The organism is Leeuwenhoekiella sp. H156 (genome assembly GCF_052218455.1).
GTDB lineage: Bacteria > Bacteroidota > Bacteroidia > Flavobacteriales > Flavobacteriaceae > Leeuwenhoekiella > Leeuwenhoekiella parthenopeia.
The window spans coordinates 1,714,559-1,828,890 of sequence record NZ_CP197499.1 but is presented as its reverse complement, the minus strand read 5'-3'; the positions used below and the strand labels follow the sequence as shown (position 1 = coordinate 1,828,890).

Sequence of the window (114,332 nt, the reverse complement as noted above, 5' to 3'; positions counted from 1 at the left end):
GCTTAAATTCTATGCTTCGGTACGTCTTGATATACGTCGTTCTACGCAGATTAAAGATGCAAACGGTGAAATACAGGGTAACAAAACCCGTGTTAAAGTGGTGAAAAATAAAGTGGCGCCACCTTTCCGCCAGGCAGAATTTGACATTATGTATGGGGAAGGAATCTCAAAAGTTGGCGAAATCCTTGACATTGGTGTTGATTATGAAATCATCAAGAAAAGCGGGTCGTGGTTTAGCTATGAAGACACCAAACTGGGCCAGGGCCGCGATGCGGTAAAAGCGATTTTAAAAGACAATCCGGATCTTTTGGAAGAACTTGAGACCAAAATCAAAGAGGCCATTAAACTTGCAAATCAGGCATAGCCGAAAAAAAAATAGCTCTTACGCAACCTTTTTCATCTTTAGGTATCTACCAGGTAAATATTTAAATGATGAAAAAGGTTTTTTTAATTTTAGGACTATTAGCATTAGTCACCTCCTGCTCTCTTGATGATGACCGTGTAGAGCTTAGTTATGAATTACAACCCGTAGTTGATTATGAGTTGCCCGATACACTGGTTTGGGGTCAGCGCTATAATTTTAAAATACGCTACATCTCCCCCAGCTCCTGCAACTACTTTTACGACTTTGACTACGCGCGTCGTGACAGCACTCGTTTTATTTATATTTTTGAAGGGGTTTACGAAGAGGAAACCTGTACCGACACCCCTACAGACACCGTTCCTGTTTACCTGCCTTTTGAAACCCGTTACAATTACGATTACATCTTTAAGTTTTACGCAGGTAAGGATGAAAATGGTGAGGATATTTTTATAACAGACACGATACCTGTAAAAGGTTAACGGTTTAAACACGCAACTAATGTGAGTCTGGACGAACTCATCGCCAAATGCATTAAAAAAGATTCAAAGGCACAGGAACAGTTGTATACGCGCTATGCGAACACACTGTTCTCTGTGTCTTTGAAATATGCCCGTAATTACACAGAGGCCGAAGATATCTTGCAGGATGGGTTCATTACGATTTTCGAAAAAATCGCCCAGTTTAAACACAAAGGCTCGTTTGAAGGCTGGCTGAAGCGTATCGTAATCAATACGGCATTGCAACGCTACAGAAAACAACGGGTATTTAATATTGTAAACGAAGAATTAATAGAGCAGGAAGACGTGATCGTCGATGAAGAAGATGTATCACTGCAATTTTTGCTCAAAATAGTACAGGAATTACCAGATCGTTACAGATTGGTTTTTAACCTTTATGCGCTAGACGGTTACTCGCATAAGGAAATAGCAACAATGCTGGAGATTAGTGAAGGAACATCCAAATCAAACCTGGCCCGTGCCCGGATGATTTTAAAACAGAAAGTAGAAAGCTTTCAGACCGAATCTAAAACCTCATAAAGCATTAATACAAGATTTTTCACCCCGTGAAAGAAAAGAAAAACATAGACAGACTGTTTCAGGAGAAGTTTAAAGACTTTGAAGCACAACCCGCCCCTCACGTTTGGGAGTCTATCGCTGCGCGTGAAAAACAAAAACGCAAGCGTGTCATTCCGTTATGGATAAAACTGGGCGGTGTTGCAGCGGTGCTGGCTTTACTGCTTCTTGGCGGAAACTTTTTTGAGATCAACAACCCAAATGACGATCAACAACCTAAACTGGTTCAGGAAGAAAAGCCCCAAAACAACACAGAAGTTAATACAGATTCAGAGGAGACTAATAATGCTGTGGTTGAAGCATCAGAACAAGACGATACTTCAGCAAAAACAAACAGCTCTTTAAGTACTTCGGGTCAATCCCAAATCGCTGAAGAAAACGCCCCGGAACAAAACAGGAGCGCTAAACGTAATTCTCAAACATCTAAAAAGAATAGTGAGGCTCTCGCCTTTTCGCAAAGCGAAAAAATAAAGACAAGGCCTACAGATTCCAATACTCCGCAAGCCGTTACCGCTAAAACTGAAGATAGCCGGCCTGATACTTCCCAAACTAATTTGGAAAAAGAAGCTATTGCTGCAAACACAAATGAAGAAGCAGCGCAGGAGGAAAAAGCTGCTGCTGTTCAGGATCCCGATGAATTGCTGCGCCTGGCCAATCAGGAAGAAGCAATAGCCGATACCGATGAAGAATCAGAAAACAGCAAGTCTGCGCGCTGGGGTATCGCTCCCATAGTCGCTCCCGTTTATTATGGAGATTTTGGAGGCTCGGGTATTGACCCCCAATTTGCAGATAATGCAAAACGAGGAGATATCAACCTGAGCTACGGGGTACAGGTAAGTTATGCCCTCAATGACAAGTTTAAGCTTCGGGCAGGGATAAATCGCGTTGATTTAGGCTATCGTACCGAGCAGGTGGCCTTTTCGCCAAGTATTCAGGCTAATGCGCTTCGCAGTGTTGATTATAATAAGAACGCTTCGCAAGTGCAGGTATCCACTTTTAATAACAGGGAAGATGTCTCCAATTCAATTCCCAATGCTCCCGTTTCAGAAGAATTTGCAGCCAGCAATTTTGCAAGTCCGTCAAGCACCCTGCGCCAGCAACTAGGCTATATCGAGGTTCCTCTTGAGGCTGAATATGCCCTGATTGATAAAAAAATTGGCATGCAGATCATTGGAGGTTTCAGCACGCTTTTCCTGAATGACGATTCGGTCATTTTAGAAGAAGGTTCGCGCTTTTCTACCGAATTAGGTTCATCAAACAGCCTAAACAACACCAGTTTTAGCACCAATATAGGGCTTGGGTTTGACTACCGCATTACTCCTACACTGGAGTTTAATCTGGAACCTATGTTTAAATATCAGCTGAACGCCTACACCAATGGTGTGAGTGACTTTAAACCTTATTATATGGGTATTTATACCGGTATCAACCTGAAATTTTAAGTACTGAAAAAGAAAAATGGACTTTTTTGTTGGTTAGGTTGGTTATCGTGTAGACGGTAACCTAAAAGGCTGCCTGGGTAGAGGCAGCCTTTTTTAGTTGGTAATCTTTAGCCCTTTATCGCATCCGGTGTTGTTTGGTCTTTCAGCAACTCACTGTGAATCGCTTTAAAAGCCTGATCCCGCAGTTCACGACGATCGCCGGGTTCTTTACCTTCGGTTTCTATAAAAGGCAAAATCTTTACACGCATCACACCCGGTGATCCGGTGAAGAAATTATAGGAAAAACGCTTCTTGTTGTCATAAAAAACCATTGGCACAATGGGGACCTGATGATCTATAGCCAGTCTAAATGCACCATCTTTAAATGAATCCAAAACCACAGATGTGTCGTCGGGCACGCCTCCTTCAGGAAAAATACAGATACTCAAACCCTGTCTAAGCCGTTTTTGGGCACTTTCAAAAACAGCAAGCCGGCTTTTTGGGTCTCCCCGGTCAACCAGAATACAGGTTTGTTTGTAGAAATATCCAAAGATGGGAAATCTGGCCAACTCCTGCTTTCCTACAAACACAAAAGGATTGCGCACCGTATGCAGCATCAGCATAATGTCTGCCATTGAAGTGTGATTGGCAATATACATATAGCTCTTTCCGAGTTCGGTTTTCTCCAGCCGCTCAATTTTTGGCCAAAAACCCATACCAAATAAGATGATACGAGCCCAAAAACGCGCCAGTCTAAAGAAAAACGGATACCACGAATCTTTAGCAACCGATATAAGCAGGATGGGAAACAAAATCAAAATAGGAACAATGAGAATGATGTAAAACCAAACGCGCCAAAGCAAAATCAATATCTTACGCAAGATGTTTATCATTCCGGTTTAGTTGAATTAGTTACTTTTTTTGAGGTTTTGTCCCTGTCAAAAATAGACATTTTAAAAAGAGTTAATCGGTCAAAAGGGGTAACTTTGTGTCAAATTAAAATTAAGGAATGTCACGAATTTTAACCGGTGTTCAAAGTACAGGCACACCGCATTTAGGTAATTTGCTGGGCGCGATTATCCCTGCAATCACAATGGCCAATGACTCCAAAAACGAGTCTTTTTTGTTTATAGCAAATCTGCATACACTTACTCAGATCAAAGAAGCTTCGGTCTTAAAAGAGAATACCTACTCGGTTGCCGCAGCCTGGCTTGCTTTTGGTCTTGATATTGAAAAAACCGTTTTTTACCGTCAAAGTGACGTTCCCCAAACCACAGAACTTGCGTGGTATCTGAGCTGCTTTTTCCCTTACCAGCGTCTCACCCTCGCCCATTCGTTTAAAGACAAATCAGACCGGCTTGCCGATGTAAATTCGGGACTGTTTACCTACCCGATGCTTATGGCAGCAGATATCTTGTTGTATGATGCCGAATTTGTTCCGGTAGGAAAAGATCAATTACAACATATTGAAATGACCCGGGATGTAGCTTCCCGTTTTCACGCACAGATGGGTGAAACCTTTGTCATGCCCGAAGCTAAAATCGAAGAGAACACCAAATACATACCCGGGACTGACGGCGAAAAAATGAGCAAGTCCCGCGACAATTACATCAACCTCTTTTTGCCCGATAAGCAATTGAGAAAACAGGTGATGGGTATTCAGACAGACAGCACGCCTCTTGAAGAACCTAAAAATCCCGACACCTGTAATGTTTTCAATCTGTACAAAGTGATTGCTTCAGAAGCCGAAGTTGCTCAGATGCGTCAGAATTATTTAGGCGGAAACTACGGGTATGGTCATGCAAAACAAGCCTTGTATGAGCTTTTGGTGGAAAAATATGCTAAGGAGCGCGAAGCCTATTCCTATTATATGAATAATCTGGAAGAAGTAGATGCGGCTCTCGAAAAAGGAGCAGAAAAAGCCCGTGAAGTCGCAAACGGAGTTTTAAATCGCGTACGCGAAAAGCTGGGTTACTAGGTCAATTCAAACAGCTTTCCCGGAAGCGGTCGGACCACGCCTTTGAGTTCCATATTCAAAAGCAGGGAGGCTGTTTTAAAGGTAGGCAAACCGCAGTTTAAGGCAATCAGATCGAGTTGCTCCCTTCCGTTAGCAGATAAAAGCCGCCAGATGATCTTTTCCTCTTCGGTAAGTTCAACAAAAAGTTGCTTTTGAACCGGCTTGAAGACTTCCTCGGGTTGCCAGTTTAAATGATAAACGAGGTCTGCTGCACTGGTAATCAATTGCGCCTTTTGGGTTTTGATCAAATTATTACAGCCTACACTTTGAATATCTTCGGGCCTGCCGGGAACTGCAAAAACATCCCGGTTGTAGGAATTGGCAATTTCTGCCGTGACCAGAGAACCTCCTTTTTCGGCACTTTCGACAACCAGAGTAGCTTCGGCTAAACCGGCAATAATGCGGTTGCGTCGTAAAAAATTAGTTCGGTCAAAAGCATCAGAGCTCCAGAAATCGGTAATAAAAGCACCCTGTCGCTCCACCGCCTTTTGGTATTTAGCATGTATTTTTGGATACAGCTGATTAAGACCATGAGCAAGGACGGCAAGGGTTTCCAGCTCATTATCAAGAGCAGCTGTATGGGCGGCGATATCTACCCCATATGCAAATCCCGAAACAATCAGGGGTTTTAAAGGTGCCAGTTCTTCGATAAATTTCCTGATAAACTGCTGGCCGTGGGTAGTTACTTTACGGGTGCCAACGATAGATAGCGTACGTGGATTTTCATAACCCGCGCTTCCTCTCTTGAATAAAAGAATGGGACCGTCAACACAATGTTTTAAACGCTGGGGATAATCAGCATCCAGAAAACTGCAATACGAGATACCATTTGCCTCTATAAATTTTAATTCTTCTTCAGCTTCAAGTCTGTGGGTTTTATCGAAAAAAGCCTTCAGCCTGAACTCGCCTATGCCGTCAATTTTTAATAAGGTTTCCTTTTTTTGGCGTAGCACCTGCTCAGCCGAATCAAACCGGCTGATCAATCGCTTTATTGACGTATCCCCCAGATTGGGAATGCGTTGCAGTGTAAGAAATGCGTGGAGTTCGTCTTGCGTCATAAAATAAAGACCGGGCTATTAAGTTTACTGAGGGGGCGCTAAAGAACTTAAACTAAAGGTATTATAAAATTGTTAACAAATCACGGTTTATAACTCAAGGCCGCCGTCATTTTTTTATAATTTTACGATATGCATTTTACAACCTACATCAGCGATTTACTATACCGGTATGAATGTGTAATCATACCCGGTTTTGGAGCCTTTTTAGGCCATCGCGTTGCAGCGCGACATGACGCAGAAACGCACACCTTTTTCCCGCCTTACAAACGTTTATCGTTTAACGCCCAGCTAACTCAAAATGATGGCCTGCTGGCAAACTATGCCGCTTCAGCCGAATCGATTAGTTATGCCGAAGCATTGCAGCATGTACAGCATTTTGCAGCGCGATTGAATGCCGACCTTCAGGCCGGCAACGAGGTGGTTTTTGATAAAATAGGAACCCTGTCGAAGAATGAAGCGGGTAAAATCAATTTTGAACCTGCGGGTGAGTCTAATTTCCTAACGGAAGCATTTGGTCTTGCTACCTACAGCTTTGATGCGGTAACACGTGCAATACCCGTTGTTGAAGAGCCGGCAGCCCAACCAAAAGTAGTAACCTTAGAGCAAAAACAGCGCAATTCACCCTGGCTTAAGTATGCTGCAGCAGGTCTGCTTGCTGTAGGCCTTTCGGGTTCATTGGGATTCCTGTACTTTAAAGATATTGCAGATCACAATCTGGCCGAAGAGCAAAAAGCCAAACAGGTGGTAGATCAAACGATCCAAAAAGCCACATTTACGATAGAAAATCCGTTACCGGCAGTAACCTTAAACGTGTTTAAACCCAAAGGAAATTATCATCTTGTTGCGGGTGCTTTCCGGGTTCCTGAAAATGCCGAATTAAAAGTTGAAGAGTTGCGTGAAGCCGGCTATAAAGCCCGGTTAATAGGAACTAACAAATACGGCCTGCATCAGGTGGTTTACGGAAGCTATGCTGATCGCGATGAAGCCGCAAAAGCTTTGCGTGAAGTGCGTAATTCAGACAATCCTAATGCCTGGATGTTAGTACAGGAGCTTGACTAAGCTTTACCAATACGGAACAAACCTTTTTGAAAGCCTCCAACTCGGGGGCTTTTTTAGTCTCTGTTGCTAGTATTCTTCCTATTTTTGCCGAAAATAAAAGCTTGATGAACGCAAAAACACCTTCTGAATCGAAAACGGTACAAACCGACCTCGTACTTCCTAATGAGACCAATCCGCTAAACAATATGTTTGGGGGTGAATTGCTGGCTCGTATGGACCGTGTTGCGAGTATTACTGCCCGCCGTCACAGCAGAAGGATCGTAGTTACAGCTTCGGTAAATCACGTGGCTTTTAACAAAGCCATCCCTCTGGGAAGCGTGGTAACGGTTGAAGCAACCATTTCAAGAGCGTTTAAGACCTCGATGGAGGTAATTATAGACGTGTGGGTGGAAGACCGGGAAAGTGGCCTGAGATCTAAGGCAAATGACGCCATTTACACCTTTGTTGCTGTTGACCGCACCGGGACACCCGTACCCATCCCCGAAATCAAACCCGAAACCGAACAGGAGAAAGAGCGCTATGCAGCCGCTTTACGCAGAAAACAACTCAGTCTGGTACTTGCCGGTAAGATGAAGGCTAATGATGCGACCGAGCTGAAGGCCTTGTTTGAATAGGCTAAAGCCGAATCTGAAAACCTGCCGAAGCATTTAAATAACTAATAGTACCAAAAGCATCTTTCAATTCTGCAGGAACATTGGTGGCCATAAAATCTACCCGATACTCGGGCATAATATAAAGGGCCAGCCATTTCCAAAGAGGAACATTCAATTGCGGATTAAACCATAGGGATCCCCCATTTTCTCTAAAATCCCGGGGAATTGATTTTGTATGGATATGCGTTGTTGCTCCTGCTCCTCCCTGAAGCCTAATCTGAAATCTTCGGTTTGAAATCAAATCATATCCCAGCTGTACTCCAAAGGTGCTGAACCGTGTTTCAGAATAATCGCCAACTAATTGCTTATCGGTAACTGTTCCTTTAAACGTAGCGTAGCGAGCCCCGAAAAGCACTTTAGGAAATAGGTATCCGGAAACAGAAGCCTGTATACCCGGTGAAAGTTCATAGCCCCTCGCGACGTATGATTCCTTCCCTGGATTTGCCAAATAAATACCGGCATCAATAAATCCACGACGTTTCCAATCATTATTTTTTGTTGATGTACTGTCCTGAGCAAAAGCTTTTCCGCAGTAAAAAACTATAAGGACAAAGAAAATAACGTGTTTAATAGCTGAGCTCATAACTGGTCATCAAATTAGTTACAGGAATCTCAACTCGTATTTCTTCGCTATTATTAATGCGATAGTCTAAAAATACCAGCGAGTTAAGCGGTGTTGATACCGAGAAGCTGTCTGTAAAATCATCGGGAGTTTTTCTGTCAAATTGTTCCAGGTTTTCAAAGCAGTTTCTTGAATTAGACACTTCTTCTTCAAAATCAACCCGATTGCGTTCGCAAAATACATCTGTGTAGGTTAGTCTAAAATTGACTGTGTTTTCGGTACCTGTTTCCGGTTTGGTTACCAGTTCAAAGGTTGCGAGACGTGGTAATTCAACCACTCCATAATTGACCGTATTTTCTGCTTCTAAAAAATTGTTATTAAAATAACTTATTGAAGTAAAGGCCTCGTTATAACTGCCTTTAGTAAATGGTTCGTTAATATGTAACGCCACATCATCATAAGAAGAGTTAAGTGATGTAAATTCAAAAAAACCGGCATCATCAGTATAACTAAAATCCAGACGGGTACTTTGTGCACTTACCTCAACGTAGATTCCAGGTATGGGACTTCCGCTCTCATCAACAAGCTGTCCCCTGACGCGGCTTCGCGAATTATCGAGAATGGGTTCTTCGCAGGAAAAAGAAGAGCCGAAAACAAAGCAAACAACCAAAAAGTAAAAAATCCTCATACTGTGTTTTACAGAGAGATACCTATTTCAAAAAAAGGTTGCGCCTTTTTACTTAGAAAATCTACATATTATACACCCACTCTTCGGGGTTAAGGCGCTGAGAATCTTTGTAAACCAGGAATTTCAGGATGGTTTTACCGGTGAAGGAGTTTACGGCTATTTCGCCCAAGGCCTGCTTGGTTGAAACCTCATCATTTACTTTAACTTTAAGGTTTTTAAGGTTTTGGTAGACGGTAAGGTAATTTCCGTGACGTATAATTATAGTATAACCTCCGCCACGTATCAATTGTATCTGTTGAACCGTACCTTTAAAAGCGGCACGTGCAACGCTCCCGGGAGCAGTTTCAATCTCTACCCCACTGTTGTAGGTCGTAATATTTGGTAAAGTAGGATGCTGAGAAGTCCCGAAGCGTTTGTAAATTCTGCCTCGTTCTACCGGCCAATCCATACGCCCTTTGTTGGACGCAAAGTCACTTGCCAGGGCTTTGGCTGCCGGAGTCAGGTTAAAGGTAGGCATCTCCCCCGCTTTTTCAACTTTAGTAGCTACGGCCCCGGTCTCCTTTTTAGAAGCCGCAATAGCCTCGCGTATCATTCGATCAATTTCTTTATCAATACGATCTGCGGCTTTTTGCTTTTCGCGAATTTGTGCCACATACGTTGACTCTTTCTCCCTGATTTTGGCAATAAGCGCATCTTGCTGCTTTTTCTCGGCCTCCAGTTTTTCCTGCTCTTCGCGGTTTTGGGCAATAAGCTGCTGCTTTTCTTCCTTCTGCTTTATAAGGTCGTTGTTGGTTTGCTTCAGCAATTCGGTGCGCTCTTTAATTTGATCGCCCTGCTTTTTGCGGTAATTGCTGTACTGCTTCATATACTGCACCCGCTTATAAGCCTGCAAAAAACTTTCCGAAGACAGCAAAAACATAATCCGGCTCTGACTGCTCTTGCTTTTGTATGACTTTTCGACCATCGCGGCATAATCGGTCTTAAGCTTTTCGAGTTCGTCGCGCAGATTGCTTATTTTATTAATGTTCTGGTTTATTTTCTGCGTGAGCAAATTGGCCTGACTGTTTGTAACCTTAATGAGGTTTTGGCGGGTTTTGATTTTAGAATCCAGATCTTCAACCTGACTCAGCACATTGCGCTCGTCTTTTTTGTTGTTTTGACGCAGTTTGCTCAGCTCTTCAATCTGGCTCATCAACTGGCGGCGCTGGCGCTCGAGTTCAGCCTGACGGTCGTTTTGGGCGAAAAGCGTTGAAGCCCCCAACAGGAGCATCATAAAAATGAGGAGTTTGTAAAAGCGGGATGACTGCATTACAATTCGATTTCTTTAAGCCCCGAAGGTATTGAAAAAGGAAAACTTACCGGCGTATTAAAATCTAAACCGCGGTATTCGATATCAATCAGGGTGGTTTTATCGCCTTCCTGAGCTTTTACGTGTATTTCTGACGGAAAATAACCGGCCTGTTCCCGGGTAAAATCTCCATAATCAACCACCAGATCACGACTTTCTTCCCGCTGCGTTAAACGTTGCTGCTGAAGCGTAAACGAACCGCTATTCAAATAGAAAAACAGATCAAACAGCGCAGATTGCTTTCGCGGAGCGATCACATAACGCGTAGAAGTAGGCCCGGCACTAAAACCACCGCTGCGTAAATCGTAAATAGGCTGCCCCAAAAGCAGGGCTTCTACCTGCTCGTAATTGAGTTCGGTGCCCAGCACCTCGCTGAGCAATTCAAAGTCTCCGTCGAAATAGGAACCGTCTATTTTCTCGTAAAACTGCACCCGATCTGGTGTGATCATCGCTTTAGCAAGCGAAATCCCCAGTACCGAAGCGCTCATCCAGATGGCTTCTCCCTTTTTCATACGCAGACTTACGGTCACGCTTTGATTGGTTCCGGGATCCTGATAGCGGATTTTTAAACGTGCCGCCAGGGTTTCAAACTGCGGATGGGTATCGTAATGGGAAGCGATAATTTTTGCAGATTCCATGTCTTCGGTTGAGGCTACGCTTCGGGTAGATTTACACGCCGAAAGGCTTACAACTAAAACAAGAATGAGAATTCTATATACTGTTTGCATTTATTGATTCAGATTTATGAGGCGTTTTTGATAGGTTTCCGCTTTTGCGGCATCACCCAGACCGGTATAGCCACGAGCCAGTTGCCGGTAGAAATCGGCCTCCATTTTTGGGTTTTCCGCTACATAATCTATGCCCATCTCGAGATAGCTTACTGCGTCTTTAAAGTTACCCAGCTCATTTTGAGCCACACCATAAGCCAAATAAAACACAGCCTGAGCAGGATACAGGCTTAAAGCCTCCTCGCTCAAAGCAGCAGCTTCCTTATTTTGCCCGGCTTCTAGTTTAAGTAGGGTTAAATTGCGCAGGACACCCAGATCTGTCGGTTCATTTGTATAAGCAGACTCGTAATAGGATAAGGCTTTATCGGTTTCCTGATTTTTCAGGTAATAGGCGCCTAATTCTTCGCTTACATCGGTATTTTCTTCCTCAGAAAACAGCGCGATGGCTTCCTCCAGTTCGGGCTGATACTCGGGATTGCGATCTGCGAAAATCAAAAAATCATTGAGTACGCTGTGTTTGGCTTTTGGATCAATACGCTTGCTTTTCATCACTTTTTCGAGTGATTTTAAGGCCTGCGGAACAGCTCCTTCTTCCAAATGGAATTTATAAAGCGCCAGATGTACTTCGTCTGCCTGCGGATTCACCTTAAGCAACTTTTGAGCAGTGGCGTAAGCTTTATCGGTCTTGCCCTGCTCGCTGTATACATAGATCAGGTTCAGGTAATTTTGCTCCTCCTGCGGACTGGCTTTGATTTTTTCCAAAAGCATCTGCTCTTTAAAATCTCCTCCGCTCAGGGCTAAAGCCTGAGTGCGAATCTGATTGCGATAGGCGTCTTTACCCAACTCGGCATCCAGTTTATCAAGCACCTTAATCGCCTGCTCAAAATCTCCTTTAAGCACGTAAATACGCGCCAAATCTTCCTCGTAACGCAAATCAAATTTCGCCAGGTCCTTCACCAGATCAATCGCTTTCTCAAAATCCTGACGGGCGTAATAGACCTCATACAGGCTTTCCATAATGTCCTGTTGATTGGGCTTGAGCTGAAGGGCTTTGAGGTAGTTATTTTCAGCCTGCTGCAGGTTGCCTAATGCGGCTTCATTTTTCCCTTTTTCAAAATATAAAATGGGTTCCTGCGGGCGCAGATTGATGCATTTATCCAGAGCTGTGATGGCCCGGTCGTAGTTTTCGATCCCTTTTTGCTTCAGGGCTTCAAAAAACAGCTCCTGAAAATCATCGGTCACATCTTCAAGCTCATCCACATTTTCATCTTGCAGGGGACTGGGCTCCTGTGCTTCCGCCAAAGGCGAAAACAAAAAGAATACGAGTATGAGCGAGAGCCATTTCATCTATAAAATCTAAATCAATTCGGAGTAATCCCCGATGCTTATCGCGGTAAAGTTACCATCGAATTTGGCATGATTGCCTATCATCGCATTTTTTAACTGCGCATTAGTAATTGTACTGAAATTCTGAATCAAACTTTCAGAAACACTGCTGTTTTTAATCACTGTTCCGGCACCAACAGACACGTTAGGTCCCACAGTACTGTCTTTAATCACCGCATTTTCGCCAATAAAACAGGGCGAAATAATCGATGCGTTTTCCAGTTTTGCGGTTTCCGAAACGAGATGCTTCCCTTCTTTATGCAAGAACTGAAGCATTCTGCCGTTAGTTTCCACCGTCACGTTTTTATTTCCGCAATCCATCCACTCGTCAATTTTTCCGGGCTTAAAGACGTAGCCTTTAGCCTGCATTTGCTTGATACCGTCGTTGATCTGGTACTCGCCGCCGTGCATCAATTGGGCATCTAAAACCGCCTGAAGTTCCTGTTTAAGCACTTCGCCCTGTTTAAAATAATAGATGCCAATCACTGCAAGGTCTGATACAAACTCGGCCGGTTTCTCAACCAGGCCGGTAATTTCATCAGCCTCATTAAGCGACACCACACCATAGGCCTGCGGATTTGCAACCTGTTTTACCCAGATTACGCTGTCTGCCTCCTTGTCTAACGCAAAATCGGCCCTAAAAAGTGTATCGGCATAAGCGATCACGCAGGGTCCGCTTAGCGAATCCTGAGCACACATAATGGCGTGCCCGGTTCCCAGAGGTTTATCCTGATAGTAAATCGTGCCTTTTGCACCCAGACTTTGAGCCACTGCTTTGAGGTTTTCTTCGGTTTCAGGGCCAAAATCCTCTGCAATGATAAAGGCGATCTCTTCAATTTTTTCTTCTAAAACACCGGCTATATCTTCAACCAGGCGCTGTACAATGGGTTTACCGGCAATGGGAATCAGGGGTTTGGGTATTGTAAGGGTGTGCGGTCGCAGTCGGGAACCGCGGCCTGCCATAGGGACAATGATTTTCATTTCTTGTGTTTTAATTGTAGGTATAGACACCGACTGCTTCTGGTAATCAGCCGGCGATGTTGCAAAATACAAAGGATTTGATTGTTTGCCGAATTCACTAACAGCTATTTAAGATGTACGGAATCGGTTAGAGTAATAGTCCCGGTAGTTTTTGGGATCAGGTACACGCCAAAATTGATTTGGTTTCCCTCTTTTTTATAAGCGGAAAGACTGCGTAAAGGTTCCTGATTGGAGTCAAAAATGCCAGTTTCGGGTTTGATGGTAATGAGCGAACAGCGCGGCGTCGCGGTAATCACATCGAAAACACAATCGCCAATTACAACCTGTTTCCAGGCTTCTTCGGCATAAGCTTCAACTCCTGAAATCACGATGTTGGGCCGGAAGCGCTCCACCGGAAGGGGTTGTTCTAATCGCGTATTGAGATCAGCTACCGAAGCTTCTGAGATCAAATGAATGGGAAAACCGTCTGCAAACGAAATGGGATGCTCCTCGTTTAACGCGTATTTCGCACTTACCTGACGCAGTTTTTGAGGATACAGCCGCACCAAACGCAAAGGTTCATTAAAGAGCCCGCTAAACCATTCATCAGCTTTCCCGGAAACCGCTTTCCCAAATGCCGGTTTTTTAAAGAGCTCTAACTCGTAAACGCTTTCTTCTTGGGCTTTTAAAGGAATTTCGATTGCAGTTCCTTCCGCAGAAATCCCCATCACATCAGCCTTTAAGGCAATCTCTACCTGCAGCAACTGTGGTTTTTCGCGGGCGGTGAGGATTTTGTTTTCGGCATTAACCAGTGCAAACTCCCGGTCGTGGGCAAAACCCAGGTCGCCTACCTGCGTTTGTTGCAAGGCAACGCTTCCCGCAGATTTAAGCGGATAGGTATAAAGCGATTGTATTCTGGGCTGATTCAAGTTTTGAGTTTTTTAAGGGAGTTTCCCTAGAAGTTTATCGGGAGCGATAGCTGCTTTGAAAATTTCAGTTGAATATTGAAAGTTTTCCGCCTTCGCGGAAAAAGACAAAAATAGCTCTTTGCTATTTTGTGCCGGTACTTCCAAAGCCACCTGCTCCGCGGGCAGTTTCGCTCAACACCTCTACAGGATTCCACTGGGCGCGCTCGTGCTTCGCAATCACCAGCTGGGCGATACGCTCCCCGCTTTCGATTGTAAAATCTTCATTAGATAAATTCACCAGAATCACCCCGATTTCGCCACGGTAATCGGCGTCGATAGTTCCCGGGGCGTTGAGCACTGTGATCCCTTTTTTAGCCGCCAGACCGCTACGTGGACGCACCTGTGCCTCGATCCCAACGGGAAGCTCTATAAAAAGTCCGGTTTTGATGATGGCACGCTCCAAAGGTTTAAGGGTTACGGGCGCATCAAGCTCGGCGCGAAGGTCCATTCCTGCTGAAGCTTCGGTCTCGTAATGGGGCAAGTCGTGACTGGACTTGTTGATGATATTGATTTGCATACTTATGCTGATTTTTTGGTTAAAATTCGTTTGAGTTCGCGGCCTTCCAGCGCAAATGTGATTCCTGCGAAAAGCAAAATAAAGAGGGTATTGACCAAGTAATTTCCTCTAAAAATATAGAACGAAAGCAGGGCGCTTCCCATTGCCAAAAACAAATAAAGCACAATGCGCAGGCTGTTGTACGGAATGCGGTAATGGCGTTGCCCAAAATAGTACGAGATGAGCATCATCGCGCCGTAAGCCGCCACGGTGGCGTAAGCAGAAGCCATAAAACCAATTAGTGGAATAAAATACCAGTTTAAGCCAATGGTTAGCCCGGCACCAACGAGCGAGAAATACATTCCGTAAAGCGTTTTATCGGTGAGTTTATACCACACCGCAAGATTGTGGTAAATACCCAGAAATAAATTGGCTAGCAGAATGTAGGGAACAATCTCAAGCGCAATAAAATAATCGGCATTACCGATGAGCAGGTCTTTAAAAAAATCAATAAAACACACGATGATCATAAGACCCAAGGCACCGGCTATTGTGAAATACTTGAGAATGGTAGCATACGTTGCCGGAGCATTTTTACTGCTGGCGTGGTTAAAAAAGAAAGGCTCTGCGCCTAATCGAAACGCCTGAATAAAAATGGTCATAAATACAGCCAGCTTGTAGCAACCGGAATAGGCACCCATAATATCTTTATCATCAAACATATTGGCGAGTAAGAGCTTATCCAGGTTTTCATTGACCACAAAAGCGAGGCCTGCAACCAAAACCGGCCATCCGTAGCGCCAGAGCTGGCCAAAGAGCTGTTTGTCAAAAACAAGGCGGGTCGTGAAAAAGTCAGGCAAAATGAGCAGAAAGGTCACCGCACTGGCCATTAGGTTTGCGAAAAATATATAAACCAAATACTCGTCTGTACTATACCAACTGAAGTTTAATCCAAAATGCGGAATGGCCCAAAGCAAACCTATATTTAGAATTACATAAATCGCAAGGTTGATGAGTTTGATTCCTGCGAAACGCAGTGCCTTTCCTTTGGCGCGTAAATACGCGAATGGGGCCACAACCAGGGCGTCAAGTATAACCACCCCCAGGAGATAACCAAAATAGCGTACAGGCAGTTCTAGAGCTTCAGAAATGGGTGTTTTAAACAGCCAAAGGATGCCGAAAGCGAGCAATGTTGTTGTGGTAAGTGCTATCAGGACGGTACTATACACCCTCTGTTTATCTTCCGCCTTTGAAAAAAACCGAAAAAAAGCGGTTTCCATACCGTAAGTAAGCATCACATTGAGAAACGCGGCTCCAATGTAAAACGAAGTGTTTTCGGCGTAGCCCGAAGTCTCCAGCTTATCGGTATGCAGATAAACCAGTACCACGCTCATAATACGCGGCAAAATCGTTGCCAGGCCATAGACCGCCGTATCTTTTACAAAACGCTTTAGGATGCTCAAGAAATAGCTTTTTAAAGGTTGGTTTTAAAGCTGAAATAAGATGTAAAAGTAGCATTCCCCAGCTAAACTGTGGGACTTATTGCACTTCAAAAATGGTGTAAAAACTGTCTTCTCCTACCGAATAGTGTAACAGGGCTTCATTCTCTTTAATCGCGTGGGGTACTTCAACAGGCATTACGGGTAACGGATTTTTAGACTCCTCAGCCATATTGGAAGAAAGGACTTTCTCGCCATCTGATGTATACAACGGGAAATCTGCATAGTAAGTGTTCTCTGTGTCCCAAAGTACTGTAGCCTTACGCTGACCAAAATACATGCTTTTGAAAGCAACATCCCGGGGTAAAGCCGAGGTACGGAAAAATACTTTATGTCCGTCTACTTGTAAAGGTTCTTTTTCTGCTTCTAAAATTTTAAAAGGAGGATCATTTACAAGTTCTGAACTGCCCCCGCAGGACGTAATTATCATCAGAATAAAAAGTGAGAGCCATTTTAAGTGCATCATAAACTGCTTTTTGAGTTAACGCGAAAGCCGTCGGGATGGTATAGGGATTAAACCAAAAAGCCCCGCAAATTGCGAGGCTTCAAGATAAAAATTATTTTCTTAATTGTTTAAGGCTTCTGCACCACCCACGATTTCAAGGATTTCGTTTGTAATAGCTGCCTGTCTCGCTTTGTTATAGGTCAACTTGAGCTGATCTCTTAACTCTTTCGCATTATCTGTCGCTTTGTGCATCGCAGTCATACGTGCGCCGTGCTCACTTGCTACAGAATCACGAATTCCCTTAAAGAACTGGGTCTTTAATGATTTTGGAATCAATTGTTTTACAATTTCGGCCTTAGAAGGCTCAAAAATATAATCCACATTGGCAGGCGTCACATCTTCAAACTGTTCCTTTAATGGGACAATTGGTAAAAACTGCTCGCGAATTACTACCTGAGTTGCTGCGTTTTTAAAAGAGTTGTAGACCAACTCTACTTTGTCATACACACCATCAGTAAATAAAGTCATCACACGCTCTGCAATTTCCTCTACATTCTCAAAAGTAAGATCATCGTAAACGGCATTATTGTTATAAATAACCTGATACGATTTTTTAAGGATGTCGTTTGCTTTTTTACCAATAGTCAAGAAGTGTACTTGTTTTCCGGCATAAGCATTCTCTGCAATGTTCTTAGACTCTTTAACGATATTTGAGTTAAAAGCACCGGCAAGACCTCTGTTTGATGATATTGCAACAACCAAAACCTTTTCTACAGGACGCTCTTCTGCAAAACGGCTACCGCTGTCACCTTCGAGTGAAGCACTCAAATTTTGAAGCAACTCGGTTAGTTTATCAGAATAAGGTCGCATTGCAGTAATCGCATCCTGAGCTTTTTTCAACTTTGCAGCAGACACCATTTTCATGGCACTGGTGATCTGCATCGTAGAAGATACTGATGAAATGCGGTTACGTATTTCCTTTAAATTGGCCATTTCTTAAATTATGAATTATAAATTATGAATTATGAGTTTTTGATTATGCTAACCAACAATTTCAATAATTCATCACATTTTTCAGAGAGCTCTGCGGGCACATTAAAGACTTTAGTATAGTCTATGATCTGCATCCAATATTGAGTTTCCTCAGCCTCCTTTAACGCTATTCCCAATTTATTTTTAAAATCTTTAGTGCTTACAGCTCTTTGCGATTCCCTAACATTTGCTCCAATGCTTGTGCCTGACTTCAGAAGTTGACTTGCTATTTCATAAAAACCAGCCGACTTCAGCTTTTGTGAATACAAAACAATATCACAGGCAAAATAAAATGACTTATCAACAATCGCATTATTTCTAGGAACGTAAGACATAACAATTCAAAATTCTGAATTTAGAATTCTGAATTACTTTTTATACCTCGATGAAAGATCGTTAGCTACCGTAGTTAAAGTATCAATAGCCTCGTCAGTAAGCTTTCCGGCTTTAAGCGCATCTAATACGTCTCTGTGCTTGGCATTAAGAAACTCTAAATAATCGCGCTCAAACTCTTTAACTTTATTGATAGGCACATTACGCAACAGGTTTTTAGAACCTGCATAGATAATCGCAATCTGATCTTCTACCGTATATGGCGTGTTTTCAGCCTGCTTTAAAATCTCTACGTTACGCTTACCTTTTTCGATTACGCTAAGTGTAGCCGCATCAAGGTCAGAACCAAATTTCGCGAAAGCTTCCAGTTCACGGAAAGCCGCCTGATCCAGTTTTAGAGTACCAGAAACTTTCTTCATTGATTTGATCTGAGCAGAACCACCCACACGAGATACCGAAATACCCACGTTAATTGCAGGACGTACACCCGAGTTGAATAAGTCACCATCTAAGAAGATTTGACCATCTGTAATCGAAATCACGTTAGTCGGGATATATGCCGAAACGTCACCAGCCTGTGTCTCAATAATTGGAAGTGCAGTCAATGAACCACCACCTTTTACGATAGGCTTTAAACTATCCGGTAGGTCATTCATGTTTTTTGCGATCTCATCATCGGCAATAACTTTTGCAGCACGCTCCAATAAACGCGAGTGCAGGAAGAAAACGTCTCCAGGATATGCCTCACGACCCGGTGGACGACGAAGCAAAAGCGATACCTCACGATAAGCCACCGCCTGTTTTGATAAATCATCATAGATGATCAAAGCCGGACGACCCGTATCTCTAAAATACTCACCAATTGCAGCACCTGCGAAAGGAGCGTACACCTGCATAGGAGCAGGATCTGATGCGTTTGCAGCTACAATTGTAGTATAAGCCAAAGCCCCTTTTTCTTCAAGAACGCTGGCAATACCTGCAACTGTAGATGCTTTTTGACCTACAGCTACATAGATACAATATACAGGCTCACCTGCGTCGTAAAATTCTTTTTGATTCAAAATGGTATCAATACAAACCGTTGTTTTACCGGTCTGACGGTCACCAATAACAAGCTCACGCTGACCACGACCTACAGGAATCATCGCATCTATAGATTTGATACCTGTTTGTAAGGGCTCGTTTACCGGCTGACGGTAGATTACCCCGGGAGCCTTACGCTCTAGCGGCATCTCAAAAGTCTCACCCTGAATTGCTCCTTTACCGTCTATAGGCTGACCCAGTGTGTTAACCACACGGCCAACGATACCTTCACCTACATTGATCGAAGCAATACGTTGGGTACGCTTAACGGTTGCTCCTTCACTAATTTCTTTTGAAGGACCTAAGAGTACAACCCCTACGTTATCTTCTTCAAGGTTAAGTACGATACCTTCTAAGCCCCCGTCAAACTCTACAAGTTCACCGTATTGTGCATTAGAAAGACCGTAAACACGGGCAATACCATCACCCACGGTAAGTACAGTACCTACTTCGTCTAAAGAAGCCGAGGCTTCAAAACCTGAAAGTTGTTTCTTTAAAATTGATGAAACTTCAGCTGGATTTACTTCTGCCATTTTGTTTGATATCTAAGCAGGCTTTAAAAACTTAAAGCCCATTTTAATTATATACGTTTACTAAATTCTTTTTGTACTTTATCCAGTTGATTGCTCACACTGGCGTCGTATTGAACATCTCCTATTCTCAGGACAAAACCACCCAGAATACTCGGGTCGATGTGATGCTCAAGTGAAACTTCCTCACTACCGGTAAGGGATTTTACCTTGGCCAAAATCTTTGAATCCAATGACGGATCTAAAGCCACTGCCGTGGTTACTTTGGCCGAAACAATACCCTTTGAAGTATTATACAGCTTTAAGTATGCTGCTGCCACTTCTCCCAATATAGCAGATCGTTTTTTATCGACCAAAAGATCAATAAGACTTAGGGTACTTACATCATGGCCTTTAAAAATGGCCTGTAACGAAGCACGCTTATCTTCAGCCTTTATGACCGGACTTTTAAGCACACTGCGCAATTCTTTGCTCGCATTGAGGGTAGCGCTAATTGATTTCATGTTACCAAAAACCACTTCTTCAGTTCCCTTTTCGCGGGCCTGATCTAAAATAGCTTTTGCATAACGAATTGCTGCTCTTGAAGACATGAACTGCTTTTTATATTAATTAAGGTTAGCGTCCTGCAGCATTTTCTCTACATACTGCATCTGCTTATTCTTATCTGAAAGCTCATCTTTAACCACTTTCTCGGCGATTTCTAATGAGAGTACAGCTACCTGATTTTTTAATTCTGCAACTGCAGCGCGTTTTTCGGCTTCAATAGCTTCCTGTGCCTGTGCGATAATTTTTGAAGCCTGCTCTTTAGCATCATCTTCAGCCTCAGCGATCATTTTTGTTCTGATCTCACGGGCATCTTTAAGCATAGCATCACGCTCTATACGTGCTTCCTGTAGTGCCTTTTCGTTATCAGCCTGAAGATTTTTCATCTCCAAACGGGCCTTTTCAGCCGCCTCAAGTGCACCCTGGATTCCCTGCTCACGCTCGTCTAAAGAGTTTAAGATAGGTTTCCAAGCAAATTTCTTCATCAACAAGATGAGAATCAGCAAAATAACGGCTTGCATTACAAACAAGCCCGGGGAAAAATCATTTAATAATTGATCCATCTCTAATTTAATGTTTTAAATAAAACAACTCCTGCAACCAACCGTTGCAGGAATTGCTTAGTTGTTTAAACTGGGATTATTTACCTAAAATCAACGCACCGAAAGCAAGACCTTCTAAAAGTGCACCGATGATAATCATCGCAGTTTGAATCTTTCCAGCCGCTTCAGGTTGACGAGCGATACCTTCCATCGCTTTACCACCGATTTGTCCTAGTCCGATACCACCACCGATAACGATTAATCCAGCTCCAATTAAATTGTACATAACAATTGATTTAAAAATTAAACAAAACTTTCTCTCACATCCTCCACATCGTCAATCTCATGACCTTCGGCATCGTGCTCATGATGATGGTCGTGTTCTGCAACCGCCATACCAATGAACAGGGCCGATAGCATCGTAAAGATAAATGCCTGTAAGAATGCAACTAATATTTCAATAACCGAGATAAAGAGCGTAAGTACAAGAGAAAGTCCTGTAGAACCTACAGCGCCAAACTGGGCTTTTAATGTGATCATTAAAGCAATTAAACCCATTACCACTACGTGGCCGGCAGTGATGTTTGCAAACAAACGTATAAGCAGGGAAAAAGGCTTGGTTAAGATTCCTAAAAGTTCAATAGGAATAAGTATGATTTTCATAATAACCGGTACATCGGGCATCCAGAAAATATGTTTCCAGTAATCTTTGTTTCCGCTAAACTGCACGATTACAAAAGTGAATAGTGCAAGACATACGGTTACTGCAATCTGACCGGTGATGTTGAACCCAAAAGGCGTCATCCCCAATAGGTTTGAAACCCAGATAAAGAAAAACACTGTCAACAAAAAGCTCATGTACTTGCGATACTTGTTCTCACCAATGTTGGGGCGGGCAATCTCGTCACGCACATAAATCACTAACGGCTCTAAAGCGCGGCCAAAACCGGTAGGGATATTTTTCTTTTTGTATTGTCTTCCAAGTGAACCAAACCAGAAAAGCAACAACAGCCCAACCAGGATAATCCCGAAAACACTTTTAGTAATCGATAAATCGAAGGGATGATGCGCATTAACCGGATGGTGATCTTCGCCCATAACGATTTCTTCTGCACCCTCTTCTAATTCGTAAATTTTGTCGTGTAGATTCACAAAACGGCTTCCTCCTGCCTCAACAACTACCTCACCATCAATATCGTGGTGAAACTCTGAAGACATAAAGGCCACGGGGCCATTACTTGCCCAAACAATTACCGGCAAAGAAAACCCAAAGTGCTGACGCTCTCCCGCTGCATCTGTGTACGAGAACAAATGGAAGTCGTGAGAATCTTTGAGGTGATGATTGGTATAATCTGTAATTTCCTTCTGCGTGTCTACAGGACCCTCATCATTAGCTTCTGCCACACTATGCTCTTGTGCGCTTGCAAAAGATCCTATCAATAAAAAACTGATAACAGCTAGAAAATGAATGCGTAAAGAACTTATCTTCATTATAATTTTTTAAAAAATCAGGCTTGCTAAAATTTGGTGCAAAACTAATCATTTTATTCACAATAGCACCTTTTTTATGCAAATATAAAATCAGGTTTTTTTATTTAATATCCTGGTCAGGAGTAATACCTCATAAATTAAGAATATAAATATGGGTATCAACATGCTAAGCCGCTGCAAACGTGTAAAAACTTCTTCCTGAAACAGCAAATCTTTAAACACCAATCCCATAAAAAGCAGTTTGCCAAAAATTGTGAATAAAAAAATAAAGCCCAACTTGTCGTAAAATGCCGGAACCAACGCAGGAAGGCTTATAAATGTGAGGCAAATGATAAGGCTGCTAATCCCCGCAAACAGGTAGAAATTAAGCAATTTATAAGGCAGCTCTATGTCAAGCACCTGCAGCAAACCACTGTGCAAAAAGTAAGCGACAACACCTGTCACCAGTAATAAGGCGGCGTTGCTTAGTAAGCGTTTGTTAAGATTCATGAATTGAGGCTTTTTACGGCGCGTATAATTACATACATAGACAGAAAAACGGCAAGGAGTGAAACTAAGGGCTCCAGAAATTGGGTTTCAAATTTGCGATCGAGCCATTCTCCGAGAAGATTACCCAGGTAAATCGTCAATCCCATCTGGATCGCAATAGTAGAAAATTTGGCCCAGCTTTTAAGCGGACTTTCCGGCTTCTTGTTTGACATCGTCTGTTAAGTTCTTAACCCCGGTTCCCATAACGCAGGTTGCATTAAAATCTGCTCCCGGCTCTACCGAAAGTCTCCCGGTGGTCACCTCTCCCTTCACCACAGCCGAGCTTCTGAGGTTAAGTAATCCTTCTATCGCCAGAGTACCATCAACGGTACCTTCAAGATCTGCCTCTTTACAAATGAGTGTGCCTTTAAGCATTCCGTTTTTACCAATGACAACTTTACCGGTGCTTTCCATCTTTCCTTCGAGGCTTCCGTCAATTCTAAAATCACCTTCAGATTTGATCTCTCCGGTGATAGAAGTTCCTTTACTGATTCGGTTTTGCTTACTTCCGTCTTCGATTTCGGTTCTTCCTTTATCTTTTCTCATCACTTCGTTTCTAGATTTTTATAGGCTTGCAGATTCTTGTGTATCTGAATGGTTCGATAATTTTGCGAATTTATAACAACAGGTTCTTCTTCCCTTATCCCAATGATTTTTTCGCGGTTTAGCATTTCTGAAAAAATTAAAGCTTCGGCAGCAGAAACAAAACCATGAAAAACCAAAAATTCGGTGTTTTCATCATAAACATCTACTGAAACACTCAAATCCTTACGCGACTGCTGACTCAAAAAGGCTTGTGCAGCGTCTTTCAATTTACGCGTTTCGGGGTGATTATTTTTTACATAAGGATACAGCAGTTTAAAGCTGAAAGCTTCAGCATCGGCAATAAAATCTGAACTTTTAACGGCCGGCAATCCCTTTTCCAGTAATTCTTTGGCACGTTTACCTTCGTCCTGATTGGGATAATTGAGCGCAACATAATTTAACGCTTCCTCCCAGGCATCAAGGCCTTTAAGCTTACCGGTTGCCAGCGCTTTTAGGAGTTCAAATTTTGGCGCGAAAGTATCACCGGCAAACTCATCAATGTAATCCTGAGATTTAGCGATTACCGCCTCGTACTCCTGATTTTCGTATTGCTTATACAACCTGTTGTAAACGGCTTCGGGACTAGATTGATCCTGCTCAAGGGTCTTACCTGGATTTTTAATAATGCTGGCGTAACGGGTATCACCGTAATTCTGAAGAATATCGAATTTATACTTGTCCCGGTTGAATGTGTCGCCTTCAGACTCATAAAGTTGGTACAAATTGTATTTCGCCGGAAGGATTAAGCGTTCTTCAGGGTTACTGGCAAGCAGGTTTTCAAGCCGCTGAATAGCTAAAACGGGTTCGCTTAATTTCTCCTTATAGATTAAACCCAGCTGGTAATATGCAAAATTTCGTTCGGTTTGAATGCTGTCTACAGCAGCCGGGGCAGTTGGTATTTTGCTCACATAACTATCTATCGAATACAATTTGTCATCACCAAAGTCCTGATCTTCCTGTTGAGCGGCAGTCGCAGCTTCGTCTGGCAAGACGCCGAGTCTGGTTGAGATACGCCAGTAATCTTCATTAGGACGCGAACCCCAGCGGTTTTTAAAATCGAGTTTTCCCTGTGTAACCTGAGTTGGGTTGTAGAAGTAAAAGCTTCCGCCCTGAGGAGGCCCATTGCTGTTATCCGCAACAAAAAACTCATTATTTGCCAAAGTAGCCTCTGCAATTTCTGAAGCAATAGAATCTTTTGCCCGTTTTTCTTTGAGCAAGGTGATGTAATTTTCAAAATAAGCTGTGCGCTCTGCATCACTCATGCGCACCAGATTTAAAATACTGTCGTTGCGTGTGGCAATGCCTTCATAGAGAATCACATCATTGAGATTCTCGCGCTTTTTGCTGATACGGCGGTACTCCCGGGTATTTTCGGGTACGAAAGTAAGCGTGCTGTCATAATAGGCCCCTGCAATGAGGTACTCTGAATTGTCAAAATTGAGATCGCCAAGACTCAGGTAATTACGAGAGGTCAAATAGTCATCTGGACTGTTGGCACGAATGGATTTATTGAAATAAGAAACTGCCGAATCCTGTTGTCCTACATTGAGGTAAAACTGAGCAAACTGATGCTGAATGATATCCAAATAAGGTCTGTTTTCCCGATTCTCTTCCAGGTCTGTCAAAAGATTGAAGGCAAGCTGTGGATCCTGACCTTCATAATTGAAATTGCGCAGTTTATTTACATACGCATTGATCATATACCTGCGTGGCGACTTGCGATTCAGGTCAATTACCTTATCGTAATTGGCATTGGCTAGCAGCGGTTGACCTACGCGGTCATACAATTGCCCTTTTATAAAGTAATAGCGGCCTTTCTCTTCGTTTTTACGGGTGAGATAAGCGGCCTTTTCAATATAGACCAAAGCGCTGTCCAGCCGGTTTTCTTCAATATAACCCTGAGCCAGCATAGCCGAAGCATCAGCAAAATCCTGCTGGTCTAAAGCATCTTCCTCGTCAAGAAGCTTGTGCAGACTTTCAATTGCAATTTTGGTGTTATTAAGGCGCAAATTTGTTTTGGCCTTCCAGATTTTGGCCTGAGCAATGTTATTGCTGGCGGGATAATACGCCAGAATATAATTAAAAGCCTCAAGTGCACGCACGTAGCGCAAATCGTAATATCGGGCTTTACCTAAAAGCATAAACGCCTCGTCAATCTGGGGATTACGTTCGGTGCCGTCTATTTCCATACTGTGTTTTTGTATGGCTTTTATGGCTTTTTCTTCGGCACGCTCAAAACTGGGATCTACGGCTTCACCGGGAAGCGGTATAAAGTCTGGAGAGTCCAGGCGTTCTATAGGTAAAATCTCCCAAAAATTATCCTGATAGCCCTCAATAAGCGCGTCACGTCCCTGCTCAAAAGCCTGCCTGCCATTGAACAGCGTATTGTACTCTGCAGTAATCGCGTGAAAATTTCTACTTAGAAATTTATCTTTCTTACGGGAACATCCTGCCAAAACGGCGAGAAGTAAGGCCACGAGAAGTATTTTTTGTACCGAAGTCTGCAAATCTTAGTTGATTATTAAGCAATAACTGCAAAGTAGCAAAATTAGTATGAAGGGGTTAAAAAGCGTGGAAAATAATTTTAAGCTGAAAATTTTGAATGACTTAATCCATTTAGTTTAAACAGACAGCCATTTAACTGATTTATTATTAAAAACGAATTGTTATATTTCACGAAATTACCAATCTCCCTACGCATTTTTATCAATGTCTCAATTTGAGCGCTTAATTTTTTTTCTACTAATGCGAAAATTACAACTACTCTTCATTAGCCTTGTCGCTTTGTCTTGTTCTAATGACTCTGATGAAACGGAACAAATTGCTGAAATGGGATTTCCGTTTAAAGTTACTGTAATAAGTTCTCAAAGTATTGACGGTACTGATACATATACCTATTTTCAGAACGACTTGGAAAAAGGAGCAGAGGATCCCTCCAATCCAAAAAACTTGAACGAAGAGCTTAATTTGACCAACAAATTTCAGGGTGTCAAGATTCTAAATGAATATTTGAGTTTTCAGTCTAACAATCTGGAAGAAACATATCTGGCAATAAAAAATTTAAATACGAACGGAATTGATAAAACAATTGCTATTTCCAATACCGAAACTGTTCCAGATTCTAATTATACACCCAGCGTAACGGTAGGGTCAAAAACTATCGGATTTAGTTATAACAGCGTTGAGAACCAATGGAACTTAACTTCTTATGATTATAAATCGAATGTCATAAAAAGTTCCGCATATACCGAAAATCAACAAGGATTAGGCTCGTCTACACTTACCATCTCAGGGAAGTATTTACTCTATGGTTATCTTGACTACGACCAAAGGCAAGATAATGGAGAGCCCTCAAAATTCATAGACATTTATGAATGGTCAACACTTACCATATTAAAGACTATCAATGTAAGTGGGTATCTATTCTTTGTGGCTGATGCTCCCAATCTAGCCATGCAAAAAAATGGCAGCTTTAAAATAATCGATTTTACAACAAATAAAACGAGATATGAGGGTAATAATAATTTATTAATTGCTTCAGATCAATTTAACCTGGGAACTATAAGCAGTTCAAAAATAAGAGTAAATAACCGTTCAACTTACGGCTACATCCCGGGAATTCTTAATTTTTCAACAGGTGAAACGACCTATTTTGATATTCAAAATTTAATTGAAAGCCTTACTGATTTACCAGGACCTACGAATTTGGACATTATTCGGTCTGAAGTCGAACTTCAAAATGAGATTGCAGTAATTACCTACCAGTATTATACTACTTCCGATGAATATAAATATGGCGTAGTTTTCGTCGATAAGAATGCAACTGTTCTTGCAAATACTGAATTACAAAACTTTCCCAGTTTTATTTATATAAATAAATAGTGTTACTAGGCAGATAATTATCAGACTTCTACACCAAAGGTTCATCCTTACTAAAATACGCTTCCAGTTCTTAATAGCATAACCATTGAAGCAATTATTAAAATCACGAGACAACCAATTAGAAATGAATTTGGATAATCCATACATTTTTTATAGCTCCCCTTGAACAATTTACTTGCCCATAAAATAAAGCCTCCAAATACTTGAACACTTCTATATCCCATAATTATTTATTTCTATTCAAAAGGTTGGAGAGCTTACAATTAGAACATTTAGTATAAATATAGGTATTGCTAAACTCATGATAAGACCTAAAATTCCAGCCTTAAAAGTTAATTTATTTTTTAACCGCTTGATACTTAAAATCGCCGCCATCAAAGTCAAAATTAAACTCATAATTAAAAACCCTCCTGAAGCGAAAAGAATTAAATCATCATTAGTGTGATTATTCGCAGATATTAAAATAAAAATATACATTGAAGCATATGATGCTAATGTCAACAAAATAGGCTTATACTTCTTCAAAACTGAAATTTATTATTGCTTCAAAATTTTAGTAGGTTATCTACTACTCCACCACGGGCTCCTCTTTACTAAAATACGCCTCCAGTTCTTTAAGGGTTGCTTCAGAAGTCTTGATGTCTTTTACCAGTTTCCCTTTTTCGAGTACTACAATACGCTCGCAGACTTCGGTTACGTGAATGAGATCGTGGCTTGAGACCAGCACGGTAATGTCACGGTCAGTTGCCAGTTTTTTAATAATACCTTTTAAGCGAATTTGTGTCGTAGGATCGAGATTGGCAAAAGGCTCGTCCAGTATAATTACATCGGGATTGCCAATTAGCGTAGCCACAATGCCTACTTTCTTTTGGTTTCCTTTAGACAAATCGCGTAAATATTTGCGTTTGCCGAGGATTTCATCATTAAAAAAGTCAGTAAACCCGGCGAGTAAAGCATCCACATCAGCCTTGTTTTGCCCGCGCAGTTCGCCAATAAAGTAAAAATATTCTTCAGCCGTAAGATACCCAATCAGGAAACTTTCGTCAATAAAGGAAGCCGTGTGCGATTTCCAGGCTTCGCTTTCATTAACCTTGCTTTCGCCATTTTGAATGTAACCCGTTGTAGGCTGAATCAGGTCCAATAACGCGCTAAAAAGCGTGGTCTTTCCGGCTCCGTTATTCCCCACAAGGCCAAAAGATTCGCCTTTAGGAATATGCAGTTCTTCGATATTTAAAACAGTTACGCCGCTATAGGTCTTCGATAAGTTGTGAATATGGATCATAATACTAATTTTCTTAATTGTTGCTTAAACTTCCCTCCTCCCGATAGTTATCGGGAGGGAAGGGTTAGGATGGGATATTAGTTTTTCTGCTTATACGCAGCTATGGTTTTATACTTTTCCGCTTTATAAACCGATTCGATTTTTTTGAACATAAAATCCCGGAACGCAAAGCCAGCGACACCGGCTAAAGCGACCAGCGCATAACCAAATACGGGACCTAGCGTAAAATGCCCGATAGCGTACAAAGCGATTGGCAGTAGTAGTTTAGGAATTGTAATCAGCAGGGTTTTCACATTAAATGCCGAACTGTCTCCAAATGCTTTTTTGTTGCTGGTCAAATCAATGGGCGTTTTGATGTATGCGCCACCCAGGAGTACCACGTGTCCATTTACGCCCATATTGTAAATTCCGCCTACCAAAACAGCGGCATAAGCTTCCCAACCAAAATACAGATAGCCCAAACCTAAAATAGTTGACACCGCCGTTGCCAAAACAACCAGCATCCATTTAGACTTTAAATATTCCTGGTATTTGATGTTTTGCGTCATCATCAGCGGATAATAGGCACTGTCCCAACTGGGTACAAACTGTCCAAAACTGAACAGAAAACCTCCGGAAACGAAAATTCCGGCAAAAATCTTCATAAACGGGTTGTCGTAACTTTCAATACCACCGGTAAAAAAGAGCAAACCGTAAAACAAAAATACCACGCTCATAATCACAGTAGTTTTAGACCGCTTGTTGCGCTTAATAAGTTTGATGTCGTTTTTTAAGAAAGTTGCGGTTTTCCCAAAACGATCGAGCCAATCCAGATTTTCGGTTGACGCTTTTTGAGCTTTTACGGCCAAACCGGCATCCAGATACAGGCGCTTCAGAAAATAGCCGTGAGCGACTTTATATAGCGCGATTGCAGCAATTACGGGGATGGCAAACATCCACAGCGTGTCATACAATCCCTGAAAAAAGGGTGCTACATACGGCGTGATGTCAAAAATCCCGTAATACTGAAGGGCTCCAAGTCCCAGAATGACTGACCCCAAACCTACAACCAAAGCCATCGCATCGTTGAGAAACACGTTGATGAAATTGTTTACATAAATAAGCGCCATCATCCCCAAATGCCAGGTAATCACGTGCAGCGGATCATAACCCTGCGCCAGCAACACCACACTAAACGGAATAAAGAAAAACGCGTGTACTATGTTAAAAAACGACAGCATGGTTTTGCCCAGCGCAAAATCTACAATCTTAGACTTATTAAAAGGCAATAAAAGCAAAGGTTTAATATTGACCACCGGCATTTTTTGCAGCATATACTTAATGATCAGGTCGAAAAGCACATAATAAATCATAAACTTATTAAGCGTTTGCAGCGGTTCATAACCTGCTTCCTCAAGACCAAAATAGGCTCCGACACCCGCAAGTGTAAAAAGACCTATAAAATACAGCGCCCCGAGGGCCATAAATATTTTGAGTACCAGATTGGTTTGAAAAGCTGCAGATCTAAAAAAGCTCTTCCATTCCAGATTGATAAAGTGTTTGATCATTGTATTGCCTTTTTTTGAACGTATTGTCACCGCATTAGTGCGAAAATTATAGAATTGTTACAGCGCAAAACGCCTGTGCTTCGTATTTTTGCCCAAATTTTTTGAACTATGAGCGATTTTCACGCACTAACCATACAAGATATTACCCGCGAGACCGATAAAGCAGTGAGCATCACCTTTGGAGTCCCTCAAAACTTAAAAGAGGAATTCAGCTTTAAAGCCGGCCAGTACATCACCCTTAAAACACAAATTGACGGTAAAGAAGTGCGCCGCGCGTATTCGCTGTGTTCTACACCGCAAAGCGGAATGTTGAAAGTTGCCGTGAAAGAGGTTGAAGGCGGAACGTTTTCCGTACTTGCCAATAACAAACTTACAGTTGGTGAATCGCTTGAAGTACACCCACCGGAAGGAAAATTTATCGTAGAAACCAATCCCGAAAATCAGAAGGATTACGCAGCCTTTGCTGCCGGAAGCGGAATCACACCGGTGCTCTCCATCCTTAAAACCGTATTGGAGCAGGAGCCTAAAAGTCGGTTTGTTTTGGCTTACGGAAACAGAGCCGTTGAAGAGACGATTTTCCACAAAGAATTGCTGGAATTACAGCTGAAGTACCCCGAGCGTTTGTTTATCGAATTTATATACAGTCGTAAGCAGGAAACCGATGCGCATTTTGGCCGAATCGAAAAAGCTACCGTCAATTTTGTGCTGAAAAACAAATTCAAATCGCACGATTTTGATCAGTTTTTCCTCTGCGGACCTGAAGAAATGATCAATGGTGTAAAAGGCGTTTTAAAAGAAAACGGAGTTGCAGACGATAAGGTGAAATTTGAACTTTTTACCAGTTCTGATGACGGGGATGAGATCGCTGAAGCCCTTGACGGAGTAACTCAGGTAAAAATCATCTGCGACGATGAAGAATTTGAATTCACAATTCCTCAGGATAAAATTATTCTTGACGCTGCTTTAGAGCACGATATTGACGCGCCGCACTCCTGTCAGGGAGGTATTTGCAGCAGCTGTATTGCCCGCATTACCGAAGGCACCGCAGTAATGCGCAAAAACCAAATCCTTACCGATGATGAGGTTGAAGAAGGTCTGATCCTGACCTGCCAGGCTTTGGCTACCTCAGCAACGCTTACAGTTGATTACGACGAGGTATAGAGCCAAGCCCCCTAACCCCCGAAGAGGGAATTTGCAAAGCTGCGCTTTAAAAAAATTAATCCTCACCCATTTTTGAAATGGGTGAGGATTTTTTTGTTAGGAATATTTCTTTAAAACCTCTTCTACAGGTGTATACTCCAGTTTACCTTCTTTATGTTTCAACAACATCTCATCCATCATCGCTTTATAGCTTTCAGATGGTTCAGGTTCATTAGGAGTTAAGTCGTTTGCTTTCATAGTTTGCTATTATTTAGTAAACCGCGCAATGATTTTTGCTACCGGTTCAATGGCTTTGGTATGTTCAATGGTGGGGCCGGCGACCCAGACGGTTTTATAGGTGGCTTCGGTGGCGGCTTTGGTCACCATATTGGTTCCTTTTAAAAAGCGGAGCATTTTTACATACTTTTTAAGCCATTTGTTTTTATTGAGCAGCTTTTCAATCCAGGTTTGCTCGGTGCCTATTTCCTGCACATAAGGCGTATTGATTACCGTACAGGGTGTACCGCTGATCTTTTGGGTCATCACAATGTCCTGTTTCCCATAATCTACACAGGCTTGCTTGTATTCCTGCGAAACCCCCGCTTCTTCTGATGCAATAAACGGACTCCCGATGCTCACCCTGGCTGCTCCATAGCTCATTTTTTCTTCCAGGTCTGCACGGGTTCCTACCCCGCCTGCAGAAATCACAGGAAGCTTTACCGCTGCATTGAGGCTTTCGATTAGTTTTTTGGGCGAAATGTCTCCACGATGGCCGCCGGCTTCGTTATTTACGGCTATAATGGCATCGCAGCCCAGGCTTTCTACCTTTTTGGCCTGCTCCAGATTGACCACATCGCAAAACACCAGAATGCCTTTTTTATGCGCTTCTTCAATTACCTGCTTGGGATTACCCAGGGAAGTGATGATGAAATCACAACCCAGTTCGCAGCAAACTGCCAACTGATCGGGGTATTTGGTATTTGATTTATTGACAATGAGATTAAAGCCAAAAGCTCCCCCATCTGCTTTTGCGGCTTTAAGTTCGTTAATTGCTTCCCGTAATTCAGGTAAAGTACGGTAGTTGAGCGCCGGGATACAGCCTGCGATCCCGGCCTGCATAGCTGCCTTAACCATGGCTACGTTTGACACGAGAAACATAGGCGCCATAATAATGGGATGCTGAATATGGAGTAACTGCGTAAGGGATGCTTTCATGGTCAACTAATTGATTTCTAAAGTTAGTTTTTTAATCAGCTTTCCTGTTTTAAAAGCGTATTAAAAAGCAGTTTTTAAAATGGTAGTTGCAAACCGCGTGAGGGATAGTAGCGGAAAGCTTTATGCCTATTGCAAATGGCATAAACTTGTAGCGGATAGCCTGCCTGACGGCAAAGGCAGGCCCGACCCGCAGGGTCACGCCCAAATCTGATAATCGGAAGTAAAAAAAGAGATTACCTGTACTGGATAGTTTACGCTAAAACCGTTTTGATACGATCAACTACCTGTTGCGGTTTAATGCTGTACATCGCCTTCTCGTAGCCTGCAGGGACTTTATTGCCATAAACCGAAGTGGGAATCGCCGGAAATTGCTCGCGGTCTGCCACTAACTGATTTTCGGGAGGTTGGCCGTAGGGCGTAAAACCCAAATACGGATGCGTCACGCCCCAAATCGTAACTACCGGAATGCCGAAAAGCGCGGCAAGATGGCCATTACCGCTATCCATCGCCAGCATGGCGTCGAGATGGGAAATCAAGGCGAGTTCTTCAGCAAAGCTGAATGTACCCGCAACCGAAACGCAGTTGGGATACTTGTCAGCAAAAGATTGTAGCTTTTGAGTCTCTTCTGCCCCACCGCCAAACAGGATGATTTTATAGGATTCACGGTTCAATTGGGACAGGACAACATCCATTAACTCCAGTGGATAGTGCTTACCGGCGTGTGCCGCAAAAGGCGCGACGCCCAGCCATTTGTAGGGTTCGTGACCTATATGCTCCCGAATACTGTCGGTAATAGCTTGTTTTGGTAGGAATTCGCTGCCGGTTAGTTGCACGGGGTATCCTAAGCTTTCAAAGACTTCGGCATAACGCGCGTGGGTGCTTTTTAAGGCTCTGAAATCCTTATTGATCTCCCGGGTTAAAGCTTTCTTTTCGGCCCTGCCTTTATCAATTTGTGCCGATTTACTTCCGCGTAAGCGAAAAAAAGACCTTAGTACATTAGAGCGGATCACGTTATGCAAATCGGCAATCGCAGTAAACCGGGCGGGATCCAGGTCTTTATACAGTTTATAGAGCCCAACGGCTCCCTTATACCTGCCCTTAACATCTGCACCAAAGAAATGCACACGCTCCAGCGGTTCAAAAAAAGGCGCAAAAAAAGGCCTTGACACCACCGTAATCTCCAAATGGGGATAGGTACGTGTCAAGGCGATTAATACGGGTACGGTCATCGCCACATCCCCCATTGCTGAAAGGCGTATGCACAGAATATGGGGATTTTGGGCAACCGGCATTTACTTCTTGCTTTGGCTGCGCAGCACAGGATTGAGTTCCTCGTCGTTGTACATTTTCATCTGCTTGTAGACTTTCATATACTTGTCACCGTTTTCGATATCGCGCACCAGCGTGTCTATCGCTGTACATAAATCAACACGCTGCTCGATAAGCACGTCGAGTTTGTTCTGACAGGCGATTTTGTGCTCGTCTGAGGCATCTTCGCGGTTAGCCTCCTCTTCCATGTGGTACATTTTTAGGGTGAGAATCGCGAGACGGTCTAGCGCCCAGGCCGGACTTTCGGTATTGATGGTTGCCGAATCCTTAGGCTCTATATTGCGATACAGTTTCAGGAAATAGCTGTCTATATACTCCACCATATCGGTACGATCCTGGTTTGAAGCGTCGATTTTTCGCTTGAGCTCCAGCGCATCAACGGGATCGATTTGCGGATCGCGAATAAGGTCTTCATAATGCCACTGCACCGTATCGATCCAGGCTTTGCGGTAGAGCAAATGCTCTAAAAAGTCAACATCGGTGTCGTACGGGTTGTCAAAAGGCTGATCAACGCGGTCTTTAATGTGGTAATCGTCTACAGCGCGCTCAAATATACGTTTTGCGGTATGTGTAATCATGGCTGGTTATTTTTCTAATATGTGTAAATATTCGGTTGTACCGGTTGCTTTATGATTGCGGTTTTCGGTCTTGTCGGCTTTAAAACGCTGATACGATGTGGTGACCAAATCGTATTTGCCATACCGCTGCATAATCGCTTTTACGGTTTCGGCAGGCATTAAGCCCTCATTATTGTAACTCAGGAAAATCGTTTTAAAATCGGCCTGCTTAATCAATTCTTCAAATGCCGTTGCGACCTCAATTTTGCTGCAAAAAGCACTTTTTTTATAGCTCCGCAACCCGGTTTTTCCTTTGGGTACAAAGGTATCTTTTTTTGCGATAGTATTGAGCACATGATAATTGGCGCCATACTGCCGTGCGTTGTAGGGCGGGTCGAGGTATAAAATATCGCCCGAAATAGCTTTGATGAGTTCGTTGCTGTTTTGGTTGTAAACCGAATGATCACCCGGGGAGATTTCAAACTCGGCGGGTTTTAGGATCAAGGTGTTTTGAGCTGATTTTTTCAGTTTTTTTAAATAAGCGCCATAAACCGAAGCCGTATTGGCAACCTTATCGGCACTCTCCAGCAAACTGGCCAACAGAAAAAAATACACGTCTTCGTTTATTTCGCCCTGCGAAAACCAGGCTTCAATCTGGGTGCGGATCGCGTCTATTTTTTTGCCGTTTTCGGCTGAAAAATACAATCGTCCCGCTTTTCCATCCTCGCTATAGGTATTGAAGATAAAACCTGCTTTTGGTGGGAGATTTTCTAATTCTTCAATATAGGCTGAAGCATTAACCGGCTCATTGTTGCCGATGTAATTTCGATTTAAGACATAGCTGTAAAACTCCAGATCGTTTGCGATCACCCCGTTGACCAAAGGTTTAAACGTGCGTCCCACACTGCCCGTACCGGCAAACAAATCGCAGAAAACGAGCCTTGATAAATCAGGCCCACACACGTCACTGATGCTGCTGAGCAACCAGGAAGAAAGTTTATGTTTGGAGCCTATATAATTCATCGTACTGCCCAGATGCTATCTGAAAAAACGGTTTTTGAGTCGGTTGTTGAAACTGTAACTAATTTTGAGGCATCAAAAGTACTCACATAATCTGCAATAAGCCCTTGCAACCAGGATATTTCTGCCTTTAACCGGTAATGCCTTCCGTCTGCTTGATGCACGATTAAAAAAAGCCGGTTTTCCAGGTGAAAGCGCCTGCCGGTGCTTTGATGCGTATACAGCCAGTTGATGAGCTGTGCCGGGTTTGCTTTCGCGAAAGCGAGATCCTGATCAAAAGCCTTTGGAAAAACGGAAGTTTTCAGGTCAAAATTAATCCCGTTTATGCTAAAATCAACCAGACGGTCTTTGGCATTTTTTGCCGGTACGACTCCCGGTTGCTCGCAAAAAATCTGTTCAACAGCACGGGCGCTCCAGTAATTGTACCAGCGATTGAGCGCATAGTTTAAGAACCCCTGTTTGTCAAATTCTGAAGTTTCTGTCCGCGAGATGCGTTCCAAAACGCTTTCAAATTGCCAAAAATCATAGATAAAATCACTGCGCTGGTCCCAGGCATCGTTTTGTTTTCTATACCAGATATTGGGATAAAGCCAGCGCTTTTTGAGTTCGCACTCCAGCTGACCAAGATTTAAGCGCCCCACCAGACTGCGCAAAAAGGCATAAGCAACGCCATCCAAAGAATCATTTCTTTAAACCAGAAGCTTTTGCTTGTTTCTATATAGGTGGCCGCGATGATCGCCAGCGGACCGAATAAAAAATACAATTCACTGCCATCACGCACCGGTGCGAGAAACAAGGCGATGAAAATCGCAACCAGCGAACTGATGAAGGTAAGCAGATAGGAAGCCTTTAATTTTTGACTCACGTCGCTTATCTGCGATACATACCGAAAACCACACCACAGGTACAGTGTGAGAATTAATGAGGTTGGCAATAACAGTCTCAGATTGTTAAAAGACGAAAAATCGTAGGTTGGCAGTTGCACATAATTACGCGCAAAAACCCCAGCTCCTTCATAATACAGACTAAAGGTTAACACCAATATAAAAACCGTAAACAGGCCCGCAAACGGAAGCAGCCAGTTGCGATATTCATTGGGAGAATAAAATACAATAGCAAAGTAGAGTACCACTATAAAAAGAAGGCTCCAGAAAAAAAACAGGGAGGCTACAGCAATCCAGAATGCGGCGTCAAAAATTTTCTTTTTCTGATCTTTTTCAGATTTGAGACTTATGATTCTACGCAAAGCCAGAAGCACAAACAAGCCCGACAAGACCATATCATTATTGAAAAAAGTTTGTGGAATGGCCAGGGTAAAACAGGCGAAAAAGAATACAATGTAAGTCGTTCTGCGGGTTAGGGTGTTGCGTTTCACAACAAAATTGAGAACCCCCAGCGAAAACAAATACAGTAATAAAAACATAAACCGACTCAAAATACCCAGAGCCGTTAACTCGTAATATTCTGAAAGTGTGTAATATCCTGTGAGAAACAGAATCACACCCAGCACGATTACTGCGAAATTTATAGGTTTTGAAGCGCCAAAAAAGCTTGTTAGCATTGTAGTTTTTTCTATTTTTGCAACGCACAACTCAAAATAACGGGTGCGGCATTCGTAATCAGGATGTAAAAGTATACAATTATGGAATTGAAAGATTTATTTTACGGTATTCAGGATTTTTTTGTCAATGTAGCTTTTGCTCCTTTAGACTGGATTCGTGAATTACAGGACAGCAGCTGGGTAGCCGCAAACCTGATTAATATTGTGTTTATCATTGTAGTTTCAGTTGCGTTTGTGTACTGGTGCATACAGCTTAACAAATTTGACAGTCAGGAACATCACAACCTTAACAGCTAGTTTTTGTTCCCTTATCATAGTAAAAAAGCCCCGAATTACGGGGCTTTTTTAGTTCTATGCTTTTGGTTTTACAAATCAAAACCAATGTCTTTGCGGTAGTTCATCTTATCAAATTTGATTTTTTCAATGTTTTTATAAGATGTTTTAAGTGCCTCCTTAAAATCTTCGTGAAGCGAAGTCACCGCCATCACACGCCCTCCGGAAGTAACCACTTCTCCATCTTTTAGATGGGTACCTGCGTGAAAAACCAAAGAGTCTGTAACTGTCTCTGAACCGGTTAAAACCTTCCCTTTTTCATAAGCTTCGGGGTAACCGCCGCTTACAAGCATTACCGTAGCTGCAGATCTGGGGTCTAAATCAAGCTCGACCTCATCGAGTTTTTGTGCGGCAACTTTTTCAAAAACGTCTACGAGATCATTTTTGATACGCGGCAGCACGACTTCAGTCTCCGGGTCGCCCATACGCACATTGTACTCAATCACTTTAGGATCGTCCCCTACTTTGATGAGTCCGATAAAAATAAAGCCCTTGTACTCTATTTCTTCGGCCTTTAAGCCTTCAATAGTAGGTTTTACGATTCGGTTTTCAATTTTTTCCATAAAGGCTGCGTCTGCAAACGGAACCGGAGAAACCGCTCCCATACCCCCGGTATTCAGGCCTTTATCGCCCTCACCAATACGCTTGTAATCTTTCGCCGTAGGCAACGTAATGTAATTTTTACCGTCTGTAAGCACAAAAACGCTGAGTTCAATGCCGTCCAGAAATTCTTCAATTACCACGGTTTCACTGGCAGCACCAAACTTTTTATTGGTAAGCATATCGGTGAGTTCGGCTTTGGCTTCGTCGAGATCATTCAGAATGACCACACCCTTACCGGCTGCAAGTCCATCTGCTTTCAACACATACGGAGGCTTCAACTCTTCTAAAAATGCTTTTCCGGCATCGAGACTTTCGGCTTTAAAACTCTCGTAAGCTGCTGTAGGAATGTTGTACAGCGCCATAAACTCCTTAGCACGTTCTTTACTGCCTTCGAGCAATGCACCGCGTTTTGACGGACCAATTACCGCAACGTGACCAAGTTCCTTATCATTTTTAAAGAAATCATACACCCCGTGAACCAGCGCATCTTCGGGACCTACGACCACCATATCTATGTTTTCGTTTAAAACCAGTTTTTTGATCGCCTCAAAATCGGTTACCGAAATATCAACGTTAGTCGCGATACCGGCTGTACCGGCGTTACCCGGAGCCACAAAAAGCTTTTCACATTTAGGACTTTGAGCGATTTTATAGGCAAATGTATGTTCACGCCCGCCGGCGCCCAGAATAAGAATATGCATCAGATGAGCTTAAAAATTAATTAAGCCTCAAAAATAAATGTTTGTAAATTGACCTACTAATTTTAGTCTTGTGAATTTAACCAACCTCAGTCTGCGCCTTAACGGCTATAATATCGCCGCCGCAAAACGCAAATTGCAGCAATTGCAGGCTGAAGTAGAACAGGATTTTTCCGCCTATACAGAAGCCCGAAAAACAGAAATCCTAAGGCATCATCTTGCTGAAAATCCCTTTTACCAGAATTTAGCCGGAAAAGTTACAGACTGGAATTCCCTGCCTGTATTGACCAAAAGTGATTTGCAGCAACCGCTTTCCAAACGTCTTTCTAAAGACTTTTCTGAAAAAAACATTCACAAACACAAAACTTCGGGCTCGTCGGGTCATCCCTTTATTTTTGCCAAAGACAAATTTGCGCACGCGCTTACCTGGGCTTCTATTCAGGATTTATATAACGGGCTGGGGATTGACATAGGCCTAACGGAAGCGCGTTTTTATGGCATTCCAAAAAGCGGTATCGATCATTTTGGAGAGCGGTTTAAAGACTTTTTAGGTAATCGCTATCGGTTTCCCATTTTTGACGCTTCGCCCGAAAATTTTGAAACCTTTATACGCCGTTTTAAAACCGGGGCTTACGGCTACCTCAACGGTTACACGAGTTCGCTGTTGCTGTTTGCAAAATTTTTGGCCGAAAAAGATCTGGTTCTGAAACGTATTTGCCCGAGCCTTACCCACTGCATTGTCACTGCCGAAATGCTGTTTCCGGAAGATTTGGCGTTGCTTGAAAACCAGTTTGGCGTACCCGTTATCAATGAATACGGTGCTTCCGAAACCGGAATTATTGCAATAGGCAATGCCGAAAGCGATTTACAGATAGACTCCAGACTGATTTTTGTGGAAATTCTGGATGAGAACAATAAGCCGTTGCCTGAAGGTGTTTCGGGTAAAATCGTGATTACGGCGCTATTCAATAAGGCGCATCCTTTTATCCGCTACGAAATAGGCGATCTTGGAGCTTTGAGTTTGAAGAATGGCTTGCCGGTTTTAAGCAAACTGGAAGGTCGTGTGGGCGATTATGCACTGTTACCTGACGGAAAAAAGATTCCCGCACTGGCGTTTTACTATGTGACCAAAGAAATCATTTCAGATACGGGCTCGGTCAAGGAATTTGTGATTCATCAGTCTAAGCCTGATCGCTTTGAGATTGCATATGTGGCTGATAAGGCTTTCGCGGAAGCGGAACTCCAAAAAATAAAGCGTGCATTACTGCATTATCTGGGACAGGAAGTCAGTATCACAATAGAACAAAAAAAATACCTGGACCGAAGCACGCGCGGTAAGCTGAAGCAATTCACCCGAAGTTTTTAATTGCGGTATTTCACAAAGCCGTTGTACGCCCAGCAAGCCATATAATAAGCCGATTGTAAGGGATTTAAATTTGCAAATTCCCGGTAAAACTGCCATTGGTATTTGAGCAGGGCTGCCTTGTTGCGTGAAAGCGAACCCTTACGTATTCGGTACACCGCGAGCGGCTCCTGAATGCCGTATGCGTAGCCGGTTTCCTTTAAATACTGCAGCCACAAACCCATATCCTGACGCTTTTTAATCAAGGGCATGTACTTTTTTCCAAGCTGCGAAATGTCGATAAAAGCCGTAAGACAACTGATGGAATTGCTTTTTAAAATATCGGTATAGCTTACCCGTTTCGGTACTATAAAATCTGAAAGATAGGGCTGCAGATTTTCATCTAGGCGTTGATACGAACTAAAGACAAAAGCGTGATCCTTTGTAGCCTCAAGACTGCGCTCTAAAAAACGGGGAAACCACAAATCATCGGCGTCAATAAAGGTTAGGTAACTGCCCTGAGCCAGCTCAATACCGTGATTGCGTGCCAACGCGGGGCCCAAATTTTCAGGCTGTTTAAAATAGGAAATGCGCGCATCTGCATCAGCCAGTTTGCTTATAATTTCAAGAGTTGCATCTGTAGAGCCGTCGTCCACGAGCAGTAACTCCCAGTCTGTGATGCTTTGGTTTTGAATAGATTTTACAGTCGCTTCAATATATGCAGCCGAGTTGTAACAGGGCGTTACAATCGAGATTAGCGGAACGTTAATAGGCTTTTTTATCGCCATAGATGACCTGTAAAAATGTTTTAGCGATAATACGCAGATCCATCAAGATAGACCAGTTTTCCACATAAAAGATATCGAGGCGCACCCGGTTTTTGATATCATGTTTGGTTTCGATCTCCCCGCGATAGCCGCTAATTTGGGCAAGACCTGTGATTCCGGGTTTTACCAGATGGCGCAACATAAATTTATCGATCTGTGAGGCAAAATCAATAGTGTGGCTCAGCATATGCGGCCTTGGGCCTACTACAGACATATTACCCATCAACACATTATAAAACTGCGGGAATTCATCAAGACTCGTGCGTCTCAAAAACTTACCCACACGCGTGGTACGTGAATCGTTGCGGCTCGCCTGCTGAGCATGGGCATTCGAATTTACCGCCATAGACCTGAATTTGTAACAGTAAAACTCCCTGCCGTCAAGACCGTTGCGCAATTGTTTAAAAAACAGCGGACCCTTATTGTCAAAGTAAATAACTACTGCAAGCAAGGGGGTTAACCAGGATAAAACACCAACAATTACAAAAACCGAAATTACAACATCCAGTAAACGCTTTAAAAACAGGTTGATAGGTGAGTCTAGCGAAAGCGTACGCAAGGCAAGAATAGGCGTATACCCGTAGTACTGAAAATCCATCTTCTTGGTGAAGATGTCCTTGTTGTCCGGCAGGAACTTCAGTTTGACCAGATGATTGTCTGCAAAATTAATGAGCTGCTTGATTTCATTGTTTGAAAGCTCTGCAACCGAACAAAAAATCTCTTCAATTCGTTTTTCAAGAACAAAATGCTGAATCTCGTCAAGTCTTATCTGTTCATTTTTAAGGTCAAAATTCTGAACCATTTTAAAGCCGTAGGCCTTATTATAGTTGAAAAAATCCTTAAGTTTTTCAGTTTTTGCATTGCGGCCAATGATAATCACCTGTACATAATCTGCCCCCAATCGCGTTCTAAATTTCTTTCGAAGATTAAAAACAAGAATTTTAAAAAGCGCGATGCTTATCATAGCAACCAACAGAAAACTGAAAATATCGGTTAGCGCTATATCGATTTCGTTAAAAATCCCAAAGAACGAGAGCGTGTATAGTAAAACAAGAAATAATTGCCGGCTAATAAGTCCCAAAATACGTACCAGCGGAGTAAATCTATACACTTTATAAAAACCAAAACCTACTGTGGTAATGAGCCAGGCAAAGACGCTGTAAACTGAAAATATCAGCAAGGCACGGGTGGGCAAGTGCAGTAAAAGTGCGCTTACCAGGATGACAACGAGATCAAAAAGTGCAATGGCCGGCTGCAGCAGGTAATTGTGTCTGATGGATTTTTCGTTCATAAATACAGGTATTCCCAAAGGGGCAAACGGGCTAAAATTACTAAAAGATTTCCGGTAAGCGCTAAACTCACAAATACATAATCAAATAAAATGGAAATGATCTGCTCTATTTCAAATTATGATAATATCTTTTCGCCCCGAAAAAGCTCCTAAGGCTTGAAAAGACCTTTAGAAATTGAACCTACTCTATGCAGAAAATCAAAATAGTGCACCTTGTTGAAGCTTTAGGAGGCGGTGTGTACACCTATTTTATCAATCTAACTCACGTGCTCGCTGCCGACTCCCGGTTTGAAGTAACCGTTATCTATAGTGACAAGCGCGAACAGATTGATCCAGGTCGGGTGGCAAAGGATTTTCATCCCCAAACAAAGCTTATTGTAATCCCAATGATGCGGGAGATCAGCCCTTCAGGAGATTACAAGGCTTTTAAGGCCATCCGAAAGGAACTGCATAAAATTAAACCGGATGTTTTACACGTGCATTCCTCAAAAGCCGGTATCCTGGGTCGTTTTGCGCATTTATCTTCACGTGGTATTCATGCAAAACTCTTTTACACTCCTCACGGATTTTCGTTCCTGAGAAAGGATGTTAGCAGATTAAAACGTTTCGCCTTTTATTTTATAGAAGTTTGTACACAAAAAATAACAGGTGGCACTATAATAGCCTGTGGTGATACGGAGTTGGAATTTTCAAAAAAAATAGGTCCGGCACTTTTGGTACGCAACAGCATCAATCATGATTATATTACATCAAAACTAAAGCCCAAGGCTGAACAGATAAAAAAAGTAGGGATTCTGGGTCGTATCACGGCTGCTAGAAATCCCGGCATGTTTAATGATCTTGCCTTGCAACATCCGGAAATTGAATTTGTATGGATTGGCGATGGTGAATTAAGGCACCTGCTCACTGCACCAAATATTACCATTACCGGTTGGTTTAAAAACCGTGCTCAGGCTCTCGAGATTCTTGAAGAGCTTGATCTATATGTTCAAACCTCGCTTTGGGAAGGTCTTCCCATTGCGGTACTGGAAGCGGCAGCTCGTGAAATTCCGATAATCGCAACACACATCATCGGAAATCAGGATGTCGTGAAATCAGGTCGAACCGGTTGCCTTTTTGAGGACGCAGAAAGTTTTGAAGCCTGCTTAGATGCGCTACAGCCTAAAGCCGTTAGGGAAAAATTAGGTCAGGCTGCTGCAAAAAGAAACCGTTTGCTTTTTGACAGTACGATTAATTTTAGCAAGCTCGGCGAAATTTATTTGAAGGCTTATTCTCAATAAAATCGTCAAAGTGATGCAGATGTACGCTCCCGGCTTTCCCGGTCAAAAAGATAGGCCTGTGCAAAAAAAGACAGCCAGAAACCGCTAAATGTAATTCCGTCAAAGCGTATTAAAAAGTCATCTACCAAGTTTGCTGAGGCGAATAATACAAAAAAGAAAATGCACAGCACCTGCTGCGTTTTAAGGCCTATCCAAGCAAAAGCTCCTATATAAATTAAGCAGATTAACAGACCCAGAATTCCAAATTTGATCCAGAAATCCAGGTATTGATTGTGCGCCGGAAAATCATATTTAGCTAAAAACTGTTGATCGCTATTTTTGTAATATCGATTTAATTCCTGTTTTCCGTCTGCTGCGCCTACTCCAATCCAGGGATGTTGTTTTGCAACTTCAAAAGCCGATTGCCAAATACTTAAACGGGTTACTAGTCCATTAAAAACCATTGCTTCCGGATTCTCGAGTTCGTCAATTTTTCCTACTTTATCCATATGAGCAAAGGTCACCGAAGAAAATTTTTGAATACTGTAGGGAAACAGTTTTACAAAACCCAATCCGAGCACTGCAAAAAGTATGAGTCCTAATGCCAGTTTCTTCATTATTTGCAGACTAAAGGCTTTTCTGTTTTGATAAATGCTTATCAAAACGATCCCGAAAAAAGCGCTTGCAATAGCGAGTCTGGTATTGATGTAAAAGAGTAGTATTATTGAAATTATTAAGAAAAACAAGCGTAAGAGAAGACTTGAAATACCTGAATCTCTTGTTCTGTTTATAAAAAAATAGAAGTTAATTACTACTGTAAACGCCACGTGCATATTAAGTGCTGGAGCATGATTCCCTGTCGAGCGGGCAAAAGCATAACCCATTTCCCAAAGGTCATCACCGTTCAGGTATTTGGTAAATAATTCGGGCTCTATCCAAGCAAAACGGAACAGACAAAACAACAGAATAATTGTGGTAAGCCAGGCGTAATAACGCAATACGCGTTGTACATTAAATCTGTGGGTCTGGCTGAGCAAGCATATAGGAAACAGCACTAAACTCAGGCGTTTTTCTGCGTGTTTTAAGCCTTCCATTAGGCTTTCGTTATTCCACAAAAAAAGGAGGTCAAGCAAAAAAGGACTCGCTATCACAACCATAATAAGAACACGATTCCGTGTAAATCGCATGCGCTTGTAAAACAAAAGATTATAGGCCGCAAATAGAATGAGTAAAAGCGTTGCCGGCATTCTGAAAATCAAGGATGCACTGAGAATTACGAGCCATATATTGTAACTAAACCGGTATGTTCTTTCTGAAATAATCATAATACAGCGCAATATAGATAAGAGGAAGAAATCCCATTTTATGTTTTACTGCCGAACCCAAATCGGGCTCAAAAACACCCTGAATGATAAAATAGGCCATTGTGAAATGAAAAATCCAGAACATTCGCGGATACTGCTTCTGTTTGCGTAAGCAATTTGCATATCCCCATAATAGCAGTAAAATCAGAATTAGTTGCCAAACTACGAAAGCCAGTATTTGAGGTTTTAGTAAAAATCGCAGTCCATTTACAGGAAAATTAACAGTGAAAAAACCATAGGTAATGCTTGCCGCCTCACCATACCAGGAGTCAACCTCAAAAGGGGGTTCTATTTTTGAAGATGCTTCTGTACTAAAAAGCCGTTCATCGTTAACCCTATCACGACTTATCTCACTTAGGTAAGATCCGCTGATGAAGCCGTATGAAAGTGACATAAAAATGGCGGCGAACAAACCAATGAAAAACGTAAAAACCAATTTATTCTTTAGTCGGATGCGGCTCACTACGTAAAAAAGCACACTCAGAATAGGAATCATCAGGTAATACAGGCGGTATATGGAACCAAAAAGTATAAACCACAACAAACAACACAGAATGAATGTAGAATTGCTTTTAATTTTTTTGAGGAAAATAATTGGTATGGCAGCCACAAAAAGAAAATTAATAAACTCTTTGGACGGCATCGAAACATAGATTGCAAGCAGCAAAAATGAGAGCCAAACAACTCCGTTTTTAGCAGTAAGTTTCCTAAATCCTGAGGGCACACCTATTTTAAATAATACATAAAAAAGGATGCTTAATTGTAAAAACCCAACTAAAGCATAGGGCAAAAACTTGAGACCCGTATATTTATAAAAGGCTATAGTTAATGGGTAGCTGCCCCACCATCCTATTTCATTATAAAGATCAACAGTTAAAATAAAGGCATCATTATAAAATCGGTCTGGCAAAAAGAGTGGCGCCGAAACTCCGATACCAACAGCCAGAATTGATAAACACGCAAAAAACAAATAATCTTTGTTTAGGTATCGGGTTTTATGTAGATCGAATTCATTCAAACCAATTCTTACCAATTTAAAACATAATGGGTGTTCATTGTGATATATCTCTAATGCTAATTCAACACTGGAAAAGCAGATTTACGAATCTCTCTTTCAACGTATGATCAATTTCATTTTATCTTTTGTTGCTACGAAACCTATAACAGCTAAATTCCAAAAAGCGATAGCAACACCGGAAGCAATTGCCGCTCCTTCAATACCGTAGATTGGAATTAAAATCAAATTCAATATAAGGTTTATTCCAACAGCGATAAGCAGTATGTATTGAAACTGCCGGGCTCTTCCGGTCATATTAAGATAAATTGCTGCCATCCCGGAAATAGTGCTGATCAAATAGCCCAAAGCTAAAATTCTAAGAGCATTATTAGCCTGTGTGTAGCTTTCGCCAAAAAAACCTAAAATAAATTCCGGAAAAATTAAAAGTACCAAAAGTGGTGGCAGGGCCAGAACAAAAATAAGTCGGGATGCACGCTTTAGGAGCGCTTTTAACGCACTTGTGTCGTTCAATTGGTACTGATGTGCCAGATTAGTGGCAAAAAGCGCATTTATGGTATTTAAAACCGTACTTACGATCAAAACCAGCTTTACAGCAGTCGCATAATAAGCTACCTGAGCATAATCGGTATATTTTTTTAAAATAATGATATCGATACTCAACAACAGGAAAAAACCCAAACTGCTTACCGCCATTGGAAAGGATTTTTTTAAAATACCAAGACTTTTTATGGGTTCTACAGCCGTATTTTTTTCCTTTTTCTTCCACACCAACAAACTGCTGATGACTGCGAGCAACACAAAACTCCCCAAAAATACCAGATAAATGTATGATCCTGCGCGGAAGACTTTCAGTAGAATAATTCCTATTAAAAAAGGGGCATATTTGACGATTCCTCTAAATAATTCGGAACGATTGATTTGCCCGTAGGCCCTGAATAATTCGGTATTTAAAGCTGATACAGCATAGAAAAACAATCCGGCCGAGGTGAATAAAACAAGACGTTTTGCCTGCACATCTTCAAAAAAGCTGGTAAACACCTCTTCGGGCAGGCTGAAGACCAGCAGCATAATCAAAAGCGAGCACAAAAAAATCATAAAGATCATCTTGCGGTATATCAACCTCAGCCCTGCTAAATTCTGAGATGCCTTTAAAACCCCGGCGTGATGTAGGATTGCCTGATCAAAACCCAAAACCACAAGGCTACCCCCTATAAGCAATAAGCTGCGTACCAGCTCATACTCACCTACATATTTGGGATCAAAAAAATTGGTTAGAAAAAGAGAAATACCCAGTAAAACAGCTACCCCCACGCCTCTTAAAATAAGGGCTAATAAACCCTGAGTGTTTTGTTTAAGAAACGGTAGAAACTGCCGGGGTTTTATCATTCATCAATACGTGAAGCGGTTTTATGATAAAATCTAAGAACCACGCTGAACAGCAGATAGCCTGCAATGAGCAGGATGGGTAACCAAACGGCTTTGTAGTAAAATAGCGTTTTACTTTGGGTAAGCTTAGGAGTGTTAACAATGCAGACTAAACAGTCATCCCCCTCGTTTTGGGCAATTAAGAGTCTGTTCTTTTTAAAAATAGAATCCTTAACCCAAAGTAAAGAAGCCAAATCAAAATCTTCGTAGTTGGTATATGCGCTGCCTGTTTGTGTATCCTTTAAACTCCTGTTTATATTGAGCAGGAGGCTGTCTATCTGGGCAATAGCAAAGGTATTGGATTCAATCTGAGACGTGTTGATTTCCTGTATTTGAGCAAGATTATTCCGGTAATATTCGCTGCGGGAAAAAAGATCTAAAATAGCCGTTGCGTCCTGCAAATCTGCACGATCATCAACAATCAGGTCTATTTTATGAAGTTCGTAGTTAGATCGTAGCGCTTCTGACTGTAAAAGCGGTTTTGAGCTGTTTACCTCATCGAGAAACATCATGATCTGCTCGTCGTCAAGCACTTTAAATTTTTCCAGAATTTCAGAAAGATCCACAACGGGTTCTATTTCTGCAGACTGAATGTGAGGGAACTCAGAAGTTTGCTCAAATTCCTGCAAAGTATGGTAAACAAATGCGGTACTGCCGGCATTCAATTTTACCAGCAGCTCTACTTTTTTGGTCGCTGAAGTAGCCAGCTGCCAGATTAAACCAAGACCTATTCCTGCAACAAGTAAAATCCCAAGGATTAATGCGCGTTTTAAAACAAAGCGTAAGCATCTAAAAACAAACATTCCAAGAGCATTAAAGCCCGATTTGAAACCCTCTTTGAGGTCTATCAATTCAATGTCGTTAGTAGCGCGTTTTCCTGCCATTACTCGCTGAAAATTTGTTCTAAAATACGCTCGGTTATCAAATACGTGGGTTTTACCCCCGTGGTCCCCAAACCTCCTGAAGCCAGTGTGCTTCCCGTCTCAAGCGGATTATCTGAGGCATAATAGGCATAACGTACTTTTACCGTATCGCTAATGCTTCCGCGGAGTTTTGCTGCTGCCTGTATGGCTTTTTGATAATGTGCGCCTTCCATCTCAAGACCTATGACATTCCAGGTGCTTTCGTAGAAAAAGCGCAGAATATCCCGGTTTTGAAGCGAAGTTCCCAAAACGGTAATCATCGCACCATCACATACCGAAATGCCGTGCCCCTCTAAATGTTCTTTCTTTAATTGATTTTCAAAAGGATAATTATCTGCTGTACCTTCAAACAAATGGGCTTTTGGGATCATAATATCTCCCTTTCCGCCTTCAAGAATGCCTGCCTTACCCATTATCGAAATTGATTTTACATCGAGATGTACGTTTTCGCGCTTGTTTTCGTAAGGCTTCAGCAATTCTTCCATCGTCTCGTAAGCCTGCTCGCCAAAAGCATAATCCATCACGATAATAACGGGTTCTTTCCCTTCAGGATAGGAAGCTTTAGTGCAGAAGTTATTCTGCTTTAAATCGAGTTTTTTAGTATCAAAAATCTGAATGTCTATGTTTGTACCGCTTTGATCGCGCAGAAAAATCATTCCGTTTTGCTGCGCGGTTTTCTCCACTCGGGCACGCAGTTTGGCGCTCCCGGGATTGCTTAGCGTCTCATAAATCTCGAGATTTTCCTTTTTGGCCATTTCCTTTTCAAGGGCAACCGGCGCAAAGAGCGTATTCATCACGCTGTGCATATTGGCACTGATGATGTGAATGGGTCTGCGCAGCAAACCTTTGGCCTCCAGTTCAGTTTTTATGGCATTGGCCCAGATCTCCCCGTGAATGTGATGCCCCAGGCGTTCGCGCAGCAAGGGTGAAAAAGTCACCAGCCTTTTGTCGCTGTCGAGGGCTTCTTCAATAGCTCGCTTGCCCAACCAGTAAATGAGCTTCAAAAAGCGCTTTTCATTATTGGGTACCGAAAATTTAGTGTAGATGGCCGAAGCTTCCTGAAAGGTTCTGCCCAGAATATTTGCGGTATGTGTGAGGGCAATCTCCCGATCCTCACGGCTCAGCGGTTCTTCATCGAGCACGGCTTTTTCCAGCTTTTTCCAGTCGCGGGTAGTATGCCCTTCCTCATTGATCACCACACGTTTCATGATCTTATGCGATTCGATAAACAGAAACGTAAGGTGGGTTAAAATATCATAGATCTCCGAGCGGCCGCGGGTGATTTCAATGTTCATCTGCTCCTCGTCAATACGATAGCAATTGCGGCGGCGCTTGGGAGGTATAATGGGTTTAAAATGAGAATTTTTATAGCCCTCATCACTGGTTAAATTGATATAACGGCATTCTTCAATCCCCTCCGGAAGACGGTCTATAACGTACAACAAACCGTTAAGTTCTACCTTTTCTTCGGCAATGGTGCCGTAAATCTCCGGTCTTAAAATAAGCAGCGCCTCACGCAAGGTTTCACCTGAAATACCCATAGGTTTATAAAACCCGCGATTAAACAGATGTCGCATGGTGATATACATACGCTCTATTGCTGCAGAAGATTCCTGCGCCCGTGTTCTGCTTTCCTGTTTTAAAATACTCATGAAGCCAAATATACTTTTTAAAAATTAAGTTGCTCTAAAGCCTCGGCAATATTCCGGTCGTTAGACAGTCTGGGGAGTTTATTCTGCCCGCCCAGTTTGCCTTTTGATTTCATATACATATTGAAGCCTCCCGGCTGAATTTTTCGGATCTCGAGTCGCTTCAAGACGTTACCCGCAATGAGATCGTAGTAATAACTGTTTTGTTTTTGCAGGTTTTCATCTATCGCTTTCGCGAAAGCATTAAGGTCTTGAGGCTCGCGGTCAAACTCGATAAACCATTCGTGATAGGGTAATCCTGAAGCCGGATTGATTTGCGGGGCGACTGTAAACTCACTTACCTGAACCTGGTGCTCTATCGAAGCTTCCGTAAGGGCTTCTTCAACTTCCTTGCCGATCACGTGCTCCCCAAAGGCTGAAATAAAATGCTTAATGCGGCCGGTAACTACTACCCGATAAGGTTTCAGGCTTGTAAACATCACGGTGTCTCCTACATTATATGCCCACAAACCTGAGGTGGTAGAAATAATCATCACATAATTTACCCCTAATTCAACCTGGGTAATGCTCAGACGTTCCGGGTTCTCTTCAAAAAACGAATCGGCTTTTACAAACTCATAGAAAATACCGCTATTTAGCAGCAAAAGCATGCCCTTTTCGCTTTGCGAATCCTGAAAGGCAAAAAAGCCTTCACTGGCCGGATAAAGCTCAATGCTGTCAACCTTTCGGCCTATGAGGTTTTCAAACTTTTTACGATACGGCTCATAATTTACCCCGCCATAAATAAACAGTTCAAAATTTGGAAAAATGGCACCTACAGGAAGGTCTCGCCTGGCTTTTAGCCGTTCAAAATACATCTGCACCCAAGAAGGAATCCCGCTAATGACGGTCATATTTTTGTCATGGGTTTCCTCGACGATGGCATCTACCTTGGTTTCCCAATCGTCAATACAGTTGGTTTCCCAGGAAGGCATCCGATTGCGTTGCAGATAACCGGGCACATAATGCGCCACAATACCAGACAAGCGCCCGGTTTTGATGCCATTTTTAGTCTGAAGCTCGGGACTGCCCTGTAAAAAGATCATTTTGCCGTCTACAAAATCACTATTTCCCGTATCTGCGATATAATGCAGGATTGCATCACGTGCAGCATTCACGTGCATAGGCATAGACTCGGCGGTGATGGGAATGTATTTGGCTCCGGAAGTTGTGCCCGAAGTTTTAGCAAAATACTCCGGTAAACCCGGCCATAAAATATCTGGTTTACCGGCAACCACCTGTTCTACATAGGGCTTCAGCTCTTCATAATCTCTGATGGGAACCAGCTTTTTAAATGCCTCGTAGCTCTCTATGGCTTTAAAATTATGATCCTCACCAAATCGTGTTTTTTCAGCTTTGCTGATTAAATATTCAAAAACCTGTTGTTGTGAGGCGCCGGGATTCCGGCTCCACTTTTTGGTTTTGGATACGATGTATTGGGCAAAGATTTTCGCCGAAATTGATTTAATAGACATTATTCAAATGCGATATAATTAGTAGGATCTACGGGGTAGCCGTTATTCCACAATTCAAAATGCAGATGCGGCCCTGTAGAGAGCTCGCCTGTAGAGCCTGCAATGGCCACCACCTCCCCTGCTTTTACCAGATCACCCTGACTTTGGGTAAGTGAAGCGTTGTGTTTATAAACCGAAATCAAATTGTTGCCATGCTCTATGATTAACACGTAGCCGGTATCTGCCGTCCATTCTGAAAAGATAACGGTACCGTCTGCAACTGCTTTTACCGGTTCATTTTTAGGAACCACCACATCTACTGCGTAATGGCGTTCATCTACGTCGTAGCCTTCAGTAATATTACCTTTTACAGGCGGAAACAGTGAAAAACTTACTGTAGGTGAAGCCGGATCAAAAAGGTTATAGCGGTCTTCATTTGCTACCTGTTCCCGTAAAATACTGTCTTCTTTAGAAACCCGAAACTCGAGTCCGGCTGTATCTCTGGGCTCTGTTAATGCAATAGAGTCCTTGTTGAAATTGACCTCTGCCACATCACCGGTAAGCACTCTTTTAATGCTGGCCAAATATTGCTGATTGATGTCGAGCTGCCGCTTAAGAGAATCGGTCTCAAACATTAATGCGGTGGCCTGTCTTTTTAATCTTACCGAAGAATAGCCCGGTATATATTCGCGCAGTGGTGTATAGGCAATGAGTATTGTGGTCAATGCGATAAGAATGATCGCAGAAAAGCCTACTAAAATAAACACGTTGAGACGGGTGAGTTTTAAGGAGACGCGTTCCTCAAAAGTGTCTTCATTTAAAATCAACAACCGATACTTGTGCAGCAGTCGCTTCTTTAATTTCTTACGCTCTTTGGTTTTGGCCATGATTTAAACGTGCTTTAGTTGCATACCTCTAAGGTCTCAATTAACGTATGCGTCAACAAATATAAAATTTAAAAAGGCGTTTGCCTACTGCTAAAGTTTTTGATACTACAACGCTTTTTGGCTAATTCTTGTTATCTTTACCTTCTAAATATTGAATTATGAATATACCAGCGATAATATTAGGCATGGTGGGTCCTTGGCAGATTGGGCTTATCGTAGTGATAGTACTCTTACTTTTTGGAGGTAAAAAAATACCGGAAATGATGCGAGGCTTAGGAAGTGGTATAAAGGAATTTAAAGATGCTTCCAGAGATGATGACAGTCCAAAAAAATCTGAAGAAAAATTGGAGGATAAAAAATCATAACAATTATCAAAATTGTTTAAATAAAAAAAGCGCCTGATTAACCTCAGGCGCTTTTTCGTTTTATAAATTCGGTTTATTCATTTTGATCTAAAAATTTGACTGAACGTAAAATAGACTCCAGTTCAAAAAGATTATCCCGCTTGCTTGCAGAAGGCTTAAATACAAAACCCTCAAGCACCAGATAACGATCATTTTCTTTATCGTCGACAGTAAAATTTACAAAAGGTCCGGCCATATAACGGCCTTTAACCTCCCACATCCCTTTCATCTGATAAGCCGGCTTGCCATCTATAGTGGTTTCTTCAAGATAAGGTGCAAAAGCAGCTTCCGTAATAAAACGCATGCCCTCGCTTACAGTAATATTATCGCCACCAATGGAGTCGCGCATTTTTATAAGTGATCCCACGGTATTAGAGTCTCGGTCTACCATACTGTATGGCACTTCATACACCGTAATATTCATATCCCCATGCGGAATGTCTTTACGTATCCAGAAAAAATTATCGTCTTTCTTAGCGTAGCGGTATGCGGTTGGGAATTTCATCGATATACCAAAAGCATGCTGAAGCGGTTTATCCTCTTTTAAAGACAGGCTTATTTGACGGATTTTTTCGGTGAACTCTGCTTTTTTTACTGCATTTACGATTTTGGCGCTGTCCTGAGCTATTTGATTAATAATGGCTTCCTCGGAAGGACCTTTTACGATAATCCCTGTTTGAGGACGAGCATATTCATCGTTGATTATAGAAACTCCCGAAGAATCGCCCTGCTCGATTTTTAAAAAAGTACGTTGCTTTCGCATAAAGCCTGTAAAGGCCTCTTCCGGCATTTGATTAATCTCAAACATGGGTTCTACCTGTGGTAAACCGTTTACCGGCCCTGCCAGTTTTTCCCTAACGGCCTCCCCCACGGCACCCGCCCACATATCATTTGGCATTATCACGGTTAGGGTATTGAGCACACCTGATGAGCTTGAAAGCACTTTTCCTTCGGGCTTGTCGTTGCAGGCAACCAAAGCAAAGAGCGTCAATAAAAGAATAATTTTTCGCATAGTGTAAAAGAATTAATGTTAGTTAGCGATAACCAGAGTCATTCCCGGTTTTAAGCTATTACCACTAAGATCGTTCCAAACTTTAAGGTTCTCTGCACTAACTCCGGGAAATTTCCGCGCGATAGTCCATAAACTGTCCCCTTTTTTGACAACATATTTTTTGGAAGCCTTGGCGGCTGGTGCAGTTGCACCGGCAGTAGCAACAGGTTTTGTAGGATATAAAATAAGCCGCTGTCCCACACGTAAGCTATTTGACCTCAGGTTATTCCAGCGTTTTATTTGAGACACGCCTACGCTGTAGCGTTCGGCAATTTTACCCAAATAGTCCCCACTGCGCACACGATACGTAACACTTGAAGGCACCTCAAGATACTCGGGCAAGGTTTCTTCTTCCCGCTTCATTTCTTCTTTTGCTGTCGCGTAAATCTCGGTTTCATTATTTACAAAAGGTCCCAAAGCCGTTACCGGAAGTCGCAAATAATAATCTTCATCAGAAACGTAGGGAATAATATCCAGTTTATAAGCCGGGTTTAAGAACTGAATTTCTTCTAAAGAAACCCCGGTGTAAGCAGAAACCTGCTGCAGGGTGAGCATTTCCTTTACGCGTACCGTATCGGTCTCAAAGTAATTGATATCCGGCTTTTGAGGCTTGTAGCCGTGTTCTTCGGCATACTCAAAGATGTACATTGTTGCCAGAAAAGCCGGTACATAACCTGCCGTTTCACGTGGCAAATGGTGCCTGATGTTCCAGTAGTTGGTACGGCCACCACTGCGGCGTATGGCCTTACTCACATTACCCGGACCTGAATTATACGAAGCCAAGGCAAGATCCCAGTCTCCAAAAATTTCGTAGAGTTTAGAGAGGTATTTTGCAGCAGCTTCCGTAGACATAATGGGATCCATGCGCTCATCTACATACGAACTGATGTCAAGACCGTATAATTTACCGGTACCAAACATAAACTGCCAGATTCCGGTAGCTCCTGCATGGGATTTTGCGCGTGGTCTAAGGGCAGATTCCACAATGGCCAGATATTTAAGCTCCAGGGGCATGTCGTACTTATCAAAGGTCTCCTCAAATCCCGGAAAATAAAATTCAGAAAGTCCCATAAGGCGTTCTAAAGTGGGCTTATGCCGCTTTAAGTAGCCTTTAATGACATTTTCAAGAGAAGGATTATACTCGATATTGAAAGGTGTTCGGGCATTGAGATCTGCCAGACGCTTTTTAAGCGTTTCTGTGGTAAGTTCAGGGTAATTGACCTCTTCGTACTCGGTATCATCAACTAATGCGCTGATCGAGTCGTAAAGCGTTCCTGTGGTGAGTTCTTCGATCCAACGCTCATCTATTTTAGCCGCGTACTTTCGATCTTTTAAGTTATAGGTAGTACTATCTCCCTTAATCTCTTTAAACAAAAAGACTTTTTGATCAGGTTTTGAAGGATTGCCCTTCATTTCCTTATTCAGGCTTTGCTGAATTTGTTTGAGTTCTACCGTATCTACAACAGGTAGTGATTTGCTGAGCAGTGCAGCTTCAGCCGGTTTTTCGGTATTGGATTCCTGGGCGTTTAAGACCAGAACAGACAGGCAACTTAATGCGATGCCGAGACTTAAGCTTTTCTTCATAGATATTAACAACGATGCAAACGCTAAAGTCGTATTTTTTAATCAAAATCTAAAACGCCCAGGATAATCCCAAACCTGTGGTATGTTAATTTTGTATAGCTGCGATACCCGGAAGCTCTTTACCTTCAAGCATTTCGAGCATTGCACCGCCGCCTGTAGACACGTAACTTACTTTATCTTCAAAACCAAATTGTTTAACTGCAGCGACACTATCGCCACCACCTACAAGTGAAAATGCTCCTTTTTGAGTAGCCTCGTCGATAAAATTACCCAGTTCAATGGTCCCGTTTGCAAAAGGTTTCATCTCAAAAACGCCTAACGGACCATTCCATAAAATCGTTTTGCTTCGCAGCACCACGCTCTTGAAGTTTTCTAGTGATTTTGGTCCTGCATCAAGACCTTGCCAACCATCAGGAATAGCGTTTATAGGTTCTACTTTGGTGTTTGCAAATTCCGAAAAGCTGTCTGCAGCAACCACGTCAACAGGCAGGTGAACATTTACATTCTTTTCTTTAGCCTGCTTTAAAATATCAAGTGCCAGTTCTAACTTGTCATCTTCACAGATAGAGCTTCCTACCTTTCCGCCCTGCGCTTTGATAAACGTATAGGCCATACCTCCACCAATAATCAGGTCATCTACTTTGTCTAACACATTCTCAATAACAGTGATTTTTGATGAAACCTTGGCACCACCTAAAATAGCAAGTACTGGCTTCTCATTATCGTTTAATACTTTATCGATGCTCTCAATTTCTTTGGCCAGTAAGTAGCCAAAGCACTTTTTCTCTGGAAAGAACTGGGCAACGATAGTCGTAGAGGCGTGTGCGCGGTGCGCGGTACCAAAAGCGTCGTTCACATAAATATCGCCTAGATTGGCCAATTGCTTAGAGAAATCTTCATCTCCCTCTGTCTCCGCATCGTGATAGCGTAGGTTTTCAAGCAGTAAAATTTCACCGGGTTCCAGATCTGCAGCAGCTTGTTCGGCTTTAGGTCCTACACAATCTTCAGCGAATTTTACCTGCACTCCTATGATTTCAGAAATGGTACCGGTAATATTTTTCAATGAAAACTCAGGCTCGTGATCTTTAGGTCTTCCCAAGTGTGACATCAAAATCGCAGATCCGCCGTCTTCCAGAATTTTTAAAATGGTAGGTTTTGCCGCCTCGATACGGGTTACATCGGTAACTTCAAGACTGTCGTTTAGCGGAACATTAAAATCTACCCGGATCAGGGCTTTTTTATCTTTAAAATTGAAATCGTCAATAGTTTTCATGAAATTTTGCTTTTACGGTTAGCTATTATTTTAAGGTTGATTGGTCTTTAATGATGTAACGCCTTAAGCGTCACAGAGCCAACAAATATAACAGATAGGCTCAGAAAATACGTTACATTTCTGTTATATTTGGCGCATGCAGTTTCAATCTATATTAGGGCAGCAGTTTATAAAAAACCACCTGACTACCAGCGTAGACCGTAAACGCATCGCACACGCCCAACTTTTTGTGGGAATCAGTGGAAGTGGTGTTTTACCCTGTGCCGTAGCTTACGCCCAATACCTTATTTGCGCTAATGCTGATGGTGAAAATAGAGGTGGTAATACCTCCTGCAATCTCAAGTTTGAGCATCTTTCACATCCTGACCTGCATTTCGCGTTTCCGGTAGCGACGACAGATTCGGTTAAATCCCATCCGGTATCTGATCACTTTGCAAAAGAATGGCGCGAATTTTTCGGCAAAAATCCCTACGGAAGTCTTTACGACTGGCATCAACATCTCGGCATTGAGAAAAAACAGGGGAAAATTGGGGTTGATGAGGCTCAGGATATCGTGCGGAAACTCTCCTTGAAATCTTATGAAGGCGGCTATAAAGTGATGATCATCTGGATGGCCGATAAAATGAATACCTCGGCTTCAAACAAGCTGCTTAAGTTGATTGAAGAGCCTCCGCAAAAAACCGTTTTTATACTCGTTGCGGAAAACGAAGACCAAATACTGGACACTATTAAATCGCGTTGCCAGATCCTGCACTTCCCTCCTCTTGCTTCGGAAGCACTGGAAGAGGCGCTGATAAGCAAACACCATTGCACTAAAACCGAAGCTCAAAAAATTGCCGTAAAAGCTCACGGAGACTATAATCTGGCGCTGCATTTACTGGAGAATAACAGTGAGGAAGAAGAATATGAGACCTGGTTTGTAGACTGGGTGCGTACTGCATTTAAAGCCCGTGGGAATAAAAAGGCCATACTCGATCTTATTGCCTGGAGCGAAAACATTGCCTCTAAAGGAAGAGAAACACAAAAAAGTTTTTTAGGATATTGTGAAGATTTTTTTAGGCAAGCCTTATTACTGAACTATAATGCTTCAGAACTGGTTTATTTACAACCCTCTACCCAATTTGAACTGGCCAAATTTGCTCCTTATGTGCATGGCAATAATATTAATGGGGTGATTGAAGAACTGCAGACAGCCTCGTATCACATTGAGCGCAATGGCAACGCAAAGATTATTCTAACTGATCTTTCCATAAAACTTACCCGTTTACTACACACCAAACCATAAAAAAAGCTGTCTTTGGAGACAGCTTTTTAATACTTTTTGATTCGGCTTAGTTAAGACTATCAGCAGGCTTTTCAGTTTCAGCAGGTTCAGAAACTTCTTTACCACCAGAAGTATATTTATCGTTTAGTTCTTTTAGGATTTCATCAGTTAGATCTAATTCTTCTTTACCGTAAAGAATATTAGCCCCTTCATTTTTTCCGTAGATATACTCATACTCGTTTTTCTTCCCGTAGTCTGCAATAAAATCACGCACTTTTTTGATAATGGTGTCAATCTCAGCCTGGCTCTCCTGCTGAATCTGACCTCCACGCACTTGTTGTGCCTGTTGAATCTGTTGTTGAAGTGCTCCTAACTCCTGCTCTTTTTGCTGACGTTCTGCCGGACTCATAGTAGCGGCATTTTGCTGATATAAATCAACCTTGATCTGAAAAGCCTGAATTTGTGGTTCAAGATCTGAACGCACCTCGTCACTAAGTTTAGTATACTTATCCTGTACTTCGGTAAGTTCGGTATACTCTTCAAATAATTTTTGGGTATCTACAAAACCGGTTTTTGATTTTGAACAAGAAGATACCAGAAATGCTAAAAGCATTAATTGAGCTATAATTTTCATGTTTGTTAAAATTTGGTGCAAATGTAAGATTAGCACGCATTAAAAAAAGATTTTGTAAAAATAAATTTACAATAAGCCGAATCTATGCAGGAATTTAAACAAATAGTCAAAAGCAATAAAAAACGACTTCATATAAGACGATCTCAGGGCTTTTTGGAAATTTAGCTATCACTTACCTGACAAGATTAAAATAACACCCTCTAAAGGCTTTATTTTTAGTTTTCGTCCTTTTTAAAGACAAAAATGAGTGAAGAATACTCTTTGCTAACCAAAGCTTTTATATTGGAACGTAATCCATTTAAAAAACCGGATAAAAATGGAATTTTAGCTCCTTTGTATTTTTCGGAAAGTAGGCTCACATAAAATGAGTCGAAAATAAGAGGTCTTTGAGCTATAAGTTTAAAACCTTCTTTTTCAAAAATAAGTTTGATGCTTTGAGCGGAAAAGTGGTGCAGGTGTCGGGGCACATCCCAGGCTGCCCAAAATTCTTTATAATGCCGGGCGTCAAAAGAATTAAAATTTGGAACAGCGATAACCGCTATTCCGTCTGAAGAAAGATGTTGATGAATCCACTGAATTTGCTTTTCGGTGTCCGGTACATGTTCTAAAACATGCCACATACTAATAACCTGAAATGTTTCGGCCTCTACAGCTTCTGCGCTTTCAAAAAGTGTAATTCCTTTTCGTTCTGCATGCGTCCGTGCAACTCCACTAGGTTCGAGACCGCTTACCTCCCATCCTTCCTTTTTAGCGAATTTCAGAAAATCTCCGGTTCCTGCTCCGATATCTAAAAGTTTGCCTTTGCCACAATATTTTTCAATAAGTGCCAATTTTCGTTTCAACATAAAACGCTTTACAGACTGATACGCCTTTTCGGTTAATCCTTCCTTAGCATCTGTATGAGAAATATAATTGTCAGTCTTGTAATAATCTTCCAGGTTTGAAGGTACGGATTGGGTCGTGTACTTGTCTAAATAGGAATCGTAAACCAGTTCAAACTCTTCCTGCGAACAGGAATAATCTTTAATTTTTAAACGGTTTTTTTTCAAAATAAATTACTTCTAGAAGAGATTATAGCTTGAGATGTTTCACGTGGAACTATATTTTAGCGCCCCATATAAACCAACATAACCGAAATATCGCTGGGAGAAACCCCACTTACCCGTGAAGCTTGTGATATGGTTGTGGGCTTAATTTTAGAAAGTTTTTCGCGAGCTTCAAAAGAAAGTGATTTCAATTTGGTGTAATCAAAGTTATCGGGAATCTTGATATTTTCTAATCGCTGCAACTTATCGGCGTTCGCTTTTTCTTTAGCAATATAACCCTCGTACTTGATTCTTATTTCAGCCTGTTCCAAAACTTCAGTATCTAAATCATGTTCTTCAACATAGGCTTTTACATCTTTAAACTGAAGCATATCATTTAGTGCAATCTGCGGACGACTAAAAATCTTCACCATCTTATCAGATTGCTTCATAGGAGAAGTACCTTTTTCATCTAAAACAGGATTAGCCTCTTCAGGCTGAATGCTCGTGGTATTGAAAAAATCAACCAGATTTTGAGCTTCATTTTCTTTCTTCTCTAAAGCACGCATACGATCTTCCCGGGCTAAACCAATCTCAAAAGAGCGAGGAGTAAGTCTACTGTCTGCATTATCCTGACGCAGCAACGTACGATATTCTGCTCTGGAGGTAAACATACGGTAAGGCTCTTTGGTTCCTTTGGTGATCAAATCATCAACCAGAACACCTATATACGCCTCATCACGTTTCAGAATGAAAGGATCGCGTTCCTGAACTTTCAGACTTGCGTTTATTCCTGCCATCAGACCCTGAGATGCTGCTTCCTCGTAACCGGTGGTTCCGTTAATCTGACCTGCAAAATACAAACCGTTTACCAACTTGGTTTCGAGCGTGTGTTTTAATTGGGTAGGTGGAAAATAATCGTATTCAATAGCATAACCCGGTCTGAAAAACTTCACATTTTCGAAACCAGCCACCTGACGTAAAGCTTTAAATTGAACATCTTCGGGAAGCGAAGTAGAAAACCCATTCACATAATACTCTATAGTATCCCAACCTTCCGGCTCAACAAAAAGCTGATGCCGGTCCTTATCGGCAAAGCGGTTTATTTTATCTTCTATAGAAGGGCAATACCGCGGTCCCGTGCTTTTGATTCGACCATTAAACATAGGCGAACGGTCAAAACCCTCCCTAAGCAAATCATGTACTTCCGGGCTGGTGTAACTCATTTGACACGAACGTTGTTTGGTAAGTGGTCTCGTTACATTCGAATAACTGAATTTCTGCGGATCCTCGTCTCCAGGTTGCTCAATCATTTTAGAAAAATCAAGACTTCTGCCATCGACACGAGGTGGGGTTCCGGTTTTCATTCTACCCGAATCAAAACCCAAATCTACCAACTGTTCTGTAATTCCGGTTGCACTACGCTCCCCTGCTCTACCTCCACCAAATTGCTTTTCACCGATATGAATAAGACCATTTAGAAAAGTTCCGTTAGTAAGGATAACCGATTTTGATTTGATTTCAATGCCTAAAGAAGTGCGTACACCCGCAATGCGATCCCCTTCCATCAAAAGACCACTTACCATCTCCTGATAGAAATCAAGATTAGGGGTTTGCTCAAGCATTAACCGCCACTCTTCCGCAAAACGCATACGATCACTTTGAACGCGTGGACTCCACATTGCAGGACCTTTACTTTTATTCAACATCTTAAATTGAATAGCCGTACGGTCTGAAACGATGCCACTATAGCCGCCCATAGCATCAATCTCACGCACAATCTGGCCCTTTGCAATACCACCCATGGCTGGATTGCAGGACATCTGTGCGATGGTTTGCAAATTCATAGTTACCAAAAGTGTACTGCTACCCATATTGGCAGCGGCAGCGGCAGCTTCACAACCTGCGTGGCCTCCTCCTACTACAATAACATCGTATGTCTGATCAAAAAAACTCATTGTTCCACGTGAAACATTTAATTATTCTTTCCTTAAAATGGGCGCAAAGGTACTCAATTAATAACCAACTTACGCAAAGCGCTCATCCCAAAGCTTTAAGTACTCATCCTCCTTCGCACGCATCAGCTTTGTGTCTTCATCTGTCTTATCGCCAAAGCCGCACATATGCAATAAACCGTGCACCATTACCCGTCGCAGCTCACTATCAAAACTTACACTAAACTGCTCTGCATTATCTGCAACACGCTCTGTGCTTATGTACATTTCACCATTAAGTACAGTGCCCTCTTTATAATCAAAAGTAACAATGTCAGTATAGGTGTCGTGATCTAAATACTGTATGTTTATATCCAGTAAATATTCATCTGAGCAAAAAACATAGCCCAGTTCACCCACCTGATGATTTTCCATTTCAGCAACGGAATTTAACCAGTTTAAAACCTGATCTTCTTTATCTATTTGAAACTCATTTTGACTATTAAATTCAATCATCTGTCTTTCTAAAATAACTTTTTACCTTTTGCTTATATCTAAATTCTAACGGAAGTTCATCCCGATTCAGGATCTCATCTGTATTGAAATATTCCTTCAATTCCGGGAAATCCCTTTGTACATCATTTGTAAAATTTTTTGTATTAGCTGTAGATTCCCGTTCACTCTTACGATCCTTTTCCTGCTCTGCTTCCTCCATTTTTAAGAACTGCTGAATGACATCTTCCATTCTCCTTTTTGCACTCGAAGAGTTCCCGGAGAGTAATGCTTCCTCAATTTGTTCCATCTCCTTTAAAAGATCCCGGGCTCCTTCATTTACATTTCCGTTTTCAATTAAGTCCTGTAATTTATTACGTAAACGTTCCTGTTGTTTATAAATCTCGTATTGTCTTGCGAGTTCTGCTTCACCCGATTCCCCTCCGGGTTTTCCATTATTCCCATCTTTTGCATCCCCTGAATCACCGCCCGATCCTTCACCATCAGATCCGTTTCCAGAACCTTCTTTCTCACCACCTCCCTTTTCTCCTTCTCCGGATTGACCTTCCTGCTTTCCCTTACCAAGCTTCTTAGCCAACTCCTCCTGAGACATTATAATATCACTTAGCTGTTTCCCGCTACCGGATCCTCCCTTTGGATTAGGCATTGGCATACCGCTGCTACCAGACCCCATGCCCATAGACATTTGTGCCTGCATATTATCAAGAATATCAGAAAGCATATCAGCTAATGTGTTTGCTCCTTTAAATACATATTGCTGACTGGCCAAACCCTTCTCAATATCATTATCAGCAAGACGTTCTAAAGCCTGATCTAAACCGTAACTGATCTCTGTTAACTCCGAATTGATATCTTCTTCCAGAAACGGATTACGCAATGCCAAAACAAATAAACTATCATCGATATGCTGAAAGTTCTCACGAAGGGTATTTTGCTTTACAAGATATTTAGAGAACATCGGATTGCTGTTATCTAATGATGCAAAATCATCCTTTAAAGATTCCTGATCAAACGAAAACACAATAAGGTTATCTAAAATCTGTCTCAACATTTCTATATCCTCCTCCAGTTGTTGGGCACCTCCTCCTCCACCTGAAGACATATTTTGCATCATCTGCTGACCTACTTTCTGCATTTGCTCACCAGCCTTTTTCTGCGACTTTTTACCTTCCTTTTGAGCTTCGGAAGGTTCTTCATTTTTGTCAGAATTATCCTGCTTAAGAGCATCTTCTGCCTTTTGCTGCTCCTGATCAATTTGATCTAACTTTGACGACTGAGGCATCTCCAACGGCTTCTGAAGTCCAGAATTTTCCTTACGTAATTCTTCAACTTCCTTCTTAAGTTCATCAAAATCCTTACTGATTTGTTTTTGCTTTTCAGCATCAGAAACAGAACGCTCTGAGGCTTCCTTGCTCTGCTCCTTACCCAATTCATTAAGTTCGCGTCCTATGCGCTCCCCTTTAGTCTGAACAAAAAAGCGCTTGGTAAGCTCAAGCAACTGCTCCATACTCCGGCTGGAATTTTTGCTGTTTTTAGAAAGTTCGTCTAAGCGCTTACTGAGTTCCTCATCGTCCATAAGCTCCTGAAGCCTGGCCATTTCTTCCATTAATTTTTCCTGCTCCCGAAGCTGCTCTTCATTCTTTTCTAAACGCTTCTTAAGTAAATCGTTAGTTTGCGATGGTGCATCTAACAATTCATCCATACGTTCCAGACTCTTCTTCAGCGTTTCCGAATAATTCTTCATCAACTCTTCCTGCGCCTTTTGCCTTTCGAAAAAAGACTGAATTTTCTTTCGGTCATTAAAATCAAGCTTACTTTTCTCCTTATTGAGATTTTGTAAATCTTGTAAGTCCTGTTGACGCTCCTGCATTTTAGAAACTGACTTGTCTAAATCCCTGAGCGTTTTTTCCTGTAATTCCAGTTGCTTATCCAGGGCCTTATCAGTAGTAAGTACATCATAAGTTTCAGGAGCCGAACGCGTGGCTTTATAACCATTTAAGACATCATTATCCCGTACTTCAAAATAGTAGGTATAAGCCCTACCCTGCTCTAACTGCAATTTGCCCGGAAAAGCAGCATAAAACTGATCAACAGTCAACTTAGAAACCGGAATATCTATATAATTCTTATTATCTTCTTGATTATCAATATAATAAACTAACCTTAAACTCTTTAGACCATGATCATCACTTATAGTTCCCTTATAAAAAACCTGCTCTGATCCCAAAGTATCTGACTTACGCTCTAATTCCAATTCGGGATACGCATCCCGAATCACTTCAATACGATATTGCAATTCTTCAAAACGATTCAAAGAAGCATTGCTAGTCGCAATAGCATAATCTGTAGATGTAAAAAACCTGCGCTTTAATTCAAAGCTATCCCCCTTCCGGGAGAAAGCTATGAGCGTATCTGAAACAAATTCTAAAAGATCAGCATTGCGTGCTTCCAGATTAAAGATCACCTCAGTTCCTTCCGGTATGGTGAATGATCCTGTGTTTAGAATAGTTTCATTTGCTTTAGCCAGATAAGCAGGATAATTCAACTGAGCTTCAAAACCGGTAAGCACCGGTGTCTTTACCAGAGGTATCTCATAACCAACAGATCGTACCCCATTACCTTCCAAATGAAAATTCAAATCCTCCCGCACCTGATCTACCGTATAAGCAAAACGCCCTCTTCCGCGATTGCTCATAAAATAATCCTGACCGTTAAGATTGATGCGAACTTCTTCCGGCAGTTGACTACCCGAAACCTGAACTTCTATTTCATAAGCCTGACCTTCAATTGCCCGGTTTTTCAAATCTGCTAACTCAAAGATGAAAGGCGCAGGCGGTACATATTCCCCTTTATAATCCCAAACGCGCTCCGCAGTCTGACTAAAAAAGGAAGTTCCCTGACTAAAACTTACCGCAGCAAATATCAATACCGGAATAAGTGCATATTTGATATACCTGGCATTGGACTTGTAATCTATAGCTAATGAAAAAGGCACCGGCTCGAGCTCTTTACTTTTCTGAGCAATACTTGCGGCCACTAAATCTGATTGCGCGTTGCTGGCTTTTAACTGCAAGGTATTTATGAGTTTGTCACGCACTTCGGGGAAGTGGTTTCCTATGAGTAAAGAGGCTTTGGTGTAATCTATTCCTTTTGAGAGTCTAAAAAGCCGAAAGAGAGGCAAACCTATAAAGCGGATGAGCAGAACCAATTCAAGACCTACAAAAGACCAAAAGAGCAATCCCCTACCCAGTTTATTAAGCCACAGAAAATATTCGATAATCAAAACAAGCAACACATAGGTGAGCCCTATGGCTACAAAAAACAAAATACCCTTTAAGAGTTCGTTTTTATAATATTTACTGATAAATGCTTCTAATTTTTCCTCTAACGCCATCACAAAATGATCTCTTTAAAACCTCGCTACTTACAATAACTAAAACTACAATTTTCTAGTATAGCCTATATCTTTAAAATACGCAACTTAAGGGATATAAACACAAACTGCCTTCAACAGACTTAAAGACCTTATCTAAAAGCTCAAACAAACCTTGTTTCAGAGTGTGGTATAATGAGTACCTTTGCCGTCTAAAATTTAGCTATGCATCAAAACGTAAGGGTGCGCTTTGCACCCAGCCCTACAGGTCCTCTGCACATAGGTGGTGTACGCACCGCACTCTATAATTATCTGTTTGCAAAAAAACATAAGGGTTCGTTTATTTTACGAATAGAAGATACAGATCAAAACCGGTATGTTCCCGGTGCCGAAAATTATATAATCGAAGCGCTCAATTGGTGTGGAATTCCTTTTGATGAAGGTCCGGGCAAAGAGCAGGGCTATGGTCCTTACCGTCAAAGCGAGCGTAAAGACAAGTATTTGGCATTCGCCGAAAAACTAATCGCTTCGGGTGATGCGTATTATGCTTTTGACACCGCTGAAGCTCTTGACGCTCATCGTAAAGATCACGAAGAGCAAGGCAAGACATTTATCTACAACTGGCACAACCGCAACAAACTTGATAATTCGCTAAATCTTTCAGCTGAAGAAACTCAAAAACGCCTTGATGCCGGTGAAGATTATGTAATTCGTTTTAAATCTCCTCAAAGTGAACTGCTTGAACTTGAAGATCTCATACGCGGCAGTGTAGAAGTCGATACCAGTTTGCTGGATGACAAAGTTCTTTTCAAAGCAGATGGTATGCCTACCTACCATTTGGCAAATATTGTTGACGATCACCTCATGGAAATTACCCACGTAATTCGTGGTGAAGAATGGCTGCCTTCTATGCCGCTGCACGTTATGCTGTATCGCGCATTTGGTTGGGAAGCCCCACGCTTTGCCCATTTACCGCTTATTATGAAGCCTGTGGGCAAAGGAAAATTAAGCAAACGCGACGGTGATAAAATGGGATTCCCGGTATTTCCATTGGAATGGAAAGATCCCAATACCGGTGAAATTTCGGCAGGATATCGCGAAGATGGCTACTTACCAGAAGCCGTTGTTAATATGCTGGCCTTTTTAGGATGGAATCCCGGTACCGAAAAAGAAATCTATACGCTTGAAGAGCTTGTTGCAGATTTTGAGCTGGAACGCGTGCACAAATCGGGGGCTAAATTTGATCCTGAAAAAACCAAATGGTTTCAACAGCAACATTTGCACCTCACCTCTGAAGCGTCTCTGGTAAAACCTTTTCAGGAAATCCTAAAGGAAAAACACCTGGACTACGACGATGCATACGTGCAAAAAGTAATTTCACTGGTAAAAGAACGCGCTATTTTTATTGAAGATCTTTGGGAACAGGGTCATTTCTTCTTTGAGAGACCTGAAGAGTATGATGAAAAAACAGCCAAAAAAACCTGGAAAGAAGACACCGGTGAGATCATGATTCATTTATCAAAAATTGTAAATGACACTGAAGATTTTAATACGGAAAACCTTTCTGCTAACGTAAAAGGCTGGATTACGGCTGAAAATTTGGGCTTTGGTAAGGTAATGCAACCGCTCCGCTTAAGCCTGGTAGGTTCTATGTCTGGACCTGATGTTTTTGAAATCGCAGCAACCATTGGCAAAGAAAAAACGCTGGAACGCATTCGCTTTGCGATTGAAAGGTTATAAATAAAGTATAATTCCTGCGGTAACAAGACCAAGATTTCCCTTGAAATTTGTTGCTGCAGGATCTTTAAGATTGTGATCCTCAGAATTCAGCCTATTCAGGATATTGGTAAAGTTATACTGATAAGCTGCAGTCAATCGCAACCATTTAAGTCCACCGGTTAAGCCGGCAGTAAGCATACCATTAATTCTGCTTATTTCTTCCAGGTCCCCGGCCTGCAAAGTGGTATAACCATCAACAATTAAATTTTCCTGACTTTGATCTTTCAATTTTAGGCCCCCATTTACCTGTAAAACGGGTCCTAACTCTGCACTCAGGTATTCGCCAGCAATACGATAACTGGCAAGAAATTTTACCTGGGCTCCACTTAACGCATATTCAACCTGCTTCCCTCCCGCTTCAACCTGCAAACCAATTTGGATAAAATCAATACCGTAAATGAGATCAAAATCGTTGTAAAAAGCTCCCCGTGTTGATAAACCTGCTAAAAATCCTTCGCCTTGAGACGTGTTGAAATTTTCGGTCTGTAGATTACTCATCGCATATACACCTTGCAAACCGATGTGATTATGCACCGTTCTTGATCGCTGTGCATAGGAAGAACAGGATAGCAGTATTGCCGGAATAAAAAATAGTAGTTTCAAGCTGTTACGAATTTATCAGAATTGAGACAAATCTATTGTATTTTTGATAGGTACTCCCCTACTACGTTAATAATTTAAAACTCAATTCTATGTCTTACCTTATTCCGGCACTACTTTTTGTAGGCGCTCTTATTCTTATTTCCAGCTTTTTTATGGTTAAGCAACAAACTGCTGCGATTATAGAACGCTTTGGGAAATTTACCAGTATTCGCAATTCGGGGCTTCAATTTAAAATACCTCTTATTGATAAGGTAGCTGGTCGTGTAAATCTACGTATACAGCAGCTTGACGTTATTGTTGAAACCAAAACTAAAGATGATGTATTTGTACGTTTGAAGATTTCAGTACAATTTCAGGTAGTGAAGTCTAACGTGTATGACGCGTTTTATAAACTTGAAGATCCTCAGAATCAGATAACTTCTTATGTTTTTGACGTGGTACGTTCTGAAGTGCCAAAAATGAAACTCGATGACGTTTTTGAGCGAAAGGATGACATTGCCATTGCAGTAAAAAGTGAGTTAAACCAGTCTATGACCGATTACGGTTATGATATCATCAAAACTCTGGTAACAGACATTGATCCTGACCAGCAGGTTAAAATAGCGATGAACCGTATTAATGCGTCTGAACGCGAAAAAGTGGCTGCAGAGTATGAAGCCGAAGCAGAACGTATTAAAATAGTCGCTAAAGCGCGCGCAGAAGCCGAAAGCAAGCGTTTACAGGGTCAGGGTATAGCAGACCAGCGCAGAGAGATTGCGCGCGGTCTGGAGGAGTCTGTAGAGGTTTTAAACAATGTGGGTATCAACTCTCAGGAAGCCTCTGCTTTGATTGTGGTTACCCAGCACTACGATACTTTACAATCTATAGGTGAAGAGACAAATAGTAACCTGATTCTTCTTCCTAATTCACCACAGGCGGGTAGCGATATGCTAAACAATATGATCGCAAGTTTTGTCGCATCTAACCAGATTGGTGAAGAAATGAAAAAGCGAAATGCAGAGCTGGGAATCGAAGCCAAGGCAAAAAAGCCTAAAAAACCCAGACCGCAATCAGGATATAGAGATTTAGATAATCCTGAAGATTTATCTTAAACAAAAAAGCCCGGATTTTATGATCCGGGCTTTTTTAATACTGTTGATTAGGTATTTTAATCTTCTACATTCTTAACCTTTACTTTTTTGATTCCTAAAAGCTTATTTACGGTTTTAACCACAATAGCTTTTTGAACAATGGCGCCTAAAGAACCGGCAATAAGACTTACAGGTGAAAATGAACTCTTAACATCACTAATACTTAGCTTAAGTGTCTCTTCATCTATCTGCTGCTGAAGCTTAAGTATTTTGATATCATGGTCGATCTGATCAAATGATTTATAGACTTTCATAATTACTTTTCTAAATGCTTAAATTCTTCGTCCAAAACATCCTCCTGAGTTGATTCATTGAAGAATACCTTAGAGTATTTCTTGAGGACGATTTCGGTTGTAAAAGGTTTACCAAATAATTTGTAAAGTATAAAAACCAAAAGATAAAATCCCGCTACAATAAAGTAACCGTAGCTCATAGTTCCTAATGATTCCCCAATTGAGATGGCTAAACCTACTGAGATGAACAATAGGAAAATCAAAAAGATGCTGCCACTCACCATAAGATTAACCAGAGATACAGCACCATTCATCATTTTTTTGAAACTATCTAACTTGTAGTACTCCAGACTACTGTTTAGATATTTCTTAGCATCATCAGATACTTTACTTATATTTTCTGAAAGGTTGAATATAGACATATGTGCTTATGCTTTTGCAGTTGGCACGTCAATATCTTTCACTTCTTTTACTACTTCCTGTGATGCTTTAGCATTCTTCTTGCGAAGCTCTTCAAGCTTTTTTTCCATACTTACCAAGATATCATCTGCTTTTGAACTGGCTGTTTTAAGCGTGTCCTCAAGTTTAGAATCAAAAGATTTTTTGGCTTGCTTGGCAGAAGCAGATAATTGCTCTGAAGTTTCGCTAATTTGCTTTTCTAGTTTTCTTTTAGCCTCTTTGGCATTTTTAGAAATTTTCTTTCTTGTTTTATCCCCACTTTCAGGAGCATAAAGAAGTCCAAGACCTGCACCTATTGCTGCACCTGTTATTAAAGCTAAAATTGTATTTCCTGTTTTTGACATGGTAAATTAGATTTTTGTTTCATTCAAAGGTACAGCCTCAAGCTACTTTTCTCCGTTAATAACCGGTTAATAAATTGACTATTAACCTTAAAGGAATGCTAAAAAAGGGTGCTAACGACCCTTTTTTAAACTTTATAGATGATTAATTATTAAAGCGCCTGTACCGATTCTTCTAAAAGAGGCTCGCCGGAAGCTTTCATTTCTTCTAAATAAGCAGCCACTTCCTGATCATTAGCATCTGCTTTTCTGAGTTTTATCAACACGATTAAGGTTTCTAAAACTGCCAGTCTGGTTCCTACCTTTTTCGCTGAAGTATTAAACAGTTCCTTCAATTCTTCGAAATCAACATCTTTAGCCAGTTGGCGAATCCTTGTAATAGCTTTAACCCGCTTTTCATCGGGAATCTGAGCAAGCTTCTTCCCTACTTTCTTAATCTCATTCAATGCAGGGATCTGAGGAATATTTTTCTTAGGTTGTTCCTGAGGTTTATCCTGATTTTCAGATTTAGATTCAACCTTGGCCCAGGTATCGCGCAATCCCACCGTTCTGTTGAAAATAAGCTTTTCTGAAGTACTTTCTTTATCAACATTAAAATAACCTATTCGCTGAAACTGAAAACCTTCATAAGGCTTAACATCTGCCAGACCGGGTTCCAGATAGCCGGTTATCACCTCGAGAGAATTTGGGTTTAGATGATGCATAAAATCAACTTCTTTATCTCCGTCCGGCGATTCATGGTTAAATAATCGATCGTAAAGACGCACTTCGGCCTTTATGGCATGATCTACAGAAACCCAGTGCAGGGTTCCCTTTACCTTACGCAGACTGGCCTCGGTACCGCTCCCGCTTTGAGAATCCGGATCGTAACTGCAATGTATTTCGGTAATGTTACCCTGTGCATCTTTAACTACAGATTCACCCTTAATGATATACGCATTTTTCAGCCGTACTTCTTTACCTAATGAAAGTCTGAAATACTTGCTGTTTGCCTGTTCTTTAAAATCATCCTTTTCAATATATAATACCTTGGAGAAAGGCACTTTTCGATAACCGGCGCTTTCATCTTCCGGGTTATTTTCGGCCTCAAGCCATTCTACCTTATCTTCCGGATAGTTATCAATAACGAGTTTAACCGGATCTAAAACAGCCATCACACGCGGTGCGGTCTTATTCAAATCTTCCCGTACATTAAATTCAAGCAAAGAAACATCAATCACGTTATCACGCTTGGCAACACCTACGGTATCAATAAAATTGCGAATAGATGCCGGTGTGTATCCCCTGCGTCTTAGTCCTGAAATGGTAGGCATACGCGGGTCATCCCAGCCACTTACTACACCCTCCTCTACCAGTTTAAGCAGCTTACGCTTGCTCATAATGGTATAGCTTAAATTAAGCCGCGCAAACTCGCGTTGTTTGGGTTTTACCCCATCTGTATACACATGATCCACAAACCACTCGTAAAGCGGTCTGTGTGGCTTAAACTCGAGTGAACATAAACTGTGAGAAATTTGCTCTAAATAGTCACTTTCGCCGTGAGCCCAGTCGTACATGGGATAAATATGCCAGGTATTACCGGTACGGTGGTGTGCCTTATTTACAACCCGGTACATAATGGGGTCGCGCAACAGCATGTTTGGCGAGGTCATATCAATCTTGGCACGAAGCACGTGAACACCTTCGGGAAACTTCCCGTTTTTCATTTGTTCAAAAAGCTCCAGGTTTTCTTCTACAGAACGATCCCGAAACGGACTGTTTGTACCCGGTTCTGTTGGAGTACCTTTTTGCTCGGCCATAGCCTCACTGGACTGTGAATCTACGTAGGCTTTACCTTCTTTTATAAGCTGAATGGCCCAGTCGTATAACTGTTGAAAGTAGTCTGATGAATAGCAAACCTGATCCCATTTAAAACCCAGCCATTTGATGTCTTCCTGAATCGCATCAACGTATTCCTGCTCCTCTTTCGACGGATTGGTATCATCAAATCTCAAATTAACCGGTGCATCGTATTTTTCGCCCAGACCAAAACTGATGCATATTGCCTTACAATGGCCAATATGCAAATAGCCGTTAGGCTCGGGAGGAAAACGAAATCTTAAATTAGATTCCGGAAATCCGTTTTTAATATCTTCTTCTACGATCTGCTCTAAAAAATTGAGCGCTACATATTCTTCTGCCATAAATTGTTTTGTGCTTTAAACCAACGCAGATGTGCTCTGCCGGAAAATAAATTATCTTAAAATCAAAGACCGAACTTTAATTTGAAAGATTGTTTTTAACCAAAGGTTAGCCTTGAGATAATTAATCTCGATTCATCGGGTAAAATTAGTAAAAATAGCAGTGCCTGAGTCTTGCTAAGCGTTATTAAAACAGCTGTTATTTATTTAAGGATTGGCCTATATAGTATCTTTGCGTCACTTCAACATTAGAAAACTACTGAAGAATTAATCTGAAAAGGAAAATGGGAATAATAAAGCTCAATAAAGTAAAGGTTTACGCCTACCATGGTTGTTTAATCGAAGAAGGCCAGATAGGCTCTGATTATCTCGTAGATCTTAAAGTAAAATCAAATCTCACAAAGCCCGCAGTAACTGATGAACTTGCCGATACGGTAGATTATGTGCATCTGAATAAAATCATCAAGGAAGAGATGGCACAACGCTCAAAATTGCTGGAACACGTGGGTCAGCGCATACTCGACAGGTCATTTTTGGAGATTCCCGAGCTTGAAAAAGCTACTGTAACCGTGCGTAAAATCAATCCTCCCATCGGTGGTGATGTAGCTTCTGTTGGGGTGACACTTACTAAAAAGCGTTAATCCCTTTATTATCTAAAGAAAAAACTTAAATTTGCAGTCCTGAATAAAAAGGGTGTCGTGGCCGAGTGGCTAGGCAGTGGTCTGCAACACCACGTACAGCGGTTCGAATCCGCTCGACACCTCAGCAAAAACCCTTCTTAACCGGAAGGGTTTTTTCATTTCAATTATTTAAAGTCGAAAGCGTACTGCGGTTCTCCCGAGACTTCGGGAAGCTATAAACCAAAAAAACCTTCCATAAGCGAAGGTTTTCTGTTTTTCTAATGGATAATCAGGGGTATTACAGCTCTAAACTATCTATCCCAAACTGATTTTCAGGGGTGATTTCTTCAATACGTTTTTCCAGTTGATGCACTTCCGAAGGAAAAATTCCTTTAGAGATTAAGAGCAATCCAAAGAGTAACATCAATACGCTTATTCCCTTTTTGATGCGGGCTATACGAGTAACAGTAAGCTTACTACGCAGTTTTTTGGCCAGTAAAATTTTAAAAATATCAATGATGAGATAGGTTAACAAAATCACGCCAAAGAAAGTTAAAAGCCGGTCTGGGTTCATATCAAGCGCCGGTCCTGCTGAAATAAGAATTACAAGCCAAAACCCAAGTACACCAATATTTATAAAATTGAGCAAAAAACCCTTTACAAAAAGACCTAAGTAATTGCGTTTGCTCATAATCACGGTAGGATGCTCATCATCATCAAGCTTGTTTTTACGCACTCTTAAAAATGAAATCACTCCATAAACCGAGAGAAGCATACCGCCAAAAACATACAATGCGGGATCATCTTTGAGCTTGTCAAGAAGTTGGTTGGTACTGAAATAGGCTATTAAAATAAAGATGGTATCGGCACACACGACACCTATATCAAAAACAAAAGCCGCTCTAAAACCTTTTAAAGCGGCTGTTTCCAATAATACAAAAAATACGGGACCAACTAAGAACGCAAGTAAAAAACCCAGAGGAATCGCTGTTGAGAGGTCTTGTAGCATTTAAGAGTATCAAAAGTCTTTTCGCAAAACTGCGGGGGTTAAAGATTGTCAAATTAGGAAAACAACCTCGATAATTTCTTTAAAACCTAAAAGAATTTAGGCATATCCCTGCAAAAATAAATAAAATGACCGAATACCGCTTTTACGACCTCTATGTATCTTACTGGTTCATTACCTTAACGCGACCTCCTATAAACTTATCTTTGATCAATTCGGTAGGGTTACCGTATACAAATACATCTCCTCCTGCTCTTAACTTGATATCAGCAGTTCTTCTTGCAAAAATTTCAGCTTCTCCCCCGGCCTGAATTCGCAACTGGGTATCTGTGGTTTCGAGATCCTTCCCGTTGTAAATACCCCCGGTGTTGATCTCTACAGTTTGGTATTTTGCACTTCCTGTTGTTCTGATGATTCCGCCGGTTACTGCTCTCAAGGTTGCAGATTTCACATCCATACCGGCTGTGACCCGTGCTCCTTCCTGCACCCGAATTTCTATAGACTCCTGCTCTAAAAGTTCATTGATATTAATCTCTGCCCCTTCATTACCGTCGATAACCCGAAGATTATTGAAATATACTTCTACAAAGGTCTCGTTACCATCAAATATCTTATCGATGTCCATACGTATTTTAAGTATGCCGTCTTTATTGATGAGTTCAATATCTTCGGTATCTCTCCCTTTTAAAATCACTTTATTTTCATCAGACCTGATGAGGTTTACACGCATACGGTCAAAGACTTTGACTTCGGTGAAATCACCTATATCTTCCACTTTTTCCTGCGCATGTAAAGCACCGGTGACTAAGATTAAAAGGGCTAAAATTTGATTTTTCATAATTCTAAAAATTTTGGTCTGTTTTAAAGACAAAACCAAAACTGCATTGTTACAGTAACTTAATCTTCAATTGCAGATTTTACGCTAACTAAATTGAAATCCAGATGCTTTTTAACCAGATCTGCTTCTTTAACCTTCACATAAACTTCATCTCCAAGAGTGATTATTTGTTTGGTTTTTCGGCCCACAATTGCATATTGATCTCTGTCAAAATCAAAATGGTCGCCTTTGATATCGCGTAGACGAATCATTCCTTCACACTTATTGTCAATGATTTCAACATAAATACCCCATTCGGTAACACCCGAAATAACACCCAGGAAGGTTTCATCTTTATGATCCTGCATAAATTTAACCTGCATGTACTTGATCGAATCACGCTCTGCACTGGTAGCCAAATATTCCATCTCGCTACTGTGCTTGCATTTTTGCTCGTATTCTTCCTGGTTTGCAGATTTGCCCTGATCCAGATAATGCTGAAGCAGACGGTGTACCATCACATCAGGATATCTACGTATAGGCGAGGTAAAATGCGTGTAATAATCAAATGCCAGACCGTAATGCCCTATATTATCGGTACTGTAAACCGCTTTACTCATCGTACGGATGGCCAGCGTATCTATTAAGTTTTGTTCCTTTTTACCCGAAACATCACTCAAAAGATTGTTTAACGAAGATGTCGTACTCTTACGATCTTTAAGATTCATTTTATAACCAAAACGCCCGGCGATAGTTTGCAGTGCAGCCAGTTTCTCATCATCGGGCTCATCGTGAATACGGTAAACAAAGGTTTTCTTAGGCGATTGTTTACCTATAAATTCGGCTACTTTTTTATTGGCCAAAAGCATAAATTCTTCAATTAGCTTATTAGCATCTTTTGAGGTTTTAAAAAATACACCTACAGGATCATTATCTTCATCCAGATTGAATTTTACTTCCACCTTATCAAAAGAAATCGCACCATCTTTCATACGCTGTCTGCGCATGATTTTAGCCAAACGATCGAGTTCTAAAGTCGCCTCAACTATGGCTTCATCGGCGGTGTATTCAGTACCGGTAAGGGAAATATCAGCAGGGATTTTTCCACTTCGGGTTTCAATAATCTGCTGGGCTTCTTCATAGGCAAAACGGGCATCACTGTAGGTTACGGTGCGACCAAACCATTGATTTTTTACTTTTCCGGAAGATTTATCGAGTTCAAATACCGCTGAGAACGTATATTTTTCTTCATTAGGCCGAAGCGAACAGGCATTGTTTGAAAGTATTTCGGGCAACATAGGAACTACCCGATCTACTAAATAAACCGAAGTTGCACGCTCGTAAGCCTCATCATCCAGGATGGTTCCCGGAATTACGTAATGCGACACGTCTGCAATGTGAATGCCCACCTCATAGTTTCCATTCTCTAAAACCTGAAAACTTAACGCATCATCAAAATCCTTAGCGTCTTTAGGATCGATCGTAAACGTGAGTACATCGCGCATATCACGACGTTTTTTGATCTCATCTGGTTTGATACTGGTATCAATCTGATTGGCAAAATCTTCTACTTCCTGCGGAAAGTCGTGTGGTAAACCGTACTGGGCTAAAATGGAGTGAATTTCGGTATTATGCTCTCCGGGCATTCCCAAAACCTGAATGACTTTACCAAAAGGCGAATCGGCTTTTTCGGGCCAGTCTTCAATTTTCACTAAAACCTTCTCCCCGTCCTGAGCTCCGTTGAGTTTATTTTTAGGTACAAAAACATCGGTTCTCATTTTTCCTTCTGCAGAAGTATTTACAAAAGCAAAGTTTTTCTGCATTTGTACAACGCCTACAAATTCATCTGTTTTGCGCTCTATAATTTCTACAATCTCCCCTTCATGCTTTTTACTGCGTCGTTGTTTATAAACGTAAACCTTAACTGTATCTCCGTTTAAGGCTTTATTCATATTGTTTTTGGGGATGTAAATATCCTGTTCCATCCCTTCAACCACTACATAACCATCACCTTTGGTAGTACTGTCAAGGGTACCGGTATGATAGTGTGATTCTGCACTAAAGGTATATTTACCGCGTTCGGTCTCTTTAATGTGTTTTTTGGCCTGAAGTTGAGAGAGATTTTTTACAATCTGATTGCGGCTATTGGGATCATCAACATTGAGTTTGGCTGCAATTTGTTTATGATTGAAAGATTTTCCCGGTTCTTGTTTGAGTATCTTAAGAATTTTCTGTGTGAGATCAACCGGTTCTGTACTTGATCTTCTTCGTTTTTTATTTGGCATTAAATGCGTTGTATTAAATTTTTATTCGGAAAGAAATGAATTTTAAGATTTTGAGGTTATCTTATCTAAAATTCAGTTTAAAGATTTCCCAAGGTAGGGGAAATTTAATCGTACTCCTAGCAGAGCGTTAACTTTTGTAAAAGTAAGCTTTCGTAGGCTACTTATAAGAAACTGAACGGTAAAGATTTAGTTAATCTTTACTTAGTGTCTAATAATCAGACTAAAACTTAACCTAAGTTTCATATTTAAATAATTTTAGAATAGGCTATTCCTGTTAAATTTATATTAAATTTGTCTCCTATAAACTTCCAATAATTGAGTTATGAAATTGATTCAGATTAAACGTTATTCGGTTGTCATTCTATTTTTCACCATATTCATCCTTGGATTTTTAGGTGTCATCTCCTACGTAAATTCGATCTTCTAGGTATCGTTCATCAAAGATTTTAAAGGCTCTAAATTAAGAGTCTTTTTTTTTGCCTTCATTCAAATACCCCATTCACTTTTTTCAAAACAGTTGTTATCAACAACTAATACTAGTATCATTTTTCTTTTTTGAAATTTAAAATTAAAACTGATGCTTATAATGGTTTGTTAGTAGCGGTATAACTTAGGTTGATAAAGTCTTGTTTTTTTTGTTATTGACATTTATTAACCGCTTATTGATAGTTTTTCAGCATCAGGAATACTTGATTTTAAAGCTTTTGTGATTAGCTGTCAACAATTGTTGAAAACTGAAATCAGCAGCTTTCTTTTGATAAAATCTTACTAACATTTATTAAAAATGAAGACTCAATTGTCTCATAACTTCTCCATAAAAACTAAGAAGATTTTCTTGACTCGTATGGGGTATGTTCTGCTTTGAATTTTTTTATCGAAAAAACAATTTTGCTTGTTAGTTTTTGATGACAACTTATAAACAGTCATGTTAACTAAATGTTAACTGATTTAAAATCAGCGTTAATCAAATTATCTCGGGTAAGCATAGCCCGGCTTATGAATATCTTTGTAAGCGTATTCGTTTATAAATCTAATAACTAAAACTTATGGGACACGATCACAGTCACGCTCACGGCCATCAACACAACCACGGTGCTGACCTAAGCGGGCGTAATTTACTCATAAGCATAGTTCTCAATGTTTTGATAACGCTGGCACAAGCCATAGGCGGTATTATTTCGGGAAGTTTGTCTTTACTTTCAGATGCTGCACACAATTTAAGCGATGTGCTTTCTCTGATCGTGAGCTACATTGCCCGTTTGCTTTCTAAAAAAGAAGCATCTCTAGATAAAACCTTTGGTTATAAACGTGCCGAAATACTTGCCGCTTTCATCAATGCTGCCACACTAATTGTTGTAGCACTACTCCTTATCAAAGAAGCCGTGGTACGCTATTTAAACCCCGAACCCATTGAATCTTCTATCGTGATCTGGATGGCAGCGCTGGGAATCCTTGTAAACGGCTTTAGTGTGTTGTTAATTAAAAAAGACAGCGACACCAATATGAATATGAAGTCGGCTTATTTGCATTTATTAACTGATATGATGGCTTCTGTGGCGGTTTTAGTTGGCGGAATTTTGATGAGCGTTTATGAAGTGTATTGGATAGACCCGTTACTAACCTTTGCCATTAGTATTTACCTCCTTGTTATGGGTTACGGTCTGTTGAAATCTTCGTTTAAGGTCCTGATGCTTTTTAGTCCCGATGATGTTGAACTCACGCATTTTGTAGACCATGTAAAGCAAATAAAGCAGGTAAAGAATATACATCACATGCACATCTGGCAGCTGAATGAAAACCAAACCCATCTGGAGGCACATATAGACCTGGAAGCTGATATCACCATGAGTGAGTTTGATCTTATATTAGATCAAATTGAAGCCTATGCTCGCGAATGCGGAATCAATCATGTGAACATTCAGCCTGAATTTGACAAGACAGATGATAAAAAACTAATCGTTCAGCATTAAGTTTGCCCGTAGAAAGACCCTAATAGGAATTTATAGATAGTCAACAGAATTATTTAAGCCTTGATTAGTTGTGGAAAATGAATTTTAAGAAGATGAATATTGAAATACTAACATTTGAAGAGTTTAGTCTGCAGAAGCTTTATGAGGTTTTACAATTGCGCGCCGAAGTTTTTGTAGTTGAACAAAATTGTCCCTATCAGGATGTTGATGGTAAAGATCAAAAAGCCCTGCACGTTCTGGGTTATGCGGATGGTAAACTTGTTGCTTATACGCGTTTATTCAAACCGGGTGACTATTTTGAACGGGCCAGTATAGGAAGAGTAATCGTAAAAGAAAATTACCGTAAATACGGTTATGGTAAAGATATTATGAACGCGTCCATAAAGGTTTTGGAAGATGAGTTTGATACCAAAGAAATTGAATTATCTGCTCAGGTGTATTTAAAGAAATTTTACAATGACCTGGGGTTTATAGAATTTGGTGAAGGCTATCTCGAAGACAACATACCACATATACGTATGCTTAGAAACTAAAAAAATCCGCTCTACAGCGGATTTTCTATTTTGGTCAAGTATGTTAGATACTTATTTTAAATTTTCATAGGTTTTTTATCGAGACTGATGCTACTTAGCGTTTCATCAGTAAACTTATAATGGCCTCTGGTAGTCATAATTTTAAATTTAAAATTCTTCATACTACTAAGTACGTCCAGAAATAGCCATTTCGACTTAAGTAAACGGGGTTTTTTAGATTTTAAGCTGAGTTCAAAGATGTGTTTTTCACCATCACGTTCAGCTACAATGTCTGGAGTAATACTTACTTCACTCCCTTTTTTGATATATGATTTAGGACTTTCGAAGCCTTCCGTATCTGCTTTTATATTTTCAAAGCCGCGGTCTTCCAGGTATCCTATTGCCTGTTCCAAAATCTGTGTATTCTTGTCTGTATCCTTATCTAAAGTTATCATACTAAATAATAAGCTTTTAGATCTAATTAACTCTTAAGCTGAGGTTAAAATCCGCTTTAAAACTGTTAAAATCACCTGTTTATGTATGGTATTGTAAAAAAATTGTTGTAAATGGGTGTGTTTGGGTTAAAATAGAATTAATTCTGATTTAAGATTTTGCGGTATTTTGAGGCGTCGGTTACCACATTTGCAGCTTCTGCAATCTCTTCATTATGATCTATTTGGTATTCGTATAAACCCTGTCTGTAGAAATAACGTTTTACGAGTTCGTCAATAATCAGATTAGAAATCTCGTTTTCTTTCGCATCTAGTTCCCGCTTCTTCGTTGCATCAATCGCTTTCATCAGATTGGCATATTCGGTACTTATAGCATTCTGCAAGTCATCTTTTTCCGAATTGAGATAGGCTTCTTCCAGTTCTTTTTCGGTCTGGGTTTCATAGGTAAAGTCCTGCTTTTCCAGAAATTGTTTAAAAGCTGCATAGTCGGCCTGAGTAAATTTAAAATCGCTTAGCTTTTCGATTTTATGCGTGTAGAAATAGTTTGTAGCAAAATCAAAAATCGCCTGATCTTTCAACAAAGCTTCGGTGATGGCGCTGAGTTTAGCAGACTCTACTACGATATCAGGAAGTACTCCGCCCCCATCATAAACCGTACGACCGGTGCTGGTTTTAAATGCATTGTAATCTGCAACATCGGTGCGTATGGCATTTCCCTGCTCATCACGGTTCCAGTAATCAAGTGCCTGAATACATCTGCCGCTGGGCGTATAATACCGCGAAATGGTAATCTTCAACTGCGTGCCATACGTAAGCTCTTTAGGGCGCTGTACAAGACCTTTACCAAAACTTCGGGCTCCTACAATCACCGCGCGATCATAATCCTGCAGAGAGCCTGAAACGATCTCACTGGCCGATGCGCTGCGACCGTTTATTAACACCGCCACAGGAATGTTTGTATCCAGGGGCTCGTTGCGCGTATAGTATTGCTGATTGTACTTTTCAATAACCGATTTTGTAGTAGTTATTAATTTGCCTTTAGGTAAAAACAGATTGCTTACGTTGATGGCTTCGGTTAATAAACCACCGGGATTGCCGCGCAAGTCGAGAATTATGGAAGTAGCTCCCTGTTCTTTCAGCTCTTTAATGGCAGCTGCTGTTTCTGCGGAAGCTTTTTTATTGAATTTGGACAGCACTACATAACCAATATTGTCTTTTATAAGGGAATAAAAAGGCACTGCCGGAATATCTATTTCCTCACGGGTAAGTGTGGTGTTCTGAAGTTTACCCTGGCGTTTATAGGTAATGGGAATACTGGTTCCGGGAGCTCCCTGAAGCAAATCGCCTGCATCGTCTTCAAAATCTGCAATGGTAATATCCCCTATTTTAACGAGTTCGTCACCCGCCTGAAGACCGGCTTTATCAGCCGGATAGTCTTCATAGACTTCCATTATGGTGATTTTCTTGTTACGTGACAATACCGAAGCTCCAATACCGGTGTATTCCCCTGAATTATTAATGCGTGCATCTTCAACCTCCTGCTCGGTCCAGTATGTGGTATACGGGTCAAGGTCGGCCAGCATCCCTTCTATAGCACTATCCATAAGTTGTGCAGGGTTTACCTCATCAACATAATTCATATTGAGCTCTTTAAACAAGGTGGTGAAAATTTCGATCTGCTTGGCGATTTCAAAAAAGTCACTTTTAAAACTTACGGTAGTAACTAAAATAGCCAGCGAAGCAGCGGCGATGAGGATTCTCTTTTTCATAGATGAACCAATTTTCAATTAAGATTTAGGCGTATTTTTTTGGGATTTGCGCTTTTGCCAGCGGCGAATGAGAAAGATAACAAGAATCACCAGAATAATAAACGGCCAGATATAGATCAACCCCAAAACAAAGGTTGAGATCCCCTGCCAGCCGCCTTTTACGGCCTGTAGCATTTTTGAACCGTAGGATTTGGTCACGCCGCTTTCCACTTCGGTTTTATAAAAATACACGTTGAGGGTACTGTACGAAACCTGTTTTGAAAGGTATTTAAGCCTTCCTTCCTTAGCTTCTATTTCTTCGCGTATAACCGAAAGTTCACGCTCAATCTCTAAAATTTCTTTTACCGATGAGGCTTTTTTAAGCAACTCCAGATACCGGTTTTCGAGTTCGCGTTTGGCTTTAAGCCGGGCTTCCACGTCAATAAATTCTTCGGTAACATCGCGCTGACTTATTGATTTTTCTTCAAAGAATTCAACACCCTGGGAGATCAGTTCGAGCGCCTGTTGAAAATTTTCAGCAGGAACACGCAGTTGCAATTCCTGATAACTGCCCCGATAGTCTTTACCGGTACGTTCGTTCTCAACATAGCCCTTTGTCGTGTTTACAGCCTTAAGAATTTGGGCACGTGTCTCGGCTAAATCCTGAGTTTCAAACCGAAGATTCCCGGTTTTAATGATTTTTTGCTGCACATCAGCTTCTACTTCATCAGCCAGTTCCGGCTGAGCCATTTCTTCTTTGTAAGCAGCATCAGCAGCTGCATAGGATTCATCAGAACTGCCGCTTGAGCACATATAAATCATACTCAGCAGCCAAAAACCTAGTATTTTCATAAAGAATAGGTTTAACGGTTAATCATCTATTTCGTTTTGCGCGGCGTTGAACTTTGCAATGAGCTTAAGCATGGCTTTTTCGAGCTGTTCATAAGTCATGACCTCGCGGCCGGTATAGATAAACATAAACGCAAAAGTTAAGCCGTTTGTTTGAAAATCCTGTTTATTTTTTCGGTAAACCTCTCGCATAATGCGTTTTATACGATTTCGGGTTACGGCAAGTTTGTGATTGCGTTTGGCTACAGAAACTCCCGCCTGTATAGAAACCCCTTCCTCAGGCAAAGCCGAAGTTTTATAAACCAAAAGCAAGGGATAGGCACTTACTTTCTGTCCTTCGGTAAACAAGGCATCGATAAGTTTTTTCCGTTTGAGGTGTTCTTTTTTAGGGAAAGTTTGCTTCATAGTTTAGCCAGAGGCGAAAAAATTTAGGTGTAAAGATAGACAACAAACTAAACGGAAGTAGCCTTAAGGCTACGGGTAATGAATTCTATTCGTACAAATCAATTTCCACCTGGGTATTTAATTGATGTAAAAGAGCTATAAATTCTTTGTTGAAAAATACTCCTCCGGAACGGAATGAGTTTAAATTTTGAAGAACGATGAAAAACTTACTATAGAGTTTGTTTTCAATAATCAGCTCTCTTAGTTGTTGTGAAAATGGTGTAATCTGTTTCGAAATTAAGCTTAATGTATCGTCTAAACCCTCATTTATGTCATTAGCGTTATATCTGAAATTAATGTACTTAATTCCATTTCGGTAAATTCCATCTTGAATGATAGCATTCTGAAAATAAGGCTTGAATAATTCAGGGTTAAATTCTTTCCCCGAAATAGAAAAGTAAACATAAGCCGTGGGTGTATTATTGATAACTGACATCAAAGAAAAATTTAGGAATAAAAATAGACAACACAATTATGTGAATGCTGATACAGAAAACCAGGCTTAAATCCTACATATAAAATGAATTTGGCATACACTTAATTTAATGTTTATTTAAACGATTTGCTCAGGAGTATTATTCCCTTTGGCGGCGCCAAAAAAAAGCCGTTTCAATTTTGAAACGGCTTTAGACTTTAAGATTATTCCGAAAGTTTATTCAGCAGGCTGATTCCAGCTGTTGTTGGTTCGGTCGATGTCTGCCATCAACTGTTGAGCATCAATGGTCATTGCATTGATTTCAGAAAGTGGCTTATCTATAGTAAACGTATAGGTTGGATACGCCCAGGGCCAATCTGCCAATTGGGTACGTTCCATATTTGGGAATGGGTTAGGCTTTTCGGCACGCATCATCCGCAACGGAATGTAATAAGATTCGTTCATTCCTTCTGCGTTGTCGCCGTCTTTTACATTGACGTAAAAGTCAACCGGCATTGGCATAAGACCTTTACGCTCCAGAGTTACCTGAGTTTTACCGTCTACTTCCTCTACATTTTTAATCGCATAATCAATGGTGTTAGTGGTCTGTGTCCAGTCTACCAGGTACCAGTCTAACTGCATTCCGCTTACTTTTTCAGCAACGCGCTTCACATCATTAGGCGTAGGATGCTTGAATTTAAACTCATCAAAATAGGTTTTGATGGTCTTATCCAGATTTTCCCTGCCAATGATGTAGCCCAGTTGTGCTAAAAACACAGCGCCTTTAGAATAAGCCGAAGCTCCGTAAGCGGCATTCATTTCATAACGGTCTGCATACGTAGTTTGAGGTTGCTCAATACCACTGGTTGCGAGTCTAAAATAGGATGCGTAATTCCCGGCTTGTGGATTAGGCTTCTTTTCATCCATTACCACATTCATCGCTTCGTCAGAAATATAGCTGGTAAAACCTTCATCCATCCACTCGTGCTTGGCTTCGTTTGAAGCCAGCAAGAACTGAAACCAGGTATGTGCCATTTCGTGAGCGGTCACACCCACAAGGCTGCCAAAGCTGCGCTCCCCGGTAATCAGGGTACACATCGCATACTCCATACCACCATCACCCCCTTGAATTACCGAGTACTGGTCGTAAGGATAAGGGCCTACGTTTTCATTATAAAAGGCTAAAAGCTCAGCGGTTTTAGGCTGTAAGTTCTTCCAGTTTTCAATGATGTCTTTGTTGTCTTTATAGAAAAAGTGCAATACCGTACCGTCTGAAGCAGTAAGCTTATCGTGAATGTAGTCGGGATCTGCAGCCCAGGTAAAGTCATGCACATTAGGCGCTACAAAATGCCAGGTGTGTTTTCCTTTTTTGGCCTTTTCTACTTTTTGACCGGGCTCTTCGTAGCCGTGACCTATTTCGGTATTTTGAAGGTAACCGGTACCTCCTACCGTATACTCAGAGTCGATGCTGATTTTCACATCAAAATCACCCCAAACGCCATGAAATTCACGCGCGATGTACGGATCTGCATGCCAGCCTTCAAAATCATATTCAGCCAGTTTAGGATACCATTGCGTCATCGAGAGCGCTATACCTTCGGCATTGTTGCGACCGCTTCTGCGTATTTGCACAGGCACCTGCCCGTTGAAATCCATATTGAAGGTTGTGCTTTCGCCCGGCGCAATAGCTTTCGCCAGGCTAACCTCTAGAACGGTTCCTGCAACTTCGTACGTTAAGGGCGTTCCATCCTGAGTAAGCGTGTTTACCTTTAAGAAACCAATTTCATCCGGCTCCAGTTTTGAAATCCGGTCCATCACACGACGATCGGGATCTTTGATGGTAAGTGAACGCACATCCATCTCACTGCCGGGTTGAAAGGCATTAAAATACAGATGGTAAAATACCTGATTTAAGGTATCGGGCGAATTGTTTGTGTAAACCAACTCCTGCTTACCGGTATAGTTGTAGTCTTCAACATTCATATCAACCTCCATCTTATAGTCCACATGCTGTTGCCAGTAGGAGGTGTTATTTTGTGCCGAAGTACTTGCAGGGATTAAACCCAAAACAAGTACCGAAGCACTCCAGAAGGTAGATTGAATTGCTTTTTTTAATTCCATAATTATTACTTTTTAGTAGATAACTCTGCCATTTTGAAGGCGTTATACATATTTACCATTTCGCCCGATTTTGAAAGTGCACTGAAGGGTTTTATCACGTCAGCATCACCACCGGCAGATACCTGAATATTGCTGGTGATCCCGCTCTGCATAATGATTTGTTTAATCTGAGCAGCAGAGAATTGCGGGTAATACGAGCGTAACATCGCTGCCACACCGGCAACATTAGGAGCGGCCATCGAGGTACCCTGTAAAAACTCGTATTCATTACCGGGAACGGTAGACCAGATTTGAACTCCGGGAGCAAAAACGTCAACATTTGATTTTCCGTAGTTTGAAAAACTTGCGACTAATTTGCCACTGTATTTGTAGTTCAGCGCACCTACCGTAATCACATTATCAGCAAATTCAGTTACATTATCAAGCTGATCGTTAGGATAAACGGTATCGCCGCCATCGAGGTCAATACTTTCGTTACCGGCTGCATTTACGATTAAAACATCTTTTTTAGCCGCATATTTAATGGCGTCATATACCCACTCCGGGTTTGTAGCAAAGTATTTACCAAAGCTGGTGTTGATCACTTTTGCACCGTTGTCTACGGCATAGCGTATTGCTAAGGCGATGTCTTTATCGTACTCATCCCCGTCAGGAACGGCACGAACCGCCATAATTTTTGCATTGTTAGCCACTCCGTTCATACCAATACCGTTGTTGCGCTCTGCAGCTATAATACCGGCAACGTGAGTCCCGTGACGGGCTGCTTCCGGGTCCGGACCTATTACGTTGTTATTACCGTAATTGGTATCGTTTAAATCGTTAAGGTCATCGCCCAGCACACTGCGGTAATTAGCGTTGAGGTTGTAATTGGTATCCAGACGCTCCTGCATACTCTCTAACTGCTCAGTAAGCATTTCCATAAATTCAGGAATAGTATCTGCATAGGTAAGCATCTGGGTAAGAATAGCCTTGTTGCGTTGCTCCATCTGCGTTTCTGCAGGAAGAGCCGTAAGTTCTTCGGCAGTATAATCTTCTTTATTTAGTTTTTGAGAAACTTCGGTATGAGCGGTTTTTACAGCAGCCATTAGACCCTGGTATTGGGTGATTTGATCTTCAAGCTCACTGCGGTCTTTTTCAACTTCTGCCTTAGCTTTAGTATAAGTTTTAAAAAGCTCTTTTTGAGCAGCCGGAATCTGATCTAATGTTTTTCCGCTAAACTGAGCGTCATATTTTTGTACGATACGCGCTTTTTCAAGTTGTTCGGCAACGATATCGCCCAGAAAGTTCCAACCGTGAATGTCATCGATGTAGCCGTTTTTGTCATCATCAATTCCGTTGTTTGGAATTTCATCTGCATTAGTCCAGATAACACCATCCAGATCTTCGTGCTCGATATCAACACCGCTGTCTATAACCGCAACAATTACGGAAGATCCCTGACCTTTTATGAGTTCGTCATAGGTTTTCTCAACACTCATCCCGGGAATGGTATCTTCTTTAATGTCTTTACCGGGCCATTCTTTGAGCTGCTCCTCATCCAGATCGGCTATTTTAACGGGAAGTTGGTCAACATTTTCAACAGGGACGCTTATCAGTTTTGCAGGTGTATCGCAACCGGCGATAAGCAATGCAGCTCCAAATGCTGCAATCAGGGATTTTTTCATTATCTGTATGTATTTATATTTAAAATTTAGGTTTTGTATTTGAGTCACGTATAAGTTTTCGTTAGAGTACGTCTTCAATTCTCAGGCTTTGATCAAGCCGCACTCCTTTTTCGGTATGTTTTACCGTGATTATGGGGTTATGCGCATCATGCTCTAACCACAAATAATAGTTATGATCTGCCGCCTGGTTTAAAAATTCTTCTTTTTCGCCCAAAGTAAGCAAGGGCCGCGTATCAAAGCCCATCACATACGGTAAGGGTAAATGACCCGCCGTTGGCAACAAATCTGCTGCGAAAACAAGAGTTTTGTCTTTATAAGTTATATGCGGAATCATCTGTTTATCGGTATGTCCATCTGCAAATAAAATACCAAAGCCCAGATCGCTATTTTCTAGAAAGGTTTTTCCGGTTTTTTCAATAAACCGAAGCTGCCCGCTTTGTTCTATGGGCAAGATGTTTTCACTTAAAAAAGACGCTTTTTCCCGGGCATTGGGTTTTGTGGCCCATTCCCAGTGATCTTTGTTGCTCCAGTAGGTTGCATTTTTAAAAACCGGAACCGGAGTTTTACCATCTTCAGCCCATTTTATGCAGCCTCCGGAATGGTCAAAGTGTAAATGCGTGAGAAAAACATCGGTGATATCGTCAGGATGAAGACCTTTAGATTTTAACGATTTCTCAAGGGTATCATCACCCCAGGGATAGTAAAAGCCAAAAAACTTTTCGCTTTGCTTGTCGCCCATTCCCGTGTCTATAAGAATGAGGCGATTGCCTTCCTCAATAAGCATACAGCGTGCGGCAATATCAATCATATTGTTTTCATCTGCAGGATTGGTGCGGGTCCAGAGTGATTTTGGGACGACTCCAAACATAGCGCCTCCGTCTAATTTAAAATTACCGGCTTCTATTGCGTGAATGACCATAAACGGACTACTGATTTCTAAATGGCACCTCCAAAGAGCTAATACCACGAGGCTTACCTCGAAAATGAAAATTTGTTTTTAACGAATGCCTCCCGGGCTTGCCCTGAGGTAGTTTACTGCAGGAAGCTGAAAATTTTGCGGCTTCAGGATAAACAAAGTTGTGCAAAATACTAAAACAGCGTTAAATCAAATTTTAAGCCTTGGCGAATTAAGCTATATTTAACAAAGAATAGCAAAATCGGGCTTTAAAATGAATTTTTAAAGCCGTATCATAGCAAAAAATCGAAATTCATGTTAGAACTGGGCGGAATAATAATCTTGGGTATATTGGCACAATGGGTTGCCTGGAAGTTTAAAATACCTGCGATCTTACCTCTTATCTTAATCGGGCTTTTTGTAGGTCCTATTTCAACCTTGTTTACCTATGACGGCTCCAAGTGGATAGAACCCATCTGGGACGGCGAAACAGGTATATTCCCCGGGGAGCGGCTTTTTAACTTTGTTTCTTTGGCTATCGGAATAATACTCTTTGAAGGAGGTCTTACCTTACGCTTTAGCGAGATTAAAAATGTGGGACCGGTAATTACCAAACTAATTATCGTGGGTTCTCTGGTAACCTTCTTTGGCGCAGGAGCAGCAGCCTACTATATTTTTGACCTGAGTCTTAGAATATCCTTTCTATTTTCGGCACTGATTATTGTAACCGGACCTACGGTTATAACCCCAATTCTTAGAAACATTCCGCTTAAAAAAGACATCTCAGCCATTCTTAAATGGGAAGGTATCCTTATTGATCCCATAGGTGCTTTGGTAGCCGTATTGGTTTTTGAATTTATCAGCGTAGGTGCCGGTAGTGAATTTACAATCACCGCTCTTGAAGAGTTTGGTAAGATTGTACTTTTTGGGTTTACTTTCGGTTTTACCTTTGCACACGCACTCGCATTTGCAATCAAACGCAATGTGATTCCGCATTATTTATTGAATGTTTTTACCCTGGCAACAGTGCTTGGGGTGTTTGTACTCTCCGATTTGTTTGCTCACGAAAGCGGTCTACTTTCGGTTGTGGTGATGGGAATCATTATGGGGAATATGAAACTGCCCAACATCAAAGAACTCCTCTACTTTAAAGAGTCTTTGAGTGTTTTGCTTATCTCCTTGTTGTTCATTCTGCTTTCCGCAAATATCGAAATGCAGGATTTATACCTGGTGTATACCTGGAAGGCAGCCTTGCTTTTTGCCGTTGTTGTGTTCATTCTACGACCTATAGGAGTGTTCCTAAGTGCGAAAGGCTCCGGTTTAAAGTTTAACGAAAAACTCTTTGTAAGCTGGGTAGGTCCGCGCGGTATTGTAGCTGCGGGTATTGCTTCCCTTTTTGGTTTACAGCTGGTAAGTGAAGGCGTTGAAGGGGCAGAATACATCACACCGTTGGTATTTATGATTGTACTGGGTACGGTATTGTTAAATGCCACCACAGCCCGTCTCTTTGCCAAAATCGTAGGAGTCTTTCTTACCGAATCTAAGGGTATTGTGATCATTGGCGCTTCAAAAGCTTCGCGTATTATAGGTGAATACCTGATGAAAAATGGCCGCCATGTGGTACTGGTAGACAGCAACAGTTACAATATTGAAAAAGCCAAGGAGCGCGGCCTCGAGGCTATTGAAGAAAGTATTTATTCAGACAGTTTGATGAACAATATTGAGCTGAACGACGTGGGTTACCTGATGGCACTTACCGGAAACGGGGATATCAACGACTACGCGATCAAGCGTTTTAAAAATATTTTTGGTGAAAACGGCTCATTCAGGCTCATTACTCCAGATGAAATGCGCGGTCCCGATGCTCCAAATGAGGGTCTTTTCTCGCCTACCGATGACTTTATACGACTTACCGAAGTAGCCCGTGCCCATCCAACCATCCAGGAGATTGAGGTTAAGACCAAAGAAGATTTTGAGAAGCTTGTTAAGAGTACCCGGGAAGATCGAAATATGGTGCCTATATTTTTAAAGCAGGAATCAGGCGAACTTGAGATTTTAAAATCGAACATCAACGAGCTTGAGATAGACAGTTTTGAAAATATCAAGCTGGTTTACCTCGGCAAGCCTTTTGATCCTGAGAAAATGCCGGTCAAACCGAAGATCGATGAAAACGAACTTTAAAGTTTTCCTAAGCTTTTAGAAAGCTCTTCTGTATTGATTGGGCATTCATTAACTTGAAAACAAAAAAGTTATGAGTACCCGCAGAAGTTTTTTGAAGAAATCAGGTCTTGTTCTCGCAGCATCTACCTTGCCTTTACCCTATTATGCCTGTTCTAAACCCAACAAGAAACTGGGTGTTGCTTTACTAGGCCTGGGTAGCTATGCGACTAACAATTTGGCTCCTGCCCTGCAACAAACCGAACATATTGAACTGCGGGGTATTGTAACGGGAAGTCCCGGGAAAATTCCGCAATGGCAGCAGAAATACGGTATAAAGGACGAAAATGTATACAGTTATGAGACATTGCCTGAGATTGCAAATAATCCGGATATTGATGTAGTCTACATCGTAACGCCCACCTTTCTACATAAAAAATACAGCGTGATGGCGGCTAACGCCGGAAAGCATGTCTTCTGTGAAAAACCGATGGCGATGACGGTTGAAGAATGCCGCGAAATTATGGAAGCCTGCGATAAAAACGGAGTCAAATTAGCTATCGGGTATCGCATGCAGCACGAGGAAAATACCCAAACTATAATGAAGTGGGCTAAAACAAAGCCCTACGGAAGCATTCAAAATGTAGATACTGAAGTAGGCTGGCGCATAGGCCCGGGCGGCGGTTGGCGTCTGGATGGTTCTAAAGGTGGTGGCGCTATTTACGATATGGGTGTTTATAATATTAATGCCCTGCGTTATGCGACGGGTCTGGAGCCACTTTCACTTACCGCACGTCACGAAACCCAAAGACCGGATTTGTTTCTCAATAAAGCGCCTGAAATCACATGGCTTGATGTAGAATTTCCAGGGGGCTTAAAGACCACAGCCAGGGTTACTTATGCTGATAATGTGAATTTTTTGAAGGTAAATTGTGAAAACGGAGACTACGAGTTATCCCCATTTCAGAGTTATAATGGCGTTCAGGGAAGCACCAGTGATGGTAAAAAGTTACCAGCCTGCAACTGTAACCAGCAAGCCCTGCAAATGGATGATGATGCACTCGCGATTTTAAATGATACGCCTGTCATTGCACCCGGCATTGAAGGTTTGCGGGATATTCAAATTGTGGAGGCGGCGCTAAAGTCGGGCTATAACAACAGCCAGCGCATTCAACTGGAACAGTATTAATACCCGAATGAATACCAAACAAAAAAGCTTCCGTTTTCAGGAAGCTTTTTTTGTTTTTAATGCCGGTTTATTTGCGGCTAAAGTAATCTGAAACTACAAAAGCGACCCCCATAACAGCACCAATTGCGAGAATCCAAACCAGGGTTTGACTTTCCTTTGCCGCTGTCCATTGACTCAGAGCACCGCAAATCACGATAAGGCCAAGACCCGTGAGTTGTAATTTGGTTAATTTCATCTTAATCGTTAAGCTTCAGTACGGCCATAAATGCCTCCTGAGGGATTTCTACGTTACCCACCTGGCGCATACGTTTCTTACCTTTTTTCTGCTTTTCGAGTAGTTTTCGCTTACGCGAAATATCACCACCATAACATTTTGCCGTAACGTCTTTACGCAGGGCTTTTACGGTCTCCCGTGCGATGATTTTGGCTCCAATCGCTGCCTGAATAGGAATATCAAACTGCTGACGCGGGATCAATTCTTTTAGCTTCTCACACATCTTTTTGCCGATATCATAGGCATTATCGCGGTGTAGTAAAGCTGAAAGCGCGTCAACCACATTTGCATTTAAGAGCACATCAACTTTTACCAGATGGGAAGCCCGCATGCCTATTGGCGAATAATCAAAAGAGGCATAGCCTTTAGAAACCGTTTTCAGGCGGTCGTAGAAATCAAATACGATTTCGGCCAAAGGCATATCAAATGACAATTCCACACGCTCAGGTGTAAGATAGGTCTGATTGGTGATTTGTCCCCGCTTTTCGATACATAAGGACATTACCGGACCTACAAAATCAGATTTAGTAATGATAGTAGCTTTTATATAGGGTTCCTCAACCCGGTCCATACCTGAAGGATCAGGTAAATCGGAAGGGTTGTTAACCAGTATTGGCGTTTGTTTATCTTTTATGGTGTACGCGTGATACGATACGTTAGGTACGGTCGTGATCACGGTCATATCAAACTCACGTTCCAGGCGTTCCTGAATGATCTCCAGGTGCAACATCCCCAGGAATCCGCAACGGAAACCAAAACCTAATGCCGCTGAACTCTCGGGCTGAAATACTAAAGACGCATCGTTGAGCTGCAGTTTTTCCATCGAAGAACGCAGATCTTCATAATCTTCGGTGTCTACCGGATAAATTCCTGCAAATACCATCGGTTTTACATCCTCAAAACCTTCGATCATATTGGTTGTGGGCGTTTTCGCATCGGTGATGGTATCCCCCACTTTTACTTCTTTGGCTTCCTTAATACCCGTGATGAGGTAACCTACATCGCCTGTTTTGACTACTTTTTTCGGCGTTTGTTTTAGGTTGAGAGTTCCTACCTCGTCTGCGAAATAGGTTTTACCGGTGGCCATAAACTTGATGTTCTGCCCTTTGGTAATCTCACCATTCAATACCCTAAAATAGGTTTCAACCCCTCTAAACGGATTGTAAACCGAGTCAAAAATCAAGGCCTGTAAAGGCTCGTCAGGATTTCCTTTCGGTGGCGGAATACGCTCAATAATCGCAGTAAGGATTTCGGTGATACCAATGCCGGTTTTAGCACTGGCCGGGATTACATCTTCGGGGTTACAACCCAAAAGATCTACAATATCATCGGTCACCTCTTCGGGGTTTGCACTGGGCAAATCAACCTTATTCAACACCGGAATAATTTCCAGATCGTTTTCAAGAGCCAGATACAGGTTAGAAATGGTCTGCGCCTGTATGCTCTGTGCGGCATCAACCACAAGCAAAGCACCTTCACAGGCAGCAATACTTCGTGACACTTCATAGGAGAAATCCACGTGTCCCGGAGTGTCGATGAGATTTAAAATATAAGGCTCACCGTTGTGTATATAATTCATCTGAATGGCGTGCGATTTAATGGTAATACCACGCTCGCGCTCCAGATCCATATTATCAAGTAATTGCTCCTGTTTTTCACGATCGGTTACAGAACCTGTAGAGTCTAGCAGACGGTCTGCAAGCGTACTTTTCCCGTGATCAATGTGAGCGATAATGCAAAAATTGCGAATGTTCTTCATAGACGTTCTTCATCAGCGTTGCCTTGTTTAAGCATTGGCCTCCCGATTCATTTGCAATTTTTAGACAGCCAAAAATGGTATAAATCGAAAACCCATCTGTTTAAGTACCTAAATAAGGTCAACTTTAGTCTGCAAATATACAGTTTAGCTAATGCATTTTCTAATTATTCTATTTTTGGCAATTTATAGGGCAAATCATCGAAAATCTAATTGAAGTATCTTAAAAACATAGAAATTAAATTAGATTTGAAATCTATGCGATCCACTTTACTCTTTAACGTCTTTGTTTTCGCCCCCTTATTTCTATCAGCTCAAAGTCTAAGTCTTGATGGGCTTGTTCAAAATAGTGAACAAAACCCCGTCCCATTCACCAATGTCTTGCTCTTAAAAGCCGCAGATTCTACTTTTGTGAGTGGGTTTGTTACCAACGAAGAAGGTCTGTTTAAATTTGAAGATCTTACTACCGGTAATTATCTGCTCAAGGCCAGTTTTGTGGGCTATGAAGACGCCTACAGCGATCCTTTTGAACTGCAGCAAAGCTTAAGTTTAAAAGCTCTTGTGCTTAAAGAATCCCCCCAGTTTTTAAATGAGGTTACCGTCACGGCACGCAGGCCGATTATACAGCGTAAGGTGGATCGTCTGATTTTTGATGTGGAAAACACAGCGATTTCTTCCGGGACAACCTTTGATATTTTAAAACGCACTCCGGGAGTCATTGTCAATCAGGGAACAATTTTGGTTAGAAATCGCCCGGCGCAGGTTTACATCAACGATCGCAAGGTGTATTTAACAAATGACGAGCTGCAGCAATTGCTGGAAGGTTTTGCAGGGGTAAACGTAAAATCGGTTGAGGTGATTACCACACCACCGGCCAAATACGATGCAGAAGGCGGAGCGATTTTGAACATCGTGACTTCAAAAAATCTGTCTATCGGTTATAAAGGAAGTGTTGATGCTTCGGCAACTGTGGGAATTTTACCCAAATACGCAGCAGGTAGCAGTCATTATTATAAAACCGATTGGCTCAATGCCTATGCCGGTTATACTTTCAACTCGCGTTTTGATACTAAAACCGACGAGGGTTTTATTGAATTTTTTAATCCCAATGGAAGCACTAAAGCAACCTGGGATGATCTGTTTTTAAAAGATACACGCACGTTTTCGCACAGTTTCAATACCATTTTAGATTTTACGCTAAGCGAAAAAGACATGCTGAGTCTGAGTGCCAATGTGCTGCACACACCAAAAGCTGATTCAGACATCAGCGGAAGAACCGAAATTTTCGACCCGCAGGGTCGGCTTGATTCGCTTTATACCACACAAAGTCTCCTGGAGAATTCCCGGGATAATTTGCTTTTTAATCTTAACTACGAAAGGCAGCTGGGCGAAAACGGGGCAACACTTACTGCAAATGCCAACTATATTGACTATTCGAACGATCAATCACAGGTGGTAGCCACGCGCTATTTTTCGCCGCAAGGCAAGCTTTTGAATGCAAATTCGTTCAATACCATTCCTACTCAGGATTCACAAATTTATACCGGGCAGCTTGATTATACCGGGAATTTAGGAAACTGGGCTTTTGAAGCGGGGGCTAAATATTCGGGGATCAATTCAAACAGCAGGCAGGATTTTTTTGACGGTAATGGGGACATTAACTCCGGCAATGCAATCCTAAATGACAATTTTGACTACACCGAAAGTATTTACGCGTCGTATTTCAGCTTTTCGAAAGATTGGGAGACCTGGAGTCTTCAGGCCGGTTTACGGGGAGAATATACCGATGCTAATGGGAATTCACGAACCTTAGGAGTTGTAAATACTCAGGAATATCTGGAGCTTTTCCCGACCATTTACTTGATGAATAATCCTTCAGAAAACCATTCTTTTGGATTGAATTACAGTCGCAGGATTGATCGACCCCGTTTTCAAAGCTTAAATCCGTATCGGTATTTTCTAAATGAAAACAACTTTCAGGAAGGAAATCCTAATATTCAGCCTGCAATTGCAAACCGGGTAGAGTTTAATTACACATTTAAGAATAAACTTATTTTCAGTCTATACTGGGATCGTATAGATAATGCAATGAGCAGTTTGCCTTTTCAGGATAATGAAAACCTGACGATTAGAGGTTTGAACACGAATCTCAATTATGAGCAGCAGTACAGCCTGGATGTGACCTATTCAGAATTTGTGACCAATTGGATGTGGATGAGTGTTTACACATCATTTTTTAGAATGGAAAATGAGTTTGAAGCACTAGAGAGCGGAGCACAAGATTATAATCAGGGTATCAATGGGATTTTTGTTCAGGCGCAAAATTATTTTGTTATTGAACCCGGCTTAAGCGCGACTCTTGTAAATACTTTTACCTCCAATATTTTAGCAGGTTCCTATCAATACGACAGACCGCAGTATGCTTTAAACATTGATATTCAAAAGACTTTTCTGGATGGAAGGCTTATTTTTAATCTGAGTTCGGAAGATATTTTCAATACGAATAACATGCCGCTTACGTCACGTTATTTAAATCAAAACAATTCCTTTTTTGCGATGCCCGAATCCCGAAAAATACGGGTAGGCCTTCGGTATAAATTTGGAAACTTTAAGCTCAGCGATAATAGCAGAGCGGTAAATGCTGAAGAAGAAACCCGTTTAGAGCGGAAAGACTAGATATCTACTAATCAGAACCGCCATTAACCTACTTTACCAAACATTGCTTAATTTTGCGCGGTAATCCAGAAATGGTATCCTTGAGAGCAATCTCAACGATACCGACTTAAAATTCAAAGCTTTGGCAAAAATAGGAGATATAGATGTAGGAGACTTCCCGTTGCTTTTGGCACCTATGGAAGATGTGAGTGATCCACCTTTTCGCGCATTGTGTAAAGAGCAGGGTGCAGACGTGGTATTTACCGAGTTTATCTCGAGCGAAGGCCTTATACGCGATGCTGCAAAGAGCGTGATGAAGCTTGATATTTATGAGAAAGAACGCCCGGTGGGTATCCAGATTTTTGGTGCGAACCTGGAATCAATGCTGCAAAGTGTTGAAATTGTTGAAGCTTCAAAACCCGATATTATTGATATCAACTTCGGCTGCCCGGTGAAAAAAGTGGTTTCTAAAGGCGCCGGAGCCGGTATTTTAAAAGATATAGATTTGATGGTTTCGCTCACCGAAGCGATGGTGAAGCACACCAATCTGCCCATTACGGTAAAAACCCGTTTGGGCTGGGATCACGATTCCATTAAAATTGTTGAGGTAGCAGAACGTTTGCAGGATGTGGGCTGTAAGGCGATTTCCATTCACGGAAGAACCCGTGCCCAGATGTATAAAGGTAGTGCCGACTGGCGGCCTATTGCAGAAGTAAAGAACAATCCGCGCATGCATATTCCTGTTTTTGGCAATGGCGATGTAGATACGCCCGAGCGTGCTGTGGAGATGCGTGATGAGTACGGACTTGACGGCGCAATGATTGGCCGGGCAAGTATAGGTTATCCCTGGTTTTTTAGAGAAGTCAAACACTTCTTTAAAACCGGTAAACACTTAGCGCCGCCTACCATGCAAGAACGTATTGAGGTTGCTCGCAGACATCTTAAAATGGCCATTGACTGGAAGGGTGAGAAACTCGGGGTGTTTGAAACACGCAGGCATTATACCAATTACTTCAAAGGCATTCCGGACTTTAAGCCCTATCGTATGAAAATGGTTACCTGTGACGATGCGGTAGACGTCTTTGACACCTTTGATGAGGTAGAAGAACGCTTTGCAGACTTTGATTGGCTTAGCCAAAGTGTATAATTATTTCGAGACTTGCCTCGAAATCATGGCTTTGTTTCTTTTAGATGATTCGTGGGCTTGTAACGAGGTAGTTTACTATACCACTCAGGCAATGTTTTAGTCTTGAAGTAACTTCGGCCTGATGGTTGAAGAAGCCAGATAGGAAGCCAGAACTCCAAGAATACTTATGGTTAAAAACACGGCCAAAAAGTTTGTGATCGTAAACTGCATAGGATAGGGCAGTGTGGGCGTGATCATTTTGAGTTCAAAAAGCAATTGAGCCGCAACCACGAGTGCGCCTATAACCAGACCCAGCAAACCTCCAAATACCGTCATCATCGCTCCCTGAAGGAAGAAGATTTTCTTGATTTCTTTCAGCGAAGCACCCATACTATGCATGGTTTTGATGTTCGATTTCTTGTCGATGATGATCATGATGATGCTTCCCACAAGATTAAATAATGCAATGATCAGGACTAAAGTAAAAATGAGATACACCGCCAGATTTTCGGCATTAAGCATTTTATAGAGCTTATCGTTCAGCTGAAAACGGGTCTTGACCTCGGCCCGATCACCAAAAAGGCTTTGGATTTCCTGTTGTGCTGAGATAGGATCCATTCCGGGATTTAAGCGTATTTCGAGGGCACTTAACGTGGTATCCGGATAGTTGAGCAACTGCTGCGCATAGTTAAAGTTGACAAAAATATACTTTTGATCGAGTTCTTCATTTATCTGAAAAATATCAGAAACCACAAGCTGCGAACTGTTAAAGGCCTGAGTAGGATCGGTGATCTGACCGCTGCCGGGCCTGGGGACCATAACGCGCAGCAAATCGGTGTAATTGTTAACCCCAAGGGAGAGAATTCTGGAAATTCCAAAACCGATAACAGCTAAAGGCTCATCCTGCGATAACCAGTTTCCATAAAGTAATGTACTATCGATAGGGTTGACCTTGAGGTAATTTTCATCTATACCTTTAATATAGGCGATGTGGTTTTTCCCCCTAAATTCTAAAAAAGCACGCTCTTCAATAATTTTGGTAAAATCGGCTACTCTTACGCTATTTTGAAGGGATTCAATGGTTTTTTCATCAAAAGTGATGGTTTTTCCCTTCGCGGGAATCACTTTTATGTCGGGATCAAAAAGGGAAGAAAACGAGAGGCTGAAATCTTTCAACCCTGAAAATCCGGAAAGCACAATAAACAAAGCAGCCGAACCGGCCACAATGCTCAAAGCAGAAATCAGGGTAATTATATTTATAGCATTATTACTGCTTTTAGTAAACAGGTAACGTTTTGCGATAAATACTGAAAACTTCAAGATAGGATTAAGATTTTTTGCGACGAGGCAGTAAATCGGGATTTTCTATAGGATCTTCGGTTCCTTTCAGCGATTTGTCTATACCGTCAATGTACTCCAAAGAATCGTCTACATAAAATTGCAGTTCGGGCATACGGCGCAATTGGTGGCGCGTACGCTGTGCAATTTCGTGCTTGATAAAAGGCTTAACCGCATTGACTTCTTTAAGCATTGCTGTAGCTTCTGCATGAGGAAATATACTCATGTATACTTTTGCCTGTGACAAATCGGTAGTTACGTTGACTTTGCTTACCGACACGATTATATTTTTAACACCGGCCTGCATCAATGCTTTTTGAAGCACGTCTACCAGATCGCGCTGCAAAACACCGGCTACTTTCTTTTGTCTGTTTGTTTCCATAGAGGCAAAAATACGTCAATAAAATTGCATGACGTTTACGTGCGGGATCACGAAGTCATATTTTTCAGGCAGCAGGTTTTAGTAGTAGGGTGCTTGTAAGTCTTCTATTTGGCGATAATTGAGCGGCGAATTGAAAATTGTAGGTTGCACGGCTTGGTTTTAATGACGTAGGTAAAACTCCTAATTTCTAAATTGTCCCATATTTTTAATCTGCTGCAGCTACCGGCTGATTTCAGGTTCTATATATTCTTGTAAGACTATCTCAGCCTCGTGTAACTAAAGAAAATGCCGTAGTTTTAAGTAATGGAAAAAATAGAACATATCGGGATTGCAGTTAAAAACCTGAATGAGGCCAATGCTCTTTATGAAAAGTTATTTGGTATACCTCCTTATAAAACTGAGCGGGTTGATTCGGAAGGGGTGAATACCTCTTTTTTCAAAATGGGCGCGAGTAAGATTGAATTGCTTGAGGCTACAAATAAAGACAGTGCCATAGCTAAATTCCTAGAGAAGCGGGGAGAAGGGGTGCATCATATAGCTTATGCGGTGACAGATATTAATGCCGAATTGAAGCGTTTGAAAGCTGAAGGTTTTGAGCTGATTAACGAAGAGCCTAAAGCCGGGGCAGATGACAAATGGGTTGCGTTTTTACATCCTAAAAGCACCAAAGGGGTCTTGATTGAATTGTGCCAGGATCGGGAGTAATGGCAGAAGAAAAATGAAAACCTTGCGCTAAATGAAAATTAATACTATTTTTGCGCCCGCTTTAAGATGTAATACACCTTAAAAGCTGGTCCTATAGCTCAGTTGGTTAGAGCACCTGACTCATAATCAGGTGGTCCCTGGTTCGAGCCCAGGTGGGACCACTTAGAACACTTGTAATCCCCTATAAACAGTACGTTTGTAGGGGTTTTTTTATTCCAGAGATAAAATAGTAGTTGAATTTTTCTAGTCTTCAAAAGGGATCAATCCTAATTGTTGTGTTTAAGCAAAAATTGTAGTTAATCTGTATAGAAAGAATTCTATGTTTTTTACTCCTCTAAATTGGCTTCTAAATGCTTTGATCTTTGCATTGAAGGACTCAGCTGAAGCGTTAGTACTTCTGTTTATAAAGTAATTGAGTATTGATCTATAATTAATGTTTATGGTATTAGCAATGGTATTGAATGCCTTAAATCCTGTGTTCTCTACATCTTTATACCAATGAGCCAGTTTTGTATAAGCCACTTCTACTGACTTTGCTTTGTTGAATATATCCCTAAGTCTTTGCGTGAGCTTAAATGCCAACTTTATATCTGGATAGTGCTCGAAGAGTATTTTACTTCGCTGGTATTGGTTTTCTGTCCAATTTGAAGGTGCTTTATAGAGCAGATACCGGCTCCTGGCTAATAACTGTTTTTTGGTATCCCCATTGTCAAAGGTTTTGGGAGTAAAACTTTTCTGTTTTAACCGGGCTTGTTTAATTTGTTCGTTCTCCATATCTATAGCATCCCATCGGTGTTTGATCCTTATATCCTGTAAGGCTTCCAGTGCCAGTTTCTGTACATGGAATCGGTCTGTAACCTGTATTGCTTTTGGGAAACATTTTCTTGCAATGGTCTTCATTGAATTAGCCATATCCAAAGTGATTTCTTTGACTTTGGCTCGTTTCTTTGCTGGTATTTGAAGGAGCTGCTCTATGATAGGCTCTACTTTAGTGCCGGAAAAGATCGCAACAATGCATCCTTTTTTACCTTTTGCTTTTTTATTTGTGATTATGGTGTAGAGCTCCCCTCTGGATAGCGCAGTTTCGTCAATAGATAAGTATCTTCCTATATTCTCTGGAAAGATGAGCCATTGCTTAGCATGTGGTTTTTGCTCCCAAGTTTTGAAGTCGCTTAATTGGTCTTTGTACTGGCGTTGAAGTTTTTTACCGTTTACTCCGTAGAACCCACCTATGGTATGACAGTCAGAAGCTTTAGTATTGATTAAGTACTTTTAAAAAAGCAGCAAACTCGACGGTCATTCGGGTTCCCTGTGCTACTAAGTTCCAGTCACGCTGAATAACTTTTTTGTCTTGTTTGTTGAGCCATCGACGTCGCTTTATATGCAGGAATACTTTTTTGCCACGCACAGGAAAATCCTGAACGGTTATTTCTTTATGGAACCCGTGCGCTGTGACCAGGCTTGAAGAAAACTCTTTAGGGACCTCTGGTTTTTCTTCAAAATGCAGGTGCAGTATATCTCCCTCTGTTTGATGACCGGTAAGGTTAAAATGGGTAATCAATAATTCTGGTAATAAAATCTTAAGTAAATCTATATATGCGTCCAATGCCTCCTGTTTAGAAAACAAAAATCAAACTATTCATTCAATTCACACACAACTTTTGAGAATGATCCTTTTTCTAGTCTTCAAAAAAACGGTTTACGCTATCCAAAAATGCTTTGGCCGTCTTTGTTTTGCCTGTCCTATGTATTTTAGTGTAAACAGAAGAATCAAAAGCCTTACTTTTAGTAGGCTTTTTTCTGTTCTCGTTATTAGGGAAAATTATCAACAAGTAGGAATTAAGCTACTTCGTTTATTTTGATATTCCTGAAAATAGGGCTAAATTGAGGAAAATCATCCGATTAGAATACAATATTGTCAATAAAAATATCTTTGAAAAATAATATTTATTCGATTATATGCATAAAATATGCTACGAAAGTTAATAACTTTTAGTACTTTCGTCGCGAGTAATTAGAATGTCCCACTTCAAACAGCTATGAAAATCAGAAATACCCTACTTCTGTTGTTCGCATTTTTATATGCTGCCATGGCTTTTGCTCAAAAAGAACCGCCAGTCCCCCAAAAAAACCCAAGTGTAGGTGCACCGGGTCTCCAAGTTCCAATCGACGATTACATTCCTTTACTCATACCGGTTGGTCTGGTTCTAGGAATTTACCTGCTGGGTTTTAGTGAAAATACTAAGCGCGAATTTCCAGAAGACGCTTAACATATTTTCCAATAACGTCAAATTCCAGATTTACCAGAGTTCCTTTTTTAAAGGTTTTAAACGTGGTATGCTCATAGGTATACGGAATAATGGCTACGCTAAATTCATTAATTTCTGAGTTTACGACCGTAAGGCTTACTCCATTAATGGTGATAGAACCCTTTTCTATAGTCACATTTTGTAACTTGGGATCATATTCAAAAGTAAAAAGCCAGCTCCCATCCTCTTCTTTGATAGCAATGCAAGTCGCCGTTTGATCTACGTGACCCTGTACAATATGTCCGTCCAGGCGTGAGCCCAATATCATTGCACGTTCCAGATTTACTGAATCTCCTTCCTTGAGGGTGCTCAGGTTGGTTTTCTTTAAAGTTTCGTCAATAGCGGTAACCGTGTACGAATCTTCGTGAAGATCAACTACGGTGAGGCACACCCCATTGTGCGCAACGCTCTGATCAACTTTAAGCTCCGCACTAAGGTTGCTTTGAACGCTTATATGAAGATTGCCATTCTCAGGCTTAAGCTTTTTGACAATTCCGAGGTTTTCTATAATTCCGGTAAACATGAGTTTGGTTTTTGAAGATTTACTTAAAATAGGGTTTAAATAAAATGAATTGGAATGTGTCCTGTGGTTATTTACTTAACTACTTTTACAATTCTATTACAAAGGAAAACCAAAAAGGGGTTTACTATGAAAGAACAAAGTATAAAATTAGGAATCAGCATAGGAGATTTAAACGGTATTGGAGGGGAGATTGTGATGCGAACTCTTGAGGACGCGCTTATGCTCGATTTGTGTACACCGGTTATTTTTGCTTCAGCAAAAACCGTAACCTATATTCTAAAGCATTTTGAACTGGATCTTAACTTTCAGGGGATCAAACATGCCTCACAGGCCATCGACGGTAAACTAAATGTGGTGAATGTGTGGAACGAAAACCCTTCGATTAATTTTGGAAAGGAAGATCCGGAAGCCGGTGCCTACGCTATCAAGTCGCTTAAAGCAGCAGTTGAAGCCTTAAAAAATGGAGACGTTGATGTATTGGTAACGGCACCCATCAATAAAGCATCTATTCAGGCTGAAGATTTTAAATTCCCCGGCCATACCGATTACCTGAACCAGGAACTGGAGGGAAACAGCCTTATGTTTATGGTGAGTGAACATCTCAAGGTGGGCCTTCTTACCGATCACGTTCCGGTAAGTGATATCTCGCTTAGCATCACAACAGACCTTATTAAAAAGAAATTTGAAACCATCCACCAGAGTCTTATTCAGGATTTTGGGGTAGAACGGCCAAAAATTGCCTTTTTAGGAATAAACCCGCACGTCGGGGACAACGGGGTCATAGGTAAGGAAGATGATGCGGTTTTGATTCCTACACTTGCCGAGCTTAGATCAAAAGGTAAAATCACTTACGGGCCTTATGCCGCAGATAGTTTTTTCGGTAGCGGAAATTATAAAAACTTTGATGCGATAATTGCAGCTTATCACGATCAGGGGCTTATACCGTTTAAAACCCTGGCTTTTGGTAAAGGGGTAAACTATACTGCCGGACTTAATAAAGTGCGCACTTCCCCAGATCACGGCACTGCTTTTGAGATTGCAGGAAAGGGAGTTGCAGATACAGGCTCTTTTAAAGAAGCGGTATTTATGGCGTTGGATATTTACAAAAAAAGGGAAGAATACGCCGAATTAACCCAAAACGTCCTCAAAAAGCAACCCCGTAAGAAGCAACCGGGCGGGCGTTCACGCCAGAAAGAAAGGTAGATAAAAAATTTATCCACACTTAATTAACAGCTAAATAAAAATTTATATCTTTGCACCCGCCTTTTGCGGAAAGATTTGAATTAGGAAAGGAAGGTAATGAAGCATTTGAAAACGTATACCATCCAGTTTGTTGGTTTAAAACAAGGGGAGCACGATTTTCAATATAAAATTGATAACACGTTCTTTGAGCATTTTGAGTATGATGACTTTAATTCTATAGACGTAGATTTAAAGGTAATCCTAAGTAAAAAGTCCACATTGATGGAATTTTATTTTGATGCTCAGGGTTTTGTAAATGTAAATTGTGATCTTACAAACGAGCCGTATGACCACCCCATTGAAGCTTCGTATAAGCTTGTGGTAAAGTTTGGGCAGGAGTATAATGACGAGATTGACGATATTTTAATTTTGCCTCATGGTGATTACGAGGTAAATATCGCCCAATACATTTATGAGCTTATCGTTTTGGCGATGCCCTTAAAACGGGTGCATCCCGGAGTTGAGGACGGCAGCCTGGAGTCAGACATACTTGATAAACTTGAAGAATTAAGTATTAAAAATAAGGAGGTTGAAGAGCCGGAAACTCAGACACCTAAGGAAACAGATCCCCGTTGGGATAAACTAAAAGATTTTTTAACAGATAAATAGAATACGGTAATGGCACATCCTAAGAGAAAAACCTCGAAAACCAGAAGAGATAAGAGAAGAACGCATTACAAAGCTGCAATGCCTAAAATTGGTGTAGACGCCACTACTGGTGAAGCACACCTTTACCACCGCGCACACTGGCACGAAGGTAAATTGTATTACAGAGGGCAGGTTGTAATAGACGCGACTTCTAACGAGGAAGTGGCTTAACGGCAGCTTGTAAAACCAAACAAACTCCCGATTTTTCGGGAGTTTTTTTATTTTTGAGGAGTACCAAAAAAAGTTAATTATCGACGCTAATTAATCGATTTTTAGTACTTTTCCTTCCATTTTTACGCGAAAACGCTATTTTTTCGCAGAAACCAGATTTATATGAGTAAAATCACTGCAGCCATAACTGCTGTTGGCGCTTATGTGCCAGAATATGTGCTTACCAACGAAATTTTGGAAACAATGGTTGAGACCAATGATGAATGGATCACGACCAGAACAGGAATAAAAGAACGCCGCATTTTAAAAGACCCTTCTAAAGGAACTTCTTTTTTAGGTATAAAAGCAGCCGAAGATTTAATTGCAAAAAGCGGTATTGACCCTTCAGAAATTGATATGGTCATTATGGCCACCGCAACTCCAGATCTTCCGGTAGCCTCTACAGCTGCCTATGTTGCCACCTCCATTGGTGCCACAAACGCATTTTCATACGATTTACAGGCAGCATGTTCCAGCTTTTTATACGGGATGTCTACAGCTTCGGCCTATGTGGCTTCCGGCAGATATAAAAAAGTGCTTTTAATAGGAGCAGATAAAATGTCTTCAATTATTGATTATACAGATCGTACGACCTGTATCATTTTTGGTGACGGGGCCGGCGCAGCTTTATTTGAACCCAATGAAGAAGGTTTGGGACTTCAGGATGAGTATCTGAGGTCAGATGGTATAGGAAGAGACTTTTTGCGTATCGAAGCCGGTGGGTCTTTAATGCCTGCTTCCGAAGAAACTGTGGCTAATAAAAAACATTACGTTTATCAGGACGGAAAAACTGTTTTTAAATTTGCCGTTTCTAATATGGCCGATGTAAGCGAGCTTATTATGCAGCGCAACAATTTGTCCCACGATGACGTTAATTGGCTTGTAGCACACCAGGCTAATAAACGCATTATAGATGCTACTGCCAGACGTATGCAGCTTGATGACAGCAAGGTGCTTATGAATATACAGCGGTACGGAAACACCACATCTGCCACACTACCCCTGCTTTTGAGCGACTTTGAGAAGCAATTTAAAAAAGGGGACAATCTAATATTCGCCGCTTTTGGTGGCGGTTTTACCTGGGGCTCCATCTACCTGAAATGGGCCTACAATGCTTAATTTTTAATCTAACTAACGTTTATTCATTATGGATTTAAAAGAAATTCAAAACCTTATCAAGTTTGTTGCCAAGTCTGGTGCAAGTGAGGTGAAGCTTGAGATGGATGATTTTAAAATCACCATCAAAACAACCGAAGAAGGTAAGGGTGAGACTACAATCGTACAGCAGGTGCCTATGATGGGCAACGCTATGCCTCAGCAAGCTGCTCCTGTAGCACAACCGGCAGCAGCAACCCAGGCAGCGCCGGCAGCCGAGGCAGCCGAAAAACCTGCAGATAAGAGTGACAAATACATCACGGTGAAGTCGCCAATCATTGGTACATTCTACCGTAAGCCGGCTCCAGATAAGCCTGTTTTCGTTGAAGTAGGATCTTCAATAAAAGAAGGTGATGTGCTTTGTGTAATTGAAGCGATGAAACTTTTCAATGAAATAGAAAGTGAAGTAAAAGGTAAGATCGTTAAAATTCTTGTTGACGATTCTTCACCTGTTGAATTTGACCAACCATTATTCCTGGTTGACCCGGCTTAATTGATTGCAGCCCGATTGCTTCCCAGAAGCAGTCTCTAGCGGCAACCAGTCGAAAACGCTTCAGGCAAATTGCATTGCCATTAATGTACCAGAGATATGTTTAAAAAGATACTTATAGCAAACAGGGGAGAAATCGCATTACGCGTAATCAGAACCTGTAAAGAGATGGGCATAAAAACTGTAGCAGTGTATTCTACTGCAGATGCCGAAAGTCTGCACGTACGTTTTGCAGATGAGGCCGTTTGTATAGGTCCTGCACCCAGTAGCGAGTCTTATCTCAAAATGTCAAATATTATGGCTGCTGCAGAGATTACCAATGCAGACGCCATACATCCGGGATACGGTTTCCTTTCAGAAAACGCCAAGTTTTCGAGAATTTGTGAAGAGCACGGAGTGAAATTTATTGGTGCTTCGCCAGATATGATTGCCAAAATGGGAGATAAAGCCACGGCAAAAGCTACCATGAAAGCAGCAGGGGTTCCTTGTGTTCCGGGAAGTGATGGCATTATTAAAGACTTTGAAGAATGCAAGCGCGTAGCTAAAGAAACCGGCTATCCGGTGATGCTTAAAGCTTCTGCCGGAGGTGGAGGTAAAGGTATGCGTGCCGTTTGGAAGGAAGAAGATCTTCAAAAGGCATGGGATTCTGCCCGTCAGGAATCTGCCGCGGCATTTGGCAACGACGCCATGTATATGGAAAAGCTCATCGAAGAGCCCCGCCACATTGAAATTCAAATAGTAGGCGACAGCAACGGTAAAGCCTGTCACCTTTCAGAGCGTGACTGCTCTATACAACGCCGTCATCAAAAACTTACCGAAGAAACGCCGTCACCCTTTATGACCGATGAACTTCGCGAAAAAATGGGAGATGCTGCTGTACGTGCTGCCGAATTCATTAAATATGAAGGCGCCGGTACCGTAGAATTTTTGGTAGACAAACACCGCAACTTCTACTTTATGGAGATGAACACCCGTATTCAGGTAGAGCATCCCATCACAGAGCAGGTAGTTGATTACGATTTGATTCGCGAGCAAATATTGGTAGCTGCGGGTGTAGCCATTTCAGGTAAAAACTACTATCCACAATTGCATTCTATCGAGTGCCGTATCAATGCTGAAGATCCATATAACAACTTCAGACCGTCTCCGGGTAAAATTACAAACCTGCACGCGCCGGGCGGTCACGGGGTACGCATAGACACGCACGTGTATAGCGGCTATTCTATTGTGCCTAACTACGACTCGATGATCGCCAAACTTATTACCACGGCTCAAAGTCGTGAAGAGGCCATCAATAAAATGAAGCGTGCGCTAGATGAGTTTGTGATAGAAGGTATTAAAACCACAATCCCTTTCCATCGCCAGTTGATGGATCATCCCGATTATATAGCAGGCAATTACACCACCGCGTTTATGAACGATTTTGTAATGAATGCTCCGGAAGAAGAGTAGATAAAAAATCAAGCAGAAGAACAACCTCAAACCTTAAGTTTGGGGTTTTCTTTTTTTTAAGGGCGTTACCCCGCGAAAAGGCGGGGTCGGGCTTTCACGGCTCGCTTTCTGCCCGTATGGGGCAGAAGAGCTCAAACAAACCGCTCAATCCCTAACGCAGGCTATCTCGTAAAGCAGAAGCAACTGAAGTTCTTACAGGCTTTACCGGTTTAACCTATCTTTGAATAGAATCCAGAAAAACGAATTGCGTGGCACTTTCCTATTGGGAATATAAAACCTGGTTTACCAACGTAGATTTTACCATTGTGGGCAGCGGTATTACCGGCTTAAGTTGCGCACTAGAACTTCGTGAGATGTATCCCAAAGCCAAAATACTCATTTTAGAGCGCGGTGCGATGCCTCAGGGCGCCAGTACCAAAAACGCGGGCTTTGCCTGCTTCGGGAGCGTTTCAGAACTTCTGGCAGATCTTAAAACACATACCGAAGACGAACTCCTCAATCTGGTAGAAATGCGTGTAAAAGGGCTTGAAGTGCTTAAAAACCGATTGGGAGAGCAGGCACTAGGTTTTAAAAAACACGGGGGTTATGAACTGTTTTTCCAGAGTCAGCAGGATTTGTATGAAACCTGTTTAGATTCGGTAGAGCGCGTTAACCGCTTACTGCAGCCGCTCTTTAACGAAGCCATTTTCAGCATAAAACCCAATGCACAAAACTTCAAAAACATTCAGCCGAAACTGTTGTTTAATAAAGAAGAGGGCGAACTCGACGCCGGCAACATGATGCGGGCGCTGGTAGATTTGGCACAGCACAATACTATTCAAATACTCAACAACTGCACGGTAGAAAATTATAACGATCTTGGCGATTGGGTTGTGCTCAAGTCGTCTCTAGCCGAATTCAAAACCCAAAAATTGTTTATAGCCACAAATGGTTTCGCACAAAAATTAGGAATTTCAACGGTACAACCCGCCCGCAATCAGGTATTGATTACCGGCCCCATTAAAAATTTAAACCTGACCGGAACGTACCATCTGGATGAAGGCTATACCTATTTTAGAACCATAGACGATCGCATTTTACTGGGAGGAGGCCGTAATCTGGACTTCAAAGGCGAGCAAACCGATTCTTTTGGGACAACAACACAAATTCAGCAGTATTTAGAGCAGGTACTTGCAGAGACAATTTTACCCGGAAGACGTTTTGAGATCGAGCACCGCTGGAGTGGTATTCTTGGGGTTGGCGATCAAAAGCAGCCTGTCTTAGAATCCCTGTCAGCTAACGTATTTTGCGGTGTGCGCCTGGGCGGAATGGGTATAGCTATAGGTAGCCTGGTGGGGAAGAAGCTTGCCGGTTTAGTCAAAAACTAATCTTTACAGAAACGCATCGGCATAATGTTGCCAGTCCTTTACAGATTTGATGTTCAACTTCTTAATTATTGATTTGCGATGTGTAGCAATGGTGCTTTCAGAAAGGCATAAATTTTCTGCGATATCCCTGTTTGATTTACCCTGAGCAATACTTTTAAAAATTTCAACTTCCCTGAAACTTAGTTGGTCAAAATAGCTTTGATTCGTTTCATTAAATTTCAATTCATTGTTAAGCTTATCAAGGTGTTTGATCACTTTGGGCAGCTGGTCGTAATCCATTTCTAAAATAATCTCACCGCTTTGTTTAGACTCGTTAACCTGATAGTTAAAGGCGTTATTTTCTGAGCTCCTGGGATGTTTAATAGACTTTAGAGCTTCTTGTCTGGAGGAGAAAAAGTTTGGTTTTAAAACGAGTCCCACATTCTGAACAGTGTTGATGATTGATAAATAAATCAACTTTTCTTTGGGTACTGTAGATGGGAGTTTGCGCAGACCTGCCTGATACAAGGCTTTCAGAATATTTTCTTCAACCCATTTATACAGGCTTTCAGAAATTTCTAAATCAAGATTGTCTAAAATCCATAAGGCTCCTTGAGGCTTATAGGTTTTAAACAGCTCCAAAAAGTTTTTCAGTTCTTCTTTAAAATCTGCTTCAGTGAGCTGGACCTTAGTCCATTCCTGAATCATAATTCCATCATCCAAATGAATGCTAAGAAACTTTGAATTGTAAATAAGCTCCATATATATTATTCAACAATAACTAAAATATTAAAAATAATATAATTTGAATTATCTATTAGGTATGAGCTATTTAGATTTTTAAAAAAACCGTTGTATTTGCTTTTAGATTCGTGTTATGATTAAAATAAATCGCTTTAGTGTCAGAAAAAGCTTCAATCAGATAGTAGCTTCCTTTAAAATAGGATTTCATTACTGTGGCCTTAAATTCGGTTTCAGATGAAGAAACCCTGAGTTGATGCGGCATCAAAAGCCGGATTTTGCCATCGATTTTTAAATAGTTGACATCACCAAAAAACGAAGCTACATATTCATCCTTTGGATTTTGGAATAAGGCTTCTGGCGTGTCGGTTTGTATAAAAGTACCTTCGCGCATCATCTTAATTTCGTCAGAAAACGAAAGCGCTTCTTCACTATCGTGAGTGGCGGTGATACAGGTAATGCCTTCTTTTTTTAAATACGCGTAAAGCTTTCGCCGCAAAGCATTTCGCCTAAAATTATCTATATGGCTGAAGGGTTCGTCAAGTAGGAGCAGTTCGGGTTCTTTGGCAATGGCACGGGCCAGGGCAACACGTTGTTTTTGACCACCGCTTAGGTTTTTTACGTGCTGGTCTGCATACGCCGTCATATCTACCACCTCGAGCAATTCATCTATACGCTTCTGGCGCTGCTGCATAAAGCGGCGCGAGAGGTGTTTGCCTATATTATCGGCCACCGAAATAAAAGGCATCAGATCAAAATCCTGGGCCAGATATTTGATGAAAGCCTCGCCGGGTACCAGATTGAAGTTAGGACCTAAAAGTTCCTGATCTTTCCAGAAAATGCTTCCGTGCTCTACGTGAAGTAAGCCGTAAATGATTTGAAGCAGGGTACTTTTTCCACACCCGCTTTCGCCCAAAATAGAAATATGCTGTCCTTCTTCGATTTTAAAATCGAGATCTTTTAAAACCGGATTTTCGGCATAGGCAAAAGAATCAATTGTTACGTGCAGCATCGTGTAGCTATGGAAACCACACAGGTTTCTGAAACCTGTGTGGTTTTAATTATTAAAAACAGATTATCCTCCCTTTTGGGGTTAGGGGTTTTAGCCTTTAATTTGTTCGGGAAGTACCTTAAAGCCCATATTGTACAGCGTGAAGGCAAAAATATCTGCCGTTTGCTCAATTTGCTTGCTTACCGGTGTACCGGCTCCGTGACCGGCATCGGTCTCTATGCGAATGAGTACCGGCGCGTCACCGGCCTGTTTCTCCTGCAATTCGGCAGCAAATTTAAAACTGTGTGCAGGTACCACTCGATCGTCGTGATCTCCGGTAGTGACAAGCGTTGCAGGATAGCTCACCCCGGCTTTTACATTATGTACGGGTGAATAACCTTTAATATACTCAAACATTTCCTTGCTGTCTTCTGAAGTTCCGTAATCGTACGCCCAACCGGCTCCGGCGGTAAACGTATGATAGCGCAGCATATCCATCACGCCAACAGCGGGAAGTGCTACCTTCATCAAATCGGGTCGTTGGGTCATTGTGGCACCAACCAGCAAACCGCCGTTAGAACCCCCGCGAATGGCCAGATAATCGCTAGAGGTATAGTTTTCGGCAATCAGGTATTCTGCCGCAGCGATAAAGTCGTCAAATACGTTTTGCTTTTGCATTTTGGTCCCGGCATCATGCCATTCTTTACCGTACTCACCGCCACCGCGCAGGTTAGGCACGGCATACACGCCACCCAGCTCCATCCAGATCGCATTGGTAATGCTGAAAGAGGGCGTAAGCGAAATATTAAAACCACCATAGCCATTCAGGATGGTCGGGTTTTTCCCATTGAGTTCAAGACCTTTCTTAAAGGTGATGATCATCGGTACTTTGGTACCGTCTTTTGAGGTGTAAAATACCTGCTTGCTCTCGTAATTTTCAGGATTGAAATTAATAGCCGGCTTGCGGAATAATTCAGACGTACCCGAAGCGATATCGTAGGTGTAGATGCTTCCGGGAGTCGTATAATTGGTAAAGCTGTAGTACAGTTCTTTTTCGTCTTTTTTCGCCCCAAAACCACCAGCGCTACCTATACCGGGAAGTTCTACTTCACGCACTAATTTTCCGTCATAATCGTATTGCTTGATCTGCGAAACGGCGTCAACCATATATTCGGTGAAAAAGTAGCCGCCACCGGTTGAGGGGGAGAGTACGTTTTCGGTTTCCGGGATAAAATCTACCCAATTTTCAGGAGTTGGGTTTGAAGCGTCAACGGTGACAATCTTGTTATTAGGTGCGTCTTTATCGGTAACGATATACAGTTTAGAACCTACGTTTTCAATAACCGAAGTGTTAGTGTCTTCGTTATCAACAATGGCTACAAAACCTGAATTGGGCTTACTAAGATCCTTAATAAACAGTTTATTGCCTGAAGTCGCATTGCTGGCGCTTAAGATGAGGTATTTGTTGTCTTCAGTTGTGCCGGCACCAATGTAGCGGTGTTTTTGCTCGGGTGTGCCGCCGAAGATGAGTTCGTCATTTTTTTGCGGGGTATTCAGCTTGTGGTAATATACCTTATGCTGGTCTGTTTTTGCAGAGAGCTCGCTTCCTTCAGGCTTGTCGTAGCTGGAGTAATAAAAGCCTTCATTTTTCATCCATGAGATACCGCTGAATTTGATGTCTACCAGGGTATCTTCGGTAATTTCCTTAGTTTCAGCATCCATCACCATCACTTTACGCCAGTCGCTTCCGCCCTCTGAAATGCTGTAAGCAGCCAGTTTTCCATTTTCCGAAAAACTAAGTCCGCCCAGCGATACTGTGCCATCTTCTGAAAACGTATTGGGATCTAAAAAGACTTCGGCAGTTGAAGGATCTGCATCGGTTTTATAGCGGTAGATCACATACTGGTTCTGGAGTCCGTCGTTTTTATAATAGTAGGTGTAATCGCCTTCTTTAAAGGGAGCGCCTATTTTCTCGTAATTCCAGATTTTTTCAAGTTTTTCTTTTATCGCGTCTTTAAATGGAATTTTAGACAAATAGGCTTGGGTGACTTCATTTTCAGCCTTTACCCAGGCTTCGGTCTCGGCACTGCGGTCGTCTTCGAGCCAGCGATACGGATCAGGAACTTCGGTGCCGAAATACGTGTCTAAGGTGTCTACCTTTTTGGTTTCAGGATAGGTCATGGCCATATCAGATTCTTTTTTTTCTTGATTTTCGCAGGCGCTGAAGAGTACAGTAAATGCGCCCAGATAAGCTATTTTTTTCATGTGAAGGAAATTGAATTCCTTCAAATATACTTCAATTAAAAAACCTCTGAAACACGAAGCTTCAGAGGTTGATTTATTCTCTAAAAATGTATTGGGTTTAAACCAATTCTTTAGCGGCCAGATATTCAGCGATTTGAACGGCGTTTGTAGCAGCACCTTTACGCAGATTATCGGCAACCACCCACATATTTAAAGTGTTGGGTTGTGAATAATCACGACGAATACGGCCTACGAATACATCGTTTTTACCTTCGGCATAAATAGGCATCGGGTAGGTGTTAGTATCGGGATTGTCCTGAACCGTTACCCCTTCCTGAGCCTGAAGCAACTCACGCACTTCAGCCAGGTCAAAGTCGTTTTCAAACTGCACGTTGATCGCTTCAGAGTGACCACCTACTACCGGGATACGCACTGCGGTAGCTGTAACTGCAATGGTTTTATCACCAAGAATTTTCTGGGTTTCGTTTACGAGTTTCATCTCTTCTTTGGTGTACCCATTATCGGTAAACACATCACAAGCCGGGATCGCGTTGCGGTGAATGGGGTAGTGGTACGCCATTTCACCTTTTTCGCCCTTATACTCGTTTTCAAGCTGCTGCACGGCCTTAACACCGGTACCGGTGATAGACTGGTAGGTTGAAATTACAAGACGCTTGATTTTGTATTTTTTATGCAGGGGAGCCAGTGCCAAAACCATCTGAATGGTAGAGCAGTTGGGGTTTGCAATAATCTTATCTTCGCTTGTAAGGCTTGAAGCATTAATTTCAGGAACCACGAGTTTTTTATCGGGGTCCATTCTCCAGGCTGAAGAGTTGTCAACCACGGTAGTACCAACAGCGGCAAACTTCGGCGCAAATTCTAAAGAGGTGCCTCCACCGGCTGAAAAGATGGCAATATCAGGTCTTGCTGCAATCGCATCTTCCATCGAGCTGATGGTATAGTCTTTACCTTTATAGGTAACAGTTTTACCTACAGAGCGCTCACTGGCAACAGGTATTAATTCGGTTACGGGGAAGTTGCGTTCTGCTAAAACCTGCAACATCACATGGCCTACCATCCCGGTAGCGCCTACAACAGCTACTTTCATAATTAATTAAGCTTGTATTAGGGCGCCAAAAGTAGCAACACTTTATTAAAATGCAGCCCTTCTTCCTAAAATTGTACACATTTGTTTTAAAAGTGACATTTTGTATGTTTTAAAAACATTTTGTTTAATATATAACAAAAAAGAACCCCCGAAGTCTTCGGGGGTTTAGTTAAACAAATTCTGAAGTGCAGCGGTCTGTGCCTATTGGCACGTTTATCTTTATTGGCACCGCCAAAGGGTATAATATCTCGATGCTTGCCTCTAAATTACAAATTTGTTCCTAACGAATGCCTGGTGGGCTTGTAAAGAGGTAGTTTATTTCTTTCTCAATTCGTCACGAATCTCAATAAGCAGTTCTTCCTGAGTTGGGCCTTTTGGAGCAGCAGGTTTAGCTTCTTCCTTTTTCTTGGTTTTTTCATAGCCCTTTAAAAGCCAGAAAATCACAAAACCTATAATGATAAAATCGATAACGGCCTGTAAAAAATTACCATAGGTCATAATTGCACCTCCTGCTTCAACAGCAGCTTCAACCGTTTCGTACTCGCCACCATCAAGTGAGAAAAACAGGTTGTTTACGTTTTTACCGCCCATTAATACACCTATTACGGGCATAATAACATCAGCTACCAGTGAGCCTACTATTTTATTGAAGGCACCGCCAATGATTACCGCAGTT

Annotated in this window: 112 protein-coding genes and 2 tRNA genes (2 of these 114 running past the window's edge); 35 read left to right on the top strand and 79 right to left on the bottom strand. The window is 41.6% G+C overall.

The features are described 5' to 3' along the window. The 4 genes from recA to ACSSS3_RS07900 all read left to right on the top strand — a co-directional run. Positions 1-364, top strand: the final stretch of a protein-coding gene (recA, locus tag ACSSS3_RS07915) for a recombinase RecA (protein WP_228229226.1). The gene continues 647 nt to the left of window position 1, outside the view; 364 of the gene's 1,011 nt are visible here — the last part of the coding sequence; the start codon falls outside the window, past its left edge; its stop codon occupies positions 362-364. Positions 365-429: 65 nt separating this feature from the next. Further along, positions 430-843 (top strand): membrane lipoprotein lipid attachment site-containing protein, encoded by a 414-nt coding sequence (locus ACSSS3_RS07910; RefSeq protein ID WP_228229227.1) that lies wholly within the window; start codon positions 430-432, stop codon positions 841-843. Positions 844-864: 21 nt separating this feature from the next. After that, positions 865-1,401, top strand: coding sequence for an RNA polymerase sigma factor (locus tag ACSSS3_RS07905; protein ID WP_442847115.1), 537 nt, complete (start codon positions 865-867; stop codon positions 1,399-1,401). A 26-nt stretch (positions 1,402-1,427) separates the two neighbouring features. Then, the gene (locus ACSSS3_RS07900; RefSeq protein ID WP_442847114.1) at positions 1,428-2,879 is read left to right on the top strand and encodes an outer membrane beta-barrel protein; all 1,452 of its coding nucleotides are present in this window, start codon (positions 1,428-1,430) and stop codon (positions 2,877-2,879) included. 107 nt (positions 2,880-2,986) lie between these two features. On the opposite strand, the gene ACSSS3_RS07895 is transcribed toward ACSSS3_RS07900, so the two are convergent. Then, a complete protein-coding gene (locus tag ACSSS3_RS07895) occupies positions 2,987-3,751 on the bottom strand; it encodes a lysophospholipid acyltransferase family protein (RefSeq protein WP_442847113.1) in 765 nt (254 codons plus the stop codon). Positions 3,752-3,867: 116 nt separating this feature from the next. Here ACSSS3_RS07895 and trpS point away from each other — a divergent pair, with 116 nt between their 5' ends. Next, entirely contained in the window at positions 3,868-4,836 is a 969-nt protein-coding gene (gene trpS / locus ACSSS3_RS07890) for a tryptophan--tRNA ligase (RefSeq protein WP_228229231.1), read from the top strand. Here the strand turns inward: trpS and dprA are convergent. After that, positions 4,833-5,933, bottom strand: a complete 1,101-nt coding sequence (gene dprA, locus ACSSS3_RS07885; RefSeq protein WP_442847112.1) for a DNA-processing protein DprA — start codon at positions 5,931-5,933, stop codon at positions 4,833-4,835. The genes trpS and dprA overlap by 4 nt on opposite strands. Before the next feature lie 129 nt (positions 5,934-6,062). Between dprA and ACSSS3_RS07880 the strand changes: the two genes are divergently transcribed. Both ACSSS3_RS07880 and ACSSS3_RS07875 read left to right on the top strand, forming a co-directional pair. Next, a complete protein-coding gene (locus ACSSS3_RS07880) occupies positions 6,063-6,992 on the top strand; it encodes an SPOR domain-containing protein (protein WP_442847111.1) in 930 nt (309 codons plus the stop codon). A 104-nt stretch (positions 6,993-7,096) separates the two neighbouring features. After that, a complete protein-coding gene (locus tag ACSSS3_RS07875) occupies positions 7,097-7,606 on the top strand; it encodes an acyl-CoA thioesterase (protein ID WP_442847110.1) in 510 nt (169 codons plus the stop codon). Between the two features lies 1 nt (position 7,607). On the opposite strand, the gene ACSSS3_RS07870 is transcribed toward ACSSS3_RS07875, so the two are convergent. The 21 genes from ACSSS3_RS07870 to porW form a co-directional block, all read right to left on the bottom strand. Beyond that, entirely contained in the window at positions 7,608-8,228 is a 621-nt protein-coding gene (locus tag ACSSS3_RS07870; protein ID WP_442847109.1) for a hypothetical protein, read from the bottom strand. Continuing rightward, positions 8,212-8,895 (bottom strand): carboxypeptidase-like regulatory domain-containing protein, encoded by a 684-nt coding sequence (locus ACSSS3_RS07865; RefSeq protein WP_442847108.1) that lies wholly within the window; start codon positions 8,893-8,895, stop codon positions 8,212-8,214. The genes ACSSS3_RS07870 and ACSSS3_RS07865 overlap by 17 nt, the downstream gene beginning before the upstream one ends. 61 nt (positions 8,896-8,956) lie before the next feature. Beyond that, the gene (locus ACSSS3_RS07860; RefSeq protein WP_442847107.1) at positions 8,957-10,204 is read right to left on the bottom strand and encodes a murein hydrolase activator EnvC family protein; all 1,248 of its coding nucleotides are present in this window, start codon (positions 10,202-10,204) and stop codon (positions 8,957-8,959) included. After that, positions 10,204-10,971, bottom strand: a complete 768-nt coding sequence (locus tag ACSSS3_RS07855) for a DUF4292 domain-containing protein (protein ID WP_442847106.1) — start codon at positions 10,969-10,971, stop codon at positions 10,204-10,206. Before ACSSS3_RS07855 ends, ACSSS3_RS07860 begins: the two co-directional genes overlap by 1 nt. Next, complete coding sequence (locus ACSSS3_RS07850) at positions 10,972-12,318, bottom strand: tetratricopeptide repeat protein (protein WP_442847105.1); 1,347 nt, start codon at positions 12,316-12,318, stop codon at positions 10,972-10,974. A 9-nt stretch (positions 12,319-12,327) separates the two neighbouring features. Continuing rightward, positions 12,328-13,338: a sugar phosphate nucleotidyltransferase gene (locus tag ACSSS3_RS07845; RefSeq protein WP_442847104.1), complete on the bottom strand. Its 1,011-nt coding sequence runs from the start codon at positions 13,336-13,338 to the stop codon at positions 12,328-12,330. 104 nt (positions 13,339-13,442) lie between these two features. After that, positions 13,443-14,246, bottom strand: a complete 804-nt coding sequence (locus ACSSS3_RS07840) for an MOSC domain-containing protein (RefSeq protein WP_442847103.1) — start codon at positions 14,244-14,246, stop codon at positions 13,443-13,445. 121 nt (positions 14,247-14,367) lie between these two features. Beyond that, on the bottom strand, positions 14,368-14,802 hold the full coding sequence (gene dut, locus ACSSS3_RS07835) for a dUTP diphosphatase (RefSeq protein WP_442847102.1): 435 nt from the start codon (positions 14,800-14,802) through the stop codon (positions 14,368-14,370). 2 nt (positions 14,803-14,804) lie between these two features. Then, positions 14,805-16,244: an oligosaccharide flippase family protein gene (locus tag ACSSS3_RS07830; RefSeq protein WP_442847101.1), complete on the bottom strand. Its 1,440-nt coding sequence runs from the start codon at positions 16,242-16,244 to the stop codon at positions 14,805-14,807. Positions 16,245-16,320: 76 nt separating this feature from the next. Then, positions 16,321-16,746 carry a hypothetical protein gene (locus tag ACSSS3_RS07825; RefSeq protein WP_442847100.1) on the bottom strand — a complete coding sequence of 142 codons (426 nt, stop codon included), beginning with the start codon at positions 16,744-16,746 and terminating at the stop codon, positions 16,321-16,323. Between the two features lie 99 nt (positions 16,747-16,845). Then, positions 16,846-17,718: an ATP synthase F1 subunit gamma gene (gene atpG / locus ACSSS3_RS07820; RefSeq protein WP_442847099.1), complete on the bottom strand. Its 873-nt coding sequence runs from the start codon at positions 17,716-17,718 to the stop codon at positions 16,846-16,848. A 29-nt stretch (positions 17,719-17,747) separates the two neighbouring features. Next, entirely contained in the window at positions 17,748-18,092 is a 345-nt protein-coding gene (locus ACSSS3_RS07815; RefSeq protein ID WP_442847098.1) for a four helix bundle protein, read from the bottom strand. A 33-nt stretch (positions 18,093-18,125) separates the two neighbouring features. Continuing rightward, positions 18,126-19,706, bottom strand: a complete 1,581-nt coding sequence (atpA, locus tag ACSSS3_RS07810) for a F0F1 ATP synthase subunit alpha (RefSeq protein ID WP_228229246.1) — start codon at positions 19,704-19,706, stop codon at positions 18,126-18,128. Positions 19,707-19,753: 47 nt separating this feature from the next. Continuing rightward, complete coding sequence (atpH, locus tag ACSSS3_RS07805) at positions 19,754-20,293, bottom strand: ATP synthase F1 subunit delta (protein ID WP_228229247.1); 540 nt, start codon at positions 20,291-20,293, stop codon at positions 19,754-19,756. 15 nt (positions 20,294-20,308) lie between these two features. Continuing rightward, a complete protein-coding gene (locus ACSSS3_RS07800; protein ID WP_442847097.1) occupies positions 20,309-20,809 on the bottom strand; it encodes a F0F1 ATP synthase subunit B in 501 nt (166 codons plus the stop codon). Positions 20,810-20,885: 76 nt separating this feature from the next. After that, on the bottom strand, positions 20,886-21,074 hold the full coding sequence (gene atpE, locus ACSSS3_RS07795; RefSeq protein ID WP_004569351.1) for an ATP synthase F0 subunit C: 189 nt from the start codon (positions 21,072-21,074) through the stop codon (positions 20,886-20,888). A 17-nt stretch (positions 21,075-21,091) separates the two neighbouring features. Then, positions 21,092-22,279 (bottom strand): F0F1 ATP synthase subunit A, encoded by a 1,188-nt coding sequence (atpB, locus tag ACSSS3_RS07790; protein ID WP_442847096.1) that lies wholly within the window; start codon positions 22,277-22,279, stop codon positions 21,092-21,094. Positions 22,280-22,369: 90 nt separating this feature from the next. Next, positions 22,370-22,768: a DUF6168 family protein gene (locus ACSSS3_RS07785; protein ID WP_442847095.1), complete on the bottom strand. Its 399-nt coding sequence runs from the start codon at positions 22,766-22,768 to the stop codon at positions 22,370-22,372. After that, positions 22,765-22,980, bottom strand: coding sequence for an AtpZ/AtpI family protein (locus tag ACSSS3_RS07780; RefSeq protein ID WP_228229251.1), 216 nt, complete (start codon positions 22,978-22,980; stop codon positions 22,765-22,767). Before ACSSS3_RS07780 ends, ACSSS3_RS07785 begins: the two co-directional genes overlap by 4 nt. Further along, positions 22,949-23,353, bottom strand: coding sequence for a bactofilin family protein (locus tag ACSSS3_RS07775; RefSeq protein ID WP_228229252.1), 405 nt, complete (start codon positions 23,351-23,353; stop codon positions 22,949-22,951). The genes ACSSS3_RS07780 and ACSSS3_RS07775 overlap by 32 nt, the downstream gene beginning before the upstream one ends. After that, positions 23,353-25,869 (bottom strand): type IX secretion system periplasmic lipoprotein PorW/SprE, encoded by a 2,517-nt coding sequence (gene porW, locus ACSSS3_RS07770; RefSeq protein ID WP_442847094.1) that lies wholly within the window; start codon positions 25,867-25,869, stop codon positions 23,353-23,355. Before porW ends, ACSSS3_RS07775 begins: the two co-directional genes overlap by 1 nt. Before the next feature lie 268 nt (positions 25,870-26,137). Here porW and ACSSS3_RS07765 point away from each other — a divergent pair, with 268 nt between their 5' ends. Further along, positions 26,138-27,274 (top strand): hypothetical protein, encoded by a 1,137-nt coding sequence (locus ACSSS3_RS07765; RefSeq protein ID WP_442847093.1) that lies wholly within the window; start codon positions 26,138-26,140, stop codon positions 27,272-27,274. A 240-nt stretch (positions 27,275-27,514) separates the two neighbouring features. On the opposite strand, the gene ACSSS3_RS07760 is transcribed toward ACSSS3_RS07765, so the two are convergent. The 3 genes from ACSSS3_RS07760 to ACSSS3_RS07750 all read right to left on the bottom strand — a co-directional run bounded on the left by ACSSS3_RS07760 (position 27,515) and on the right by ACSSS3_RS07750 (position 30,103). Further along, positions 27,515-27,799, bottom strand: coding sequence for a hypothetical protein (locus ACSSS3_RS07760; protein WP_442847092.1), 285 nt, complete (start codon positions 27,797-27,799; stop codon positions 27,515-27,517). 43 nt (positions 27,800-27,842) lie between these two features. Continuing rightward, entirely contained in the window at positions 27,843-28,556 is a 714-nt protein-coding gene (locus ACSSS3_RS07755; RefSeq protein WP_442847091.1) for an ABC transporter ATP-binding protein, read from the bottom strand. A gap of 77 nt (positions 28,557-28,633) precedes the next feature. Then, complete coding sequence (locus tag ACSSS3_RS07750) at positions 28,634-30,103, bottom strand: DUF5687 family protein (RefSeq protein WP_442847090.1); 1,470 nt, start codon at positions 30,101-30,103, stop codon at positions 28,634-28,636. 108 nt (positions 30,104-30,211) lie between these two features. On the opposite strand from ACSSS3_RS07750, the gene ACSSS3_RS07745 reads away from it, so the two are divergent. Continuing rightward, entirely contained in the window at positions 30,212-31,264 is a 1,053-nt protein-coding gene (locus ACSSS3_RS07745; RefSeq protein ID WP_442847089.1) for a 2Fe-2S iron-sulfur cluster-binding protein, read from the top strand. Positions 31,265-31,360: 96 nt separating this feature from the next. Here ACSSS3_RS07745 and ACSSS3_RS07740 read toward each other — a convergent pair whose 3' ends face one another. Further along, complete coding sequence (locus ACSSS3_RS07740; protein WP_442847088.1) at positions 31,361-31,501, bottom strand: hypothetical protein; 141 nt, start codon at positions 31,499-31,501, stop codon at positions 31,361-31,363. Between the two features lie 9 nt (positions 31,502-31,510). Further along, a complete protein-coding gene (locus ACSSS3_RS07735; protein WP_442847087.1) occupies positions 31,511-32,458 on the bottom strand; it encodes an NAD(P)H-dependent flavin oxidoreductase in 948 nt (315 codons plus the stop codon). 79 nt (positions 32,459-32,537) lie between these two features. Here ACSSS3_RS07735 and ACSSS3_RS07730 point away from each other — a divergent pair, with 79 nt between their 5' ends. After that, complete coding sequence (locus ACSSS3_RS07730) at positions 32,538-32,669, top strand: hypothetical protein (RefSeq protein ID WP_442847086.1); 132 nt, start codon at positions 32,538-32,540, stop codon at positions 32,667-32,669. 40 nt (positions 32,670-32,709) lie between these two features. Here ACSSS3_RS07730 and ACSSS3_RS07725 read toward each other — a convergent pair whose 3' ends face one another. Genes ACSSS3_RS07725 through ACSSS3_RS07705 form a run of 5 tightly spaced genes read right to left on the bottom strand, consistent with a single transcriptional unit; the run spans position 32,710 to position 36,925 of the window. Beyond that, positions 32,710-33,750, bottom strand: coding sequence for a glycosyltransferase family 9 protein (locus ACSSS3_RS07725; RefSeq protein ID WP_442847085.1), 1,041 nt, complete (start codon positions 33,748-33,750; stop codon positions 32,710-32,712). Continuing rightward, positions 33,751-34,365 (bottom strand): DUF4254 domain-containing protein, encoded by a 615-nt coding sequence (locus tag ACSSS3_RS07720; RefSeq protein WP_442847084.1) that lies wholly within the window; start codon positions 34,363-34,365, stop codon positions 33,751-33,753. It lies immediately after the preceding gene. Between the two features lie 6 nt (positions 34,366-34,371). Continuing rightward, positions 34,372-35,367 carry a DNA adenine methylase gene (locus ACSSS3_RS07715; RefSeq protein WP_442847083.1) on the bottom strand — a complete coding sequence of 332 codons (996 nt, stop codon included), beginning with the start codon at positions 35,365-35,367 and terminating at the stop codon, positions 34,372-34,374. After that, complete coding sequence (locus ACSSS3_RS07710) at positions 35,364-36,041, bottom strand: hypothetical protein (protein WP_442847082.1); 678 nt, start codon at positions 36,039-36,041, stop codon at positions 35,364-35,366. Before ACSSS3_RS07710 ends, ACSSS3_RS07715 begins: the two co-directional genes overlap by 4 nt. Then, entirely contained in the window at positions 35,993-36,925 is a 933-nt protein-coding gene (locus ACSSS3_RS07705) for a DUF6427 family protein (RefSeq protein WP_442847081.1), read from the bottom strand. The genes ACSSS3_RS07710 and ACSSS3_RS07705 overlap by 49 nt, the downstream gene beginning before the upstream one ends. Before the next feature lie 81 nt (positions 36,926-37,006). Here ACSSS3_RS07705 and ACSSS3_RS07700 point away from each other — a divergent pair, with 81 nt between their 5' ends. Continuing rightward, positions 37,007-37,222 (top strand): DUF6341 family protein, encoded by a 216-nt coding sequence (locus ACSSS3_RS07700; protein WP_442847080.1) that lies wholly within the window; start codon positions 37,007-37,009, stop codon positions 37,220-37,222. A gap of 68 nt (positions 37,223-37,290) precedes the next feature. Here the strand turns inward: ACSSS3_RS07700 and purD are convergent, their stop codons facing one another. Continuing rightward, positions 37,291-38,562: a phosphoribosylamine--glycine ligase gene (gene purD / locus ACSSS3_RS07695; protein WP_442847079.1), complete on the bottom strand. Its 1,272-nt coding sequence runs from the start codon at positions 38,560-38,562 to the stop codon at positions 37,291-37,293. Between the two features lie 70 nt (positions 38,563-38,632). Here purD and ACSSS3_RS07690 point away from each other — a divergent pair, with 70 nt between their 5' ends. Continuing rightward, a complete protein-coding gene (locus ACSSS3_RS07690; RefSeq protein WP_442847078.1) occupies positions 38,633-39,925 on the top strand; it encodes a phenylacetate--CoA ligase family protein in 1,293 nt (430 codons plus the stop codon). Here ACSSS3_RS07690 and ACSSS3_RS07685 read toward each other — a convergent pair. Both ACSSS3_RS07685 and ACSSS3_RS07680 read right to left on the bottom strand, forming a co-directional pair. Beyond that, a complete protein-coding gene (locus tag ACSSS3_RS07685; protein ID WP_442847077.1) occupies positions 39,922-40,689 on the bottom strand; it encodes a glycosyltransferase family 2 protein in 768 nt (255 codons plus the stop codon). The genes ACSSS3_RS07690 and ACSSS3_RS07685 overlap by 4 nt on opposite strands. After that, positions 40,667-42,019, bottom strand: a complete 1,353-nt coding sequence (locus tag ACSSS3_RS07680) for an exopolysaccharide biosynthesis polyprenyl glycosylphosphotransferase (protein ID WP_442847076.1) — start codon at positions 42,017-42,019, stop codon at positions 40,667-40,669. Before ACSSS3_RS07680 ends, ACSSS3_RS07685 begins: the two co-directional genes overlap by 23 nt. A gap of 188 nt (positions 42,020-42,207) precedes the next feature. Between ACSSS3_RS07680 and ACSSS3_RS07675 the strand changes: the two genes are divergently transcribed. Beyond that, the gene (locus ACSSS3_RS07675; protein ID WP_442847075.1) at positions 42,208-43,299 is read left to right on the top strand and encodes a glycosyltransferase; all 1,092 of its coding nucleotides are present in this window, start codon (positions 42,208-42,210) and stop codon (positions 43,297-43,299) included. Positions 43,300-43,304: 5 nt separating this feature from the next. Here ACSSS3_RS07675 and ACSSS3_RS07670 read toward each other — a convergent pair whose 3' ends face one another. The 7 genes from ACSSS3_RS07670 to ACSSS3_RS07640 form a co-directional block, all read right to left on the bottom strand. After that, positions 43,305-44,372, bottom strand: coding sequence for an O-antigen ligase family protein (locus ACSSS3_RS07670; RefSeq protein WP_442847074.1), 1,068 nt, complete (start codon positions 44,370-44,372; stop codon positions 43,305-43,307). A 199-nt stretch (positions 44,373-44,571) separates the two neighbouring features. Continuing rightward, positions 44,572-45,660 carry a hypothetical protein gene (locus ACSSS3_RS07665; protein ID WP_442847073.1) on the bottom strand — a complete coding sequence of 363 codons (1,089 nt, stop codon included), beginning with the start codon at positions 45,658-45,660 and terminating at the stop codon, positions 44,572-44,574. 96 nt (positions 45,661-45,756) lie between these two features. Further along, a complete protein-coding gene (locus ACSSS3_RS07660; RefSeq protein ID WP_442847072.1) occupies positions 45,757-47,046 on the bottom strand; it encodes an MATE family efflux transporter in 1,290 nt (429 codons plus the stop codon). Further along, on the bottom strand, positions 47,043-47,969 hold the full coding sequence (locus ACSSS3_RS07655; RefSeq protein ID WP_442847071.1) for a hypothetical protein: 927 nt from the start codon (positions 47,967-47,969) through the stop codon (positions 47,043-47,045). The genes ACSSS3_RS07660 and ACSSS3_RS07655 overlap by 4 nt, the downstream gene beginning before the upstream one ends. Beyond that, on the bottom strand, positions 47,969-49,660 hold the full coding sequence (locus ACSSS3_RS07650) for a DUF6909 family protein (RefSeq protein ID WP_442847070.1): 1,692 nt from the start codon (positions 49,658-49,660) through the stop codon (positions 47,969-47,971). Before ACSSS3_RS07650 ends, ACSSS3_RS07655 begins: the two co-directional genes overlap by 1 nt. Before the next feature lie 17 nt (positions 49,661-49,677). Continuing rightward, positions 49,678-51,171 (bottom strand): GH3 auxin-responsive promoter family protein, encoded by a 1,494-nt coding sequence (locus ACSSS3_RS07645; RefSeq protein WP_442847069.1) that lies wholly within the window; start codon positions 51,169-51,171, stop codon positions 49,678-49,680. Further along, entirely contained in the window at positions 51,171-52,037 is an 867-nt protein-coding gene (locus tag ACSSS3_RS07640; RefSeq protein ID WP_442847068.1) for a M23 family metallopeptidase, read from the bottom strand. The genes ACSSS3_RS07645 and ACSSS3_RS07640 overlap by 1 nt, the downstream gene beginning before the upstream one ends. Positions 52,038-52,195: 158 nt before the next feature. Between ACSSS3_RS07640 and ACSSS3_RS07635 the strand changes: the two genes are divergently transcribed. After that, entirely contained in the window at positions 52,196-52,402 is a 207-nt protein-coding gene (locus ACSSS3_RS07635) for a Sec-independent protein translocase subunit TatA/TatB (RefSeq protein WP_290478252.1), read from the top strand. A 73-nt stretch (positions 52,403-52,475) separates the two neighbouring features. On the opposite strand, the gene ACSSS3_RS07630 is transcribed toward ACSSS3_RS07635, so the two are convergent. The 3 genes from ACSSS3_RS07630 to ACSSS3_RS07620 form a co-directional block, all read right to left on the bottom strand. Then, a complete protein-coding gene (locus ACSSS3_RS07630; protein ID WP_442847067.1) occupies positions 52,476-53,453 on the bottom strand; it encodes a DUF4837 family protein in 978 nt (325 codons plus the stop codon). Between the two features lie 18 nt (positions 53,454-53,471). After that, complete coding sequence (locus tag ACSSS3_RS07625; RefSeq protein WP_442847066.1) at positions 53,472-55,076, bottom strand: LysM peptidoglycan-binding domain-containing protein; 1,605 nt, start codon at positions 55,074-55,076, stop codon at positions 53,472-53,474. Between the two features lie 85 nt (positions 55,077-55,161). Further along, on the bottom strand, positions 55,162-56,349 hold the full coding sequence (locus tag ACSSS3_RS07620) for a phosphoglycerate kinase (RefSeq protein ID WP_442847065.1): 1,188 nt from the start codon (positions 56,347-56,349) through the stop codon (positions 55,162-55,164). A 136-nt stretch (positions 56,350-56,485) separates the two neighbouring features. Between ACSSS3_RS07620 and ACSSS3_RS07615 the strand changes: the two genes are divergently transcribed. Beyond that, on the top strand, positions 56,486-57,634 hold the full coding sequence (locus ACSSS3_RS07615; RefSeq protein WP_442847064.1) for a DNA polymerase III subunit: 1,149 nt from the start codon (positions 56,486-56,488) through the stop codon (positions 57,632-57,634). A gap of 46 nt (positions 57,635-57,680) precedes the next feature. Here the strand turns inward: ACSSS3_RS07615 and ACSSS3_RS07610 are convergent, their stop codons facing one another. The 5 genes from ACSSS3_RS07610 to ACSSS3_RS07590 form a co-directional block, all read right to left on the bottom strand. Then, positions 57,681-58,247, bottom strand: coding sequence for an OmpH family outer membrane protein (locus ACSSS3_RS07610; RefSeq protein WP_442847063.1), 567 nt, complete (start codon positions 58,245-58,247; stop codon positions 57,681-57,683). Between the two features lie 215 nt (positions 58,248-58,462). Then, positions 58,463-59,296 (bottom strand): class I SAM-dependent methyltransferase, encoded by an 834-nt coding sequence (locus tag ACSSS3_RS07605; RefSeq protein WP_442847062.1) that lies wholly within the window; start codon positions 59,294-59,296, stop codon positions 58,463-58,465. A gap of 56 nt (positions 59,297-59,352) precedes the next feature. Continuing rightward, entirely contained in the window at positions 59,353-61,230 is a 1,878-nt protein-coding gene (gene mnmG, locus ACSSS3_RS07600) for a tRNA uridine-5-carboxymethylaminomethyl(34) synthesis enzyme MnmG (RefSeq protein ID WP_442847061.1), read from the bottom strand. A 69-nt stretch (positions 61,231-61,299) separates the two neighbouring features. Beyond that, positions 61,300-61,722 (bottom strand): rRNA maturation RNase YbeY, encoded by a 423-nt coding sequence (gene ybeY, locus ACSSS3_RS07595; protein WP_442847060.1) that lies wholly within the window; start codon positions 61,720-61,722, stop codon positions 61,300-61,302. Then, positions 61,715-65,113, bottom strand: coding sequence for a hypothetical protein (locus ACSSS3_RS07590; RefSeq protein ID WP_442847059.1), 3,399 nt, complete (start codon positions 65,111-65,113; stop codon positions 61,715-61,717). The genes ybeY and ACSSS3_RS07590 overlap by 8 nt, the downstream gene beginning before the upstream one ends. Positions 65,114-65,317: 204 nt before the next feature. On the opposite strand from ACSSS3_RS07590, the gene gltX reads away from it, so the two are divergent. Continuing rightward, on the top strand, positions 65,318-66,832 hold the full coding sequence (gene gltX, locus ACSSS3_RS07585) for a glutamate--tRNA ligase (RefSeq protein WP_442847058.1): 1,515 nt from the start codon (positions 65,318-65,320) through the stop codon (positions 66,830-66,832). Here the strand turns inward: gltX and ACSSS3_RS07580 are convergent. Beyond that, positions 66,827-67,474 carry a hypothetical protein gene (locus ACSSS3_RS07580; protein WP_442847057.1) on the bottom strand — a complete coding sequence of 216 codons (648 nt, stop codon included), beginning with the start codon at positions 67,472-67,474 and terminating at the stop codon, positions 66,827-66,829. The two genes, gltX and ACSSS3_RS07580, sit on opposite strands and share 6 nt — an antisense overlap. Positions 67,475-67,563: 89 nt before the next feature. Here ACSSS3_RS07580 and ACSSS3_RS07575 point away from each other — a divergent pair, with 89 nt between their 5' ends. After that, a complete protein-coding gene (locus tag ACSSS3_RS07575; RefSeq protein WP_442847056.1) occupies positions 67,564-68,565 on the top strand; it encodes an SPFH domain-containing protein in 1,002 nt (333 codons plus the stop codon). Between the two features lie 56 nt (positions 68,566-68,621). Here ACSSS3_RS07575 and ACSSS3_RS07570 read toward each other — a convergent pair whose 3' ends face one another. The 4 genes from ACSSS3_RS07570 to ACSSS3_RS07555 all read right to left on the bottom strand — a co-directional run bounded on the left by ACSSS3_RS07570 (position 68,622) and on the right by ACSSS3_RS07555 (position 71,820). After that, a complete protein-coding gene (locus ACSSS3_RS07570; RefSeq protein ID WP_442847055.1) occupies positions 68,622-68,858 on the bottom strand; it encodes a DUF6327 family protein in 237 nt (78 codons plus the stop codon). A 2-nt stretch (positions 68,859-68,860) separates the two neighbouring features. Next, positions 68,861-69,259, bottom strand: a complete 399-nt coding sequence (locus ACSSS3_RS07565; RefSeq protein WP_228229292.1) for a hypothetical protein — start codon at positions 69,257-69,259, stop codon at positions 68,861-68,863. 6 nt (positions 69,260-69,265) lie between these two features. After that, positions 69,266-69,640, bottom strand: a complete 375-nt coding sequence (locus ACSSS3_RS07560) for a YtxH domain-containing protein (RefSeq protein ID WP_442847054.1) — start codon at positions 69,638-69,640, stop codon at positions 69,266-69,268. Positions 69,641-69,789: 149 nt separating this feature from the next. Next, entirely contained in the window at positions 69,790-71,820 is a 2,031-nt protein-coding gene (locus tag ACSSS3_RS07555; protein ID WP_442847053.1) for a glutamine--tRNA ligase/YqeY domain fusion protein, read from the bottom strand. A 281-nt stretch (positions 71,821-72,101) separates the two neighbouring features. Here ACSSS3_RS07555 and folB point away from each other — a divergent pair, with 281 nt between their 5' ends. Both folB and ACSSS3_RS07545 read left to right on the top strand, forming a co-directional pair. After that, positions 72,102-72,458, top strand: coding sequence for a dihydroneopterin aldolase (gene folB, locus ACSSS3_RS07550; protein ID WP_228229295.1), 357 nt, complete (start codon positions 72,102-72,104; stop codon positions 72,456-72,458). 51 nt (positions 72,459-72,509) lie between these two features. Next, positions 72,510-72,580: transfer RNA gene (locus ACSSS3_RS07545), tRNA-Cys, on the top strand. 155 nt (positions 72,581-72,735) lie between these two features. On the opposite strand, the gene ACSSS3_RS07540 is transcribed toward ACSSS3_RS07545, so the two are convergent. The 3 genes from ACSSS3_RS07540 to rnr all read right to left on the bottom strand — a co-directional run bounded on the left by ACSSS3_RS07540 (position 72,736) and on the right by rnr (position 76,545). Continuing rightward, positions 72,736-73,446, bottom strand: coding sequence for a LysE family translocator (locus ACSSS3_RS07540; RefSeq protein ID WP_442847052.1), 711 nt, complete (start codon positions 73,444-73,446; stop codon positions 72,736-72,738). A gap of 160 nt (positions 73,447-73,606) precedes the next feature. After that, positions 73,607-74,281 carry a head GIN domain-containing protein gene (locus ACSSS3_RS07535; protein WP_228229297.1) on the bottom strand — a complete coding sequence of 225 codons (675 nt, stop codon included), beginning with the start codon at positions 74,279-74,281 and terminating at the stop codon, positions 73,607-73,609. 59 nt (positions 74,282-74,340) lie between these two features. Continuing rightward, complete coding sequence (gene rnr / locus ACSSS3_RS07530) at positions 74,341-76,545, bottom strand: ribonuclease R (RefSeq protein ID WP_442847051.1); 2,205 nt, start codon at positions 76,543-76,545, stop codon at positions 74,341-74,343. 1,046 nt (positions 76,546-77,591) lie between these two features. Between rnr and ACSSS3_RS07525 the strand changes: the two genes are divergently transcribed. Together ACSSS3_RS07525 and ACSSS3_RS07520 are read left to right on the top strand one after the other, a co-directional pair. Next, the gene (locus ACSSS3_RS07525; RefSeq protein ID WP_442847050.1) at positions 77,592-78,515 is read left to right on the top strand and encodes a cation diffusion facilitator family transporter; all 924 of its coding nucleotides are present in this window, start codon (positions 77,592-77,594) and stop codon (positions 78,513-78,515) included. Positions 78,516-78,607: 92 nt separating this feature from the next. After that, a complete protein-coding gene (locus ACSSS3_RS07520; protein WP_442847049.1) occupies positions 78,608-79,048 on the top strand; it encodes a GNAT family N-acetyltransferase in 441 nt (146 codons plus the stop codon). A 56-nt stretch (positions 79,049-79,104) separates the two neighbouring features. Here the strand turns inward: ACSSS3_RS07520 and ACSSS3_RS07515 are convergent, their stop codons facing one another. From ACSSS3_RS07515 to ACSSS3_RS07480, 8 genes are all read right to left on the bottom strand, one after another. Then, positions 79,105-79,482 carry a hypothetical protein gene (locus ACSSS3_RS07515; protein WP_228229301.1) on the bottom strand — a complete coding sequence of 126 codons (378 nt, stop codon included), beginning with the start codon at positions 79,480-79,482 and terminating at the stop codon, positions 79,105-79,107. Between the two features lie 137 nt (positions 79,483-79,619). Then, a complete protein-coding gene (locus ACSSS3_RS07510) occupies positions 79,620-81,248 on the bottom strand; it encodes a S41 family peptidase (protein ID WP_228229302.1) in 1,629 nt (542 codons plus the stop codon). Positions 81,249-81,266: 18 nt separating this feature from the next. After that, complete coding sequence (locus ACSSS3_RS07505) at positions 81,267-82,079, bottom strand: DUF4349 domain-containing protein (protein WP_442847048.1); 813 nt, start codon at positions 82,077-82,079, stop codon at positions 81,267-81,269. A gap of 18 nt (positions 82,080-82,097) precedes the next feature. Then, positions 82,098-82,481 (bottom strand): ribonuclease P protein component, encoded by a 384-nt coding sequence (gene rnpA, locus ACSSS3_RS07500; RefSeq protein ID WP_228229304.1) that lies wholly within the window; start codon positions 82,479-82,481, stop codon positions 82,098-82,100. 85 nt (positions 82,482-82,566) lie between these two features. Beyond that, positions 82,567-82,956, bottom strand: a complete 390-nt coding sequence (locus tag ACSSS3_RS07495) for a hypothetical protein (RefSeq protein ID WP_442847047.1) — start codon at positions 82,954-82,956, stop codon at positions 82,567-82,569. 216 nt (positions 82,957-83,172) lie between these two features. Continuing rightward, entirely contained in the window at positions 83,173-85,056 is a 1,884-nt protein-coding gene (locus tag ACSSS3_RS07490) for a M1 family metallopeptidase (protein WP_442847046.1), read from the bottom strand. Positions 85,057-85,061: 5 nt separating this feature from the next. Beyond that, positions 85,062-86,720, bottom strand: coding sequence for a S8 family serine peptidase (locus tag ACSSS3_RS07485; RefSeq protein ID WP_442847045.1), 1,659 nt, complete (start codon positions 86,718-86,720; stop codon positions 85,062-85,064). Between the two features lie 61 nt (positions 86,721-86,781). Then, the gene (locus ACSSS3_RS07480; protein WP_442847044.1) at positions 86,782-87,639 is read right to left on the bottom strand and encodes an MBL fold metallo-hydrolase; all 858 of its coding nucleotides are present in this window, start codon (positions 87,637-87,639) and stop codon (positions 86,782-86,784) included. A gap of 291 nt (positions 87,640-87,930) precedes the next feature. On the opposite strand from ACSSS3_RS07480, the gene ACSSS3_RS07475 reads away from it, so the two are divergent. Further along, a complete protein-coding gene (locus ACSSS3_RS07475; RefSeq protein WP_228229308.1) occupies positions 87,931-89,796 on the top strand; it encodes a cation:proton antiporter in 1,866 nt (621 codons plus the stop codon). 70 nt (positions 89,797-89,866) lie between these two features. Next, positions 89,867-90,961, top strand: a complete 1,095-nt coding sequence (locus ACSSS3_RS07470) for a Gfo/Idh/MocA family protein (RefSeq protein WP_442847043.1) — start codon at positions 89,867-89,869, stop codon at positions 90,959-90,961. Positions 90,962-91,028: 67 nt separating this feature from the next. Here ACSSS3_RS07470 and ACSSS3_RS07465 read toward each other — a convergent pair whose 3' ends face one another. Both ACSSS3_RS07465 and lepA read right to left on the bottom strand, forming a co-directional pair. Continuing rightward, positions 91,029-91,196 (bottom strand): hypothetical protein, encoded by a 168-nt coding sequence (locus ACSSS3_RS07465; RefSeq protein WP_442847042.1) that lies wholly within the window; start codon positions 91,194-91,196, stop codon positions 91,029-91,031. Between the two features lies 1 nt (position 91,197). Further along, a complete protein-coding gene (lepA, locus tag ACSSS3_RS07460; RefSeq protein WP_442847041.1) occupies positions 91,198-92,994 on the bottom strand; it encodes a translation elongation factor 4 in 1,797 nt (598 codons plus the stop codon). 255 nt (positions 92,995-93,249) lie between these two features. On the opposite strand from lepA, the gene ACSSS3_RS07455 reads away from it, so the two are divergent. Then, positions 93,250-95,667, top strand: coding sequence for an outer membrane beta-barrel protein (locus ACSSS3_RS07455; protein ID WP_442847040.1), 2,418 nt, complete (start codon positions 93,250-93,252; stop codon positions 95,665-95,667). Between the two features lie 121 nt (positions 95,668-95,788). Further along, complete coding sequence (gene dusB, locus ACSSS3_RS07450) at positions 95,789-96,793, top strand: tRNA dihydrouridine synthase DusB (protein WP_442847039.1); 1,005 nt, start codon at positions 95,789-95,791, stop codon at positions 96,791-96,793. Positions 96,794-96,889: 96 nt separating this feature from the next. Here the strand turns inward: dusB and ACSSS3_RS07445 are convergent, their stop codons facing one another. Both ACSSS3_RS07445 and rbfA read right to left on the bottom strand, forming a co-directional pair. Next, a complete protein-coding gene (locus ACSSS3_RS07445; protein ID WP_442847038.1) occupies positions 96,890-98,092 on the bottom strand; it encodes an ABC transporter permease in 1,203 nt (400 codons plus the stop codon). Between the two features lie 7 nt (positions 98,093-98,099). After that, positions 98,100-98,492: a 30S ribosome-binding factor RbfA gene (gene rbfA / locus ACSSS3_RS07440; RefSeq protein ID WP_228229315.1), complete on the bottom strand. Its 393-nt coding sequence runs from the start codon at positions 98,490-98,492 to the stop codon at positions 98,100-98,102. Positions 98,493-98,795: 303 nt separating this feature from the next. Between rbfA and mce the strand changes: the two genes are divergently transcribed. Both mce and ACSSS3_RS07430 read left to right on the top strand, forming a co-directional pair. After that, complete coding sequence (gene mce / locus ACSSS3_RS07435; protein WP_442847037.1) at positions 98,796-99,197, top strand: methylmalonyl-CoA epimerase; 402 nt, start codon at positions 98,796-98,798, stop codon at positions 99,195-99,197. A gap of 87 nt (positions 99,198-99,284) precedes the next feature. Continuing rightward, positions 99,285-99,358: transfer RNA gene (locus tag ACSSS3_RS07430), tRNA-Ile, on the top strand. A gap of 118 nt (positions 99,359-99,476) precedes the next feature. On the opposite strand, the gene ACSSS3_RS07425 is transcribed toward ACSSS3_RS07430, so the two are convergent. Further along, positions 99,477-100,430, bottom strand: coding sequence for an ISAon1 family transposase (locus tag ACSSS3_RS07425; protein WP_442847412.1), 954 nt, complete (start codon positions 100,428-100,430; stop codon positions 99,477-99,479). 19 nt (positions 100,431-100,449) lie between these two features. Then, entirely contained in the window at positions 100,450-100,803 is a 354-nt protein-coding gene (locus ACSSS3_RS07420) for an ISAon1 family transposase N-terminal region protein (protein ID WP_442844504.1), read from the bottom strand. Between the two features lie 433 nt (positions 100,804-101,236). Here ACSSS3_RS07420 and ACSSS3_RS07415 point away from each other — a divergent pair, with 433 nt between their 5' ends. Then, entirely contained in the window at positions 101,237-101,467 is a 231-nt protein-coding gene (locus ACSSS3_RS07415) for a hypothetical protein (RefSeq protein ID WP_442847036.1), read from the top strand. Here the strand turns inward: ACSSS3_RS07415 and ACSSS3_RS07410 are convergent. Next, complete coding sequence (locus ACSSS3_RS07410) at positions 101,439-102,029, bottom strand: riboflavin synthase (RefSeq protein ID WP_442847035.1); 591 nt, start codon at positions 102,027-102,029, stop codon at positions 101,439-101,441. The genes ACSSS3_RS07415 and ACSSS3_RS07410 overlap by 29 nt on opposite strands. A 126-nt stretch (positions 102,030-102,155) precedes the next feature. On the opposite strand from ACSSS3_RS07410, the gene pdxA reads away from it, so the two are divergent. From pdxA to ACSSS3_RS07375, 7 genes are all read left to right on the top strand, one after another. Further along, a complete protein-coding gene (gene pdxA, locus ACSSS3_RS07405; protein ID WP_442847034.1) occupies positions 102,156-103,232 on the top strand; it encodes a 4-hydroxythreonine-4-phosphate dehydrogenase PdxA in 1,077 nt (358 codons plus the stop codon). 96 nt (positions 103,233-103,328) lie between these two features. After that, a complete protein-coding gene (locus tag ACSSS3_RS07400; protein ID WP_228229319.1) occupies positions 103,329-103,880 on the top strand; it encodes a YceD family protein in 552 nt (183 codons plus the stop codon). A gap of 9 nt (positions 103,881-103,889) precedes the next feature. After that, positions 103,890-104,090 carry a 50S ribosomal protein L32 gene (gene rpmF / locus ACSSS3_RS07395; RefSeq protein ID WP_099644251.1) on the top strand — a complete coding sequence of 67 codons (201 nt, stop codon included), beginning with the start codon at positions 103,890-103,892 and terminating at the stop codon, positions 104,088-104,090. A gap of 162 nt (positions 104,091-104,252) precedes the next feature. After that, positions 104,253-105,248 carry a beta-ketoacyl-ACP synthase III gene (locus tag ACSSS3_RS07390; RefSeq protein WP_228229320.1) on the top strand — a complete coding sequence of 332 codons (996 nt, stop codon included), beginning with the start codon at positions 104,253-104,255 and terminating at the stop codon, positions 105,246-105,248. Positions 105,249-105,276: 28 nt separating this feature from the next. Further along, positions 105,277-105,777 (top strand): acetyl-CoA carboxylase biotin carboxyl carrier protein, encoded by a 501-nt coding sequence (gene accB / locus ACSSS3_RS07385; protein ID WP_228229321.1) that lies wholly within the window; start codon positions 105,277-105,279, stop codon positions 105,775-105,777. 96 nt (positions 105,778-105,873) lie between these two features. Continuing rightward, entirely contained in the window at positions 105,874-107,226 is a 1,353-nt protein-coding gene (gene accC, locus ACSSS3_RS07380) for an acetyl-CoA carboxylase biotin carboxylase subunit (RefSeq protein WP_228229322.1), read from the top strand. A 248-nt stretch (positions 107,227-107,474) separates the two neighbouring features. After that, entirely contained in the window at positions 107,475-108,593 is a 1,119-nt protein-coding gene (locus ACSSS3_RS07375) for an NAD(P)/FAD-dependent oxidoreductase (protein WP_442847033.1), read from the top strand. Positions 108,594-108,596: 3 nt separating this feature from the next. Here ACSSS3_RS07375 and ACSSS3_RS07370 read toward each other — a convergent pair whose 3' ends face one another. The 5 genes from ACSSS3_RS07370 to mscL all read right to left on the bottom strand — a co-directional run. Next, positions 108,597-109,334: a response regulator transcription factor gene (locus ACSSS3_RS07370; RefSeq protein WP_442847032.1), complete on the bottom strand. Its 738-nt coding sequence runs from the start codon at positions 109,332-109,334 to the stop codon at positions 108,597-108,599. A gap of 70 nt (positions 109,335-109,404) precedes the next feature. After that, the gene (locus ACSSS3_RS07365) at positions 109,405-110,325 is read right to left on the bottom strand and encodes an ABC transporter ATP-binding protein (protein ID WP_442847031.1); all 921 of its coding nucleotides are present in this window, start codon (positions 110,323-110,325) and stop codon (positions 109,405-109,407) included. Positions 110,326-110,415: 90 nt separating this feature from the next. Beyond that, complete coding sequence (locus tag ACSSS3_RS07360) at positions 110,416-112,569, bottom strand: prolyl oligopeptidase family serine peptidase (protein WP_442847030.1); 2,154 nt, start codon at positions 112,567-112,569, stop codon at positions 110,416-110,418. A gap of 97 nt (positions 112,570-112,666) precedes the next feature. Next, the gene (locus ACSSS3_RS07355; RefSeq protein ID WP_442847029.1) at positions 112,667-113,656 is read right to left on the bottom strand and encodes an aspartate-semialdehyde dehydrogenase; all 990 of its coding nucleotides are present in this window, start codon (positions 113,654-113,656) and stop codon (positions 112,667-112,669) included. A gap of 315 nt (positions 113,657-113,971) precedes the next feature. After that, a protein-coding gene (mscL, locus tag ACSSS3_RS07350) for a large conductance mechanosensitive channel protein MscL (RefSeq protein ID WP_228229328.1) crosses the window boundary here: on the bottom strand, positions 113,972-114,332 show its 3' portion. 59 nt of this gene lie beyond the right edge of the window; only the last 361 of its 420 coding nucleotides appear in the window; the start codon falls outside the window, past its right edge; its stop codon occupies positions 113,972-113,974.

What these genes read in the sequence shown, in the direction of transcription:
- ACSSS3_RS07740 (WP_442847088.1), bottom strand. Translation starts at nt 31,501, where the DNA reads ATGAAAGCAAACGACTTAACTCCTAATGAACCTGAACCATCTGAAAGC.
- ACSSS3_RS07755 (WP_442847091.1), bottom strand. Translation starts at nt 28,556, where the DNA reads ATGATCCATATTCACAACTTATCGAAGACCTATAGCGGCGTAACTGTT.
- ACSSS3_RS07745 (WP_442847089.1), top strand. Translation starts at nt 30,212, where the DNA reads ATGAGCGATTTTCACGCACTAACCATACAAGATATTACCCGCGAGACC.
- ACSSS3_RS07880 (WP_442847111.1), top strand. Translation starts at nt 6,063, where the DNA reads ATGCATTTTACAACCTACATCAGCGATTTACTATACCGGTATGAATGT.
- ACSSS3_RS07675 (WP_442847075.1), top strand. Translation starts at nt 42,208, where the DNA reads ATGCAGAAAATCAAAATAGTGCACCTTGTTGAAGCTTTAGGAGGCGGT.
- folB (WP_228229295.1), top strand. Translation starts at nt 72,102, where the DNA reads ATGGGAATAATAAAGCTCAATAAAGTAAAGGTTTACGCCTACCATGGT.
- ACSSS3_RS07730 (WP_442847086.1), top strand. Translation starts at nt 32,538, where the DNA reads ATGGTAGTTGCAAACCGCGTGAGGGATAGTAGCGGAAAGCTTTATGCC.
- ACSSS3_RS07725 (WP_442847085.1), bottom strand. Translation starts at nt 33,750, where the DNA reads ATGCCGGTTGCCCAAAATCCCCATATTCTGTGCATACGCCTTTCAGCA.
- atpA (WP_228229246.1), bottom strand. Translation starts at nt 19,706, where the DNA reads ATGGCAGAAGTAAATCCAGCTGAAGTTTCATCAATTTTAAAGAAACAA.
- ACSSS3_RS07850 (WP_442847105.1), bottom strand. Translation starts at nt 12,318, where the DNA reads ATGAAATGGCTCTCGCTCATACTCGTATTCTTTTTGTTTTCGCCTTTG.
- ACSSS3_RS07870 (WP_442847109.1), bottom strand. Translation starts at nt 8,228, where the DNA reads ATGAGCTCAGCTATTAAACACGTTATTTTCTTTGTCCTTATAGTTTTT.
- ACSSS3_RS07365 (WP_442847031.1), bottom strand. Translation starts at nt 110,325, where the DNA reads ATGCTGCACGTAACAATTGATTCTTTTGCCTATGCCGAAAATCCGGTT.
- ACSSS3_RS07910 (WP_228229227.1), top strand. Translation starts at nt 430, where the DNA reads ATGATGAAAAAGGTTTTTTTAATTTTAGGACTATTAGCATTAGTCACC.
- rpmF (WP_099644251.1), top strand. Translation starts at nt 103,890, where the DNA reads ATGGCACATCCTAAGAGAAAAACCTCGAAAACCAGAAGAGATAAGAGA.
- ACSSS3_RS07570 (WP_442847055.1), bottom strand. Translation starts at nt 68,858, where the DNA reads ATGAAAGTCTATAAATCATTTGATCAGATCGACCATGATATCAAAATA.
- ACSSS3_RS07700 (WP_442847080.1), top strand. Translation starts at nt 37,007, where the DNA reads ATGGAATTGAAAGATTTATTTTACGGTATTCAGGATTTTTTTGTCAAT.
- ACSSS3_RS07715 (WP_442847083.1), bottom strand. Translation starts at nt 35,367, where the DNA reads ATGAATTATATAGGCTCCAAACATAAACTTTCTTCCTGGTTGCTCAGC.
- ACSSS3_RS07490 (WP_442847046.1), bottom strand. Translation starts at nt 85,056, where the DNA reads ATGGAATTAAAAAAAGCAATTCAATCTACCTTCTGGAGTGCTTCGGTA.
- ACSSS3_RS07390 (WP_228229320.1), top strand. Translation starts at nt 104,253, where the DNA reads ATGAGTAAAATCACTGCAGCCATAACTGCTGTTGGCGCTTATGTGCCA.
- ACSSS3_RS07650 (WP_442847070.1), bottom strand. Translation starts at nt 49,660, where the DNA reads ATGAGTATTTTAAAACAGGAAAGCAGAACACGGGCGCAGGAATCTTCT.
- rnr (WP_442847051.1), bottom strand. Translation starts at nt 76,545, where the DNA reads ATGCCAAATAAAAAACGAAGAAGATCAAGTACAGAACCGGTTGATCTC.
- ACSSS3_RS07540 (WP_442847052.1), bottom strand. Translation starts at nt 73,446, where the DNA reads ATGCTACAAGACCTCTCAACAGCGATTCCTCTGGGTTTTTTACTTGCG.
- gltX (WP_442847058.1), top strand. Translation starts at nt 65,318, where the DNA reads ATGCATCAAAACGTAAGGGTGCGCTTTGCACCCAGCCCTACAGGTCCT.
- rnpA (WP_228229304.1), bottom strand. Translation starts at nt 82,481, where the DNA reads ATGAAGCAAACTTTCCCTAAAAAAGAACACCTCAAACGGAAAAAACTT.
- ACSSS3_RS07680 (WP_442847076.1), bottom strand. Translation starts at nt 42,019, where the DNA reads ATGAACGAAAAATCCATCAGACACAATTACCTGCTGCAGCCGGCCATT.
- ACSSS3_RS07625 (WP_442847066.1), bottom strand. Translation starts at nt 55,076, where the DNA reads ATGAAGAAAAGCTTAAGTCTCGGCATCGCATTAAGTTGCCTGTCTGTT.
- mnmG (WP_442847061.1), bottom strand. Translation starts at nt 61,230, where the DNA reads ATGAGTTTTTTTGATCAGACATACGATGTTATTGTAGTAGGAGGAGGC.
- accC (WP_228229322.1), top strand. Translation starts at nt 105,874, where the DNA reads ATGTTTAAAAAGATACTTATAGCAAACAGGGGAGAAATCGCATTACGC.
- ACSSS3_RS07410 (WP_442847035.1), bottom strand. Translation starts at nt 102,029, where the DNA reads ATGTTTACCGGAATTATAGAAAACCTCGGAATTGTCAAAAAGCTTAAG.
- accB (WP_228229321.1), top strand. Translation starts at nt 105,277, where the DNA reads ATGGATTTAAAAGAAATTCAAAACCTTATCAAGTTTGTTGCCAAGTCT.
- ACSSS3_RS07495 (WP_442847047.1), bottom strand. Translation starts at nt 82,956, where the DNA reads ATGTCAGTTATCAATAATACACCCACGGCTTATGTTTACTTTTCTATT.
- purD (WP_442847079.1), bottom strand. Translation starts at nt 38,562, where the DNA reads ATGCATATTCTTATTCTGGGCGCCGGCGGGCGTGAACATACATTTGCC.
- ACSSS3_RS07785 (WP_442847095.1), bottom strand. Translation starts at nt 22,768, where the DNA reads ATGAATCTTAACAAACGCTTACTAAGCAACGCCGCCTTATTACTGGTG.
- atpG (WP_442847099.1), bottom strand. Translation starts at nt 17,718, where the DNA reads ATGGCCAATTTAAAGGAAATACGTAACCGCATTTCATCAGTATCTTCT.
- ACSSS3_RS07645 (WP_442847069.1), bottom strand. Translation starts at nt 51,171, where the DNA reads ATGTCTATTAAATCAATTTCGGCGAAAATCTTTGCCCAATACATCGTA.
- dprA (WP_442847112.1), bottom strand. Translation starts at nt 5,933, where the DNA reads ATGACGCAAGACGAACTCCACGCATTTCTTACACTGCAACGCATTCCC.
- atpH (WP_228229247.1), bottom strand. Translation starts at nt 20,293, where the DNA reads ATGTCTTCAAGAGCAGCAATTCGTTATGCAAAAGCTATTTTAGATCAG.
- ACSSS3_RS07480 (WP_442847044.1), bottom strand. Translation starts at nt 87,639, where the DNA reads ATGGTCATTCACGCAATAGAAGCCGGTAATTTTAAATTAGACGGAGGC.
- ACSSS3_RS07615 (WP_442847064.1), top strand. Translation starts at nt 56,486, where the DNA reads ATGCAGTTTCAATCTATATTAGGGCAGCAGTTTATAAAAAACCACCTG.
- ybeY (WP_442847060.1), bottom strand. Translation starts at nt 61,722, where the DNA reads ATGATTGAATTTAATAGTCAAAATGAGTTTCAAATAGATAAAGAAGAT.
- ACSSS3_RS07455 (WP_442847040.1), top strand. Translation starts at nt 93,250, where the DNA reads ATGCGATCCACTTTACTCTTTAACGTCTTTGTTTTCGCCCCCTTATTT.
- ACSSS3_RS07815 (WP_442847098.1), bottom strand. Translation starts at nt 18,092, where the DNA reads ATGTCTTACGTTCCTAGAAATAATGCGATTGTTGATAAGTCATTTTAT.
- ACSSS3_RS07865 (WP_442847108.1), bottom strand. Translation starts at nt 8,895, where the DNA reads ATGAGGATTTTTTACTTTTTGGTTGTTTGCTTTGTTTTCGGCTCTTCT.
- ACSSS3_RS07845 (WP_442847104.1), bottom strand. Translation starts at nt 13,338, where the DNA reads ATGAAAATCATTGTCCCTATGGCAGGCCGCGGTTCCCGACTGCGACCG.
- ACSSS3_RS07465 (WP_442847042.1), bottom strand. Translation starts at nt 91,196, where the DNA reads ATGAAATTAACCAAATTACAACTCACGGGTCTTGGCCTTATCGTGATT.
- pdxA (WP_442847034.1), top strand. Translation starts at nt 102,156, where the DNA reads ATGAAAGAACAAAGTATAAAATTAGGAATCAGCATAGGAGATTTAAAC.
- lepA (WP_442847041.1), bottom strand. Translation starts at nt 92,994, where the DNA reads ATGAAGAACATTCGCAATTTTTGCATTATCGCTCACATTGATCACGGG.
- ACSSS3_RS07620 (WP_442847065.1), bottom strand. Translation starts at nt 56,349, where the DNA reads ATGAAAACTATTGACGATTTCAATTTTAAAGATAAAAAAGCCCTGATC.
- ACSSS3_RS07485 (WP_442847045.1), bottom strand. Translation starts at nt 86,720, where the DNA reads ATGAAAAAATCCCTGATTGCAGCATTTGGAGCTGCATTGCTTATCGCC.
- ACSSS3_RS07475 (WP_228229308.1), top strand. Translation starts at nt 87,931, where the DNA reads ATGTTAGAACTGGGCGGAATAATAATCTTGGGTATATTGGCACAATGG.
- dut (WP_442847102.1), bottom strand. Translation starts at nt 14,802, where the DNA reads ATGCAAATCAATATCATCAACAAGTCCAGTCACGACTTGCCCCATTAC.
- ACSSS3_RS07360 (WP_442847030.1), bottom strand. Translation starts at nt 112,569, where the DNA reads ATGAAAAAAATAGCTTATCTGGGCGCATTTACTGTACTCTTCAGCGCC.
- ACSSS3_RS07400 (WP_228229319.1), top strand. Translation starts at nt 103,329, where the DNA reads ATGAAGCATTTGAAAACGTATACCATCCAGTTTGTTGGTTTAAAACAA.
- ACSSS3_RS07670 (WP_442847074.1), bottom strand. Translation starts at nt 44,372, where the DNA reads ATGGAAGGCTTAAAACACGCAGAAAAACGCCTGAGTTTAGTGCTGTTT.
- ACSSS3_RS07525 (WP_442847050.1), top strand. Translation starts at nt 77,592, where the DNA reads ATGGGACACGATCACAGTCACGCTCACGGCCATCAACACAACCACGGT.
- trpS (WP_228229231.1), top strand. Translation starts at nt 3,868, where the DNA reads ATGTCACGAATTTTAACCGGTGTTCAAAGTACAGGCACACCGCATTTA.
- ACSSS3_RS07685 (WP_442847077.1), bottom strand. Translation starts at nt 40,689, where the DNA reads ATGGCGATAAAAAAGCCTATTAACGTTCCGCTAATCTCGATTGTAACG.
- ACSSS3_RS07780 (WP_228229251.1), bottom strand. Translation starts at nt 22,980, where the DNA reads ATGTCAAACAAGAAGCCGGAAAGTCCGCTTAAAAGCTGGGCCAAATTT.
- ACSSS3_RS07640 (WP_442847068.1), bottom strand. Translation starts at nt 52,037, where the DNA reads ATGGCCAAAACCAAAGAGCGTAAGAAATTAAAGAAGCGACTGCTGCAC.
- ACSSS3_RS07515 (WP_228229301.1), bottom strand. Translation starts at nt 79,482, where the DNA reads ATGATAACTTTAGATAAGGATACAGACAAGAATACACAGATTTTGGAA.
- ACSSS3_RS07555 (WP_442847053.1), bottom strand. Translation starts at nt 71,820, where the DNA reads ATGGCAGAAGAATATGTAGCGCTCAATTTTTTAGAGCAGATCGTAGAA.
- ACSSS3_RS07895 (WP_442847113.1), bottom strand. Translation starts at nt 3,751, where the DNA reads ATGATAAACATCTTGCGTAAGATATTGATTTTGCTTTGGCGCGTTTGG.
- ACSSS3_RS07860 (WP_442847107.1), bottom strand. Translation starts at nt 10,204, where the DNA reads ATGCAGTCATCCCGCTTTTACAAACTCCTCATTTTTATGATGCTCCTG.
- ACSSS3_RS07470 (WP_442847043.1), top strand. Translation starts at nt 89,867, where the DNA reads ATGAGTACCCGCAGAAGTTTTTTGAAGAAATCAGGTCTTGTTCTCGCA.
- ACSSS3_RS07825 (WP_442847100.1), bottom strand. Translation starts at nt 16,746, where the DNA reads ATGATGCACTTAAAATGGCTCTCACTTTTTATTCTGATGATAATTACG.
- ACSSS3_RS07520 (WP_442847049.1), top strand. Translation starts at nt 78,608, where the DNA reads ATGAATATTGAAATACTAACATTTGAAGAGTTTAGTCTGCAGAAGCTT.
- ACSSS3_RS07575 (WP_442847056.1), top strand. Translation starts at nt 67,564, where the DNA reads ATGTCTTACCTTATTCCGGCACTACTTTTTGTAGGCGCTCTTATTCTT.
- ACSSS3_RS07765 (WP_442847093.1), top strand. Translation starts at nt 26,138, where the DNA reads ATGCGAAAATTACAACTACTCTTCATTAGCCTTGTCGCTTTGTCTTGT.
- ACSSS3_RS07750 (WP_442847090.1), bottom strand. Translation starts at nt 30,103, where the DNA reads ATGATCAAACACTTTATCAATCTGGAATGGAAGAGCTTTTTTAGATCT.
- ACSSS3_RS07775 (WP_228229252.1), bottom strand. Translation starts at nt 23,353, where the DNA reads ATGAGAAAAGATAAAGGAAGAACCGAAATCGAAGACGGAAGTAAGCAA.
- mce (WP_442847037.1), top strand. Translation starts at nt 98,796, where the DNA reads ATGGAAAAAATAGAACATATCGGGATTGCAGTTAAAAACCTGAATGAG.
- ACSSS3_RS07655 (WP_442847071.1), bottom strand. Translation starts at nt 47,969, where the DNA reads ATGGCAGGAAAACGCGCTACTAACGACATTGAATTGATAGACCTCAAA.
- ACSSS3_RS07355 (WP_442847029.1), bottom strand. Translation starts at nt 113,656, where the DNA reads ATGAAAGTAGCTGTTGTAGGCGCTACCGGGATGGTAGGCCATGTGATG.
- ACSSS3_RS07590 (WP_442847059.1), bottom strand. Translation starts at nt 65,113, where the DNA reads ATGGCGTTAGAGGAAAAATTAGAAGCATTTATCAGTAAATATTATAAA.
- atpE (WP_004569351.1), bottom strand. Translation starts at nt 21,074, where the DNA reads ATGTACAATTTAATTGGAGCTGGATTAATCGTTATCGGTGGTGGTATC.
- ACSSS3_RS07560 (WP_442847054.1), bottom strand. Translation starts at nt 69,640, where the DNA reads ATGTCAAAAACAGGAAATACAATTTTAGCTTTAATAACAGGTGCAGCA.
- ACSSS3_RS07635 (WP_290478252.1), top strand. Translation starts at nt 52,196, where the DNA reads ATGAATATACCAGCGATAATATTAGGCATGGTGGGTCCTTGGCAGATT.
- atpB (WP_442847096.1), bottom strand. Translation starts at nt 22,279, where the DNA reads ATGAAGATAAGTTCTTTACGCATTCATTTTCTAGCTGTTATCAGTTTT.
- ACSSS3_RS07660 (WP_442847072.1), bottom strand. Translation starts at nt 47,046, where the DNA reads ATGATAAAACCCCGGCAGTTTCTACCGTTTCTTAAACAAAACACTCAG.
- ACSSS3_RS07415 (WP_442847036.1), top strand. Translation starts at nt 101,237, where the DNA reads ATGAAAATCAGAAATACCCTACTTCTGTTGTTCGCATTTTTATATGCT.
- ACSSS3_RS07735 (WP_442847087.1), bottom strand. Translation starts at nt 32,458, where the DNA reads ATGAAAGCATCCCTTACGCAGTTACTCCATATTCAGCATCCCATTATT.
- ACSSS3_RS07610 (WP_442847063.1), bottom strand. Translation starts at nt 58,247, where the DNA reads ATGAAAATTATAGCTCAATTAATGCTTTTAGCATTTCTGGTATCTTCT.
- ACSSS3_RS07630 (WP_442847067.1), bottom strand. Translation starts at nt 53,453, where the DNA reads ATGCGAAAAATTATTCTTTTATTGACGCTCTTTGCTTTGGTTGCCTGC.
- ACSSS3_RS07370 (WP_442847032.1), bottom strand. Translation starts at nt 109,334, where the DNA reads ATGGAGCTTATTTACAATTCAAAGTTTCTTAGCATTCATTTGGATGAT.
- ACSSS3_RS07535 (WP_228229297.1), bottom strand. Translation starts at nt 74,281, where the DNA reads ATGAAAAATCAAATTTTAGCCCTTTTAATCTTAGTCACCGGTGCTTTA.
- ACSSS3_RS07875 (WP_442847110.1), top strand. Translation starts at nt 7,097, where the DNA reads ATGAACGCAAAAACACCTTCTGAATCGAAAACGGTACAAACCGACCTC.
- ACSSS3_RS07705 (WP_442847081.1), bottom strand. Translation starts at nt 36,925, where the DNA reads ATGCTAACAAGCTTTTTTGGCGCTTCAAAACCTATAAATTTCGCAGTA.
- rbfA (WP_228229315.1), bottom strand. Translation starts at nt 98,492, where the DNA reads ATGGAAACAAACAGACAAAAGAAAGTAGCCGGTGTTTTGCAGCGCGAT.
- ACSSS3_RS07800 (WP_442847097.1), bottom strand. Translation starts at nt 20,809, where the DNA reads ATGGATCAATTATTAAATGATTTTTCCCCGGGCTTGTTTGTAATGCAA.
- ACSSS3_RS07510 (WP_228229302.1), bottom strand. Translation starts at nt 81,248, where the DNA reads ATGAAAAAGAGAATCCTCATCGCCGCTGCTTCGCTGGCTATTTTAGTT.
- ACSSS3_RS07505 (WP_442847048.1), bottom strand. Translation starts at nt 82,079, where the DNA reads ATGAAAATACTAGGTTTTTGGCTGCTGAGTATGATTTATATGTGCTCA.
- ACSSS3_RS07720 (WP_442847084.1), bottom strand. Translation starts at nt 34,365, where the DNA reads ATGATTACACATACCGCAAAACGTATATTTGAGCGCGCTGTAGACGAT.
- ACSSS3_RS07855 (WP_442847106.1), bottom strand. Translation starts at nt 10,971, where the DNA reads ATGCAAACAGTATATAGAATTCTCATTCTTGTTTTAGTTGTAAGCCTT.
- ACSSS3_RS07565 (WP_228229292.1), bottom strand. Translation starts at nt 69,259, where the DNA reads ATGTCTATATTCAACCTTTCAGAAAATATAAGTAAAGTATCTGATGAT.